We start from the raw sequence: 115,343 nt of genomic DNA on the forward strand, positions 1-115,343 counted from the left end.
TAAGAATCCTGTTTCTGCTGTACTCATACACAACAACAGCTTCATCAATGCCGTCCCCGTCCATATCTCCGAAGGAGATGGCATGATCCTCATGCCCTTTGAGCGGAGTGATTAGCCGGGCGTTCTTGGGAAGCCATTTACTGAATTCCCGGCCCGTTGTGTCCCGCTGCTGGCTTGCCTCTGAGGAAGGAGGCTTTATCAGCTCTCCCGGCGATACCGGGAGTCCGCATCCTCCAAGCAAAAGTAACGATATGAATAAGAAAACGGTCTTCCCGCATTTGCATGGCATCTGGACCATCGGCTCCCTCGCTTATGCACATGTATAGTATTGTATCTGTGAAAGAAACAAAAGTGGTTATGAAATAGTTAAAATGGCTCCGCTATTCATAGGCAAGTCTATTTCGACCATCGTACCTTTGCCTAATGTACTGCTGATCCGCAGCTCTCCATGATGCAATTTAATGATCTGCTCAGCGATGGCTAAACCAAGACCGCTGCCTGCCGCCTGCTGATCCGCTTTATAGAATTTTTGCCGCACATGATCCAGATCTGCCGCTGCAATGCCCGGTCCGGTATCTGTGACCGCAACTATAACTTTCCCGGAATCCGTACGCGCGCTTATAAGAATGTGACCCGGAGCATGGGTGAATTTGAGTGAGTTATCTATCAGATTAATCATGACCTGCTTCAGCCGGTTCCCGTCAGCTTGTATAACAGGCAGGTTCTCTTCTATGCTCATTTCGAGTCTGACGCCTTGCCGGGTTGCTCTGGGGGTAAGCTGTCTGCAGATATGCTTCAACAGCCCCGCTACATCCACAGATGCGGGCTGGATCGTAATTCTCCCGTTGTCCAGCTTGGAGAAATCCAATAATTCATCCACCATATGAGTTAACCTGTCACTTTCAGCTTCGATGATATCGAGGCCCTCATGGAACAGAGAGAGGTTGCCGGCCCCGCCCGCCTTCATGGTGATAACCCAGCCTTTAATCGAGGTTAGAGGTGTCCGCAGTTCATGCGATACAGAAGCTATAAAGTCATTCTTAAGCTGTTCGCTTTTCGATATCTGGCTGGCCATCATATTAAACGTATCCGCCAAGGAACCAAGCTCGTCATTATAGCGCTTCTGCACTCTAATATTGAAATTGCCTCCGGTCATCCGGTCTGCCGCCTGCTTCAGGTCTTTTATCGATCTGGTTATGGTCCAGGACAAAAATAATCCGGGTAATGTAACGACACCGATTACGAGCAGGCCGGCCCCAATCAGCAAAATTGTAATTTGATTAACTGTATTTATCGTTTCCGTTAAGGATGTAATAAACCGTACTTCGCCTACGGTGCTGCTCTGATTCAGTAAAGGATAGGATACAGCTAAAATAACTTCCCCTGTTGCCGGGTCCTTTCCCCTCCAGCTGCCTGGCTGCCCTTCTATCGCTGCTTGTATATCGATGTAATCCTTCAAATTGGTGTCACCTTGCATGCCATTCGAATCCTGCAGCAGTTGTCCTGCAGAATTAATCACCTGTACCTGTGCATTGGAATAGCTGGTAAACCCCTTCAACAGCCTGCCGGACTGTTCTTCCAGATCTTCTTCGTCAAAATATTGCTGATAAAAGGAAGCTGACAGCTCAGCCTGATTCATTAACGTCTGCTCTATGTTATGAAAATAGTAATAACGTACAGAAAAAATAAGAATAATTTCAAGAATGAGCACAGTAAGACAAATAACTATAAGGTAGCTTCCTACCAGTCTTTTCTGAATACCCATTCTTCAACCATCCTTCCTAAAGCGGTAACCCAGACCCCAAATCGTCTCCAGCCAATGCGGGTTAGAGGCATCTTCTTCAATCTTCTCTCTTAGCTTACGCACATGAACATCTACCGTCTTCGGATCACCTACATAATCCTCACCCCAGACCAGATTCATCAATTCATTTCTGGATAGCGCTGTGTCCGGATGCTCCAGAAAAGCCTTCATTAACAGAAATTCCTTCGGGGTTAATTCAATGCTGTCATCATGTTTGAACACCTTGTTCGAGTTCAGATCAAGCCGGATCGGTCCGGCATGGAGTACCATTCGTTGAGGCTTACCCGCTGCTTCTGTACGCCGTAGTATAGCCTTGATCCTTGCCACCAGTTCTAAAGGGTTAAACGGCTTCACAATATAATCATCGGCACCGATTTCAAGACCGTGTATCTTATCCAGATCCTGCCCGCGTGCAGTCAGGAAAATGATGATTACCCCGGGGTCCTTCTCTCTTAGCTTACGGCAGACTTCAAATCCGTTAGTATCCGGCAGCATGATGTCCAGAACGATAACATCCGGCTGGTTTGTTTCAAAGCTGTGCATGGCTTCCGAGCCAAATGCAGCCTCACTTACTGTGAATCCGCTATTGGCTAGATTAATCGATATGAAACGTCTGATATTATCCTCATCTTCTACAATAAGCACATGATTGCGATCAATAGTGTCCACGGGTCCTCCTAATCATATTAATCAAATTAGTTATAATCTTTCTCCACAAACCTTACTAAGGTATGACTGGTGGAGTCAAGTCCGCCGCCTCCAATCTGGAGAGCGGAATGATCAATCCTATGATCTCCGCCCGCCCATAATATATGATCAGCTTTGAATAAACGGCTTCAATCGCTGAAGTAATCTCTGCATCTGCTCCGAACATTGTCCATACAGCTGCTTCGCCTCTTTATTCTGTGTAGACAAACTGAACAGCTCCAGATCGGCTTCGCATTTCTTCAGCAGAGCATAGAGCTGCGGTTTATCCTGCGGCTGCTGTACCTGTACACTATCGGCGTAGAGGTCAACCGTCAGTTCACCATAGGAATCCACCTGCCCCAGAAAAACATTCTCTACCGTCAGATTTTGCTTCTCCAACTGATCCTGCAGCCAGGAGCGGGACAGATTTATCGTATCGAGAGGCTCATCCAGTATTTTACCGTCCATAATTACCGCCTGGGTCTCCCGTTCAGGGGCCACCTTAATCCCGAGATGCTTCGGCGTCAGCGGCTGATTCTCCCGGGTCAGCAGCACGTTGACCGCTCCATCTGACTCCATTATGGCAAACTCAACATCCGCTACCTTGAAAACATCCTTTTTGCGCAGCTCCTCTAACAATTCATCAGTGGTCAGCTTCTCTTTTTTCAGATTATCCTCCAGAATTTTACCATTCCGGATAAGCACAGTGGACTTAAAGTCAATGAAGTCTCTCGCCTTCTTGCTCTTGATCTGCAGATACTCAATACCGAGGGAAAAGGCACCCCAGACAATCAGGGCGATCAGCCCGAGATGCCAGGTTTTGTCTGTATCCAGCGAGACATAGGCCGCAAGGTTCCCGATGGTAATCCCCGTTATATATTCGAAGAAGGACAGCTGTGAAACCTGCCGTTTCCCCAGGATTTTGGTCAGGAAAAAAAGCATGAAAACAGCAGAAATAGTCCTCACTATGACCTCAAGTGATTCGTGCATGGTTATACCCCCTGTGTGTTGTTCATTATCTGCTTAAGCAGCTTCATTATTTGTCAAAACAGGGGGAGTTTAACCAAGAGAAAAAATTCCTGCTGGCATAGGAAGGCCTTATTCTGCCTGATGGGGTTTATTACCTGAATAGCAAGCCGGCGGGTGCGGATAATATATTGCGATGCCACTATTCCTACATGAAACCGGGAGGTCTTGACCAATGACTGTTGCCTCGCAAGTAAAGACATGTGTAGCCTCGTTAAAGAGCGCCCAGGCCAGCCTTGAGCAATTCGCTATGGAAACGCAGAATGAGGAGGCCAAGACGCTGTTCACCAATGCTGCCGAGCAAACCCAGCAGATCGTGGAGCAGGTCGAGGGCCGTGTGACCCAGCTGGAGAAAGAAGAACCGCAGTACCGGGGCTTCTAGCTGTTGATTTCGCCGGACGGCAAACAGGCTGATCCCCGCCGGAGTATTCCGGTGCCGGGATCAGCCTGTTTGATTAGCGAATGATGATCTGCATAAATTCCGCAATATCCAGCTTCACGCCGCGCCGCGCACTCTCTAGCGCACCAAGCACCATCGCCATGCTGTAACGGTTATCCCGGCAGTCGGTCTCGGCAGGGCGCTGCTCCGCCAGGGAGCGGAACATCTCGGCGAGACAGCCGTGATGGAACGTCTCCTCCATCTGCACCTCTGCCCCTTCCACCCGTTCATAATCACGGAGGAACTGGCCGGAATCCGCTCCGCCTGTAATGACCTCGGCATAGGGCTGGCCCCGGCCGTCCCAGATGGCGGCACCGCGCTCCCCTTGAATCCGCCAAGCGGCTTCCCAGGAAGTAGGCGCACCCTCAGCGCACCATGAGCCCTGATAACAGAACACAGAACCGTCCGACATCTCAAAGATACAGACCGCCGCCGCATTCCCCGCATACCAGGAGCCCGGAGGATTGAATTCCTGGCAATACACGCTGAGCGGATCAGCGCCGCTGATAAAGCGCGCCTGATCGAAGGTATGAATAGCCATATCCAGCAGCAGCGGACTGTCCATGGCTTCCCGGAAGCCGCCGAAATGCGGGGCGAGGAAGAATTCAGCCGAGATATACCCTGTGCGGCCGATGGTTCCTGCTGTAATCAGCTCCCGCAGTGAGCGGATCCGCGGATCATAGCGGCGGTTCTGCATAACCGCATGACTCAGGCCGGTCTGCTCAGCAATGTTAACGATTTCATTACATTGTGCCATGGTCTCTGCAAGAGGCTTCTCGGTGAAGACATGGCATCCCGCCTCCAGCGCAGTACTGGCAATGGCGAAGTGGCTGGACGGCACCGTAACATCAAATACAAGGTTAGCCCCGCTTTCTGCAATGGCCCGGGACACTTCTGTAAATACTGGACAGGATAGACCGTGCTTCGCCGCCATTGCCTCAGCGGATTCCAGCCGGATATCGACCAGTGCGGCAATTTCCATTCCGGCATGCTTCAGTACATAGCTGATCCACTCATTAGCCATTGCACCGCAACCGGCGACAACAATACGATATTCAGCATTCATAAGTAACTCCCCCCGCCTTCCCGGTTATAGCGGATTCGGCACGAAGCTGCCGCCCCGGCATTGTTTGAGATAATTCAGTGCATGGACCTGGCCCGTCATCTCCAGCTCATCCCGGTAGACCGGATCATGCCAGCCTTCAATATCAATTGTTCCTTTGTATCCGGCTTGACGCAGGATCGAGATGACATCAGTCCAGTTCGTATCCCCGAAACCCGGTGTGCGGTGCCAGACATACTCGTCAGGGCCATGGATTCCGTACTCCTTGATGATATCCCAGGCGATTGTCGCGTCTTTGCCGTGAACATGGAATATCTTATCCGTCCATTTCCGCAGCTGGGGAATCGGGTCAATCAGCTGGACCATCTGATGGCACGGCTCCCATTCAAGTCCCAGGTTATCGGCGTTAACGGAATTGAACATTTTCTCCCAGGCAGTAGGGTTATGGGCAATATTCCAATCCCCGGACTGCCAGTTGCCGCCCATCGAGCAATTCTCGAAAGCGATTCTAAGACCACGCTCCGCTGCACGCTTCGCCAGCTCGCCGAACACCTCGGCGAATTTCGGGATCGATTCGTCGATCGACACGCCGGGCAGCCGTCCGGTGAAGCCGGAGACCATGTCCGTTCCGAACAGATGGGCATGATCGATCAGCCGCTCCCAACTGGCGAGTGTGTCTGCATTGTCACCTGTCCCGGTCAGCGGATTGCCGAAGATGCCTACAGTAGATATAACGAAATTATGCTCAGCAGCCAGCTCACGTACCCGCGCAGCCGTATCTGCAAGGTCTGTTGCTCCGGTGCTCTGCCAAAAAGTCAGGCTGAAGGATTCAAACCCGTGAGGGGCAATCTGGGGAATAACTCTGAGCGCATCTCCGCCGCCAACCAGTGTACCGATTCTTAATGTATCTTGCATCTTGTATACCACTCCAATATTGGTTTATAGTGAATTCAACAACCCAAGTATATAGCTCATTTCGGGCAAAATCTCTTCTTATCTTGTGTTAAACTAGCTGAATATTGCGGGAGTTGAACCTAACATGACTTATCCGAAGGAGCTGAAGGAATATCCCCAGCTGGAGGAGAACACGTATCCGTTCCGCCTGTTCTTCAATCATTGCCCGGACGCTAAGCCTGAACAGAACATTCTGTTTCTGCACTGGCATGAGCATTTCGAGATTATTATCATGCGTGAAGGCCGGGCCATCTTTCATGTTGACAGCAAGCCTTATGAAGCCGGACCCGGAGATGTGCTGATGGTACCGTCCGGCGGTCTGCATGTCGGTTATAGTTTGCAGAGGGGCGATATCTCTTATGTGTCGATTGTCTTTCATGCTTCCTTATTCAAGGATCTGAGCCAGGACACACAGCATGAGCTGTTCGTTGCCCCTTATCTCAGCAATCTGTACCAGTTCCCTGTGAATCCTGCCAGGCAGAATCCGGTCTGTGCCGACTATTATCATGTGCTCGAACGGATTATAGACGAGGCGGAAGCCAAAGAGCCTGCTTACCAGCTCGTAATCAAGAATCTGCTGCATTTGTACTTCACGCTGCTCTCGCGCACATTTCCGCCCCGGCAGATGAACGACCGCGGCCATTCCATCAACCGGGAACGCTTCAAGCCGCTGCTTGCACTCCTGGAATCGCATGTCGATCAGCAGATGACGCTTGAGAGTGCTGCCCGGTTCGTCAACCTGAACCTTTTTCATTTCTGCAAAACCTTCAAGAAACTGACCGGCCGCACTTTTGTAGACTATGTGAACCAGTGCCGAATGAATGAGGCGCAGCGGCTGCTGCTGGAGACCGGTTTAAGCATCACAGAAATATCGGGAAGAGTCGGCTGCGACAATCCCAATTATTTCACTAAGCTGTACAAGCAGTACAAAGGCCAGACCCCTTCGCAGGCCCGCAAAAAACAACACCGCTGACTGATTAACTCAGTGAGCGGTGTCAGGCTTGGTTCAATTACTGTTGCCCTGCTCTTAATGCCGGTCCGCCAGTTCCAGACGGCGCACCGTTGCCTGTGCAGGCAACGATTCAAGGATCAGGCCGGTGCTCCACAGCCGGACTGTATCGCCGACATGCAGTTCATCTTGGGCAAGCTCATTCCCTGCTTCATCATAGAGCTGTGAAGACGTATTAATCGTGAACCAGTATGTCGGGATGTCCCGTTCAGGCTCCTGAATAAGAATTCTGCTGAGTCCCTCTTCCTCAATAGCCGTGATCTCACCTGTGACTTCAGGGCTGCCCAGCTCTTTTACCGTTATCTTCAGCATCCCCGGATCAATCAGATCGTGAAGTTTGTTAACCACAGCCGGACCAGCCTCCTGCGGTACGGTGATTCCAATGCAGTTATTCTGCACATCAAGCTCTGCGCTATACAGATTCAGCGGGCTGTCTTGACCCTGATTAGCCAGCAGATCGTATGCCGCCTGCAGCTCCTGAATCGGGTACTTCACATCATGCAGCACATAGCTGCCTGCCGTGAAGCGTTCAGCAAATTTCGCTTCTGTCGCCTGATCCAGACCAACTATATTTACATGCAGTGTACTATCTCCAAGATAGATATCACCGTTATCCTTCTCCAGGCTATTCAGAAAGCTGCGGACATTCCCCAGATGTGCCGCTTCAACAGGACCATCAGCCGGCGGGCTTCCACCGCCAGCAGTAACTGCATTGGTATCCGCAACCGGTTCTCTGCCGCTGCTATAATCCGCTTTATCCACGCAGCCTGAAATAAGCAGCATTATTACCGCTATAATTCCAATCCATCGCCCCCGGATTGCCATCTTTACCGCCTCCTTCACCTCACCGCTTCCTTATCTCTCAAACGCGGGCTGGAAGGAAAAGGTTGCAGTAATCCGGACTGAAGGCCCTGCTTACATTTCAGAGATTTGTACCCAGCGCCGCTCTGCAATAGAGCGGTCCACCGCCTCCAGCACCGCCTGGCAGTTCACGCCATCGCGGAAATTCGGCTGCGGCTGGCGGCCCTCTTCAATAGCCTGGGACAACTCCAGCATCTCATGGATGAACGTATGCTCGAAGCCGATCGTATGACCCGGCGGCCACCAGGCTTCCGCATAGTCATGTGCAGGATCGGTTGCCAGCACCCGCCGGAAGCCTTGAACATCCTCGTCATCCGAGGTCAGATAGACCTCCAGCTCATTCATCCGCTCGAAGTCAAACTTCACGCTGCCGAGACTGCCGTTAATCTCGAATGAATTCGTCGAGCGGTGGCCTGCGGCAAAGCGCGTCGCTTCGAAGCTGCCCAGGGCACCGCCAGCAAACCTGGCAAGGAACAGAGTAGCATCATCTACTGTCACCGGTCCGCGCGGTGCATCCTTGCTGGCCTTCGCACTGAGACCGGTCATGGCTTCCGCCAGCGGCCGCTCCTTGACAAAGGTCTCGCTCATCCCGATTACTTCCTGTACATCACCTACAAGGAAATGCGCCAGATCAATCAGGTGCGCCCCCAGATCGCCATGCGAGCCTGAGCCGGCCACCTCCTTCTGGAGCCGCCAGACCAGCGGGAATTCAGGGTCGAGAATCCAGTCCTGGAGGAACCAGGCCCGGAAATGATAGATGGTCCCGAGCCGCCCGCTCTCAATCAGCCGCTTCGCCAGCCGGACTGCCGGGGAGAAGCGGTAATTGAAGCCGACCATATGGGCAATGCCTGCAGCCTCAGCTGCTGCAAGCATCTCGCGGGAATCCGCCAGATTCAGCGCCAGCGGCTTCTCACAGAAGATATGCTTGCCCGCAGCGGCTGCCGCCAGCGCAATTTCCTTATGCGCGTTGCTCGGCGCATTAATATCAATCAGGTCAATATCATCACGGGCGATCAGGTCTCTCCAGTCAGTCACACTTTCCGACCAGCCAAGCTGGCCGGCTGCCGCCTGCACCGCTTCCTCATTCCGTCCGCAGATGGCCGACATTTGCGGCTTCAGCGCCTGCGGGAAGAACATCGGCAGGGTGCGGTACGCATTGCTGTGGGCTTTTCCCATAAACTTATAACCTATCATTCCGATTCGCAGCTGTTTCATTCGCAGTCCTCCTCAATAGGGTTCACTTCGCAATCAGACCAGCACAGGAGACATGGGCTATGTATGAGCCGGTTATGTTTCCATGTTTCAGCTATAAATGTACACGCATACATTTTCTCATCTGGACCGGTCCCAGTCAATCTGCCTGAACCCTGAACCGTCCATAATCTCATACATTGACCAGCATAATTACACCTGTCACCGTCAGCGTACTGAGCAGTGTGGAGAAGAATACCGCCTGGGAAGAGAACTCCGGCTCATTATCGAATTCTACCGCAAGCAGCACAGAGCTGAGCGAGGTCGGAACAGCCGAGGATACAATCAGCGCCTTCGCGACCAGCCCGTCCATCCCGAGCGCCCAAAGTGTCAGTGCAGCAACTGCGGGACCGGCCAGCAGCCTGAGCGTAACGGATAAGGTAAGATCCAGCGCTTTGCCGCGCGGTAGCGACCATTTCATGGAACCCAGCTGCACACCCAGCGTGATGAGCGCAAGCCCGATAAAAGTATTCGCCACATAGCTGATAGGCGCAGCCAGGAAGCCAGGAAGCGGAATGTCCAGCCCCCGCATGATTAGCGCCAGCGGTATTGCATAAATGACCGGCTGTCCGGCTATCGTGCGCAGCATCGTCCGCAGACTGCTCCGGTGGGCGTTCACACTGTAAATCCCGTAAGTATTAGGCAGGAAGGACTGCAGTGTCAGAATGACCACCTGTACGGCTAATGTCAGCGGATTTCCGGAAAAGGCCAGCTGATTGATCGGCAGCCCGTAGTTCGCACTGTTGGCAAACAGCACACTGTTGCGCAGCGCAGCCGGCATTCCGCCCTTCAACCCCCGTACGCGGATTACAACCTCCAGCACGGCATATTGCAGCAGCATATAAATGCAGAAGAACAGGATAATCTGCCCGAACAGCGCAAATGAGATTTCCGTTCCATACAGCAGCTGGAAGACCACCGCCGGAGTCAGCATGTAGAAATTAAGCTTGGATAAGGTTTTGATATCGAGCTTGAAGGCCCGGTACAGCACCGCCCCCAGCAGAATTACGATGAACAGCGGAATGACGTTATTGAGCAATATGGTCGTGAAAATAAGCATGACTATGTCAGCCTCCCCGGCAGTCTTGATATGCAGCGTAAGCTGGCTCTTATTCCTCTTGCTTCGTCCAGGTCTGCACATATTGCAGAAACCGCCGTGTGGCCGGCGAAGCGTACTTCATGGAGCTGACAGCAATACCGAGTGAACGGAAGCTGCGCTCCTCCAGCTCAAGCATGGCTACATTATGATGCTGGAACCGGGTTACGAGCTCAGGAAGAATGCTGATCCCGAGGCCCTTTTCCACCATCGCAATAATTGCATAATCATCTCCGGCGGAGAGTTTGATATTCGGTTTGATCCCCGCCTTCTCCAGCACCCGCCTGACATCGTAGTCCGAGCCGGCCTTCGGCATAATGAAATCCTCATAGGCAATCTGGGCAAGCGGCATATACGGCGCCTGGCTCAGCGGATGATCCTTGGCGAGCACCGCCAGCATCCGGTCCTGCTTCAGCGGAATCACCTCGAATTTCTCGCGGGTCGGCAATGACAGGAAGCCGCAATCCGCCACGCCTGCCTCAATCCACTGCTCAATCTCGAGATAACCGCCTTCCATCAGCTTGAATTCGATATAAGGGTATTCCTTGCGGAACTGCTTGATCATGCCGGGCAGCCAGTGTACAGAGACGCTGGTGAAGGTGCCGATGGTAACCGTCCCTGTCTCCAGGCCATGGATGTCCGCCACCTGCTGCTTCAGCTGCTCATTCCATTTGAGGATTTCACGGATCGGCTGAAGCACCTGCTCCCCGTTAACCGTCAGCTTGACACCTGAACGGCTCCGCACCAGCAGCGGGAAGCCGAATTCACTCTCCAGGCTGCTGATCGTGTGGCTGATGCCGGATTGCGTGAAGCCCAGCACGTCGGCTGCTTTGGTTAGACTGCCCAGCTCCACTACTTTCAGAAACACTTCATATTTGACGATACTCATCGCCCAGCCTCCACAATTTACATGAATTTCTCTCATGTTTCATATGATAAACATTCAGTTACCTTATGTATTAGTGCGTATTATACTATACTCACTAGAAATATAGAAGGATGCTGATTCAATGAAGCCGCTGAAGGCAGAGCTGTTGCTCATAGTCGTTACAATGTTCTGGGGTTCCTCTTATCTGTTCATGAAGATGGGACTGGGTACACTCGGGGAGTTCAATCTGATTGCGCTGCGTTTCGGGCTGGCGTTCATCCTGGCTGCTCTGCTGTTCCGCAAGCGGCTCCGCAGTATCGATATGCGGACGGTGAAATACGGTGCCTTGCTTGGCTTTCTTCTGCTCGGGGTGTTCACCTGCATCACCTTTGGCCTAAAGACGACTACGACTTCAAATGCCGGGTTTCTTGTCGCTCTGACCGTTGTGTTTGTACCGCTGCTTGAAGTGCTGATCTTCCGCAAAAAAGTCGCACCGCCGCAAATTTTCGGCACCATCCTTGCCATTTCCGGGATCGGGCTCCTGACGCTGAACGGCTCGCTGAAGGTTCAGCCGGGCGACCTGCTCTGCATTCTGTCAGCTGTATTTTATGCCGTACAAATCTTGGTTACCGGCAAGGCTGTCAAAACCAGCGACTCCCTGAATATCGGCATTTTGCAGCTTGGCTTTGCCGGAGGCTTCGCTCTGGTTCTGTCCTTTATCTTCGAAGCTCCCGTGCTGCCCTCCACCCTTCCCGGCTGGATTGCCATACTGGCCCTCGGGATATTCTGCAGCGCCTGCGGCTTTATCATCCAGCCGGTCGCCCAGAAATACACAACGCCGACCCGCACCGGCCTGATCTTCGCACTGGAGCCAGTCTTCGCTGCTTTCTTCGGGTACTGGTTCGCCGGAGAACAGCTCTCGCTGCAAGGTTATACAGGGGCAGCTCTCGTCCTGCTGGGCATACTGGCTTCCGAGCTGCTCGGCAAGCTGCATTTGAACCCTGTTCTGTCAAGGATGCCTAAGAAACGGCGGGCCCATCTATAATCCGTTAATGATGTTATATATCTGTTCCCTGGCCCGCTCCGATTCCGGAAAGAAGAACAGCGGCCAGATATGGAGCATTCGCGGATACTCATAGTAGCCGGCCGGTATCCCCTGTTCAAGCATCCGGTGCTTAAGCCTCTTCACATCCGGATAGACAATATCATGTGTGCCGGTGAAGATACTGAGCGGCCCCAGCCCATCCAGCCTGCCATACAGCGGGCTGATCAAGGGATGGGTAACCGGCTGTGCTCCGGCATACCACTGCGCAATTTCCCGTACCGCAGGCACTGCGGTGACGGGATCTTTGCGCTGCACCGCCCCGATCTCCGGATTGCTGAACGTCATGTCCAGCGCAGGTGAGATCAGAATGGTGTGTGCAGGGGCCGGAATTCCCCGTTCCTTAAGCAGCTGCGCCAGCGCCAGTGCCATCCCACCCCCGGCCGAATCTCCCATCACTACCTGCTTCCGGCCGTCCATCCCTGATAACAGCTCCTCATACAAGGGAACAAGCATTCCGAAGACATCGGTATGATTATACTCCGGTGCCAGCGGGTACATGGGAACAGTTATGGTGCACCTAAGCTTATCAACAAGCCCGGCCAGAAACGACCAGTGCAAGGGTGAAATCTTCAGTACATATCCTCCGCCATGCAAATACAGGATTTCTTTATTGCTGCTTGCGTTTCCGCTGTCACCAGCCGGAGTCATGATGTAGCAGGAATGCCCTGAGAACTCCCTGCTGATGACATTACACTGCTTTCGAATGTCTGCCGGGGGTTCACCGCTCTCCTTCCGCTGCTTCTGCGCAATCTCTGTACGCAGCGCGCTCCCGGTTTTCTTCCACATGCTGTTGATTCTGATCAGCCGCAGTCCTAATTTGACTGCCCTGCTCTGCCAGCTTTCCTTTATTTCCTTTATTTCCTTTATTTCCTTCATTGCTCCTGTCTGCTTTCTGCTGCCGATATAACCGCTGCCTGAAGGCGCTGCGCCCAGGCCAGATCCAGTTCCTTGGCCTCAAGCCGCACCTCAAGCAAATCTAGGGTCGTCGCATAAAATTGCGCCCCCGGCATGCCTGCCCCTGGAGCTGTATCCTTCCTGAAAGCGGCAATCTGCTTACGCAGTCCGGCAATGCCGTCCGCCGCATACTGAAGATAATGCTCCACCAGCAGCAGCTGATCCCGGGCGGAAAGAAACTCCAGATGCTGTGCCTTAATATGAAACAGCTTCTGATAGGATGCCGAGCCGCTGCCCGTATCCAGCATCAGCTCCATGAACCTCTTCCGTCCTAACTCCGTAATCTGCAGTGCCCGCGATGGCCGGTCACTCGGATACGGAACTGTATCTGCCCCGGCTTCGGCTATCATTCCCGCCTGCTCCAGCTTCGACAGAAGGGTTGACAGCGTTCCCCGGCTGATCTTTTCCCACGGACTAATGATTTTGGCAATCAGATAGGCATGCAGCGGAAAATGCATAAGCAATGATAGTACCAGCAATTCATACATAAGCGGACTCCCTGTTCATTTAATAGTTTTAATAAAACTATAAATCGCAGCAGCGCAGCCGTCAAGAGCCCACTTGCACTTTCAAGCAAAAGAAGGGATATCCCTTAGCCACACCTGGCTCGCGGGACACCCCTCAGCTCCTAACGAAATCTCAATCCTGCTGCAGCAATGGAAGCTCAGCTTGAAGCACACTGCCGCAGAATTAAGTGGATTTATGATAGGCCTGTTGATTTACCAGTTTGTGTTAATAAAATGGACGGCTTGAGCTAAATAAATCCTCCACTCCACAGGTAACTTATGCAGCGCAAATAACCGGTCAAAGTTCGCGAACGTTAACCTAGCGCTAGCGTGCACGATACGATTTCCCTGCTCAAACAGAAACTTTAGCAACACATACACCAATAAAGCCACATAGAGCTGTCCATAGACTGCATTTTCTGTGGTTCCAAACAACTTGGGAATGTTTAAATGCTGCTTAATCCAACGAAAAAAAACTTCAATCTGCCAACGTTTCTTATAGATCTCTGCTATGGCTTCTGGGGAGTGCCAGTGCAGATTTGTTGCGAGAATGACGGGATTTCCCTTGGGATCTTTCAGAATAACCACTCGAAACCGATTCTCGGAGAGCGCCTTTTTCTTTCCCAATTGGCACGTCAAATCCTGTTCGATCCCTCCCTCAAATGGGCGATTTCGCAGGCGCGGGATGGGATTGGCGAGCGTAGTATTATCCTTAAGCCGAATCACAAAATATTGCCGCTCTTTCTGCTCTTGATAGCGGTCAAACAGTTGGTGCTTCCCGTAAGCACGGTCACCCACCAAAATAAATTGGCTGTCGAGCAGCGCAGCACAACTGTTTAGATCATGCTGAATGGCCGGGGTCTCCGTCACTTTGTGCAATTCGTTCGAGTCCCCGAGTAACCCGACATGCAGCTTAACGCCTGCTTTTCGCCCTTTAATTTGCGCCCACGGCAACCGACCCTGACCGACCGAAATAGTGGTGGAGTCCACGATTAACAGGTCTTTCGGAATACCGAGGGTACGCTTTGTCTTCCGGTTACATAGCCCTAGCATCAGATTCAATAGACGCTTAAATACTGAAAAAGGAACCGCCTTGGCCTTTTTGGAAAGGGTAGAATAATTCACCGTACGTTGTCCCTGAAGGGACATTCGCTGTGCGCCGTCTCGGTATCCATCCCACTGCTGAAACGCAGCTTCCGCCAAAAATAAAAACAAATCATACACGGTAAATTTACGCGCAACATCCGTATATTGTAATTCTTCCAGGATGGGACGCATGTCTTCCTCGGGAATCACCAATTGCAGAATGTGTGAAATTGAAGTAGACTTTTTCATGAGGTCGCCTCGTTTCGGATAGTTTGTAGGGGTACAAACACTTTACCGAATGAGCGGCCTTTTTGCTACCTTTTTTTGGCTAATCAACAGGCCTAGATTTATGACACTTAATTTTTCTATATATCTCTTTTATTGAGACATAAGCTGCAATTAAATGCTCTTTTTCCATCTAATCTTCCGAGTTCAGGGATTTCGAGTTAATTAAATGCCCTTTTTCCACTTATTTCTTCACACAAGTATACACGCAGGCTACTCTAAGGTTGCGCACATTATGATTGCAAAAAAGCACATCCCCAAATTACTCGGAGATGTGCTCTGCTTGCAGTATTAATGGCCCATCATCATCGCTGCGTCGGCCTGCTGCCCTTCAGGGGCAGCAGGATTAGCGGCAGCCTTCGGCTTACGCAGAATCAGGCTCAGCACTACCCCGCCGACAGCAATGCAGGCTGAGAGGAAGAACACATCATTGAAGCCTTGCACAGCGGCAACCAGCGGGTTGCCGTCCGCGGCCATTTTACCCATATGCTCGGCAATCTGGCTGGTCAGGTACCCGGTCATGCCGGCAACAGCGAATGATACAACGACCTGCTGGGCAGCGGCGGTCAGCGGTGTAACCCGGCCAACCCATTCACGCGGCGCAGAATTCAGTACATGTGTGTTGACCGGCATCATCGACAGGCCCATGCCCAGACCCATCATGACCAGACTGCCCATAATGACCGGAAGACTGGTATCCACAGTAACTCCTGACAACAGGAATAATGCAGTTGAAATGATGCTCAGACCTACGAAGACCAGCGGACGTGCGCCGATTTTATCGAATAGACGGCCGCCAAGCGGCATGCCGATTCCGGATGCCAGTGCCTGCGGAAGCAGAATCAGACCCGTTTCCAGCGGTGTGTAGTTACGGATCTGCTGCAGATACAGCGGAACGAACAGCATGGAACCGAACAGTGCTGCCTGAGTTACCCACGACAGGATGATCCCGCGTGTAAAGTCCGAAGAGCGGAAGACGCGCAGCTCCAGCAGCGGATGCTTCTGCATCAGTTCGGCAATGACAAACAGCACGAGGGCTACACCGCCCACCGACAAGCCCACGATAGCGCCAGTCGAGGACCAGCTTTCTCCTCCGCCCTGATTGACACCGTAAGCGAGCATAGAGAACGCCAGCGGAGCCAGAATAATACCGAAGAGATCAAGATGTGCTTTACCCTTCTTTTCAGTAACAGGCAAATATTTGATGCCAAGAATAATACCGACAATACCGATTGGCAGGTTAATCAGGAAAATCCAGTGCCAGCTCACATACTCCACCAGCCAGCCGGACAGAATCGGTCCAAGCGCCGGTGCCAGCAGCATCGGAATCCCGAGCATTCCCATAATGGAGCCTCTGCGTTCAGGCGGGGCCAGTCTGAAGACCATAGCCATCCCGATCGGGGCGACCATCCCGCCGCCAAGACCCTGAATGACACGGAAGATAACGAGCTGTGTCGATGTCTGGGCAATGGAGCAAAGCACGGAGCCCAGGACGAACATAGCAATTGTAGTGATGAATACCTGTTTCGAGCCAAAGCGGTCCGTCATGTAACCTGCCAGCGGAATAACCGCAGCAAGTGCAAGCGTATAACCGGTAATGGCCCATTGAACAGTCTTGAGGTCTGTGGCGAAATATTTCACCAGATTCGGAACCGCAACATTTACCGCTGTACTGTCGAGAATAACCATAATCATCCCGACGATAATTGCCATCAGCGGCGGCAGTATAGCTTTGAGCGAGAACGGCTGTTCCACCGCTGCGCTGTTTCCTTTGTTAATTGTTGACATTCTCTTCTCCACTCATTTCTCTGTTTATAATTTAGTTATACTTATGAAAATAAAGCTCAAACAACCCGTCAACCTGCTCTTCAAGCGATGGCAGCTTAAACAGCTCCAGCAGATCCCCGCGTTCCTTCGGCAGACTGCTCATCATCAGCAGCGGATACACAATGGCCCCGTTGATCTGCATCATCATCATCATGAGCTTATTGCGGTCCTGCTCCCCTGTGATCTCACCCAGTGCATCCAGGGTCCGTTCAATCCGCATCAGCTTGGAATAGCGGGCGTACTCATCCTGCGAGCCCATAATTTGATTTCTTTGGTCCAGCATCTGCCGGGCCATGCCCGGGTAACGGCTAAGATTCATAATATACCTGGTGAAAAAGAGCTTCATGCGCTCCCTAGGTGGCAATGTATGGTCCTCCAGCACATTAAAGGCATCGTCAAAGGTCGCCATCAGCACCTTCACTGCATCACCAAACAGCTTATCCTTGGAGCCGTAATAATAATTTACCAGTGCCAGATTCGTCTCCGCCCTCGCAGCTATACTGCGCAGGGTAATGCAGTGGAATCCCCCCTCACGGATCAGATCCACGGTTGCGTTAAGTATGCTCTGCTTCGTATCCTTATCTGAAGACTCAGCTTTGTTGTCGAGTTTACCCATAATGCAGACTGTTGTCCTCCTTTGCCGTAATTTAATCAATGATCTAATCACTGATTTAAACGGTGTTTAATTCGAATTTAAAATTACTCCTTTTAATGAAATCTGTCAACAGAAAGTTTTCTGTACTATATGCAGAAGCACACCAAAAAGACGGTCGTCCCCCTACTGGGAACGATCGCCTTCCTGCTGGCCGGCTCTAAGCTTATGTTTGCACTGCGCAGCAGCCTTCAGCTGGTCATACCAGTTGAAGCCGTGCTCAGAGAGCCCGAGAATCTGCTGCTGTTCCGCTAAACCGCGGGCGCTTCCGGGCTATTCTATACTTTGAAGCGTCCAATCAGCTGCTGCAGGGCACCGGACATTTCTTTCATTTCTGCCGCCGACCCGCTGACTTCATTCATCGCCCGGAGCTGGGCATCCGAAGCGGCGGTAATGGTCTGGAAGTGCTCTGCTGACATCCGTGAGATCTCCTCCATATCATCAACGGAAGCTGCCAGCTCCTCGGATACCGAGGTGATCTCTTCTGAAGCCGCAGAGACCTCCTGCAGCTGTGAGGTCATCCGCTCCAAAGCCCCATGAATGACACCGAAGGCTTGCCCGGCCTTATTAATGGCTGACATCCCCTCTTGTGTCTCACCGGCATTACGCTCAATTCTTGCGGTCAGCCCTGCTGCCTGCTCCTGAACTGATGTAATCATGCCGGTAATGGCTACCGAAGATGCCTGTGACTCTGCCGCCAGCTTCTTGACCTGATCGGCCACCACCGCGAATCCCCGGCCGTGCTCTCCGGCCCTGGCTGCTTCAATCGCAGCATTAAGTGCCAGCAGATGAGTCTGCCCGGCTATATTCGCCATCATCGTCAGAATCTCCCCGATTCTCTCTGATTGATCCGACAGCTCATGAGTTGCGGCCGCCATCTCTAAGGAGGACTCTACGATCTCCTTCATTTGCTGTACCGCTTGAAGAGTTGACTGATTCCCCTGATCCGCCGCAAGGGTGGTCTCTTGGGACAGCTCCGCCACCACCGCAGCAGATTCAGCGATCCGTTGCATGCTCCGGGTCAGCTCGCCCGTTCCCCGGTTCATCTCCATCGCCTGATAGACCTGCGCCTCAGCCCCAAGTGAGGCTTCCTTGATATGTATCGTAATATCCTGGCTCGATTCCGCTGTCTGTGCAGCGTGGGCAGCTACTTCTCTGGAGGAAGACAGCAGCCGGGCAGACCCTTGGCCGATTCCTTCAATAACTACCCGCGTCTCGTGCACCAGCTCAGCAAAAGCCGCTGCCAGCCGGCCAATCTCATCCTTGCGCGATACATCAATATGAACGGTCAGGTTGCCTGTACCGACCTCTGTAATATCCTTGGTCAGCCGGGTCAGCGGAGAGATCAGATACTTGGCCAGTACATACACCAGAAGGATGCTGACGGCAAGTATGAGCACGGCTGTCAGCAGCATCCTCTGCTGTGAAGAAGCCATCAGCTCATACACTCCGGCAGCATCGAGATCCGCACCGACTACACCGATTACTTTACCCGCTTCATCCTTGAACGGAACGAAGGCGGTAATCGTCGCACCATACTCATCCTTGGTCAAATTGCCGATGGAGGCTGTTCCTTCCCGGAAGGCAGCCGTCATCCCAGGATATGTATTAGTTTCTTCAGTTCCGAGAGCAGAGAATTGATCCTCCGGAGTATCTTCAGGTGCACCATCCACTATGTATACATACGAGTTCTCCGCATCTGGATCAGGCTTTGAAATCGTATACAGGTATTTGAAGCCGTTCGCTTCTTTAAGCTGGTTAAGCTTAGTGCGCAGCTCATTGTAATAGTCATTCTCACCTCCGGGAGCGGTCCCTATAGTCTGATAGGCGGCGATATCTATCATGTCTGCAGCCCGTTTGGCTACAGCACTGGCCTGCTGGCCCATGGAATTCTCCACCAGCTCCGCCGAAGAACGGTAGGTTGTCCAGCCCAGCACCGCTCCCCCTATGACTATCAATCCGGAAAAAAATATAACCATGCGCGACAACAGACTATTCAACTGCTTACGCTCCTTCTAAAAGATGTATTTTCCACTATTTTATAATATCCGGGTGTACCTGCCTAGTTTTTTCAATACAACAGTACTAGCAAGCGAACATCATTAACAGCAAAAAGGAAGGAACACCGCAGCTGCAGAGCCGCGGGATTCCTTCCTTCAGATATAAGATTGTTACGCCGCAGTTTAGCGGACAGCTGATACCGCTGCCGCCTGCAGCGGCGCCAGCTGCAGCTTCGAGATTGTGCCGGAAGCATCCAGCTCCAGTGTCAGCAGTGCTTCGGCTTTCGTGAAGGACAGCACGCTTACGATGGTCATTGTCCCTTCAAGACGGCGGATTTCCGTCGATTTCACGCCCAGGTAATTGCCGGCAGAACCAGTCACACCTGCCCAGCTCTGCTGGATCACAGGCAGGGACAACCAGGCATCGCTCAGATCATGGAAATAACGCTCACGCAGTGCTGTATAATCGCCCCCGGCCAGCAGCCCTGCTACCACCCCGGCGGTTACCTCCGGCATGTAGATTCCGACCTGGCCCGACACGGAATCATAAGATGTAACGAGTCCCATGGCAGCAAACAAAGATAGCGGTACATACGCCCGTTTTTGCTTCAATTCTACACTGCCAGCATAGGTTACTTTGTCCTTGCCGCCGTTCAGAATCAGCTCATGTCCGCTAAGCCTGAACTCCGCAGTTTCCTGATATCGGGTTAACTGGAATGTACCGCTGGTACCAGCAAAAGCTACTTTATACTTGAGCGCCTCTGCCGACTCCCGGAGCGGAACCATAACATTAGGCCCGTTCATATAAGCACCGTCATTCTCAAGCTGCAGTGCTTGTCCGTTCACGATGATCAGACCGCTGCCTGCAGCGCTGGCGCCCGATCCTCCCCATAATCCTGTTCCTGCTGCCAATACGAATACACAAAGGAATACGGCTGCGATTCTGTTAAACAAATCGATCCCACCTCTCCTGTAATGGTATTATTATGCACGCAAGCTTCTGGGAATAACCTGGAATACAGCATCTACTTATTACACAATACTTATTACCCCTTAACGGATGATACCCAACAGGCAGGCACTATTCTACTTTGAAATTAAAATACTGCTGTGGATACGGCTCTTTAATCAGTGTGAAATGCCACCATTCTTTACTGTAGGGCTTGAAGCCATGCTTCGACATGACATCCTTCAGTAATTTCCGGTTCGCATGCTGTGTGCTGTTAATCAATGTTGTGTTGTAATAAGAGATTTCTCCGAAAAAATCGTAAGGGCTGCCCATATCTACCAGCTCGCCGGTTTTTTGGTACGCCAGAGTCAAGTCAATCGTACTGCCCCTGGAATGTCCGGATTTCTTCGCGATAAACCCGAGCTTGAACAGATTGCGCTTGTCCAGCTTCGGGTAATACGCTGCCTTTGTCTTCAGATCTGCAGCATCCTGCGACCAGCGGACGAAGTGGTTAACGGCCTGCTGCGGACGGTAGGCATCATAGATTCTTAGGATATAACCTTTGCTCTCCAGCTCATCACTAACCTTCTTCAGAGCTGTTGCTGCCGTCTTCGAGAAAATCGCCAGCGGCGCGTTATACCCGTCAACCCGGGTGCCGGTAAAATTATTCTGGCTAAAATAGCGTATTTCGTATTGTGCGGATGGAATCACTTCATCAAGATAGACAAACCCGCTGGGCAGATTGTTTTTCTTCGGAGTCTTAAGCTTGTTTTGGGTTGCTGCCGTAGTTGACTGCTGCGCTGCTCCTGCAGCTGCAGTCACTTGCGGCGGTACTGCCGTAAGAACTAACCCCGCGCTGACGATAAGAGTACATGAGATAAGAATGAACCTTCTGACTGTAACCTGGAGCTTCATCAAAACGCTAGTCTCCCCTCCTGTCCCGGTGTATTTTTCACACTTCCAGTATACGGTTATTGTGCGGCAGGCGTCTAGAGTGAAGAAGGCGCTTGCGTGCCCGGAAGCATATCTTTCCGGCGGTAGACCGCCATAAGCAGCCCGGCAGCGGCGAATTCAATGAAGATATGCTGGCCGTAGCTCAGGAACGGCAGCGGTATAGCTGTGATGAACATTCTTCCGCTGATGATGGATAAGGCATAGATCAGACGGACTGAGAGCATAAGCCCGAGGGCCAGAATCAGCATTCGCCCGTAGGGATCGCGTACAGCGCGGACATACGAGATCATTTTCAGGCAGAACCAGCCCACAAGCGCGAAGAGCAGCAAGCCGCCGGCCCAGCCAAAGCATTGAATCAGATACACCGTGAACAAATCACTGTATGCGTAAGGCAGCTCTGCTCCAGTTCTGCCAAAGCCATGTCCTCGCCAGCCTGCGGAGGTTATAACTTCATTGATCACACGGTTCAGATAGCCTGTTGAATCCGGTCTCAGGTTATAACTTACAGCCCCAATCACCCGCTCCCGCAGAAGGGCATCATTCCAAATAAATAATGCACCGGCAGCAACAGCTGCAGCGGTAAGAAGGGATGCCGAGCGCCAGCGCCGCGTTATCCATACGTACATGATCAAGGCAACCGCCAGATACACAACCAGTTCAGGGAAGGAGCGGATGGCCGCATATATTCCAGCAGGAAGCAGCAGCAGGGCCAGCTTGACCAGCTCTTGTAACCGGATGCTCCTTTGACTCAAGAAGCCAGGACTGGTCCATATTCCTGCAAGGGCGACCACAAACACATAGGGACTGTATCCGATCAAGTCAAAAGTAAATCCCAAAAATCCAACATAACGCCGGTTTCCGTTAATCAGTTCAGGACCAAACACGAGAGTAACAGCAATTAACATAACCGCAGCCGCATATATCTTCCCGGATGCCTGCTGCAGGTGTTTGAAATTGATGAAATACATACCTGCCATAAGAGAGACTCCGATCATAATCCCTATAAACTGCCGCTGCAGCGGCATCAAGTGATATATTTGGAGGAAACCGCTCGCTTGTATAGACCCCATTCCCAGCAGGCTTACGGCTGACAGCAGCATTACAGCAGATAATAGCCCCCACGGAATCTTTGGTTTATGAATCTGATGCAGCTCTCTGCCGGTAATCTGCGGATCACCCATTTGCTGAAGCGCATACTGCTCTGCATCATCCTTCGCAGCCCCCTGCTCCATCCGCTCCATTACGAGGTCTGCATAATGCCCGCCAAGCTCCTCCCGGATCTCACGGTGCAGCCCCTTCGCTCTGATCTCGGCGCACACCTTATCCAAATATTGTTCCAGCTTCTTATTCCGCTCCATCAGGCACCGCCCTCCCTCAGTACAGCATCCACTGCGCCTTTGAACAGCTTCCATTCCGCTTTCTTCTCCTGCAGCTTCGTCCGCCCCTCATCCAGCAGCCGGTAATATTTGCGCTTGCGCCCGTCAACCTCCAGCCAGTACGCCTCGACCCAGCGTTCACTCTCCATCGCATGCAGAATCGGATAGAGTGTACCTTCCTTGAGTGTGAAGATCCCCTGAGAGCGCTGCTCCAGCTCTTTAATTAACTCGTAGCCGTAGAGCGGCTTATCCAGCAGCACCGTAAGAATTAATGTCCCCGTACTCCCCTTCAGCATTTCTTTGCTGACCTTCATGACCGCATCCTCCCTTTTAAATAGAATTATGCCTGATGATACATCGTAAATCTATGTATATAAATATACTTTAATTTCCATGCCTAGTCCAGTGCTGCATTTGCTTAGGCCCGTTCGCTCTCCCTTGAGTTTTAAAAAAAAGCACACCCGGTAACCGGATGTGCTTGCTGCTATTGATCATGCTACTTATTAGTGCATCGATGCTTGCGACTTGTGTGATACAACGACACGTTTGAGGAAGAAGGCAACAACGAGGCCAATAACGGCCATGATCATACCGAAGATGAAGGCGTTCTGGACACCGTGGGTAAAAGCGGCCAGAGCGTTCAGCGGATCGGCCGGATCGGTTACCGTCTTCATGAAGCTTTGTGAGCCGGAAGTCATAATACTTACAGCCAGAGCGGTACCAATCGCACCGGCAACCTGCTGCAAAGTATTCATAATGGCCGTTCCGTCCGGATAGTATTCCAGTGGCAGCTGGTTGATCCCGTTCGTCTGGGCAGGCATCATAATCATCGAAATTCCGATCATCAGCGCACTGTGCAGTACGATTACAAATACAACAGTGGATGTAGCGGTAATGCTGGAGAAGAACCACAGCGATACTGCTACGATTACAAGCCCTGGAATGACCAGCCATTTTGGACCGTATTTATCGAATAGACGCCCCATGATCGGGGACATCAAGCCGTTAATAATGCCGCCCGGCAGCAGCAGCAGCCCTGCCTTGAAGGCGGTGTAGCCTTGGCCTTGCTGAAGGTACAGCGGCAGAATCAGCATGGAGGAGAGAATAACCATCATGCAGATGAAGACCATCAGTACACCTACGACGAACATCGGGAATTTGAAAGCGCGCAGGTTGATCATCGGCTGCTTCATCGTCATCTGGCGGATGCAGAACAATACGAGTGCTATTACACCAATGGCAATGGCGATAATCACTTTCGGGCTTCCCCAGCCCTCCGCTTCTCCGGCGCTGCTGAAGCCATATACAATGCCGCCGAATCCAAGTGAAGACAGGACAATGGACAAAAGATCAATCTTCGGCTTCGTCACTTCAGTGACATTCTGCATGAAGAAGATTCCGCTGAGAAGAGCAATAACCAGGAACGGCAGGGACAGCCAGAAAATCCAGTGCCAGCTTAGGCTCTCAATGAGCAGCCCGGCAATGGTCGGTCCGATTGCTGGTGCTACCATGATGACGAGACCGATCAGCCCCATCGCCGCACCTCTTTTGGCAGGAGGAATAATGACAAGGATGGTGTTGAACATCAGCGGCAGGAGCAGTGCAGTCCCCATCGCCTGGACAACTCGCGCCGTCAGCAGGAATTCGAAATTCGGCGCCATGGCGGCGAGGAAGGTTCCCAGAATTGAGAAGCAGAGTGCAGCAATGAACAGCTGTCTGGTTGTGAACCACTGCAGCAGCAGTCCTGAGATCGGTACGAGAATGCCAAGGGTCAGCAGGTAAGCTGTAGTCAGCCATTGTGCAGTAGAAGGTGTAATTTGCAGAACATTCATAAGATCACTTAAGGCTACATTCAAAGCCGTCTCACTGAACATCCCGATAAATCCGGCAAGCAGCAAGGATACCAGAATCGGCATCGTCTTGAACTTCCGGGGTTGTGTTTGTTGCTGGTTTGGTATGGTTGCGTCCACTCTTGTACCCTCCTGAATATGTGTATAATCTCTCTATATATGTTGCTTTGTTACTGTACTGCGGTGTTGCCTTATTACTCTTACAACAGTAGTGCCGGAATACTCTCTGCTGCCGTAACCAGCGGCTGAATATTCCTGTAGGTGAGCGCCAGGAGCAGTGCCCCTTCGAACAAGGAGACTACGGCGGTTGCTTTATCAGCAGCAGCTTCCCGCTCCATGCCACCCGCAATCAGACGCTCGGCAATCACATCCTGCCAATCCTTGAACACGCACTGGCATGCGGTCCGCAGCTCATCGCTGACACAGGAGGTCTCGGCGGCAACCCAGAAGCTGAACGGCACCAGCCCTTCAAATGAGGACTCTTCAGCCTCCTTAGCCATCGACAGGATAAAGTTCTGGACAGCCTGGGCCGGAGTTTCCCCTATCTCCATGTAATGCCTTAACTTGCGGGCGACTTCTTCACTTGTCCGGTGAATACAGGTCAGTGCCAGCTCCTCTTTGCCGTGGGGAAAATAATAATAGAGAGATCCCTTCGGCGAGTCGCTGTCCTTGATAATCTGATTCAATCCGGTTGCATGATAGCCCTGGGTGAAGAACAATCTCGAAGCCGTATCTACGATAGCTTCGCGTGCATTCTGCTTGTTTGACAAGCCGGACACTTCCTTTGTTTAAATAAATAAGGTTTGGGGTCCCCGCAAAGTACCTGAGTCATCCTCGGATTCTGCGCTTCAGCGATTATAACGATTGGTCTACATAATAAAACCACAAATAATCACTGAAAGTCAATGGATATTTATTTCAAATTTTAATATCTCATCTGCTCATTGCCACATAAGTGCTCAATCGTTATAATTAAATTATTCCAATGCGAAAGGTATGATTTCAATGAGTGAAGCAGCTGGAGTGCGGGGCATTCCCCGCCCGTTAGTGAAGATTAATCAGGCTTTTATTGTAATATCTGTACTGCTTACATGGATTACAGGAGTCCACTGGATTCTCGCCCTGCCGCTTGCAGCCGGCTTAACGGGCCTGCTCTTCGGGTATAATCCTGTCATCCGTCTGACCGCCGGTTTGCTGAAGAAGGAACGCTCTGCTTATGTTCTTGAGGACTGGGAGCAGCAGCAATTTAATCAGAGCATCGCCGTCTTCTGCCTGGCTGCAGGACTGGTCAGCTTTCTTGCCGGCTGGACCGTCGCTGCCTATATCTTCACCGTGATGGTTGCAGCCGCAGCAACGGTAGCAATTCTTGGCTTCTGCATCGGTTGCTTCATCCATTATCAATGGAGAATGTATATCTACAGACGCAAACAGGCAGCACTTCACAAATAAGTAATCTATGCCTGCACAGCAAAGATAAATAGGCCAGTACGTTAACAGCCGTGCGCCGCCAAGACATATACTGGCCTGATCATTTCTAGCGGCACCATTCCCCGCTAATCCGCGATATATTTCGTGAGAATCTGCTCCACCGATGAAGCGAAGCTTTTACCGGCGCCCCAGTCGATCTTGAAGATCATGCCTCTTGCGCCTCCCGCCGGAATAAGCCGGACATTGCTAACCCCCCGCAGATTGTCAACAATGATTACAAGCGCTGCCTGATTGCCGGAACGGTGGTAATAGCGCTCATACACGAGCGTCCCGATCATCCGCCCCTCACCAAGATCATTAAATTCCTCATAGAGCAGTTCAGCTTCTCCAGGCATCCCTTGCTTAATCAAGCCCAGCGTTTCATCAGGCTGCAAGCTTACATTCATGTAATAAGCCTCATTCATCCCGCTCACCCTCCCACAGGTTGATTTCAGGTTTCATTCTTCTGATTATGCTGTTTATTCACGGGCTACTCCCGCTATATCCCAGCGGTGCCGGAATTTCTCCAGGCGCGGGTGCAATTGTCCCGGCGCTTCTGACAGCACCAAGCGCAGCTTGACGATCCATTCTTCGAATGAAGAGTACGAGGCGAACAGATTCGCCATGTCCGGAGTCAGATAAAGGAAATAAGGCGCCGGATAAATTCCGCTGATGTGCCGCATTGCCGAATCGAGCGGTGTATATTTCTTGCGTTTGCCTTCAAGGCCCTCTACGGTGATAAAGGAGCGTCCCTGCTCTCTTTTCCACTCATGCAGCCGGTCTTCCCGCTTATAGAGCGGCTCCACCTTCTCCTTCGACATCCGCCGGACCGTTTCTTCATGCAGCGGATACAGCACCAGCTTCACGAACTTGCGCTCTATAGCCGTCTCTGCCGCCTTCAGCAAGTCCATATCTGAGATATGCCCGAAGGAATCATAGAAGATCAGTGTTCCTTTGCGTTCACTGGCTGGCGGTTCATACCCGTAAGGCACATGCTGAATATCCCGTTTCATCCATATCCTCCTGATTATCGTCAGTCTTAAGGTTATGCTTCCTCTTTCAATCATACGCTAAACGTTCAAGCGATGCGAATCACTGCCGGCCACTGCATTTCTGCTGCGCGTACACTGCCGCCCCAAGTGTTCCTGCCCGGTTCCCCAGCTCAGCCTGAACGATTCTGCAGCTGCTGCCGGACAGCTTCAATGCATGAGCATTAACCGTGTCGCGCACAGGACGCAGCAGCCGTTCTCCAGCCGCCGCCATGCCGCCGCCGATGATGATCAGCTCCGGGTTCAGCAGGTTGATTACATTTGCGAGACCGAAGCCCAGCAGCTCGCCTGTTTCATGCATGACCTCCAGCGACAGCGGATCTCCAAGATCATAGGCCTCCGAGATCATTGCCGCTGTAATCAGCCCGTTATCATACCGGGTCCAGGTCTGGAGCAGACTGTTCTTCCCTTCCTGCAGCTTCTCCTTGAATGTATTGACCATGCCAACCGCCGATACATACCGGCCAAGGCAGCCGGAGCTTCCACAGCGGCATGGCCGCCCTTGCCTGAACATGTTCATATGGCCGACCTCACCAGCGCTGAAGGTCGTTCCGTACAGCACTTTACCATCATGGACAATTCCCGAGCCAAGACCGGTTCCAAGGGTAAGCAGCACCAGATTACGGGCTCCCCTGCCCGCTCCATGCTGCCATTCCCCGTATAGGTTAACCCGCACATCATTATCGATGCAGACCGGGAAATCATAATAAGGCTTCATTTCATTCACGATATGTATTTGCTCCCAGCCGGGAAAGTTAGGTGAGAATACCGACAGTCCCTCCTCCGGATCAAGCAGACCCGGAATTCCCATCCCCATGCACAATATCTGCTCTAGCGGGATGTTACTCTCTTCTGTCAGCTGCGTTACCGCCAGCCTGATCCGCTTAAGCACATGCGCCGGGCCTTCAGCCGCCTCCGTCAGAATAGACAGCTCGGCAACCGGCTTGAACCCGGTATCAAAGACCGCTGCTTTAATATTGGTGCCGCCCAGATCAATACCGATTGTATACTTGTTCTTGTCCTCCACTTCTTCACTCTCCGCTCCATCTCTTCATGAAATCCCATCCCCCTTATTATGCGTCATGGCCTGCAGATCACGATAGTAAATTCTGTTCATCTTTGTAGCATAATAATTCCACATAGCGGAGACCCCGAAGCATATATTATCAAAAAAGACAGGCCAGGTGATTGCTCACCTGCCTGCCCTCTTTGAAAATATAATATTGGCACAGCACCTTAGGAACCGGCACCTTTATACTTCTTCACCCCGTAGCTCCAGGCTGTCAGCCCGATGCCGAGGAATACCGCCCCGACTACCGGAGTAAGCAGCGCCATGGTCCGCATCTCATCCCGGTGCAGGAACAGCGCCGCCGGATAGATCCCGACAAAGGCAAACGGGATAATCCACGTCAGCAGCACCTGAATCGCCCGGTTATAGATCGTTACCGGATAACGTCCGTAAGTCTGTATGTTATACATCAGCGGAAGAATCCCGGTAGGCGCATCCGAATAGAACGACAAGGAAGTCAGTGTTGTGTAAATACCGGTATAAATCGCGACGGCGCTCAGAGTCAGGATAATCAGCATCGGAATCGTCCACCATTCAAACGGCAAGCCCAGATTGCTGCCGCTGATTGCCATAATCGTCAGCCCGATGATGGAGCCGAAGAGTGACGGCGGATCGACATTCTCGAGGAAAATCTGGAACAGGTTATGTGCCGGGCGGGTCAGAATACGGTCCATCTCGCCTTTGACAATATAACGTTCACTGAAGCCCCACATATTCACAAAGCAGCTGAAGACGCCAAACGGGACCATGAAGAAGCCGTAGACGAATACTACCTCATTCTGATTCCAGCCGCCCAGGCTGTCTGTGTGCATGAAGATGACCAGAATGAAGATAAAGTTCGTAGCCTGGAAAAGCAGATCGGATATCACCTCGACCCAGAAATCGGCGCGGTAGGTTAACCGTGTTTTCATGTAGTTTTTCAAATACTCAATTAATAACCCCAGGTAATACATCCCTGCTTAACCCCCCTGCACGAACAGCCGCTGACGCGCTGCGTGATATAGCCAGACAATCGGAACGAGCAGGATCAGGAACCAGATCACCTGAATGCCCAGCACATTCCATATGCCCACTCCCTGCACCCGGCCCGTGAAGACGGAGCCCGGCAGATAAGTGATGGCCTGAAAGGGCAGAACCTTAAGCACAGAAGACAGCCAGTCCGGGAACAGCGTAATCGGTACGATTAAACCGGAGAACAGATCAACAACGACACGCTTCATGCGCATCATGCCCTCGTTATTCTCCACGAAAAACGCCGACAGGCCGGTAATTATGTTAATCTGCGAGCTGATCAGGAAGCTGAAGAAGAGCATCACAAGGAAGCCCGCCCAGGCTGACAGCTCGGTTGGCAATTGCACCGGGAAGAGCAGAATCGCAATAATCATCCCCGGCAGCATCAGCATCATGAAGCGGAACATGCCTTCGCCGAGGCCCTGCATCATTTTGACCAGTACATAGTTATAAGGCCGGATGAACTGAATCGCAATACTGCCGTCACGGATATCGGTTGAGATCTCGCGGTCCAGGTTGTTGAAATAGAACGCCCTCGCCATCCACGATACGGCAACATAAGTGGTCATCTGCGCTCCGGTAAATCCGCCCAGTGACTCTCCCCCGCCGTAAATCGCCTTCCAGGTGAAATAATTCACGCCGATGTTCAGGGTATAGATAAGAATACCGGAGTAATAGTTAACCCGGTAGGCCAGCATGGTCAGAAATCGGATGCGGATGAAATCGAAGTAAGCGCCGAGCAGCAGCCTCCGTCCGTTCTCCCCGGAACCGCCTGAGGAGCCGCCTGCTGCAGCAGACGCTGCGGATAACGGCTTAGACATGGATAGCCTCTTTCTCCTCGCTTAAGGCAGCGATTTTTTCTTCCGGCTTCTCCGCAGAGCCCGACTGATAGATGCTGCGCACGATGTCGTCCGTATTGGTCTCAATGATTTTGATATCCGTAATATCGGCTGCACCAACCACTTTGCCCAGCACATCAGATACATTGAGCTCCAGCGGAATCCACACTTTTGCCCCCAGCTCGTTCTCGGCAGTCCAGGTTACCGGCATATCCCCGGTCCAGTTCATCAGCTGCTGCAGTTTTGTCGCGGTACCGAACTGGAACTGCACTTCCCGCCCGGTTCCCCAGCGCTGCTTCAGATCCTCCAGGCCGCCGTCATAGATGATCCGTCCGTCATCCAGCATAATTACACGCGAACAGAGTGCCTCGATATCCTGCAGATCATGTGTAGTCAGCAGAATCGTCGTGCCGTGCTCCCGGTTCATATCCTTGAGGAAATCACGGATTTCGGACTTCACGACTATATCCAGACCGATCGTCGGCTCATCGAGGAACAGGATCGACGGGTTATGCAGCAGCGCCGCCACCAGCTCACAGCGCATCCGCTGCCCGAGGCTCAGCTTGCGCACCGGGCGGTTCAGCAGATCCTGCAGCGCCAGCCGCTCGACCAGCTCGTCCAGCCGTTTCTTGAAGTCCTGCTCGGAGACACGGTACACCTTGCGCAGCAGCTGGAAGGATTCTATAACACCAATATCCCACCAGAGCTGGCTGCGCTGGCCGAAGACAACCCCGATATTCTGCACGAATTTCTCCCGCTCCTGATACGGCACAAAGCCGCCAACAGACAGGCTGCCGGCGGTAGGGACAAGAATCCCGGTGAGCATCTTGATCGTGGTCGACTTACCGGCCCCGTTCTCACCGATATATCCGCAGATTTCGCCTTCCGGGATCGTGAACGAAATATCCTTCACTGCGGTGACTTCAGAATATTGCCGTTTAAACAAATCAGCGAAGGCCCCTTTGAGGCCCTCGCGGTTTTTTTGGACTTTAAATGTCTTGCGCAAGTCCTGCACTTGAATAGCATTCATAGGCTACCTCACTAAGCTAAGTATTGGTCTCAGTTCCCCATTATAATGGAATGAATGCAAAAGTACTACCTATTTTCCCCGCTGATTCTGCTGCGCATTACTCCGGCAGCTTTATTTTGCCACTCTGCCTTCAAAAAAATCCGGGCCGGGAACAGCTTCCAAATGGCCGGAACGGGCTACCTTGGTCCGCAGATACTTTTCATTGAAGACCGAGACATCGCCCCACAGCGGCACTCTTTTGACCGTGTTCATACCTGCAGCTCTCAGTGCTTCCAGCTTCTTCGGGTTATTCGTAATTAGGGTAACCGGTTTGCTGCGCAGACTCTGAAGCACGCCGATTGCGTCCTTGTAGTCTCTCGAATCATCAGCGAATCCAAGCTCCAGGTTAGCTTCAACGGTATCGTAGCCTTCCTCCTGAAGAATGTAAGCCATCGCTTTGCTGAACAGGCCGATGCCTCGTCCCTCATGATTAGCCAGATAGAACAAGGCGCCGGAACCATGCTGTGCAATCATCTTCATCGACTGATGCAGCTGGAAGCCGCAATCGCAGCGTTTGCTGCCAAAAATGTCGCCGGTATGGCAAATGCTGTGCATCCGGATCAGCGCTTCCTCAGAATGCTCGAAATCACCATAGACCAGCACGCTCGACTGTTGTCCATCCGCAAGGTTCATGGAAGACAGGCGGCTGATCAGCAGCTCCGTAGCTTGCTTGCCTTCTGCCTGCTGCAGCTCTTCATCCGTAACTTTCAGCCAGCTGTACCATTTGAAGGTGACCGTCTCGCCGTCCAGGTTGACAGGCAGTGTAATCGGTCCAACGAGCATTGTAGTGGAATCGTCCTGCGAAATCCGCTTGATCTTGTTCTGTAGTATGGAAAGGATATCTGGTTTGATCATGAGAGCACCATCCTAAAAGTTTTGATAGCATAAGCTTCTTTGAATACGTTCCGCAAAACTTGCTTCGGAAGCCTACACTTAGTTTTGATAGCATAAGCTTCTTCGAATCCGTTTCGCAAAACTCACTTCGGAGGCCTACGCTTAGTTTTGATAGCAATCGGTATTACAACAGGTATTTAAAATTTAAATATAAAGAGTTTGTACGTCAAGTAACTATTTGTAAGTTAGTTTATCATTGTAATATAACTTCGTCAAGTTATAATATATATATAAATATTTATGATTACTTATTGTAAGTTTATGATATAATGAATGTTGAGGTGATGCTAATGAACAACTTCGAGATGTGTCCACGCTTCGAGAAAGCGGTAGATGTATTAAGTAAACGATGGGTTGCACTGATTGTCTTCGTCCTGATGGATGGTCCGCGTCGGTTTGGGGAGATTGAGCATTGTCTGTCTAATTTAAGCGGCAAAGTATTATCCGACCGGCTGAAGGAAATGGAGAACGAAGGAATTATTCAGCGCACAGTGTATCCGGAAATGCCGGTGCGTATTGAATATTCGTTAACCGCCAAAGGCACGGCACTGGCTCCCATTCTCGGTGAGATCGGCAACTGGTCTACCGATTGGATTGAGATCGGCGTGACCAAATGATTGCCGGCGGGCATGCCAAATAGCGCCCCTGAAGTTCCGTGAACCGGACACTTCGGGGGCGCTGTTTGTCCCTATAAATCTTTGTGCTGAAAACGCAGTAATCCGATTGCAAACGCCAGTACCGTGTATCCTGCAGTATAGACTATGAATGAGTTTGACGGATAGGCACCGAAGTTCAAGATAGTGAATCCGCTTAATCTTGCAGAAACAAGACTGTCTATACCGTTCAGGCTTAACAGCTCCGCGATCATTCTCCGCTGCAGGGCATCTGCCGGCATAAGCATAGAGATGATTCCCGTCAAACTGTTCAACACGTTCATTGCATCACCCTCCAGCCGCAGCGATCCGCTAAGCTTATCCAGCATTCCGCCCAGCCAGCCTGCCCCGTACAGCATGGTCATAAACACACCGTTTCCGAGCGCCGAGAACAGACCGGAGCCCAGCATGGACACTGAGATTAATAAGGGAACCACAGAAGTAAACAGCAGATAAGATTTGATCAGCGCCGCCGCATCTCTGGGAATATTCGCATGGACACTAGTGATCAGCAGAATGGCAAGGAACAGAATCAGAGCGTAAAGTGCCCCTAAGGTGACAAAACCGAGCCAGCGTCCGAAGTACCATTTCCAGCGCGGCAGCGGGCGGGGGAGCAGTGCCTGCATGACTCCCTGCTCTGCTTCACCGGCAATGACCGAGAACGAGCTGAAGATGCTCAGAAAAGCAATTACGAATGCACCAAAATAAAACCCCAGATTAAGTATAAAAGAACCATTGGTAAAGCGCAGAATCAAGTCGCTCCCGTTGTTTACTGACCCGCCGGCAAAACCATTTTGTCCAACCGTATCCGCCACAAACCAGAAGCCGAGCAGAAACAGCAAGGTAAGCAGCAGGGTCAGGGCCATCACCTTTTTGCGGAGCATTTCTTTCCAGGTCATCGCAAGGATGGTTCTCATGACTGTTCACCCCGATGGCTGAGCCCGGAGACAGTATCCATGAACCACTCCTCCAGCCGTTCCTTTCTGCGGTTTACTTCATATAAAGTCATTCCCTGCTCTACTATTAATCCGTTCAGCCATCCCGCCTGTTCTTCATTCTCCAGCTCTGCCTCAAGCCATACAATACTGCTGTCTAGTCCTGATTCTATTGCCGTACCGGTACGCTCCCTGATCTGCAGCCCGGTATGCTGATTCAACCAGGACAGCAAAAAAGGCGTGTATCCGCCTACTTTAAAATGCCAGCGGGTCCGCTGGCTCAGAATTTCCGATACTTTTCCCTGACGCAGAACCGTCCCGTTATTCAGCAAGGCCATCCGGTCACAGATGACTTCAACATCCTCAAGCAGATGAGAGTTGAGAAATATCGTAATTCCCCTATCCTTCAGCCGCTCCAGAGTCGACCTTACTTCCATTCTCCCGATGGGATCAAGTGCAGATGAGGGCTCATCCAGAAAAATAATTTCCGGCTCATTAACCAGCGCACAGGCCAGTCCCAGCCGCTGCTGCATTCCCTTGGAATAATGCTTGACTCTATCCGTCCCCCGCTGTCCGATGCCAACCTCATTCAGCAGCTGCGGAATTCTTGTATTCATAACGGACCTGCTGATCCGGCATAGCCTGGCATGTAGTCTGACTACCTCTTCACCGGTAAGCCACTCCTGATACCGGTACAGCTCCGGCAGGTAGCCGATCCTGTTTTTAGCTTCAAGCGACCCCGCGGGATGTCCCAGGAGTAAGGCTTTCCCGCTTGTAGGCTTAATCAGACCAGCGAGTATTTTGACAAAGGTACTTTTACCGGCACCGTTGGGGCCGAGGAAGCCGAAGGCTTCCCCTTTCCCCACAGTGATACTGACATCCCGGCAGCCGCGCCCATTCAGATATTCTTTGGTCAGGGAGTCAGCATCAATCGCGGGTATACTCACTCTGCAATCAACTCCCCAACCTTCTCAAGGAACTTGCCTTTGTCAGGATAGAGTTCTCCGCCGTTTAACATAAACATATTGCCGCCCTTTACCCAGGTCGCATAATAGATCGGCCCTTTGTTGTAGTTATATTGCTTCAAAATAACTGGCGTTCCGCTTATCTCGATCTGCTCGGAAAAACTGTCTTTAACTAGCGGCATCGGAATTTCCCCAGCCAGAATGCGGCTCTCTTGAAGGCTGCTTCTCAGATAATCGGGCAGCAGCGGGAAGTTGAGCACAGCTTTCAAAGCTTCCTTAACATCAATAGAAGGATCTACTGTAAGCACAGGTGTGTTCATTTGTGACAAATTTGCCCAGCGGTTCTTATCCGGCGAAAGGTCGTAATTCACAATTTCAGGAAGCTTAAGCTGGATTAGTTTACCATCTACAGATTCTGGCAGCAAGTCCGTCGATCCCACACGCTTCAGTGCCTGATTAACTTTATCTACATTCAATGTCAAGGAGATCTCCTTAGACTGATCCACCCCAACAGATTGGATTCCGGCAAAATCTTCACCCTGCATAGGTCCAATACCCAGCACAGCCTGCAGATCCCCGACAGGCAATGTACCGCGTACTGTTCCGTAACTTATTGAAAAGCTGCCGAAGGAATTCATGGTTTCCTGGAAATTACCGGTTTCACTGACCTGATTGAAGATATCCCGCAGATCGCTTTCTTCTATTACAGCCACATCCTGCACTTTAAACTGGTTCAGTATAGCGGCCATAGCTGTATTCCCCACCGGGGTAGCCAGAATAGCGCCGAAGATGGCCACACCGGCTGCAGCCGCAGCCCACTTCCGGCTGCGGGTACGCAGCGTCTTACGTGATTTCGGTCCGGCATTCTGCTTAGCCTGCCCCTTTGTGTCAATCGCTGTCTGCATATGCAGAACTGTTAACTTTTCCGGATCAGCGGACATTTCAGAATCAGCAGGAGCTGATCCCTTCGTCATCTCTTCATCCTGCTTCCCCCAAGCAGCCCAGACCGGGTTTACCGGTTCCTGTTCAAGCTTCTCCTGCAATTTAGCCCAGGCCTCATCTGTTCCCTGATTCCCGCCATGTCCGTTCCCTCTATGGTTCATTGCATTATCCCTCCCCGTTCTAATCATTCCTGCGGAAGCGAACTCACCGCATGCTGTTTCAGTTTGGCTGTAGCCCGGCTGAGAAGCGTGCCCACCACCGGCGGATTCACGCCAAGCTTACCGGCAATTTCAGCATAACTGTAACCTGAATACTTGAGCAGCAGAGCCTGCCTGTCCCGGTCAGAAAGCTCCTTCAGCCAGTTCTTCACATCTTCCTGTTCCATTTTGTTCAGTACCACTTCTTCACCCGTAGGGGGTGAGGCATCTTTATCGTAGAGAAGCTCCTGTCTATCCAGCAAACGGCGTTCTCTCATCCGTTTATTCAGATAATCATATCCGATCCTTGTAAGCACCCTGTGCAGCCAGGCTCCCATGGCTTCTGGATCATCCGGCGGATTCCGGTACAGCCTGAAGAATACCTCCTGCGCCAGATCATCGGCTGCACTCTCATCCCGTACAAGTGCCGCCAGCTTCCGCCGCACTTCCGGGTAATATTGATAAAATATCTTTTTAAAATTGTCTGTTTCCGGAATGTCCATCCGTTAAATCCTCCTTATCCGCTGCAGCTATAAGTAAGACGAAGGCCGGCGCCAATTTGTATCATTTCCGTTCAAGAAGTTCCCTCTCTTTGTACCATAGACCCTCCGGATACGCAAAACAACCCCAAATCGTGGGGCTTTAGCGTTCTAACAGTTATATTGAGTATTCATATAAATACCATCTGCAAGGTCTGAATATCCATATTTGTGACAAAAATCAAAAAAATAACGCATGGAATCCATGCGAAATAGTTGAAGCTGTCGGTAAAATATAGTAATTTATAAAGTGTAATCTATTATAACTTGAGAGGTGGAGCTAACAATGGAAAAAATGTGTATGGAAATGATGATGAATATGTGCATGGAAGACATGATGTGTAAGATGAACAACATGAAGATGTGCATGGAAATGATGACAAAGATGGGCATGATGGACATGGATATGGACATGATGATGAAGAAAATGCAGGAATGCGATGAAATGATGACAATGTGCATGACCATGATGCGTGAAGGAATGCAAATGTCCAAGTAAGCAGCAAGCAAGCTGGTAAAGTGAATCCGCTAAATTCACTTTAATTCTTAATCAGGCAAAGTATTCGTAAGCCGCAAGTCATGGCAGAGCAGACTAACTGCATGCCATTTTTTTGTATGATAGACCTTATTATATCTCCGTAATACTCTTCTCTGTTTCTCTTAACTGACAACTTCACATTATCTGATCTTAATGTACCGGTCCTGAATCTGCTTCGCGATGGTAATCCGCTCCATCTTCAGCTCCCAGATCTGTTCTTTCCACTGTTCACTCTCTCCGCCCGCCTCATGATCCCGCAGCTTATCAAATAACTGAAGCAGCCTATAATTAATCTGATCGAACCGTGACCACAGTTCTCTCACAGAGTCCGTATTTCTTTGCTCTTCGGCAAGCTTCGAATAATTCTTCAGACGGTCAAGGAGATCAGCCTGCCACTGTTCATCGTTAATTGCTGTGGCATAATTTAGCAGATCCAGATAATCATCGATTGACATGTGTACCGACCCCTTCATTTGCTTATACCAAGTATTATACTCGGTATTATAGATATTTCAAGCCCCGGATGCAAAAAAAGTGCAGACATCAGGGATGCCTGCACTTTGCAGAGGATTATAGGGGTAGGCCAGCTGTTACTGCGGACTACATCAGCTTTTTGATATCATCCTTAATTTGCTCGGATTGCGGTCCGAATACGATTTGCACCGCACCCTGTCCGAGTCTCATTACACCGGATGCCCCAAGCTGCTTCAGCGCAGCATCCTTTACTGCCTTCTCGTCATTGACGTTAAGGCGCAGACGGGTAATGCAGGCATCGATGCTGCGGATATTTGCCGGGCCGCCAATGTTTTCGAGAATTTTGGCTGCTCTGGAAGAGGCGGATACTTTTCCTCCGTCTTTAGCGAGATCTATAGTTTCATCATCTGTGTCATCTTCACGGCCCGGTGTTTTGAGCTTGAATTTGACGATGATGAAGCGGAACAGCACATAGTAGAGAACGAAGAATCCAAGACCTACAGGAATAAGCACCCACGCATTCGTGGACAGCTTCATATTCAGCAGGTAGTCAATCAGACCGGCAGAGAAGCCAAAGCCCAGCTTCACATCCAGGATATACATCAGGAAGCCGGCGAAACCGGTAAGCAATGCATGAACCAGGTACAGCGCAGGTGCAAGGAACATGAAGGAGAATTCAAGCGGTTCAGTAATCCCTGTCAGGAACGAGGCAATTGCAGAGCCGATGAAGATCGAAGCAACCATTTTCCGTTTTTCAGGCTTGGCAGTATGAATGAAGGCAAGGGCCGCACCCGGCAGGGCGAACATCATAATCGGGAAGAACCCTGTCATAAACATTCCGGCAGATTTATCTCCGGCGAAGAAGCGCCACAGATCGCCGTGAACCACTTCTCCGGCTGTATTAGTGAAGTCACCAAGCTGGAACCAGGCAATGGCGTTAATAACATGATGCAGACCAAATGGAATCAGCAGGCGGTTGGCCGTACCGAAGATGAAAGCGCCTACAGCTCCAAGGCCGACAACCCAGGTACCGAAGTCACTGATCACATCTTGAATCGGGCTCCAGACCATACCTACCAGTACTGCCAGAACCATTGTTGTTACGGCTGTAATAATAGGGACAAAGCGTTTACCTGCGAAGAAGCCGAGCCAGTCGGGCATCTTGATATTATGATATTTCTTGTACAGGAACGCTGCCCATGCTCCGGCGAAGATCCCTCCCAGTACACCCATGTTAAGCTTCACATCGTCGCCGATAAAGGGCATTTGTGCCGGAATCACCTTGAGGATGCTGTCAAGAATCTGATAAGCGATAAGTGCCGACAGGGCAGCTACTGCGTCCCCGGCAAAGCCGATCGCTACCCCGATAGCGAAGATCAGGGCAAGATTGCCGAAGATTGCTCCGGCGCCTGCATTCAGGAACGGTGCGACATACTGATTCAGGAATCTGCCGGCCGCCCCCATATGGAAGTCCTTCTCGTAATTGATCAATGCGAATCCTTGCAGAATTGCTGCTGCCGGCAATGTGGCTACCGGAAGCATTAGAGACTTACCTAGTTTCTGTAAAAAAGCTAACATAATGAAATCATCCCCTCGGTTTCATAATAGGTATGCTATATGATTTTATTGCTGTGAAACCACTGTAAGTATGCTGTTTACCCCTGCAGCGACAGAGCCGTAATGGCCATGAACTGCCGGAACCGGGTCCCCGTTACTGGTGACTATAACCGGTGTAATTGTCCGGTAGCCGGCTGCCCGGATGGCCTCCAGATCGAATTCAATCAGCGTCTGGCCGGCTTCGACTGTATCCCCGTTAGCAATATGGCTGGTGAAGCCGCTTCCTTTCAAGCTGACTGTGTCAATGCCAATATGCATCAGCAGCTGCAGTCCGGATGGATGCTCAAGGATGACTGCGTGGCTGCTCTTCACAACATGGGCAATAGTTCCGCTAAAGGGGGCAATCAGCCGGCCCTCTGCCGGCTCGATTGCAATACCCTGACCCATATGTCCTCCGGCAAACGTCTCATCCGGTACCTCGGATAGCTCAACTGCCTGCCCGCTGACCGGAGCGAATATTTCAATGCTGGTCACAGCATGTTTCTCTTCTTTTTTGGATTTCCATCTGGAAAACATATCATTCACTCCTATCCGCTGCTATTTGTTTTTCTCTATGGTCTGGAATAACCGGCGCAGATGCATTGCGAGGAAGCACATTTCTTCTTCCGGCACCTCTACACCGAGTTTGCCCTGCATGATCGTCCCCATCTTCCGGGCTAGCTTGTATTCATCCTTATATTCCTTCTTGATATGCTTCACGAAGGGGTTATCAATAAGCGAACCCTGCAGAATCCGCTCGATTGAGAATCTCAGATGAATCATCAGCCGGACATGATTCATGCTGCCCTGTTCAAAATTAATATTGCGTTCACTGCGGATCATATCCATCAGCTCGCTTACAATATTGGAGGCTTTGACGAGTTGGCCGACCGGTACGTTGCTGACCGCAGAGTATACGTGGTAAGTAAGAAAACCCACCTCATCCTCCGGGATTTGCAGTCCGAATTCAGCACTGATTTTCTCCGCCGCCTTGTAAGCGATCTCAAATTCCTTAGGAAATGTCATTCGGGTTTCCTCAAGAAACGGATTGACAATGTCCATCCCGCCCCGCAAACGGAAGATGGTAAACTGGATATGGCTGGGGAGCGCCAAATAGATTTTGTCGTTTAACTTGCCGGGAAACTCACGGGCGATATCTGCAATGATGTCATCTGTTATCTTCATTACTTTGGGATCAATGTCTTCCAGCAAAATCTGATATTGGCTCCATTCTTCCCGGTCCTCCAGCCGAAACAGCTTCTCGATCCGGCTGTCATTTCCGTCAATCACCCCTGAGTCTTTGACCGCAAATCCGATCCCCTTGCCAATGATTACGTACTCCTTGCTTTTCTTGCCTCCCTGAACCATTACGACGTTGTTCCCAATCACCCGCAGAACCTGAAATTGTTCATTTTCCCTCGCCAAGTTCTCCCTCCTTTCCATCCATTGCCCTAATTTTCGCACAAAAAAGAGCCAAGACTGACTCAAATGAATGAGATCAGATCTTGGCTCATGCCCTGTAAAGGTAACACGCCACTTGCATATAAATGATCATTTATGATCTCATCATAAATCATACCTTGTATTCCGTCAATGGATTTTTACAAAAGTCAAGTTTTGCTCCCGGAGGCCTTGAATTAAGGCATCACCGCCATAGTCTGCACCATGAACCAGTCTTTATGCACTCTTCTATATACAAATCACAAAAAAGAGCGGGGCAGCACTCCTTGTTGAGTTCTGCCCCGCTCTTTAGTTATACCGCCTAACCCTTGTCCCGTATCCACCGGTACATCCGCGAAACGACATTTTGCAGATTCACCGGCTTGCTCATGAAATCGGTCGCCCCGGCAGCAAAACAGCGCTCCCGGTCATCCTTCATCGTCTTCGCTGAAATCGCAATAATCGGCAGATCCGGGAGCAGCAGCTCCTCACGGATAATGGACAGAGTATCGTAGCCATCCAGATTCGGCATCATGATATCCAGCAAAACGATGTCCAGATCAGGCTGCTCTCTGACGATCTGCAGACATTCGTAGCCTGTCTGGGCGGTTAATATATTCATCCCGTAAGGCTCCAGCCCCTGCTCCAGAGCAAAGATATTACGTGAATCATCATCCACAATCAGTACAGTTCTGCCATGCAGCTTCGCATATTCCTTCTCAAACTGCAGCGCTCCGCGTTCCACTGCCTGGTCCTCAGCAGCCGGATTCTCCAGCTCCACAGAAGCGGCCGCCTGCACCTGGCCAAGCTGCGTCAGGCCGGACAGCGGCAAGGATATCGGCTCAAGCTCGAAGTCCTCTTCACGCAGCGGAAGGTAGAGGGTAAACGTACTGCCTGCGCCTTCTTCACTAACCAGGCCAATATGCCCGCCGAGCAGCTTGGCCAGCTGAAGCGAGATGGATAGCCCTAATCCGGTTCCCCCGAATTTACGGGCCGTTGTTCCGTCAGCCTGACGGAATGCTTCGAAGATGAGCTCACGGTTCTCCGCAGATATGCCGATACCGGTATCAGTGACCGCAAAGGCCAGCACAGGTTCATTGATCAGGTAATACGGATCTGAATAGGCATCGAGCTTCCGGATATCTACAGTAACAGAGCCCTGATGGGTGAATTTGAAGGCATTAGACAACAGATTGCGCAGAATCTGATGCAGCCGCATTTCATCCGTAAAGAACAGGTCAGGAACCTCCTCACCAAGCGCCACTGTAAAATCCAGACTTTGTCCCTCCGCCTGCTTGCCGAAATAACCCTGCAGCAGAGACGGCAGCTCTGTGAGATTAACTGCATCCATTTCCACCAGCATTTTGCCGGCCTCAACCTTCGACAGATCAAGGATATCATTAATCATTCCAAGCAGATCACTGCCGGAATTGTAGATAACCGAAGCATAACCCTGTTCTTCTTCCGACAATGTATGATTGCGGTTCTCTGTCAGCAGCTGGGAAAGAATCAGCATACTGTTAAGCGGAGTGCGCAGTTCATGCGACATATTCGCCAGAAATTCGGACTTGTAACGTGAGCTGAGCTCCAGCTGTTCATTATACCGTTCCAGCTCGACAGCCGCGTTCTCGGCCACTGACTTCTGATCCTCCAGCTCTTTGTTGACCGTCAGCAGTTCACTCGTCTGGTTCTGCAGCTCCTCCGTCTGTACCTGCAGCTCTTCAGACTGTACCTGCAGCTCTTCAGACTGCACCTGGAGCTCTTCATTCATGACCTGTGATTCATGCAGAAGCCTTTGAATTTCCATCCGGGTCATTACGGAATTCACAGTAACGCCCATAAGCTGCAGCAATTCATTCAACAGGGCAAAATGATAAGGAGCCCACCGTGTAAGTGCAGCTACTTCAAGAACGGCTACCGTCTTGCTCTCAAAAATAATAGGAGCAATCACCGCAAACCGCGGAGCGGTTCTACCCAGTCCGGACGCGATCTGGATGTAATGATCCGGCAGCTGCTCAACTATGTTCAGCCGCTGATCCAGGGCACACTGGCCAACCAGCCCCTCACCCAGATGGATGATATCCGTTCCCGGGCGGGCTTCCTTGTTCTCGGCACCTGCATAGGTATACATACGCTCATACAGCTTGTCCTGATTGAGGACAAATAGGGCGGCATACTGCATTTCCACCATGACCGATAAGCGGCTGACAAAGATTTGGCAGAGGGAGGACATGTCCGTCGTCTCCTGGAGTGCCATGGACATTGAAGCAAGCTGCTCGCTTGTCCACTGATCCCGCTGCACCGTATCCAGCAGGCCGTTGGTCGCTTCACCCAGCTCATAAATCTCATCAAAAGTCTTCACCGTAATACGATCCGACCTGTTTCCGCCATTCGCAATACTGTTGATTGCCTGAATCACATTGTGCAGCGGATTTACGATACTTGCCGAGAGCAAATATGTAATCAGTAAGGCCAGCCCGGCGACGAAGCCCCAGAGAATGTACATCGTAGTCAGCAGCTTCTGGTTGCTGTCTTTAAGATTGCTTATCCGCTCGTTCGTCAGGCTCCGTTCAACGTCACGGAAGTAATCGGACTGTGTGCGGATGGCATCGATTACAATTTTTCCGGTATCATTACGAAAAAAAGCATTCACTTCCGCATTCCGGCCATTCTTCTTCAGGTCTACTACATATTGCCCGGCTTCATTGACCCACTTCTCGATATTGCCTTTGATATTCTCCAGATTACGGATCTGGTCCGGATTGTCCACAATCAGCCCGCTCAGCTTGGCAACATTAATCCGCCACTCTACAAGTCCGCTATTATACGGGGCCAGATAAGAGCCGTCTCCCGTTAGGGCGAATCCCCGTTGGCCGGTCTCCATATCCAGTACATTTTTCTCAATCTGATATGTAAGCTCGTGAACCTCGATATCATGGTCGCTCAGGAAGACCGTTTCCTGCTCCAGATCCGATATCCGATTGGAGACTATAACCAGAAACAGACCCAGCATTAATAAAATAATGACATATCCTAGCGCAATTTTGCTGCGGATCTTCAAGCTCCACGCATGCTTCTCCGGCAATGGTCTATCTCCCCTATCGTGACTTATTGTAAACAGCATTCCCTATAATTGTAATTGCTGGAGAATGGCTTAACAAGTAGCCTGATTTCCTAGTACTCTTCTTATAGAGCACTTCGAGCAATCCAGCTATAACGGAATTTGCCATGCCGTTCTACAAATATCCTTCGCTGCGCGGAATGCGGTCCTTAAGCTGCCGTACATTCGTCTCCAGCCGGAGTACAATTTCCTCCAGATCCTTTGGATCAATACCCTTCATTAGGGTAACCGGTGCTGCTGCAGCCTGTTTGACTTCGGCTTTCATATCACGCAGCTCTTCCTGCTGTTCCTGCCATTTATCCATCAGATCGGCAATGGTGGCATAGAAGCGTTCATAGTCCTTTATTACGCTGTCCAGAAAAGTATCCACTTCCTCGGCATCATAACCGCGGAGCTTCATACTGAACTCTTTCTCGTGAATGGTAAGCGCATCAAGATTGATGCCAAGCTGGCTGAACAGCTTCCTTTGCTTGTCCAACCTGCGTTTCATATGTTCATCCATTTCATATAACCTCCTATGTTATCCTGCATTCATCCGGCAGTAACCATTATAACAGGGTCAACAGCATGTGAAAATATCACTAAAGTTGCAGATCGGTACATATTTCCCGTGCTGATTGCCTCTCCGCACAATAGGGTAAGGAATGACTACTGCAGTATTACTACTCCGCAAAAGAAAGGAAGATGACCACATGAGCCACTTATCCGACTCCCAATTGTCCAAGCTTAAACAATCCCTTGAGGAGCGCCGTACAGAGCTGGAACAGCATTTCGCCGATGAACACACCGGAAACAGCCTGCTTGGTGATTCACTCAAGCTCTCTACCGGCGAGCTCTCTTCAGCGGATAATCATCCTGCCGATACGGGAACCGAAACCTTCGAACGCAGCCGTGACCTGTCGATCAACACCTCCCTCTCGGAAGAACTGCATGAAATCGAAGCCGCCCTGCAGCGGATCGGGGATGGAACGTACGGTATCTGTGAGATCAGCAAGGAGGAAATTCCCTTCGAACGGCTTGAAGCACTCCCCTACACCCGTTATACAGTAGAGCATGCACCGGATAGGCCAGGGCAGGGAGAACGTCCCGTGGAAGAGCAAGTGATGACTCCGCCGCCTTCCGGCAGCGGCCAGGACGGTCAATTCGACGATGCGGGTGCATGGGAAGCCGCCGAAGAATACGGCAGTGCCAGTTCACCGGTTACACCTCCCGGCCGGGATACTGTTGAAGAGGACGCCTAATTAAGATTGAAACTAAATGATAGCTGAGCTAGTCATTCACCAGCCAGGTATCCGCGCTTCATTTCACCATAGACCGGCAGAACCGGAGCCCCGGGTGGAATGAGCAGCGGAATTCCGGCTGGACCCGGTACATATAATTTTGCAGCGGATATTAAAAGTTGTCGGCAACAGCCTTATTGAGAATCCCCAGACAACGGTCCAGGTCCGTTTTTACCTGTTTCTTATACAGCTTCGCCTTCTCTTCCCCGTCCGTTGTGAAATGGTACAGAACAATTTCCTGAAAATCCACCTTGGGATCACTGCCCTTCAGCTGCTTGGTGCGGTATAGTATTCCCTGCTGAACCAGTTCATGCAGAGCGCGGTATATTTCACTTTGGGGCGGAGAGTAACCATGTGCCTTGAATTCCTTCCGCAGATCCTCCAGCATCTGATAACCGTACCCCTTATGCTGTTCAACCATGGTAATCAGATATACTTTTATAAATGCCCGCTGAGCGATCATAAAAGCCATAAGACACCTCCCTGTGTATATAACTCTAGTATAATCTCTATTTCCCAAATTTCACAACTTGTTCTTTCGGATTAATCAGGTGATTAAGGACGGGATTTTTAAATTTTGAGTGAATTTATTGATGGTAAAACAGCCGGTTACACAACTTAATGTTTTAGATGTTAATTGTGACAAAAATTTGCATAAATATCGCTGTAGGAATATCTGCAGGAGTATACTGCACCTTATTCGCGGTTTGAAGGTAATAAGTACGGTCACTGTTTGTTATTGCAGGCAGGTTGCAGGTAAATTGGGGTTAGGTTTTATTGATTTCTATTATGAATTTTTCATATGATGAAAGTGCAACATTAAGGCCAGCTTTAGTAGAGGTGCGTTGGAAATAAGTTGGAGATGCAGCTGGCTGTGTTTTCCTCCTCGTGTGCTTGCGATAACAGAATGCACATTATAATGAAGCAATTGTATTTTATACACTAGTTTCCTTGTTAAACGGCCGAAAAAACCATTCTATTGTATTGCGTACAATGCTTTCCAGAGAAATGAGCCTAAATGGCTAATACGACTGTACATAATACAATAGATTTCATTATCAGCCACATTTAACCGTGATCTGTTGTACAAAGTACAATAGAATGACTTCTTTACTCCCTAACTATCCTAAAACCCAAAATCACAGGTTCAATTAATACAGGCGGTAGAATCAACTGTTGAAGGGTTGTGTATAAGCATTTCAGGTGGTCGACAGGCAGAAAGCAAGATTGTATGGTAAATGCTGATTGGTTTGTATGAATAGGGAACAGCTAAAGAGTGGCGGAAAGAGAATAGGAGCGTTTCAGAGTGTTTGAAAACGTTTCAAAGCGCTTCAGAAGGTTTGGGGGCCGCTGGAAGACCCTCAGGAGCAGTTGGGGTGTGTTTGTAGTGCTTTATTTGGGTAATCTATTCTGAATTTTTCATATGATGAAATTCGGTTATTTATCCGGTCTTTTTTCCTCAGCCTACACAAATTCCTACTTCCCTTTAACGGTTGCTGCTCAAGGGCACCCATGCCCCTGATTTCAGCTATCCGTGTCAAACTTAAACACCCTCTGGCTGACACTTTGGGTACAACGGACACCACGGCCCTTATGCACTCATTTTCGGCCCAATTAGCGGGCTTGTGGACATGAGAGCCCTTATTCGCTACATTTCTCCTGATATCTCCACTTTTCTGGCGAAATAAAGGCGCTGGTGTCCGTAGTGACCAGCACTCAGGCGCTTCTTCACAACTTAACGTCTCCCCTGTCCGTAACGTTAGCAAATCCCCTGAGAAACATGACATGGATTTCTGCTTTCTTATCAGAGCTCTGCTTCCGCCCCTCAATTTGTTGATTCCGTCCAATTTCACTGAATTCAAAAGCACTTCTCTCGCTTGAATTGCTCCACTTTGTACCATTCCCCACAATATCATGTTGAGCCGAATACATAAAACTCGTAAAATGCTGCTTTGACCAAGTGAACCTGCTTCTTAAGTTATGACGATGTACCTGCTACTCTTACAAGGCACGCCAAAAAGACTGCTTTAGGTAAAATTCACCTAAAGCAGCCGTTGGGGCAGGTGCAAGCTGGAAGCTGTCCTGATATTTTAAAATTTATCGCGGTTGTACAGGTCAGGATCACGGTCTGCGTTCATTGCGCCTCTGTTGCCGAGTGTGTTACCGACTCTGGTATCCTCAGGAAGGATATCCGGATTAGTTGCTCCGCGGTCAATAGGCGTGCTGTCTGCCGGAACATCTGTATACCGGCTGTCATAGCGGCTGGAATTCAGGGAACGGTTGCCCTGGAAAACATGGTGGATATCTCGGCCCCGGCCGTTGTCATCAACCAGCACCAGGATTTTGCCGCTGTCCACATAGCCCTCGTAATCCCTAGCTTCATCTTCCGGAATGCCGAGTCCGATTAATCCTCCGACCAGTCCGCCTGCTCCCGCGCCGAGCGCCGCACCGGTCAAGGTCGCAACAATCGGACCTGCTGCCAATATGGGACCGATCCCCGGTATGGCAAGTGCGCCGATGCCGGCAAGCAGTCCGGTAATCCCGCCGACCACACCTCCTGTTGCCGCTCCTGTAGCTACACCTTCAGGTGCCATCGTTCCTGTATCCGCGGAAATATTTTTGAGATCATCACGGTCACGTGTAATTACAGAAATATCGTCATTGCTGAATCCTTGACGCTGCAGATCTTCAATTGCTCTGGTCGCTTCTTGTTCCGTATCAAATACGCCTACGATTTTGTCAGTCACTTGAAGCCCTCCTTCGAAATTGTCGTTCGCTATTGTATTACCCGATCAGCGGGAAGCCAAACAGCGCGGGCGGCACTTCAAATGACCTGAGCAGATGATCCGGAATAGACGTTATTTGGTCGGCCGGGTACGGTTAGTCGGGATCGCCTCCAGCGGGTCATCCGGCCAGTAATGCTTGGGATAGCGGCCTTTCAGATCCTTTTTGACTTCAAAATAAGTGCCGCGCCAGAAGCTGGCGAGGTCAGAAGTTACCTGCATCGGCCTTCTGGCCGGTGAGAGCAAATGCAGCAGCACCGGCACCTTGCCTCCACCTATCCGCGGCGTGTCGGTCTGGCCGAACATTTCCTGCAGCCTTACTGCCAGTACGGGAGCCCCCGGATTGCTGTAATCCAGCGGAATGCGGGAGCCGCTCGGGACCGTTATATGTGTCGGCGCTTCCTTGTTCAGCGTCTGGCGGCTGTTCCAGTCCAGCATCCCCTCCAGCGCCTGTGCCAGATTCACGCGCTGCAGATCGCGCAGATTACGCATTCCGTGGATGTAAGGCGCAAGCCATTCACTGAGTGTACCAGCAAGCGCTGAATCTGACATATCCGGCCAGTCCGCCCGCAGGGCATGCATGAATCCCATCCGCTGGCGGAGCTGGACCGTTCCTTTGTCCCAAGGCAGCCGTTCCAGCCCTTCTGCAGCAATGACCTGCAGCAGAACGCCTTCTGTCTCTTCAGCCGTTGCCCGTTCGTGCGTCGTCTGCTTCAGCACCAGCGCACCCAGCATCGTTACTCCGCGTGCTTTGACGCTGCCGCTGTCACTGTCCCAGACTACCTCACGCTTATCCGTGATGGCATCCGCATGATGCTTCAGCAGCTCAGGCTCGGAGAGCTCTGCGGCAAGCATAATCCGGCTCTGTCCGGCACGGTCATCCACGCCGGGGGCCACAATATAGGGCGAGCGCGCCAGCACCTGGCCCGCCTGCATCGCCGCCCCCCGCCCGCCCGAGAGCAGAAACGCGCCTTCGCCGCGTTTTTGCCCGATGCGGTCGGGGTAGGCGAACGACAACAGCAGCCCGCTGCGGCTGATGTTGTCTACGGCTCCGCCCGGCGCGGCCTGCAGCTGCGCCAGGAAGTTCCGGCTCTCGCGCGAGGCTGCGCGCAGAGCCGCCGGGTCCGCTCCGCCGCTCTCGCCGGAGCGTTCGTACGCCAGCAGCGCCTCCACGCGGAGCGTGATGTCGCTGTCTTGCGCCGCGGGACCCTTGAAGAGGTCCCGCTCCTGCAGCAGCGCCGCGAGCCTGGCCGCGAGCGGCGCCGCTGCAAGGTCTGCCGCGCGCAGCAGCATGTGCGCGATGCGCGGGTGCGCGCCGAGCGCGGCCATGCTGCGGCCGTGCAGCGTGATGGCGCCGCCGTCGTCCAGTGCGCCGAGCTGGCGCAGCAGCTCGGCGGCCTGCGCGTAAGGCGCGGCCGGCGGCGTATCAAGCCAGGCCAGCGCGCCAGGCTCGCGCACGCCCCACAGCGCCAGCTCCAGAGCCAGCTGCGCCAGGTCGGTCTCCATAATCTCCGGTACGTTATCGTCCGGGAGACGTTCATGCTCTTCCCGGCTCCACAACCGGTAGCAGACCCCCGGCGCCGTACGGCCTGCGCGGCCGCGCCGCTGGTCGGCGGACGCTTTGGAGACAGGCACCGTAGTCAGCCGCGGCATCCCTGTGCGCGGAGAGAATACCTGCGTCCGCCTCAGGCCGGTATCAATGACCGTCCGCACGCCTTCAATGGTTAAGCTCGTCTCGGCTATAGACGTTGCCAGTACTACCTTGCGCTGACCTGCAACGGCTGCCGCCACTGCCGCATCCTGCTGCTGCTGCGGCAGCTGGCCGTATAGCGGGCGCAGCACCGTTCCCGGCGGCAGACTGCCGCCGGCCAGCTCCTGCTCCGTCCGGCGGATCTCCCGCTCGCCCGGCAGAAACACTAGCACATCTCCCGGCTGCTCGGATAGCGCCTGGCGGACAGCCGCCGCGGCTCTCTTCTCCGGGTACTCCTTACCCGGATCCGGCACATAGACCGTCTCCACCGGGAACGTCCGTCCCGGACAATTCAGGACCGGAGCTCCACCAAGCAGCGCAGAGACCCGGTCTCCGTCCAGAGTAGCCGACATGACCAGGATACGCAGATCCTCCCGCAGCACACTTTGCGCTTCCAGCGCCAGCGCCAGCCCAAGATCCGCATGCAGGCTGCGCTCATGATATTCATCAAAGATCACCAGTCCCACACCGGCAAGAGAAGGATCACTTTGCAGCATTCTGGTCAGAACGCCTTCGGTAACTACAACAATGCGTGTATGTCTGCTGACCTTGGTATCCATGCGCATCCGGTAGCCGACTGTCTGTCCTACTGCTTCGCCCAGACACGAAGCCATATAGACTGCGGCTGAACGCGCAGCCAGGCGCCGCGGCTCCAGCATCAGAATCGTTTGGCCTGCCAGCCAAGGCTCGTCCAGCAATGCCTGCGGGACAGCCGTCGTCTTCCCCGCTCCGGGCTCCGCGATCAGGATCGCGGCTGTAGAATCAGCCAATTTTCTTTTCAAATCAGGAAGCACCTGCACAATCGGAAGCTGTTTCATATCATCTCTCCATAATCCGCTAAATGTTAGGTATAATTGGTAGTAGTACTCGAGTTATTTTAGGAATCCATTTCATTATCATGGGCGAAACCTGTCCCAAGTTCAAGGTTTTTTGGCCAACAGCTCAAAATGAACAGTCCCTGCTTCAGGAGATCCGGCCGCAGCCGTTATTAGCAAGCAGTACTCCGGCCGAAAAAGCCTCCAGTTCAACGAACCGGAGGCTGCTTCTCTTCAATTTATTTACCCTTACATTTCAACCGATGCATCAATTATCTTAGTCTTCCGTCAAGCGCTCATGGAGCTTGCTGCCGTAATCGCCGTAAGCAGCGCTGCCCGTAAGCCCCCGCTCCTGTACAAGCATCTGCAGCCGCAGCCGTTTCAGCGACAGCTTCCGTTCCAGCTCCCTGCTGTCCGCACTGCTGCTGTTACCGCTCGTATGGCAAGCCGCCAGCAGCTGTTCCAGTGACACACACTCTGCGCGCAGTGACACTTCCTCCGGCAGCAGGCCGGCGTTCTTCATTATTTTGTAAGACATCCGCAGCTCTTCAGGCACTCCGGAGAGATCCTCCAGCTCAAGCGGCTTGCCGTGTCCCGGCAGGTTCGCGAACTCCCCGCTGCGCATAGCCTCCTGAATCCGCTGTTCTGCCAGCCAGGATAGAATAGCCATTCCTACCTCTCCTTTTTCACCAGCCAGCCCATCATCACAGTCTCTATACATGGGCAGCCTTTACAATTGCCCTTATCTTATCACAGACACTGGTGAAAATCATTGCTGCAGCCATTACTTCTGCTTGTGATACCCGCGCTCTCCATAAGGAGACAGCTGCTCCAGCCATTTGTTCTCCAGATCCGGCAGCAGCTTGCGGTACTTCTTCAGCTCTTGTACGTCAGCTACGAAATCCTCCTCCGGCTTAATCTGCTCCAGGATCTCAAACCGGAATTGCTCCTCCCCGGCCTGGTTCCAGTCGGCCTGCAGTTGTTTATTATCGTGGCTGTTGATGTCGAGCATGAATTTATGCTTGTTCCACACGCCTTCGAGATTCAGGCTGCTTCCTACATAAGCTTTGCCGCTCTCCGTATTAATAATTCTGTACACCCCCATCGGCCTGTGGGAATGTGCGTAATTATACCCCAGCTCTTTGCGTCTAGATTTATCCATGATCCATTTCGCTCCTTCTCGTTCTGCTTATACTTGATCTTCACATTATCGCGGGCGGTTAAATCTTCACCCAATAGCTGCTTCCGTCATCCTCGCGGTCCAGCAGCCCGTAATCGATCAGGTAACGCCGGAGCGTCACATAATCGGGATAAGCCAGCTTAAGCACCGCATTAATCTCTTGCTCACTATATTTGCGCCCCGTCTCGAACCGCTGGATCAAATGACGGAGAATCGCCGCTTTGCGTTTCTGTTTCTTAGGGAATTCTGACAACGCTCCGTCCGGGCCCTGTTTGAAATAGGCCTGGATGATCCCGGCATTCTCCTCCTCCGTAATGGCGAACCGTTCATCAACCATCACGGCGGTACGCGGTATGCTGACAAAAGGAGAAGCCGCCCCCGGCTTCTCCTCGGCCAGCTCCATTACAGCCAGAAACAGCTTCGCCTGCTTCACCTTCTCCCGGAGTGTAAACCGGTGGTTTCGGACCGTAGAAGTGCTGCCGATTCCCAGCTCTTTCGCAGCCTCAGCATCGCTCAGACTTTGGCGGAAGGCCTCCAGCAGACCCTTTTGCAGCTCCGTTAATCCGGTCAGCTTCTTGTCGAGCGTCAGCAGCCAGGCGAACATCCCTCCGTGGACAGTCTCCACATGCAGCGCTGCGAACTTCTCTGCTTCGTAGTAGCGCTCACCGTCTTTATATATTATCCCCTTCTCGAACTGCGCTCCGCAGACCAGACAGCTGAACACGGCAGCTTGGCCGTCACCCTCCGAATGATACCCCTGCTTCAGCTCAGGTATGGAGGCATTCCAGAATCTTTCCGAGATTTTAACAGCTTCATTCATTTCGGACAACCCAATCACCACACTGTTTGTTTATTTAATATGTAGACATAATATCATTTTGTTTGTTATTTTACAAGTATCTAATTAGATAAATAATGAATGGTGCAAAAAAATAAGAGCTGAGGCTCAAACGAAAAAGGGTTCCTCCCCTCTCCCGCTCGTGCCCAGCTCTTAAATTTAGTAGATTGTCGGGACCATTCCTCCGTCCATCCGGATCGGTGACCCCTTAAACGGAGCAGCATAAGGACTGCATACAAAGGTTGTAAGCCTGCCAATCTCGTCCGGTCTAATAAAGCGCTGCAGCTCGGATTGCGGAAGATTGCCGGCCATAAATATTTTTTCTTTCTCCTCAAAGCTCATGCCCTCATCCGTAATGACACTCTCAATAATCTGTTTTACATTCTCTGATAGTGTTGGTCCCGGCATTATCGTATTCACGGTTACTTCCGTGCCTGCTGTCAATTTGGACAGGCTCTTCGCCAGGGACAGCAGCATGGATTTGGTAACCGCATATTGCGGCATCTGACCAGGCATCACCGCTTCTTCGCTTGCAATAAAGATTACCCGGCCAAAGCCGTTATTCAGCATGGCAGGTAAATAAAATCTGGTCAGTGCGTTTGCAGAGAGCACGTTAGTCTGAATGTATTGCTCCCACACGGCATCGTTTATATCATAATAGTTCATAATTTCGTATATCCTGGTATTGTTTACCAAAATATCAATCTGCGGGAACTTTGCAAACAACATCTCCCGATCAGCAGCATTTACGATATCAGCAGCCGCATTTTTCGGGGATGTCTCCGGATATGCAGACTTAATCTCACGGACTACGCGTTCTGCCTCGTCCCTCTTTCGTCCGTTAATCAGTACGTTGACTCCTTCTTTAGCCAGCTCGACTGCAATCGCTTTACCGATGCCTCTCGTAGAACCAGTTACCAGCGCTGTTTTATTGTTTAGCCCCATATCCATAATATATTCTCCCATTTCTGTACCAGTTGATCTGTTCTGGTTAATTAGTGAATATTCAGTCTGTCCTGATCCGTGTCTTCTAAGCCTGCATAGCCTTCTGCATGTGCGCTGCGCCAATTGGCAGGCGTATCTCCTTCCCAGGCACGGAACGCGCGGTAAAAGGAATTCTGGTCTTCGTATCCGATCAGGAAGGCCACGTCCTTGATGTCGAGCGATAAATCTGCCAGATACATCCGCGCTTGTTCATGTCTTGCTTGTGTGAGCAGATGAATGAAGCTTGTATTCTCTTCGCTAAGCCGGCGCTGCAAAGTGCGGTCGCTCATGCCCAATTCTTTGGCAACACTCTGCACATCGGGTCGGCCGGCGCTGAAGCTGCATTTCATGATCCATTTAACCATACCGGAAACGGAACGATTTCCCTGGTGATGATTTAGCGTGCGTTCCAGTGCTGGAGACAGGATCTCAAGCAGCTCTTCATTATAAGTTAGAAAAGGAAGATCTAAATCTTTCCGGTCCAGCGTCAGGCAATTACGGCCGGAATCGGTCCGGACCCGGCATCCAAAGTAAGCTTCAAGAGCCTGTACATCTCCCATCGGCTGCGCAAATTCTACCAGACTTGCCTTCAGATGCCGCCCTGTTCCCCGCCGTCCCAATTCAAGCAGGAAGGCCAGGGTGATACCTACCAGCAATGGCGGACAAGCCTGATCAGCTGCCAGCCATTTCAACTCGATCATGCATGCCCCGCCATCTTCATTGATTGTCATATTCTCAGGAGGGCAGAGCTGTTTGTACCGGGCCATCCTGTGCAGAGCATCGCGGTAATCGCGGGCGTGATAGGTGGCTAATACCGTCGGCGGATATTGTGTGGCTTCATAAGTAGTGGCAAGTCTGATCATTCCGCGGGCAACATCACCTGAGAGTTCGGAATACGCCTGCCAGATTGCATAATATTGAGCGGTATTTACAGTTGGCTCCGATATCACAGTGAGCGGCAATCCCGCCTTCCGGGCTATATCGTGCGGGGCAAGCCCTAACTGGTGCAGCCCTTCCCAAAAGCCCTGCGGTATTTTTATACGATCCATGGAGTAAGTTGACATCTATTGGTTTGCACCTCCTTTTGCTGATAGACGGTAACTTACGGATATTATGATACCTTCAACGTTCTGATATGTAACTAGCACAGCACGTCAACCCGCTAGCAGATTGCGCCGCTCTTTATCCGTTTACAGAAACTCCCGCCAGTCTTCCTTCTTATCACGGTTATATCTTTCAGCTCCGCACAAAAGACACTGCCGCGGCCGGCAGTGTCTTTGAAGCCCGTTTCCTTTTTTATAAAAATCCAGCTGTTACATTGCCGCAGAAGCCTGCTTCAGCAAAGAAGCGAGCAGTGTATAGTCTACCGGTTTGCCCTCCAAGAGCTTGACGGTTAAACGATCACCGCTGCCTGCTTCAAACAATCCTTCCGGCACTTCCAGGCCTGCAGCATTAAAGATAGAGAAGCTTACCCAGCCCTTGGCTGTGGAGATAACTGCGGCATACTTGCCGTTTTTGAGAAAATGCGGTTTACCGTACTGAATCCGTTCGGCAATCTCCGGAACGGAATCGTGAACCACCTCACGCAGCCTGGTACATATCTCCGCCTGCCACGGCAGGTTAATTCCGGCGATGAAATCTGTAACCTCTTGATTCATGGAATCACCATTTTCTGTAGAATATTATGCAGAGCCTTTCGGTTGTGACATCAGCTTAACAAGGACTCTGCCCCGTCAATGACGATCTGCGCACCGGTAATATGGATCGATTCATCCGAAGCAAGGAAAGAGACCAGCTCCGCTACATTCTCCGGTTTGCCCGGCCCGTCAGCGAGCGGCTGCGCCCCCTCAGGAAATTCGATCGGAATTACAATGGTTTCGACATCCTCATTAAACTCCGTACTTTCATCAATATTGGTGGAGATGGCTCCCGGACAAATGACATTGACGCGGATTTTGAACTTGGCCAGCTCCAGCGCAGCCATTTTGGCAAAAGCTACCTGTCCTGCCTTGGTCGTACTGTATGGTGACCAGCCGAAGCTGGCGAATCTGCTGTTCCCGTTAATCGAGCTGGTGATGATGATGCTGCCTTTACCCCTGTCCTTCAGATGCGGAATCGTGTATTTGAAGGTCAGGAACGTCCCGGTCAAATTGACGGAAATCGTCTTCTCCCATTCACTGAGGCTCAGCTCTTCGATCGGACCGACCGCACCGTTAATCCCCGCATTGGCAAACACAATATCCAGACCCCCGAAATGCTCCACCGTCCTGCGAACCGCTTCCTCCATCCGGGCGGCATCCGAAGTATCCACATCGATTGCGAGCGCGCAGTCCTTGCGCAGCTTATTCAGCTTCTGTTCCAGCACCAGAGTACGTTCATTCACCAGATCAAACAATGCCACATTAGCGCCTTCACGCGCCATCTGGATCGCGGTTGCTCTGCCGATACCCGAGCCCGCACCTGTAATTATGGCTGTTTTGCCAAGAAAACGCTGTTTTTTTGCTATATTTGGGCTCATATGTACGCTCTCCTTCCGTTTCGGCCTTCTGCTGAAGAATGGCTCTGTTTCAAGATTACCCAAATGGCATCCGATTATAATCATGTACCCGGAAAAAACAAAAATAAGAGCCCCACAGTTGTGAGGCCCGGCACTAATTATCCAGCCGCCGTACATCCACCTTTACGGTCAGCGTTCCAGCACCACCGCGGTAAACGCCTTTGACCGGTACGATATCCTTATAATCCCGCCCGTGCCCGAGCTTAATATACCGCCAGCTGACCTCTACATTGTTCGTCGGATCGAATCCGAGCCAGCCTGTGCCCGGAATATGCGTCTCCACCCAGGCATGCGAGGCCTGCTCGAAATTGGCATTCCCGCCCTGCAGATCCCCAACGAAATGATATCCGCTCACATAACGTGAAGGCAGCCCGACACTGCGGCAGACGGCAATCATCAGATGGGCATAATCCTGGCAGACGCCGCGTTTAAGCTTCAGCGCTTTTTTAACTGTTGTGTTGACACTGGTTGCTTCCGGATCATAGGTGAACTGCCCATAGATGGTAGAGGACAGCTTCCTGGTCCATTCATACATATCTTCGGCTTCGTCAAAAGGATGCTGTGACGCAAACTCGACCAGCTCCGGCGTCACCTCGGTATACCGTGTCGGCAAAATAAATTCAATATAACGGTTCTGGAACTTCTCGTCATTCAGCAGCTTCACCTGCTCCTCCAGCGGAATATGCGGCAGGTCGGCGCCTTGAGCTTTGTCCAGTGTCACTACCGTAGCCTTGGTGTGGATAACCATCTCCGTATGCGGCTTATTCACGGAATAAGCATGGACCCGGTTGCCGAAGAAATCCTCGTAAGTCAGCAGATTGGCCGGGGGATGCACCTCCACCTCATGATGATAACAGGACTGGCGGTAATTCGTGCGCGGGGTCAGCCTGATCTCATTGACACTGTCCGTCACCGGCTCGGAATAGGTATAGGTGGTTGTATGGTTGATTTGAATCTTCATACTGAAACTCCTTCGCGGCGAAAAAAGGCGCCCTCCATCGTTTTGCCGAGCCGTTGGCAGGAAAGCATCAGTGACTGGAGCACCTCCTCGGCCAGATCACCGGACATCTCTTCCTTTTCCATATAGTCGAGGTCCGCTTTGATCTTTCCGGCTTGGCGGATCACCTTCTCATGGCCTGACCCCTTCTCCGATTTGTCCAGCTCCAGCTTCGCCAGGTGCTCTTCGAGCTTATGGAAAGAGAAGCGGATGGAACGCGGGAAGGCGGCATTCACGATCAGGAATTCCAAAATGCATTCCGGGGACATATCATCGGCGTAATACCGGCGGAACGCCTGATAGCCGCTGACTGATTTCAGCACAGCCTGAAGCTGCGTATAGATTGAACCAATTTCCTTAGACTTGCAAGATACAGTAACTGCCTGGAGAATACGCGTTGTATTCTCGGCCCGTTCCAGAAAACGCCCGCTCTCAATAAAGCGCCACTCGTTGCCGCGCAGCATCACTGACTGTTCGGCACCGAGGAACATTGCTGCCCGCTCTTTGACCTGCTGGTAGAACTGGTGGGGACTGCTCATAATATCCGCGACAGACTGCTCTCCCAGCCACAGATTGAAGCTGTTGGCAATATCCCACAGCTCGCTCGGCAGATGCTGGCGCAGGGTACGCAGATTATTCCGCGCCTGATGCACGCAGGAGAACAAGGAATTCGCGTTGCCGAGATCGAGGGTGATGAAGGACAGCACATCCTGTTCAGCAAAGCTCTCAAACTGCTGCATATATTCATTTCTGACGCCGAGCGCATCAATCAGCCTTGCCCATTTGTGGCCCTCTGCCTGAAAGTCTTCCTCCTGTTGAATATGATAATGCACATCGATCAGCCGCGCATGATTCTCAGCCCGTTCAATATACCGGCCGATCCAGAATAAAGCCTCCGCATTGCGATTCAGCATCGTCGCCACCCCTTCGCCCATACTTAATGATGCTGCAACTTATGAACCATATGATATTAAGCTTGTAGCTCAAGCCATAACCCAGGTATCCTTCACTCCGCCCCCTTGGGAGGAGTTCACTACCAGTGAGCCTTCGCGCATCGCCACCCGGGTCAGACCTCCGGGAATGACATGCGGCTTACGGTCGGCGCCCATCAGCACAAATGCTCTGAGGTCAATATGCCGCGGCGTCATACCGCCTCCGGATAATACCGGTGCACGGGAGAGCGACATGATCGGCTGGGCGATGTAACGCTCGGGTTCTGCGAGAATCTTCAGCCGGAAATCTATTAATTCCTCTTTGGTAGCCTCGCTTCCGATCAGCATGCCGTATCCGCCGGAAAGTGAGGTTTCCTTCACCACCATCTCCTGCAGATTATCCAGTACATACTGGCGCTCCTGCGGCCGGGCCAGCAGGTAGGTCGGCACATTGCTTAAGATCGGCTCTTCATTAAGATAATAGCGGATCATATCCGGGACATACACATACATGGCCTTGTCGTCAGCAACTCCTGTGCCTGGTGCGTTGGCAATGGCTATGTTGCCGGCCCGGTAGGCATTCATTAAACCGGCAACCCCGAGCAGCGAATTCGGCTGAAAGGCGAGCGGATCAATGAAATCATCATCCAGACGGCGGTACAGCACATCCACCCGGCGCAGCCTGTTCATTTCTTTGAGGTAGATTTTGTGGTCCTGGGCAACCAGATCACGCCCTTCTACCAGATGGATACCCATTTGCTGGGCCAGAAAAGCATGCTCGTAATACGCTGAGTTATATTCGCCCGGCGTCAGGAGAGCAATTACCGGGTCCTTCGTCCGCGAAGGGGACAGGCTGCGCAGCACCGACAGGAAACGGTTCAGGCTGTGATCTACATCGCGGATAGAGCTGGCGAAGGATAATTCAGGGAAAAGCTGGTTCATCAGCGATCTGCCTTTGAATAAATACGAGAAGCCGGAAGGCGTGCGCAGATTATCCTCCAGCACATAATACTCCCCGTCATGATGACGGATCAGATCAATCCCCGAGGTGGTGACATAGGCCCCGCCCGGCACGCGCAGTCCGGACATTTCCGGCCGGAAGTAACAGTTCGAGATAATCATCCGCCGCGGGACGATGCCGTCCTTCACAATGTACTGCTCATGGTAAATGTCATGAATGAACAGATTAAGTGCAGTGATCCGCTGTACAATCCCGGCCTCCAGCCGCTCCCATTCTCCCTTAGGGATGATCCGCGGAATCATATCAAAGGGAATCGTCCGCTCCATCGGCTGATCCTGAGCCGGGTTGTATAGTGTAAAGGTAATGCCTTCTTCCATCATCCGACGCTGCATCAGCTTCTGCTTGCCTTGCAGCTCTTCGGGGCTCATCCCGGAAAACATGCGGTTCACATGCTTGTAATGAGGCCGGATACTCCGTTCATCCGCATACATTTCATCATAAAAATGCTGCAACGGATACGGAGACAAACCGGGCAAAGGATCTAGTTTGGACATGAGCCCGACTCCTTTCGGATCACTGTAATGTGTCATGTTTATTGACAAATGAGTTCAAATTTTAAAGATTCATCACGAAAATCTTAAATACTACCTTCATAATACGTAAATGCTATTGTCGATGTCAATATATATAACAGCAAAATGGAGTTTACGGACCATCTCGCATCGTTGGAATCGCTTCCTTTCTCTGTGAGGTGCTTTGGGGTAGGATTGGGACTTGCTTAGGAGCGTTTAGAACCGCATAGGCCGCGCTTGAATTGTGATTAGTACTCAAGCACGTATCAAGCACGAACACTGCATGGAGTGTGTTTAGTACTTGCAGTGTTAGAGCTCGATACCTGCCAGGTACCTGATTGAAACTGCTAGCTGCTTGCATGAATTGTGCTTAGAGTAAATTGGATACATTATGGTTCGTGTATAGAGTGTGCTTATTACTTGGAGTGGTTACGTTTGTTATGAGCTAGGTAGATGATTGAAACTATTTGGTTCGCGTAGTGCTTGGTTCGTGCTTAGAACTGTTTGATGCATGCCTGGTTTGTGTTTAGGGTTAATCGGCAAGTGTACGAGACCCGTTATGACTTGCTTAAAACATATCTAGTCGTATATAGGACGGGCTGTAGTGATTCGTACATCAAATTGTATGCAGGAGCGTTGACAAGCAGTACTATTACTTTTATGAATTTTTCATATATTGACATTTTAATATAATGACACTTTAATCGCTCTTTCACTCCAAAGTAGAATCATTCCAGTATCGTTTAATGTCATTATCCGTATGCTCTCCAAGTCTGCATTCACCCTTTGCCTGCGATCGAGCGATATTAAGAGCACCCAAACCCACTCCTGCTCCTGCTTTCCTCATTCCACCCACTTTTGGCTGGAACAGGGGCACTTCTGCCCCTATTTTCCTCATTCCACCCACTTTTTACTGGAACAGGGGCACTTTTGCCCCTATTTTCTTCATTCCACCCACTTTTTCCTGGAACAGGGGTACTTTTGCCCCTATTTCCTCATTCCATCCACTTTTTCCTGGAACAGGGGCACTTTTGCCCCTATTTTCCTCATTCCACTCACTTTTTCCTGTAACAGGGGTACTTTTTCCCCTATTTTCCTCATTCCACCCACTTTTTACTGGAACAGGGGCACTTCTGCCCCTATTTTCTCCACTCCTCCCACTTCCCGCGGAATCAGGGGCACTTGCGCCCCTACTCCCTCTGCTTTCCGGCACATTTAATGGGGTTTTTCCCTTTAGCTCACTCATTTCAGCTGCTTCTGGTGCAATTAAGGGGACTTTTCCCTTTAATGCCATCTTTTCAGTATGTGAACGTTCCGCTGCACATAAAAACACCCCGGGAACCTAACCGGTCCCGGGGTGTCAGCAAGCTCAGCTTTCTATTCTTCGTTACTGTCTTCTTCTTCGGAGATCATGCCGGCGAACAGGGCGTGCACGAACTGGTCAGAGTCGAACGGCTGGAGATCCTCCATCTTCTCGCCCAGGCCGACCAGCTTCACAGGCAGGTTCATTTCCTGCCGGATCGCTACGACGATACCGCCCTTGGCAGTGCCGTCGAGCTTGGTCAGCACGAGACCAGTCACACCGCTTTTTTCACCAAACAGCTTGGCCTGACTAAGGGCATTCTGCCCGGTCGTCGCATCCAGTACCATCAGCACCTCATGCGGAGCACTTGGAATTTCGCGCTGAATGACCCGGAAGATCTTGTTCAGCTCTTCCATCAGATTGCTCTTGTTCTGCAGCCGGCCCGCGGTATCACAGATCAGCACATCCACCTTCCGCTGTTTGGCTGCCTGAACCGCATCGAACATGACGGCCGCCGGATCAGAACCTGCCTGCTGCTTAATTACATCTACGCCGGCGCGCTTGCCCCAGACCTCCAGCTGTTCTATAGCCCCAGCACGGAAGGTATCCCCTGCCGCAAGCAGCACCTTTTTCCCTTCCTGCTTGTACCGGTGCGCCAGCTTGCCAATCGTAGTCGTCTTGCCGACTCCGTTAACGCCGACGAACAGAATGACTGTAATCCCGTCCGGGTTCTCCTTCAGGCTGTTGTCATCATCTCCGCGCAGCAGCTCCATCAGCTTACGGGAGAGAATAGGCTGCAGCTCTGCAGCATCCTCGATCCGCTTCTGCTTGACTTCTGCCCGCAGCTCTTCAACGAGATTCATTACCGTGTTTACGCCTACGTCTGCACCAATCAGAATTTCTTCCAGCTCTTCATAGAATTCTTCATCTATTTTTTTGCGGCGGATAATCAGGTCCGAGACCTTCTCCACGAAGCCCTTACGGGTCTTCTCCAGACCGTCGCGGAACTGTTTCGTTACGCTTTCCGTTTTACCGGAAATACTGTCTTTCAATTTCTTAAAGAAACTCATATTGTTCCTCCTAAATTTTTGTAAGGTCCGCTCCATTTATTCGCTTCATACAATTTAGTGAGCATTATTTGAATAGAGCACTACCCGTCAGGCAATTTCAGCCTCTTCATCCTCCAGCTTCACGGACACGAGCTTGGATACGCCGCCCTCCTCCATGGTCACGCCATAGAGAACATCCGCTTCCTCCATCGTTCCTTTGCGGTGGGTGACTACAATAAACTGCGTCTGCTCCGAGAACTCACGCAGGTATTGGGCGAAGCGGACCACATTCGCTTCATCCAGGGCAGCTTCAACCTCATCCAGCACGCAGAACGGCACCGGCTTGACCTGAAGAATAGCGAACAGCAGAGCCATTGCGGTCAATGCGCGTTCTCCGCCTGACAGAAGCTGCAGGTTCTGCAGCTTCTTGCCCGGAGGCTGAGCAACAATATCTATCCCCGTATCCAGCATATGCTCCGGGTCCAGCAGCTGCAGGTCTGCCCGTCCGCCGCCGAACAGCTTCGAGAATACCGTACCAAATTCACGGCGGATGGCATCAAAGGTCATCTTAAAGCGCTTGGACATTTCCTCTTCCATCTCGTGGATAACGTGATACAACGTAGTTTTAGCTTCAACCAGGTCATCCTTTTGTCCGCTGAGGAAGGTATAGCGCTCATGAACCCGCTGATACTCTTCAATCGCGCCAAGATTAACCTCCCCGAGCCCTGAGATACTGCGCTTCAGGCGCTGCACCTCGAGCTGTGCCGCCGGCACATCCTCCGGTACAGGGTAACGCTGCTTCGCCAGCTCATAGCTGAGTTCGTAGTCCTCGCTCAGCTTGCGCAGGATATTATCGAGCTCCACATCCAGCCGGCCTACGGCAACCTCTGTAGAACGGAGCTTGTCCTCTACGACTCTCAGCGCCTGGCGCTGATCCTTGGTTTCCCCCTCGGCCACTTCCAGCTTACGCGAAATAGCTGCGCGGTCAGCCCGGGCCAGATCCAGCTTCGCAGAGGTATCTTCTTTCTTCAGCCGGAAGCTGTTCAGATCCTCCCGCTGCTTCACGGCTTCGCGGGCATTCTCTTCCAGATCCTGCTCGATTGTCATCAGCAGACTGCGGCTCTGGCGCAGCTCCTTCTCCTGGGAGCCGGCATCCTGGCGCATGCGCCGCAGCTGCTCCTCCAGCGAGAAGATCTCCTGATCCAGCTTGCCTTCCGTCACCTTCATGCCGGTCAGCTTACTCTGCAGCTCTTCCTTGGCGGTTTCACTCGCCTTGCGGTCGGTTTCAGCCGCCCGGATCGCCGCATGGGCTTCCTGCTCCTCCTGCTCCAGCCGGGCCAGCTCAGCTTCAGCCGTCTTGCGCGCTTCCTCAAGTCCGCGGACCTCATGCTCGAAGCCGCTGCGCTCTACCCCTGCGCCTTCGACCTGCTCCGTGACATGCCGCAGCTCCTGCTCCAGCTGTTTCAGATCACCGGATATCCGCTGCTCCTCCAGCCGTTTCTCATCCCCGTCATGCCGCAGCTCTTCCAGCTTCTCGGAGGCCTTGTTCTGCTCCTCCCGCAGACGGCTGATGCCCTGTCTCAGCTTGGCAATCTGCTGCTCCGTTTCGGCAATCTCGCCGGACAGCTGATCCAGCTGCCGTTTGCGGCTAAGCAGACTGTTATTTTTCTTATGCTGGCTGCCCCCGGTCATCGAGCCGCCGGCATTCACTACATCACCTTCAAGCGTAACTACACGGTAGCGGTATTGGCATTTGGCCGCAATCCGGTTAGCCTGCTCCAGATTCTCGGCAATAACCACGTTCCCGAGCAGGCTGCCGATAATATTAGCATACTTCTCTTCGTAACCGACCAGTTCAGACCCGATCCCGACATAGCCTTCAGCACCTTCCACCATGCTGCGGTCACTGCCGGTGATCTGGCGGGTCCGGATGACATCCAGCGGCAGGAACGTCGCCCGGCCAAGCTGGCGCTGCTTCAGAAAAGCAATCGCCTGCCGGGATACAGCTTCGTTATCCATAACCACATGCTGAAGTGAGGCGCCCATCGCTGTTTCAACAGCCATTTCCAGCCGCTCCGGAACAGAAATCAGCTCGGCAACTGCCCCGTGGACACCATGAAGCTGGCCCTTACGCGAGCCTTTCAGCACCTCTTTAACCCCAAGCATGAATCCGTCAAAATCATCCTGCATTTCCTTCATCGTCTCATGCCGTGAAACCTGGGCCTCGCGTTTCTGCTCCAGCTTGCGCAGGCCGCTCTGAGTTTCCTCCAGCAGCTTCTGCCGCTTGCCGGTCTGCTCACTCTCCGCTATATATGCGCTGCGGAGCATGCCAATTTCCTTGCCCAGCCCGGCAATTGCCGACTTAAGCCCGTCCCTTGCATTCGTCAGTTCCGTAAGCTTGGCCTGCCATTTGCCGCTCTCTTCCTGGCTGCGGCTCATCCGCTTCTCCAGGCTCTCCTTCTGCTGATCCGCATAGCGGATTTCATTCCTCGCCTGGGCCATCAGGTTCATCAGCTCAAGCAGCGCACTCTTCAGCTTCTCTTCCTTACTCTGGCTGATGCCGCCGGCAACGCCCTGGAGCCTCGATTCCTCATCCGCCAGCTGCGCCCGCAGCTCTTCAAGCGCCACCCTTGCCTGCTGAAGCTTAAGCTCCAGCTCAGCCAGCTCGCGCTGCCGTCCTTCGGACCGCTCGCCTACGGAACCCAGCGTCTGCAGCAGCTGCTCACGGTTGTTCTCCAGATTCCGGCGGCGCTCCTTAAGCAGCTCTCCAAGACCTTCGCTCTTCTCGTTCGCTTCACTGAAGTGCAGGAGCTGCCCCTGCAGCTGCTCCACTTCCTGCTCCAGCCTCCGCAGCTCGGTCCGGCCGCTCTCCAGCTTGGCATCATGAGCCGACACTACCGTCGAGAGCTCCAACTGCTCATTCTTAAGGATATCCAGGCGGGCATTGCCCTCCTGCCAGGCCGTATGTATGCCTTCAATCTGATGCACGTACACGGAGATTTCCAGTTCCTTCAGCTGCCCGCGCAATTCCTTGAACCGGACCGCCTTTTCCGACTGTTCCTTCAGCGGTCCGACCTGATCCTCCAGCTCACTGATCAGATCATGAATCCGCAGCAGATTCTGCTCCGTTTCATCCAGCTTGCGGCCGGCGTCTTTTTTGCGGGATTTATATTTAACAATGCCTGAGGCCTCTTCAAAGATCCCTCTCCGGTCTTCCGAACGGGTACTCAGTATCTCTTCTATCCGGCCTTGTCCAATAATCGAATAAGCCTCGCGGCCGATTCCGGTATCCATAAACAGCTCTGTGATATCCTTCAGCCGGCAGGCTTGCTTATTGATTAAATATTCACTTTCACCGCTGCGGTGGACACGGCGGGTCACGGTAACTTCGCTGAAATCCAGCGGCAGCACATGATCCTCATTATCCAGCGTAAGGGAGACTTCACCGTAATTGACCGCTTTGCGCGCATCGCTGCCGGCAAAAATAATATCTTCCATCTTGCCGCCGCGCAGCGATTTGGCACTCTGTTCGCCGAGCACCCAGCGTATGCCGTCGGAAATATTACTTTTGCCGCTGCCGTTCGGGCCGACTACAGCCGTAATTCCGCGTACAAATTCCATTTCCGTCTTATCGGCAAATGATTTAAAGCCAGCTAATTCGATCCGCTTCAGAAACATAACTCGCCTATCACCTCTAACCCATTATACCATAGCGTTTCCTTGCCTAAACAACCCCACAAAGTGGTGCACCCGCTTCGATGTTTACTCAAGTACTTCGCGGGGGCCCCAAAACATATAATTTCTGCTATTTCGAAAAGAGCAGCAAAAGTCTGACTTCCGCCTAAACGCCGGCATTCAGACTATTGCTGCTCTACTCCGCTTGCACCGCTATGCTGCTCTAGGCGCACTCAGGCACCGTCTTCCTTCAGACGCAGAAGTGCTGCCGCTGCAGCCTGCTGCTCCGCTTCCTTCTTGGAACGGCCGCTGCCGCTGCCCAGTGAACGGCTGGCCATATACACTTCAGAAACGAATTCGCGCTCGTGCGCCGGTCCGCGTTCTTCAATAATCCGATATTCCAGCGTACCCATACCATGATGCTGTATCAGTTCCTGAAGCTCTGTTTTGAAATCGCTCATTTGCATTTGCAGCTTACCGTCGGTTTCGACCAGCGGAAATACATGATCATCGAGGAATTTCCGGGCTGTTTCCAGACCCTGATCGAGATAGAGCGCTCCTACGAAGGCTTCGAACACATCGGCCAGCAGAGCCGGGCGGGTACGTCCGCCCGTAAGTTCTTCTCCTTTACCCAGCAGTACAAACCGTCCAAAACCGAGCGTCTCGGCGAAACGGACAAGTGACGGCTCACATACAATTGCGGCACGCAGCTTAGTCAGTTCACCTTCCGGCCGGTCCGGGAGCAGATTGTACAGATATTCGGACACCGTCAGCTCCAGCACCGCATCACCCAGAAATTCCAGGCGCTCATTATCCTGATGCTGATTGAACCGGTGTTCGTTCACATATGAAGCATGGGTAAAAGCCTGCTTTAGAAGTACAGAATCGTGAAATTGGATTTGAAGTTGGCTTTGTAACTGCTTCAGGTCTCCTTTCACTGCACTGTCCCCTTACTTGTTGTATTTTTTGAGAATAACGGTAGCGTTATGCCCTCCGAATCCAAATGAATTGGACATTACGATTTTCAGATCTGCCTTGCGCGGTACGTTTGGCACATAGTCCAAATCACATTCCGGGTCCTGGTTGTCCAAATTGATCGTAGGGGCAATTATGCCGTTCTGCAGGGAAAGTCCGCAGATAATCGCTTCCACACCGCCGGCAGCGCCAAGCAAGTGGCCTGTCATCGATTTGGTCGAGCTGATGGCTACCTTGTATGCGTGCTCACCCAGCGCTTTTTTGACAGCGGCTGTTTCGGACTTGTCACCGACTGGCGTAGATGTACCATGCGCATTGATGTAGTCGATCTCTTCAGGTTTGATTCCGGCATCGCGGATCGCCATCTTCATGCAGCGCGCTGCACCGTCAGGGTCCGGCTCTGTCATATGGTGGGCATCAGCACTCAGGCCGTAACCGATTACTTCAGCGTAGATCTTGGCTCCGCGTTTCTCGGCGTGCTCAAGGGACTCCAGGATCAGAATTCCGGCACCTTCGCCCATTACGAAACCGTCACGGTCCGTATCAAACGGACGGCTGGCCTTCTCCGGCTCATCATTACGGGTTGACATCGCTCTCATCGCGCAAAAGCCTGCCATTCCGGTTGGACGGATAGTCGCTTCAGCACCGCCGCAGATCATCGCATCGGCATCACCGCGCTGAATCAGACGGAAGGATTCTCCGATGGAGTGGCTTCCGGTTGCACAAGCAGTTACTGTCGTTGTATTCGGTCCTTTGGCACCCAGATTAATCGACAGCTGGCCTGAGCCCATGTTGGCGATCATCATTGGAATGAAGAACGGGCTAACCCGTTTCGGACCTTTTTCGAGCAGCAGATTGTGATTGTCTTCCCATGTACCCAGACCGCCGATACCGGAGCCGACCGATACGCCGATCCGTTCAGCATCAATATCTTCGCCGATCTTAAGTCCGCTGTCCCGCAAAGCATCTTCGCCGGCAGCTACCGCAAATTGTACGAAACGGTCCATCTTACGGGCTTCCTTGCGGCCAAAACGCTCTTCCGCATCGAAATCCTTAACTGAAGCTGCGATCCGTGTTGTATAATCACTGACATCGAAAGCTTCAACCAGAGAAACTCCGGATTTACCGCTCATCAGGCTGTCCCAGAATGTTCCCAGGTCCTTGCCCAGCGATGTTATTACACCCATACCCGTTACAACCACTCTATGACTCAAACACATTCACCCCATCTGTAGGCTGTATACTTCTACAACTTTGTAAAAATGTACTCACGCCCAAAGTCTATATAAACTGCAGTCGCCGCAAGATTATTCAATCTGCGGTTCTGTTATATTCTCCCTATAGATGCCATAGCATCAAAAACACTGCATAAAGAGGAGAAGTCCCGCCCTGGCAGGAACGGGACCCTCAATCATATGACTCTAGGTATGAGATTGTATGTACTTCACAACTTCACCCACGGTCGTAATACTCTCTGCATCTTCATCAGAGATTTCCATATCGAATTCATCTTCCAATTCCATAACCAATTCTACAACATCAAGAGAATCAGCACCTAAATCATCTTTGAAAGACGCTTCTAATGTTACCTCAGCTTCATCGGCACCTAAGCGGTCGATGACAATGCGTTTTACACGCTCCAATACATCGGACATCCGGTTCACCTCCTCTTTTGGTATTATACGAGATATGAAGTCAAAATACCATATGAGCAAAAAAATCGCTTACCTGGCGTCTTCTGCTCTCTTCCCCCGTAATGTTCAAACGCCTTGCGCAGCCTTACATGTACATGCCGCCATCCACATGAAGTGTCTGGCCTGTCATGTAAGCAGCCCCTTCAGAGGCCAGGAATACCACCGTGTTAGCAATGTCCTCCGCCCGCCCGAGCTTTGCCAGGGGAATCCCCTTAACCAGCTCGCTGCGGACTTCATCGGACAGCTCACGGGTCATGTCGGTATCAATGAACCCCGGCGCAATGCAGTTCACGGTAATTCCCCGTGACGACAGCTCGCGTGCCGCAGTTTTCGTCATTCCGATTACTCCCGCTTTGGCTGCAGTGTAATTAATCTGGCCCGGATTGCCGGTAACGCCGACAACAGAGGAGATATTGATGATCCGGCCATAACGCTGCTTCATCATCGGGCGCGTAGCCGCCTTCAGGCAGTTGAACACACCTTTCAGATTCGTTTCGATAACCTGATCGAATTCTTCCTCTTTCATGCGCATAATCAGATTATCCCGGGTAATACCGGCATTATTGATCAGAATGTCGATTTTCCCCCAGGCTCCTATAACCTCTTTCACAAGGCTTTCCGCCTGTTCGCTATTGCCGACATTCCCCTGCAAAGCAAGCCCTTCCGAGCCAAGCTCCTGAATCCGGGCCACAGTCTCTTCTGCTGCCTGGACGCTGCCGGAGTAGTTCACGGCTACCTTAACGCCATGCTCTGCCAGTGCCAGGGCAATAGCGCGGCCGATCCCGCGGGAACCGCCGGTAACAAGGGCCGTCTGGCCTTTGAGTGCTGCAAACATTTCGTAATGTCCCCCTTCAATAATCATGCCTCGGCCGTTCTGCCAAGCCGCTTACCAGCCTGCCGTTGCGCTCTCAAGACTGTTGATATTGACAAGCTTGACATTCTTGTCAATCTTGCGGATCAGGCCGGTCAGCACGCTGCCGGAACCAATCTCTACAAAAGTATCCACTCCGGCGGCGATAAGCCATTCCACGCTGTCCTGCCAGAGTACAGGTGAGAATACCTGGGCTACAAGCAGTTCTCGGAGCTGCTGCGGATCAGTAACCGGGGCGGCTGTGACATTGACAACCACCGGCACGGACGGGGCATTAAAGGTAACCTTCTGCAGTTCTGCAGCCAGGCGTTCAGCTGCTTCTTTCATTAAAGAAGAATGGAACGGACCGCTGACTTCAAGCGGAATCGCCCGCTTGCCGCCGGCTTCCTTAATCCGCGCCACTACCTCGTTCACACCGGCCACCGAGCCGGAAACTACAATCTGCCCGGGGCAGTTGATGTTAGCCAGCTCAACCGGACTCCCGGCTTCAGTAATGCTGCGGCATAATTCTGCAAGAGCTGTGCGGTCTGCTCCAAGCGTGGCAGCCATAGCCCCCTGCCCGCCAGGCACGGCAGCCTCCATAAATTGTCCGCGCAGACGGACCAGCGACACAGCATCCTCATAAGAGAGCACTCCTGCAGCTACAAGCGCACTGTATTCCCCAAGGCTGTGGCCTGCTACATAATCAGGACTGATGCCAAGGCTGCCCAGTGCTTCCAGATAAGCCACACTGGCTGTAACCAGTGCCGGCTGGGTATTGACAGTCTGCTTAAGCTCGCTGTCCGGACCTTCAAATACAAGCCGGGTCAGCGGAAATCCAAGTACCTCGTCGCCCTTCTCAAAGACTGCACGGCTCTTAGGCAGGGCTTCATATACATCCTTACCCATCCCGACTGCCTGTGCACCTTGACCGGGAAAGACAAATGCGATTTTACCCATAAGGCTGCAGCTCCTTCTCGTTAACAGCAGCTCCCGGCGGACAATTTGCCCGGCAGCAGGAGCCGCTTAAGTTCTATTCTTGGCGCGGTAACGCCTTACCTCTTACCAGATCAGTACAGATGCGCCCCAAGTCAGACCGCCGCCGAAGCCGACCATCAGAACGGTGTCGCCTTCCTTCATCCGGCCTTCTTCAGCTGCTTCTACCAGGGCAAGCGGAATCGATGCAGCCGATGTATTAGCATACCGGTCGACATTGATTACGCATTTCTCAGGCGGCAGATCGAGACGCTGCATTGCGGATTGAATAATCCGGATATTGGCCTGATGCGGTACGAACAGGTCGATATTCTCCTTGGTTATTCCCGCTTTGGTCAATACACGCTCTGTAGCCGTACCCATCACGCGCACCGCAAATTTAAATACTTCGCGGCCGTTCATATAGATGAAGTGCTTCTTGTCCTCCACAGTCTGATGGGAAGCCGGAAGGCGTGATCCGCCTGCTTCCTGGTTGAGCAGGCTGCCGCCGGAGCCTTCCGCTCCAAGATCGAAGGACTGGAAGCCCCGGCCTTCCGGAACCTCGCCCACGATTACTGCGCCGGCACCGTCTCCGAACAGTACACAGGTGTTACGGTCCGTGTAATCTGTAATGCGCGACAAGGTGTCCGCACCAATAATCAGCGCATTGTTATACATTCCGTTCTGGATGAATCCGGTTGCTGTAGCCAGGCTATAGACGAACCCGGAGCAGGCTGCCGACAGGTCAAAGGCTGCTGCCCCTTTAGCTCCCAGCTTGTCCTGCAGAATGCAGGCAGTGGAAGGAAACGCACTGTCAGGTGTAACCGTAGCAACAATAATAAGATCGAGGTCTTCTGCCTTCATCCCCGCGGAATCCAGCGCTTTCAGTGCAGCTTCATAAGCAAGATCGGAGGTCGCCTGTTCCGGGGCTGCGATATGCCGTTCCCGGATTCCTGTCCGGCTGACAATCCATTCATCGTTTGTTTCGACGATCTTCTCCAGATCACTGTTGGTCAATATTCTCTCTGGTACGTATTTACCTGTACCGATAATCCCTACCGGACGTAATTGTTTCATGTCGTCACTCACTTCCCGCTAATTTCCTTGGATATACTGGATACCAGATCAGCCTGCAGCGCAATCCGGGCCTGCCTTACCGCATTCTTCACCGCATTGCCGTCAGAGGAGCCATGCCCCTTCACTACCAGACCGCTAAGACCGAGCAGCGGCGCCCCGCCATGCTCCTTATAATCCATCTTGCCCTTAAGACCTCTAAGCTCCGGCATCAGAATGGCTGCACCCAGCTTCGTCTTCAGCGACTTGCTGAACTGCTCCTTCAGCAGAGCGAACATGGCGCCTGCCGTTCCTTCCAGTGTCTTCAGAAGTATATTACCGGCAAAGCCGTCACAGACCAGCACATCACAGGCACCGGTAAGAACATCCCGCGCTTCCACATTGCCGACAAAATGAATTCCCTGCTGTGCCTCCAGCAGCGGATAGGCTTCCTTGGTCAGCTCATTTCCTTTGCCCGGCTCGGTTCCGACATTCAGCAGGCCTACACGCGGCTTAGCGATTCCATGCACCTTGCTGCGGTAAATACTGCCCATTAATGCATATTGTGCCAGATGCTGCGGCTTCGCATCCATATTGGCGCCAAGATCCAGAGCCAGTACACCGACATCATCCAGTGTAGGAATCATTGGTGCCAGTGCGGGGCGTTCTATACCCTGCATTCTTCCCACAACCAGCAGCCCCGTAGTCATCAAGGCCCCTGTATTGCCCGACGAGATCATGGCATCCGCTTCACCTTCGCGGACCATCCGTCCGGCTACCACCATGGATGAGTCCTTCTTGCGGCGGACTGCCTTCACCGGCTCCTCATCTGAACCGATCACATCACCCGCATGACGCACCGTTACATTGGACGGCTTGTTCTTCAGCAGCGGTGCAAGCCTGGCTTCATCCCCGACCAGCACAATCTGCGTGTCGCTCCATTCTGCGGCTGCAGCAAGCGCACCTTCCACATTACATTCAGGAGCATTATCCCCGCCCATGGCATCAATGGCGATCAGCACTCCGGTTACCCCCTTCGCTGTACTCTTCTATTGCAGAACGGTACACGACAAAATGGCCTTGAAATACCAGTTCTTCCCCGACATATGTAAATACGTTCACTTCAGCCTTGCCGCCGCGGCCCGCAAGCGAGATAACCTGCGCTTTGGCAATGCATTTCTCGCCCAGCCGGACCATTCGCACAAACCGGATATCGGCTGAAGCCGTCAAAGCAATCTCGTCGTTAATGATGGCAACAGCGAGTGAATTCGCCTGGCCGAACACATAGTGGCCGCGGGCGATCCCGTTCCTGGAGAACACATGCTCTTCACGGATTTCAAAGATCGAGATCCCGCTCCGGTCCAGCTGCAGATCCACAATATCACCAACCACTTCATCGGCAGGCAGCGAGCGGACCTGATCATAGGAGTGCTCCGCCATTTGCTTCATCCGCTCACGCAGCTCCGGAATCCCCAGCTCCATCCGGTCCAGCCGGATCGTCTGGATGCTCACCTTCAGCTGGCGGGTTAATTCCCGGTCCGTCACAAACGGATTACCTTCAATTATAGAGAGCAGCTGCTGCTGCCGTTCTTTCTTGGACATCCGCTCGATGGCGACTCACCTCCTGGCACATGCCTGATCCGAAGCATCCGGCCGCAAGAGTGGCCGCTGTCATCACCTAACTCTGTTCTTAATTAGCCAATTAGAACCAGGTACTAATATGTAGTATAAAGCATGCCGCCGCAAAAATAAAGCATTGACATGAAAACCGGCGTAAAACTGCGGATTTAAAAGGATATTTTATCGTGCAGGGCATATAGCTGCTTAAACTTACAAAATAACCCCACAAAGTGGGGCTTTGGCTTCGAGGCGGATTCCAGGTACTTCACGGGGGCCCCGAAACATATAAATTCTTATCTTACAAAAAAATAGCACTTCACCGGCAGATGAAGTGCTACTCTTCTATTCAAACTAGTTTTTGATGATCTCTCTAGCTTTGTAAGTTCCGCAAACTTTGCATACGTGGTGAGCCAGTTTCAGCTCTCCGCATTGTTCACATTTCACCATACCTGGAACTACCAGTTTGAAGTGAGTGCGACGTTTGTCGCGGCGAGTCTTGGACGTTCTGCGTTGTGGTACTGCCATGATTAATCAGCCTCCTGAGTTTGTTGTTGACCCGTTATACCACGGGAATTGTTCTTAGTTATCTTGCTTGGTAAAGAATCCTTTCAACGCAGCGAGTCTTGGATCGATCACTGTGTTGTCGCAACTGCAGGTGCCTTCGTTCAAATTTTGTCCACATGTCTGACAAAGACCAAGACAGTCTGCCTTGCACAATACCGAATCCGGTAAGTGCAGTACGAAGTTTTCTTCCGCAAACGGAACAAGATCCACAATCTCGTCCTCTACGTAGATGATTTCGTCATCTTCGTCTTCGGGAAGAACCGGCTGCTTAAGCCATTTGAAAGTCTCAGCAAAAGGAATGTTCAGTTTGCTGTTCACTTCGCTGAGGCAACGTGCACATAACATGTCCACATTCCCTTCCAGTGTTCCCACCACGTTCACACTATCGGTTCCCGCGGGCAGCGCTTTAAGGTTCACTGTGAGCGGCGCAACAGCAAGTATATCCTTCCGCCCTTTGACAAGCTCGCTGACATCCAGTGTCTCCTGGAGGTGCAGAGGCTCGTCGGCATTAGCCAATTTGCGAAAGTGAATCTTCATATTCATCACTCCAAACAAACAAAAATTATTATACCTAGAATTACCGGACTTTGTCAACCATTTTCCCTTTATATTGTTTCGGCAACCGGAACAATTTATGATATAACTATTGAAACAATATATCAATCAGGAATTTGGAGTGACGTTATCCGTGACTACTGTTGGCATTATTGCCGAATATAACCCTTTACATAACGGGCATGTCCATCATTTTACCGAGGCCAAAAGAATATCAGGCGCGGACCGCTCCATCGTGATTATGAGCGGCCCGTTCACCCAGCGCGGCGAGCCGGCGGCGGTCAGCAAGCGCGCCCGCACCGAGATGGCGCTGCATATGGGCGCTGATCTAGTGATTGAGCTGCCGGTGGTCTATGCCGTCCAGCCGGCAGAATGGTTCGCCTTCGGAGCGGTCTCCTTGCTGGAAGCGACCGGCGTCGCGGACAGCCTGTGCTTCGGCTCCGAAGCCGGCACTTTGGGCGAACTGCTGCCCCTCTCTGCCTTCCTGGCTGAGGAGAGCAGCTCGCTTAAAGCCGAGATCCGCGCGCGCATGGCAAGCGGATCGGGCTTCCCCGCCGCCTACAGCGCAGCTGCGGCGGCGGCATGGACCTCTTTCATGGGAGAGGAGAAACCGTTAGAAGCCGAAATAATCTTGCGGCAGCCGAACAACAGCCTCGGCCTGCACTACCTGATCGCGCTGCGGCGGCTTGGCAGCGCGATCACGCCCTTGACCGTGCCGCGCACAGGCGCGGGCTTCCACGACCCGCTGCAGGGCGGGTCTGGCATTGCCAGTGCAACAGCAATCCGCCGGCTGCTGCAGGAGGGCGGGTCACCGGCGGCCTACATGCCGGAGTATAGCGTGTCCATCCTGGAGCGGGAGCATGCGGCCGGCCGGGGGCCGCTGCAGCTGGAGGACTTCCGGATTCCGCTGCGCCACGTGCTGTCCACACACTCCGCAGCAGAGCTGCGCCGTGTGCAGGATATGAACGAAGGGCTGGAGAACAGGCTGCTAAGCAGCCTCTCCCGGCTGGAGAAATTCACTGTAGCCGGACTGCTCCAGGAGCTGAAGAGCAAACGTTATACCCTTACCCGGCTTCAGCGGCTGCTGGTCCATACCCTGCTGAACCATAGCAGGGAGGAGATGCTGCCGGCCGGGCTGGGTAAAGGTCCGGGTTACATCAGGGTGCTTGGCTTCCGGGAGAGCGGCCGCCTGCTGCTGAAGCAAATGAAGCAGCAGGCCTCACTCCCTGTGGTCACAAGCCCGGCCCGCTTCACCCATCCCATGCTGGAGCGGGATCTGCAGGCGGCAGCAGTATTCGCCGGTGCCTATGCCGACCCGCTGCGCAGTGATCTGTACAGCGACTACCTGGAGCCGCCGGTCAGGGTGTAACCACCGGCTGCTCTTCCATATATTTCAGCGCATCCGAAAGTGTGGACACCGGAATCAGCTTCATCCTGGTGCCGATCTGCTCCGCCTTCGCTTTAGCCTCATCATAATTCTTGACTGGCACGAAGAAGAACTCCGCATTCTTGCGGTCGGCAGCGACGATCTTGTGCTTCACACCGCCGATTGCCCCTACAGTACCTTCAGCATCTATCGTACCGGTACCTGCTACCCGGTGGCCTTTGGTCAGATCCCCCGGGGTCAGCCGGTTATAGATCTCCATCGTGAACATCAATCCGGCAGACGGCCCGCCGACATCTGTACTTACGAAGCTGACAGCCTTGCCCGCTTCCTTCGGCTCTACCTTTTGAACGGCCCCGATAACCACTCCGAAGCCCGGCCGCCCGGCCGAGGCTTCTTTATCCTTAACCTCCACCAGCTGTACCTGTTCGGTTATTTCCTTGCCGCTGCGCTGCAGGACAACCTCCACCTTATCGCCGACCTTATTCGCCGACAGCAGCGCAGACAAAGCAGCCGGATCAGCGGCCTTCTGTCCTTTTACAGTAATGATCTTGTCTCCCGGCTGAAACTGCCCTTTACTCGCGGCAGCCGGCACCGAAAAGACATACAGATAATCGACTACATCCGCATAAGGCACCTTAGCCGCATGATAAGCGGCCTGTACAGCATAAGACTGCGAGCTGTTCATATAGAAGACCTGCTCAGCCGCGTACTCCTGTTCCGTCTTATCCTGCAGGCGGGTCTCTTTCAGCACGACCTCCGCATTGGCATTAAAGACAGATGCAATCAGAAGCGCAACATTCGCATACCTCGCAGAAACGGTTGTCATCATAAATGTTCCCTGCTCCTCAGGATCCGCATTCTCCACTTTGATCATCGGCGCTACCTCCGAGGCACTGCCCGGCTGGTACACAATGTAAGGCGTATTCATAAAGACAACAACATAGAGAATAACCACGAATGAAAACAAATAAGCTGTGGCGCGGATTCCGGTCCGCCGTTTCGGCTGCCTCAAGTCTGAACCCTTCTTTCCCGCGGCTCAAAGCCGCGGCACTGGAATATGCTGCCCGGAACCGGGAGCTGCTCTTTTTGGCTAAGGCATGATGGTTGTCTCGCCCGCATAAGTTGATAACAAGTCCTGCCCATGTCCTAAGCTATGAAGAGGTGATGCTTCTAATGATTAACTTTAAAATAAGACGGGGCCTCGCAGGCTCCGCCGTCTTCGTACCGGGGGCTGCCGCCATTGTGCTGGCAATCGCCATCGTCCTGGCTCCGGAAGCCTCCTTCAATGCCTCGCTTGAAGGGCTGAAGCTCTGGTGGACGATTGTCTTCCCGGCACTCCTGCCCTTCCTGATCCTGTCCGAGATGCTGAACGCTTTCGGATTTGTACACGGCGTGGGCGTGCTGCTGGAGCCGCTGATGCGGCGGCTGTTCCGCCTTCCCGGGGCGGGCGGCTGGACCCTGGTAATGGGTATTACCGCCGGCTTCCCCGGCGGAGCGGGTGCTGTCCGGCAGCTGCACAAGCAGGGCATCCTGACGGACAAGGAAGCTGGAAGCATGGCATCCATCGTGCATTATGCCAGCCCGGTTACCCTGCTCATTGTGATCGGAACGGCATTCCTGCACAGTCCCGCAGCCGGGTACGCCCTGCTGGCCATCCACTGGCTGTCAGGCCTTGCCGCAGGCAGTATTGCCGTCCGCCTTGGCGCTGCGCAGCCGGCAGCTCCCATCCCGGCGCCCGCTGCTGAAACGGCGCAAGCCAGGATACCCGGCAACAGCCTGAACGCCAAAAAGGCATCCTTGCCCGGACGTATTCATCAGGCTGTGCTGGATGCCCGCTCAAGAGACGGACGGGGCTTCGGCAAGGTACTTGGTGAATCCGTGTCTGCCGCCGTCCAGAATCTGATGATTGTCGGCGGTTATATGATCATGTTCGCTGTAGTCGTGAGCATTATATCCACGCTGCTCCCGCAGCTGCCGCCCCGGTTCACTGCAGGCCTGCTGGAGATTCATCTCGGAGCCCGGGCGATGGTCCCGGAAGCAGTAAACAGCAGCTTCATCCTGGGCAGCCGCCTGGGTCCGGCCCTGTTGTCTGCAGCCTTAGCCTGGAGCGGAATCTGCGCCCAGCTTCAGGCTTTGACCTTACTTAGGCCGGCACAAGTCCGCTTCCTTCCGTTCGCAGCTGTACGGCTCCTGCACGCAGCGCTTGCCTTTGCCTTAACCGCCGTGCTCTGGCAGCCGTTAATGAATACACGGGCTGCCGTGCTTCCTGTCTTCACCGGACTGGCCTCCGCCAGCCAGCAGGGCAGCCCTTCACTGCTGCGGCTCTGGAGCTTCATTCCGCAAATGCTGGGTCTCCAGGGACTGCTGCTCCTGTTGTTTTTAGTCTTGTCTGCAGCCGTGAGGCTCTTTAGCCGGCACCGCCGGCCATCCGGCTGAACTTAAGCTTCATAGCCTGCTCAACCTCCGGGGTTACGAAATCCGAGACATTTCCGCCAAAGTGGGCGATCTCCTTGACCACGCTGGAGCTGAGATAGGAATACTTTGGATTCGTCATCATAAAGATCGTTTCCGCATCAGGATTCAGGTTATGGTTAATAGATGCATTCTGCAGCTCATACTCGAAGTCCGTAACCGTCCGGATTCCCCGGACAATTACCTGGGCATCCTTTTGCCGGATATAGTTGACCAGCAGATCGCGGAAGCTGTCGACCTCCACATTCGGAATGTCGGCAGTTGCCTGGCGCAGGAGATCCGTGCGCTCTTCGACGGAGAACAGCGGATTCTTGCTTAGATTGTTCAGCACGGCCACAATCAGCCGGTCGAACTGCTTGGCGGCCCGGTGAATAATATCCATATGACCCAGCGTAACCGGGTCGAAGGTGCCCGGGTAAATGGCTACACGCTCTTTTCTAATTTGCAGACTCATCATTAACCTCCCCGCCGCTCCCGGAACCCTCTTGCAGAGCAGCTTCATACTGATAAATAGCTATTGTCGTCTCTCCATATACGGACAGCCGTGTTCTGCTGAAGCCCGGAATATGCTCCGGGTAATCGTAGCCGGATTCATGCTCCAGTACAATTACCGCATCCTGCTTCAATAAATGTTTGGCTGCCATCGTCATCATGAGCTCATCCCCATGCTTAAGACGGTAAGGGGGATCCAGAAAAACCAGATCAAAGGCTCTCCCCCGCTTCTCCAGCGCACCGAGCGCTCTTGAGGCATCATTGCGGTATACCTCTGCCTGGGCTTCCAGCTTGGCTGCTTGCAGGTTTGCACGTACCGTATCGAGCGCTTTCTGCTCCATATCCACGAATACAGCCGTTTCCATCCCTCTGCTCAGAGCTTCAATTCCAAGGCCTCCGGTGCCTGCATACAAATCAAGCGCGGCTCCGCCTTCGAAATAAGGGCCGATCATACTGAAAATTGCTTCCTTCACCTTATCGGTTGTTGGCCGCGTGCCGTTGCCCGGAACACTCTTCAGCGGCCTGCCCTTTGCACTTCCCGATATTACTCTCACCGATCATCCACCTGCTTTTATGTCTCTAATAGTTATGCCGGTTCAGGGCATAAGTCCAAGCCTATAGTAACACAATTGTTCCATGAAATAAAAAGATTGTCCGGTTTTGTCACAACGCGGCATTTAGAAATTATTCCGGGCAGATGTATAAAATACGGGCAGCCGGGCCATCCTGTAACTATCGACATCGCAAAATGTCGTAGACAACCGCGGAGCAGGCTTACGTTTCCCCATAAGCTCTTCGTCCGGTTTCTCCTCTCCCATGAAAGAGGCTCCCGAAAGGGAGCCTCGATTTTTTGTGTTCTATAACAACTATTTAATCCGCTTAATCTGAGCTTCATGCTCAATGGAGCGTACAGAGAGCAATTCGATAATCCGGTGCTGATTCTCCAGCAGAGACTCAACATTAATGAGACGTTCGTTCGTTTCCAGTACCGCACGCTTAATCAGTCCCTGGTCTTGTTGTAAAACCTGAACATCTTGCTTTAATTCCTGTACATCTTGCTTTAATTCGTGTACATCTTGCTTCAATTCCTGTACATCTTGCTTTAATTCGTGAACATCTTGCTTCAATTCGTGTACATCTTGTCTCTGTGCCGTCTGCTCGGCCTCTATCCGCTCCAAACGGTCATTCACAGGGACTAATTCTTCCCGGATGACAGACCGCAGCAGCTTCGCCAGATCATTATCCATGTGCTCCGCTCCTTCAATCTTAATACATAGATTGTATCAGAAGCGGAGGTGTTAATCTACCTGTAACCGCAGGAAATACGAACATACGCTTCACTTATTATGTTTCATAATCCACTGCCCCATGTCCTTAATCACCTGTGCATCAACCAGTCCCGGAACCTTATATTCTTCTGCTGTTCCTGAGGCCTCGCCGTCATAGTTAACGAAGAAATGATTCAGCCCCGGATACAGCTTGAATTCTGCCGAGCTGTTCCCCTTCAGCACATCCTTCCAGAGCGGATAATCCTTGTCGGCAAAAATCTGAAAGTCATCGCTGCCCTGCAGGACAAGCACGGGCTTCGCCAGCTTGCGCCCAAGATTTGCTGCACTGTGCTGATCCATCTCCTTGAGATAATAGGCGGAGGCACCAAATACAGATGCCGCTGCTTTAGCCTGCTCATCCGTCAGCGAAGACAGGGCCTGAGCTTTGGCCAGCTCGGCATTCACGACCGCTGCAGCTTCAGCCTTGCCCGGAGCAGTGTCAGCCAGCTTGCCCAGCAGCATCATATTCTGGTCGTAGATAATCTCCCACAGGCTGCGCGGCGAGCCGGCAAGCAGGATCAGCCCGGCGAAGCCGCCGCCTTCCGCATCAATCCGCGGACCCAGCATACCGCCAAGGCTGTGTCCGGCGAGGTAGACCTGCGCAGCATTAAGACGCGGGTCCTGCTTCAGCAGTGCGGCCGCTGCAATTGCATCCTCAATTGTTTCCTCTTTAACCGTAACTCCTGCGGCAGCAGCTCCCGTGAACTGCTGCGGGTAGCTGTACACGCGTTTGTTGTAGCGCAGAACGGCAATCCCCTGCCCGGCAAGACCATAGGCGATGTCACGGAACGGTTTGTAGGCATAAGCTGCTTCATTCAAATCTGAGCTGCCCGAGCCGTGTACCAGGATAACTGAAGGGAGCGGCTTCGCTGACTTGGCAGGAAGCGTCAGAATCCCTTTAAGCGGATGCGCGGTTCCTGCTCCGACGGTCACCTCTTCTTCGGTAACCCCCTCCGGCAGAGCAAGGTCCGGTGCCGCAGCTGAAGCAGCGCCCGGAGCAAACCTGAGTCCCTGGATTTTGCCGCTGCCGTCAACTGTAATCGTGGTATTCATCTCCCCTTGCTCAAAGGCTGCCGTTACAGCCAGCAGATGCTGACCCTGCTCACGGCTGCTGGTTAAAGAATGCTGGTCAACATACTTCCCATAAGCTGAAGTCATGCTCTCCCAGCCCTGCTGCAGCTTCACCACGGACAGATTTTTGCGGACCTCAGGGCTGAACCAACGCTCCGACACTGCCGCATACCGGCCCGAAGCCAGATCATTCATTACGGCTGCAGTGTAATACTGCGGAGTCCAGGCCATTGCTTCAGCAGAGTTAGCAGAGGAGTTCGTGATATAACCGATTTCATCCAGCAGGGCCAGCGGAATGTAGATCCGGTTACGCTTCAGCACTGCTGCACCTTCAATAGTCAGCGTCTCCTTGCCGTTCAGCAGAAACTGGCCGCTGCCAAGCTTCATTTCAAGCTTAATTGTGCTGCTGTGAATCTGCAGGCTGGCGTTCTCCCGTATGTACGTTGCCTCGTATCCAAGCAGTTTTCCTGTCTGGCGTACCGGCACCATGACCGCTCCACCCTCCAGATAAGGCGTTTCTCCGGCAGGAGAATTCATGACTTCACCGTTAACTGTAAAAGTAACTTGATTCCCCTCTGCCTGCACGGTCTCCGGTACGTTAATCCCCGCAGTGAGCAGCAGCAGACAGGCAAGTCCCGTCAGTGTGAAGCGCTTCATTTTTTTCATATCAAACAGCTCCTTATCAAGTAATTACTTCCTTATGGCTACTACAACTAACTATACACCGTTCAATCCGCACAGCCTGTACAATTTCACACTAACGAAAAAAGCGCAGCCACAGGGTTTGCCCGGACTACGCCAGCTGTAATTAGTTTTAGTAGAAGCAGGCACTCAAAATAATGACAAGCAGGATATAAAGGACCAGAATCGCCCCCGTAGAAGTCCAAGGACTTACTGGAGCTGTATTAACGCCGCCAACATTGCCGCCGTAACCGCAATCTGCACCCATGAGATTACCTCCTCCTTAAAAATGACTACAGAACAGAATATGTGGTGGTCCCCGGAACAGATTGGGCTAAACGGTTAAAATGTAGGCTGCTTGGCCTATGCAGAACACAACTATGCACATTAATCAGAGACCAGAATACCGTCAAAGCTCTCGGGACCTACACGAATTGTACCGAGCAGGTTGGAGGTGACAAAGGCGGTATACGTTAATTGCGGCGTAATGGGCGGAAGGAAATCATCCGCTGAGAATGCGATTACCTGTGGAGCCAGCAGGCTTAGGCTGAATGTAGAAGTAGCAGAATATACCAATGGATCTGTCGGCAATGTGCCTCTTACAATTGAAATCGTGATTCCTACCAGAGCAAGCGGAAGCTGCACCGAGATCGTCCCCTTCAGAATTACCCGCGGGTTGCTTCCCACGCCTGCAGTAATCAGGCCAATCTGGCCGAACAGCTGCGGAGTATTGATGACTAGGATCGGAATAGCAATAGAGTTAGCCGTACTCGCATTCTGTGATGTTCTTCCATCAACATATGTCCCCATAGTTTAGCACCTCCTTTCTTCATAACATATTCTAGTAATCATCCTCCTGAATTGTTTGGGTGTATTACCGGTGAACCTCTACCCAAATTACAGCTCTGCACGTGATCCCCTTTGTCTAATCATCCTTCGTTGTACCGCTGCGTTTGTTGAATGCAAGTTCGAACAGTCCTGTAGCAGACAATCCGGCCAGCCCGCCTGCCCATAGACGGAGAACAAGATTCATATCTGTAAAAGGATAGGCAACCGCTCCTACCAGCAGACCTATGACCAGGCCGACCGCAGGAACCACGTTGCGGGGAAGGTTAATACTGTTCTTCACCAGCTGGACCAGAGCCATCACGAAGACTGCAAGTAATGAGGCAAAAGCAAGCACATTGTTAAGCGCATCACTGTACATGGGGTTACACCCCCTTCTTCGTTACCAGCAAGCCTGCACGGTTCAGCACGGTAAGAATACGATAGAAATCATAGCTGCCGCCCGCAGGTGTATCCAGCAGACCGGCGGCTACAGCCGCCTGCACAGCGGGCTCAGCCCAGGCAGGCATATTCATGACAGTGCGGCCCTCAATAATGACGACCCGCTCCGTTACGCCTTTGATCGCCTGTCCTTGTTCCTGAACCCCGGTTTTCAGGGTATCCCTGCTTGCGGTAAGCCCCGCCAGCAGCACCCGCAGCTCCTTCACTTCACCCTCCAGGCTATCCAGCTTTTGTTTATCTTCAGCCGACATCTCATCATCCTCCTTTATTTCATCGTATTGATATAAGTTGTAAGTATTCATTAGCTGAATCAGCTTTGACGCGTAATTCGGATCGGTAGCATACCCGGCAGCAGCAATCTCACGGGCAGCCGTTTTACCGTCCACCCCGACTACTTTGCTGTACAGATTGCGGTTCCAGGAGACACCTTGGGCAATTAGCGCCGAATGATCCGCTACGGATTCTCCCCAGTTATTGTAAGCCCGGAAAAGTGCAGATACCTGCACAGCCTGGCCATTTCTGTATTCGGTTGTACGCATAGACAAGCTGCCTGCCGGGCCGCTGCCTTTAATCCCAAACAAATTATTCGCCTTCACCGTCAGGCCGCTGTTCCCGAAGCCGGATTCCAGTGCCGCCTGGGCAATGGTCAGGGAAGCCGCAATATGGCTGCGCTGCATATCCTCCACTGCATAGGGAACGATTTTGGTGATAAATTCTGTTTCGGTCATTTCATCACATCCTTTCCTGTTATATTAAATGCTCTTCCGCTCAATCGGCCTGTGCTTATCCCTGTTTGCTCTGAAATGAATGTTTTTGACTATGATCATTGTCTTTTTGTATATTTTAATTTACATTTTGACGATAATCATATACAATCAACATATGGAGGTGGAAAAAGTGAATGAACTGAATAACCGTGTCCGGGAATTCAGGGCCAGGGACAGATTGTCCCAGAGCGAGCTGGCCCAGAAGATAGGTGCTTCCCGCCAGACTATCGCTTTGATCGAGCGGGGGGATTACTCGCCCTCAGTGGTGCTCGCGCTCAAGATTGCAGAGGTATTTGCAGTAACCGTAGAATCAGTGTTCTGGATTAATCATGGGGAGGATAAACAAGATGAATAAGACCAAACAGCGGATCAATATCCGCGGGATTATAATGCTCGCTGTAAGCATGCTCATCGGCGGAGCGGTAGGCCTTGTGTTTGCTTCAGGAATAATTACTATACCGGAGGATGTCAACCTGAAGCCTGCAGTCTTCTATGAATATGATGTGCTATTCGGCTTTGTCGCCCTGCTCACATTGCTGCTTACGGTGCTCACTGTCATGGGGCTTGTCCGGACCCGCAGGCTGCCTGATGAAGCAAAGCAGGATAGCGAGATTGAGAACCCTAAGGAACGGGCGCTGGGCCGTGCGATGCAGATCAGCCTCTATAATATGATTGTTTCATTAATGTGGACGCTAATGAGCGTGGCCCATGCACTGGGTCCCGGCAGCCGGGATTCCGCGGATGCTCCTTTCATGTTAACCAATATGATAGTCTCATTAGGCTTCATGCTGCTGTCAATCTTACTGCTGCACCGTGTTGTTGCCTTATATAACAAGCATTATCCTGACCGGCAGATGAATATAAGCCCGGGTAACTCCAAAAATTCGCAGCGGGAGCTGTTTGCCAAAATGGACGAAGGTGAACGCTGGGTAGTATACCGTTCGGCCTACTCCTCCTTCACTGTAACTACAATAGCGCTCATCATCGGAATGACATTCTTTGCTGTATATTCACTGTTCTTCGGCTTTGCTCCGGCACCGATAATGGTCCTTGCCCTGATTCTGATTCTGCAGCAGTCTGTTTATTACCGGGAAGTCCGCAAATACAGCTAAACTTCATCATGCCTGGACTTGCGCAAGCGGCTTTGCCGGTTTGGATACTATAAAAAATAACAGCGCCGGAGCTGCTGCTCCGGCGCTGTTTACGCTGTACCGCTTGTGTTCACTTCAGCTAAAATACGCTGAGGATTATAACCAGCAGAATAAACAGTACCAAAATGGTAGCTGCAGATGTTCCCATACCGCAGTATCCTCCGACATTCTCTCCCATTGTAATTCCTCCCTCAGTCTGTGCCATTCCTTGTTCTTTCCATAACATCATATGCCCGCGGCGCAAAAAAAACCGGGCGAATGTCCAATATGGTAATTATAAGCAAAAAAAGTATTGTGCATTCGCCAATCCTGGCGTAAACTAGTAATAATTAACTATATTGGAGGGACGAATTTACTATGCCTTCATACTACTTCAAGGAAACCTGGACCCCCCTGAGCTGGTTTGGGATCAAATTTTTCCGGGATGACGAAGGGTTTATGTGGATCAAATGGTGGTCTAAGCCACGTAAAAGATTACGTTGAACTAGTACTATTGAACCGTATTCCTGTTACATAGATATCAATAAACGGATTGTGATCCGTCAAGAACAATAGTTAACAAAAAACCCTTGATCCGCTGTACTGCGCAGAACAAGGGTTTTTGCTGTCCCTGTAGGGACTTTGCTGGTGAACTTCCTGTACAGGCATCAGGAAGCGGCTTCGAACGTAATCCGGTTCTTGCCGCTCCGCTTGGAGATATACAACGCTTCGTCGGCTAGCCGCAGCGTTTCAATCGTATCCCCGCCTCCATCCGGTGTCCATACAGCTGCACCGACACTGCAGCCGACATGCAGCTCCTCGCCGCGGATTAAGATCGGCAGATTAATCTTGCTGATAATTCGTGAGGCCACAATTTCCGCCTCCTGCATCGGTTTGCCTGCTGAAGTATTCAGAATGACGACAAATTCATCTCCGCCGAGGCGGGCGACAATTTCATTATCACGGGTACTCTCAACCAGCCTGAAGGCGACCTCCTGCAGCAAAGCGTCTCCGGTCGCATGACCGAAGGTATCATTTACTTTCTTGAACCCGTCCAGATCCAGATACAGGAAGCTGAGTGTTGTGCGGTTCTGCTTGGCTTTACCCACTGCATGGGCCAGAAACTCATCCAGCGCCGCCCGGTTCGGCAAGCCGGTAAGCTTATCATGCAGAGCCATATCGGACATATAGCTCAGCTTGCTCTCCGTCTTGGTCAGGTTACTGACCAGATTGCGCAGGGACTCAGACAAGACCGCTACATCCTTGAACCGGGTAGATGCAGGAATCTCTACATTAGCTCCGGTGCTGAGCAAATCGGCCGTCTTCGTAATATTCTTGAGCGGCCTGCTGATCCAGCCGGCCAGCAGCCAGCCGATGATGGCAAAGATTCCCGCAATAATGAGACCGCTGAGCAAAATGAACCGTTCAAGCTGATGTACAGAAGCAAATGCAACCTCTGCCGGCTGGCGGATAATAACAGTCCATCCGAGACCCGGATAGTTCATATAACCGTCTCCGTAGGCATATCCGCTCAGATAGGAACGGGAAGAGCCAGCCTGCTCGACTGCCCATGAGCTGCTTCCGCTGCGGGCCTTATCCACAATTCCCCCCGGCATCTTGTTACCTACTAGCGCTGCCGGTCCCAGAAGAATCGTGTTATCCTTCCTGCTGACCACGAATACCTCCACTTCCTTCATCCGCTCCTTGAGCGGTGTCACAATGGAAGCCTCCACCTCGCGGGACCATTCCCAGCTGAGATGCGCGGCCAGTACGCCGGTGACCCGGCCCTGCTTGTCCGGAACAGGAATACTCACATCCACGAACTGCAGCGCCTCTCCTGTTGGATTAGGTAAGAGCTTGGATAGCAGCACCGCATCATGGACATCTCCGATATATTTGCCCTTCAAGCCTTCTTGAAATACAGGCCGCTGGCTTATATTCGTCCCCTGCAGGATATGATCTGTTGAAGAAACCACATTACCTGAGCGGTCCAGAAACCCTACCCAGGTGAAGACCGGCAGGCTCTCCTTCAACTGGTCCAGCAGTCCGTCGACCTCGAATGTATCAACCGGCTCCTGGAAAGCGTTAAGCTTGCTGAGCACCTCTACCTCTCCGGAGCGTGACCACATGAAATGATCAAGCTTCTCGGACATCTGATAAGCCTCAGCGGCCAGCGAGCTGCCGATGCTCATCTCTACAGAGTTCGTGGACCGGTTACCGATTACATAGCAGAGCAGTGCAGTCAGCAGGATAGCTATGACCGCAAAAGCTGTTGAAAATAACGTACGCAGATTTAATGACATTTACATTTCTCCTCTTCAGAAGACCATTTTCATATGCCGACCACTGAAGATCCCTCAAAGTCCCGTGCCAGAAAGGGCCGATAATTATGTATCGGATAATTTAAGCAGCATTGTTATACAGCCCGCCTTCCTGCTGCCAAAATTCCTTAATTAAGCTCATCTATTGTAGCAATATTATACTGAGTTGCCCGGATGATAGTGCTTACATTATGGCATTATAGTATAATCTGCTAAGAAATCTATGCTACCTCTAGGAGTGATTGTTTATGACAGAGCAGTTCGAGATGTATGATGACCCGTTCAAGATGCTGATCCTGCTGGCTACGCTGGTATCCGAAAAGCAGGGCACCGAGCTGAAATTCGAGCATGTCCCGTCCTTTGAGAATCATGTTTTTGCACTTGAGCATCAGAGGTTTCTATACAAAAAAGACGGTACAGAGATTACCTGGTTTGAATTCCTCGGCCGGGACATTGCCTCCTCCAGTGATTTGACCCGTTCCCAGTATAACAAAATGTTCGTTGACTGTATGGCTTCACTCTACAGCCTTTAGGCCGCAGTCTGCTGTTACATAACACCGGCACATGCTGCCCGTCTCAGTCCGTCCCGGTTACCGGGGCGGTTTTTCCTGTTTCAGGAGTCTTTTTCTGCAAAAAATACTACTTTAGGAGATTGTTCAGGAGAGGCCGTTCCGCTATAATAGCAAATAAACTCGCGGAGGTACATAATGGATGACTCCAGCAGAAAAGAACCGTTCCGGTATGTAATGAATCAGCCGATTGATTGCTGGCTTGAAATTCCGGCCGGTAACTCCGGACCCGGAGCCGGTAAATTGACCGAAGGTATTCTATTAGATCTAAGCCGCTCCGGCTGTAAAGTCCGTACCTCGCTGAATCTGCGCTTCACTGCAGGAGACACGAAGCTGATTATGCATTTCCAGCTTGCCGGTGAGAAGCTGCAGTTTGAGGGGAGCGTCCGCTGGGGCTGGATGTTCGGGCTGGGCCAATTCCAATACGGGGTAAGGCTTGACCTGCAGGAGGAACAGGAGGAGCTGCTGCTGCGTGAACTGGAGATCTGGACCAACAGCCAAAGGGCCCAAGGATTATAGCCGCATAGCGCAACAAACGGAAGCAGGGCTGACTGGATCAGCCCTGCTTCCGTGCGGGATGTATTATGTCTGCAGCTTGATCATACTTCGATTCTCCGCTTCACCAGCACTGTCATTCCATAGATCAGAAGACAGGCAATAGCAAACTCGAACAACAGCGGCCACTGGTTGGAATCAAGGTAGCGGATGGTGACTCCGCTTGCGGGCCGCAGTTTATTCTCGTAGAGCACGAATGTAAACGAATTGTCTATCCCGACGTAGTTGATGTTAAATATCAGCTTCTCCAGATTGGCTGTAACATTCTGCAGCACGGTCAGCAGGGCAACGCCTGCCCAAACTCTCCTCTTAAAGCGCAAGCTTAACGCTGCAGTGATGGAGAACATAGTCATCGTCATTAAAAAGAATACCGAGTACATGATCTGAAGCAGACATCTAAAGCTGACATATACAATGTTGTCCGGCAGAAAATCCATAGGATACATAAGCTGATAAAGGCCCGCATGCACCAAACCTATAGCAATAACGATTAGCAGCAGCACAAAGGCAAGCAGAACGGGCGACAGGACCGTCTGCAGCGGAGTAACCGGAAGAAGCCGTCGCTGGTAGGATTTGAGATTGCGGAAATAGCTGGAAAATGTAATAAAGAGAAAGGCAACAGCCAGGCCGGCATAACCGGACAGATTAATTGCAAGCAGCTCTTTATTCATCCCCGAGCTGCTGACCCACATAGCAATCTCAATTAACAGCGTGATGACGATACAAACAAGAATCCGTTCCCTTTTGCGCCTGAGATCATATTTCAACAGCTTCAGCATTCGGCAAACACCTCTCTGAACAGCTCATCGATACTCTTTCCATGCTCTAACCTGAGCTCTTCTACTTCCCTCTGCAGTACAATCTCCCCGTCTTTCAGAAAGATAACCTCATCAAAGATCCGCTCAATATCCGTCACCAGATGGGTGGAGATCAGAATACTGCTGTCTTCCTCATAGAATTCCATCAGCGCATTCAGAATCTTGGCCCGGGCGACTGGATCAACACCGCCGATCGGCTCATCCAGGATATACAGTTTAGCGCGGCGGGAGAGCGCCAGGGTGAGCTGCAGGCGTTCGTTCATTCCTTTGGATAACGACCGTACTTTATCCCGGCTCCGGAGATTCATGAAATCCAGCATCCGCTGGGCCTTGATAGGATCGAAGTCCTTATAGAAATCCTTCTGGAAGTTCAGTGCGTCACTAATACTCATCCACGATTCCGTAACCGGAACATCCGGCATGAATGATACCTGCTTCTTACTCTCGATTCCCACGGGAATACCTTGAACCGAAATACTGCCCGAGTCAAGATGTGCTATACCGGCAATCAGCTTCATGAGAGTGGTTTTGCCGCTGCCGTTGCTGCCGAGCAGACCGGTAATCCTGCCCGCCCCCAGTGCAAAGGAGACATTGTTCAGCGCAACCTTTGAGCCGAATTTCCGGGTCACTTTCTGTACTTGAAGTAACTCATCCACGCTTGTCTTCCCCCTGTTCTTTGCCCTGCTGATGAATATTCTCCGCAACTGCCGCCAGAATATCATCGCCCCGGAAGCCAAGCTCCTGCATCCCGCGGATGAAGCGGTCAAGGACATCCTGCGCCATTTCCTTTTTAATAGCCAGAATCGTCTCTTCTCTTCCGGTCACATATCTGCCCATGCCTCGGCGGGTCTCCACGATCGTCTCACGCTCCAGTTCCTGAAAGGTTCTTTGTACAGTATTCGGATTAATCTGCAGCTCAGCGGCCAATTCACGCACAGAAGGAATCTTGTCGCCCGGCTTCAGCTTGCCTGTAACGATCTCACCCTTAAGGTAGTTCATGATCTGGAGGTAAATCGGCTGATTGTTATCAAATTCGATAACCATCAAGCAACATCCCGGCGTCTAAAGACAGTGAAGCCTGAAATCAGGAAGAGTAACATGTATATGCCCAGCACTACAATCGAGAAGCCCAGGGTCATTCCCGGCATAGGTGCACCACCATCCTTATAGGCTGCAAGGTTGAGGTTCGGGAAAAGAAAATATTTGAAAAACTCGCGGGAAATCATCATTTTGTCAATCGTCGTTAAAAAAATCGCCGCCCCGATCGACACACCTGTTGATTTCGTCAAAATCCCGAGCATAAAGCCGATCGTTGCATACACCGTACAATATACAGTTCCATACACGAGAGATATCAGAATATCACTGATGCCTGTATCTCCCCCGCTGACCCCAAAGAAGATTATACCGAAGACAAACAACGCTACCGCACTAGTCAAAATCATACTCAGCATGTAGAGCAGCACAGTTACATATTTGGAGGCCAGGATAGCCGTGCGGCTGCGGGCGCGAATCAGCAGGAACTTAATCGTTCCCTGGCTGTATTCTCGCGATACAATTCCCGCCGTCATAACGATAACAAGGATAGCCAGTATTTGGCCAATGCCCGTAGACTGGAGCATATCCGCTGTATACTCTGCTGCTGAGGTGTACGTAACCGATTCGAGAGTGTCCGCAATATAGGTTATCACTAAGACAAGCAGTGCCAAGAGCACATACGGGACGATAAAGCTGCGTTTCTTTGCTATTTTGAGCCATTCATTCTGCACGAGCTGATTAAATTTACGCAATGCGGTTGCCCCCTGTCCATTTCAGGAAATCTTCTTCAAGACTCTGTTTGTTCTCCGTGATCCGGTAGACCCCAACCTTGCTTGCACTGAATGCCGCCACAAGCTCCGGCACCTTCTGGTCGGGCAGGCTTACATGAAGCTCGGAATGCGCCTCATCTGTTCCGGTCACCTGCACACCTTGCAGCTCCCCGGCTACCTTCTGCGCCATCCCGGCATTGTCTACCCGGATAACAAGCGTTACTTCGCTGCGGTCTTCCGGCGCTTCGGTAATCTGTGTAACAGTTACCAGCTTGCCGTTCTGGATGACTACCGCCCGGTGGCAAATCTGCTCGATCTCGGACAGCATATGGCTGGAGATCAGAATGGCAATCCCCTCTACCTCGGCAATCCTGCGCATATAATCGCGCATCTCGCGGATTCCGGCAGGGTCAAGGCCATTGGTCGGCTCATCCAGAATCAGCAGCTTCGGCGAATGGAGCAGTGCCTGGGCAATTCCCAGACGCTGGCGCATACCAAGCGAATAGGCCTTGACCTTCTTGTTCATCGCTTCCTGCAATCCGACGAGCTGTACTACTTTATCAATCCGTTCTTCCTCCGCACCATCGCTCATCCGCAGATATTGCTTCAGATTGTCATAACCGGTCATATGCGGATAAAATTCCGGATTCTCGATAATCGCACCAATCTGCGCAATCGCCTGCTTGAATTCCTTCCGGATACTGTGGCCCTGGATCAGAACATCCCCGCTGCTCATGCCGATCAGCCCGGTCATCATACGGATGGTGGTCGTCTTGCCCGCACCATTGGGTCCCAGCAGTCCGATAATCTCTCCCCGGCGGATATCGAAGCTTAGATTATCCACGATGGCTTTTCCTTTAATGACTTTGCTGACGTTCTGCATTTCAAGCACATGTTCGTCTTTCGCAGGCCCGGATAGCCCATTATTGTGTGTAGAGTGATTCATGACAGCCTCCCCTGAATAATTGAATTGGATAACTGAACTGCATTATAAAATGCATTTAAGAGCTGAACCTTAAGCCTTAGTTATGGCTACAGTGACCATTTGGAATTTAGCCGCTGCCAGGCGTTGTATCAGTGTGTTAGTTACATAGTACACTAGTAGTTATATTCTGTAAAGTCTATTTGTGAAAAAATTCCTTAACCTGTCTGCAAACAGGCTATCCTGCCGGGAGCTCTAACCATACCATTCCTTCAGAGCAGTCATAGAATAGTATTGCAGCTGCCAGTCCGCACTGGCACTGCCAACTCATCAACACCAGGGAGGAATACACATGGATAAAGAGGTGCATATCTCGCAGACCTATCCGCGGCTGACCGTGTACAGCGAGGAGAACTACCGGGGAAGAAGCCGGATATACCGGGGTAATCTGGGTATCCGTAATACTGACAACATTCTGGACGGAATCGAAAGCCTGCGCTTTTTCTCCACCAGCAGCAACGCTACACTTGTTCTGTTCAGCAGAACCAGGTTCAGAGGCAGCTTCCGCGTGCTTCGCGGCAATCACAGCATCCGTGATCTGGACGATTACATTTCCGGTAATGATGTGGAATCTATTATTTCCACTAATCAGAGACTGACTCTCGCTCAGATCCGTAATATCCGCAATACAGGAGAACTGCCTTCCGGCTACAGGGTGATCTGATCCTTTGAAGCTGAACTGCAGCATATTAACAGCAGGAGATGGATAAAAAAACCGCTCCGGTATCCAATCCAACAAGAAAAAAGCCAGCCGATGATTGGCTGGCTTTTCTCCTGTTGGTTCAAAAGTTCAAATCCAACTTTTTCATTATAAAATTCAACTATATAGCTTGAACTGGAAAGCTATATGTTGAATTAGAATTGCTGAACGGCCGAAATTCATTCTAATGCATTCACCGCCTATCCGCGCAACAGCTTATTGTACACGATGGTTGGCGTTCACTCCAACTAAAGAAGATAAACGCGGGGGGTGGTGCTGGTTATAGAGGGCTAATGCCATCTGTCTGGTTCAAATACAATCCCAAGCTGAGCCATACGGACACCACAGCCTTTATTCGCTCAAAAAAAGTCATTTGGGCGGGCTTACGGACATGACGGCCCTTATCGGCCGCTTTTCATGGGCAAAATCCACTTTTCCGGTGAAATAACGGCGCTCATGTCCCTAAGACTGACACTCCGGTACCTTTCCGCAGGCTTAACGCCTCTCATGTCCGTAAGCTAAGCTATTACCTTGAACAACCGTTGCGTGGCTGGCTGCTTTTCTTAATGGAGGGCACATTCAACCCATTTACCTGCGCGCGCCAGCTCATTGTACATGATTTTACACTTAAAGATGAGTTTTGGACCTCCGGCCGCTGTTGTTTCCTATAAAGTTTTATAGTTCAATCTATATAATGCTTTTGGGCTTACAGAAGAAATATTAACGCACTGATACTTAGTGATCACAGCTTCACCTTCCAAATCCTAATTCATTTCCGTCCAAGTCCTTGATTGTAAATTTTTTTGTGCCCCAGGGTGTATCAAATAAGGGCTCAATAATCTCAACTTTGTCCTTTAGTTTTTCCCAAAGCTCCTCTACTTCATTAACAGTAAAATTAAGTCTCCCATGAGATTTTTCACTCTTTACTTCCATTATCGCAAAGGTTGCACCTTCTTCTGATTTAAAATCATAATAAGCAGGATTTTCAGGCGGCCAGCCGCTATCAGATTTAAAACCTATAACTTCTTCATACCATTTTAAAGCTAAATTAATATCGGATACATTAACTCTTATATGATTAAGCCTCGTTTTCATATATGTCCTCCCTTAAAATAATTTTTTATGTACGATATAAATAATAGCATATTATGCATTATTTTGAAGCGGGATTTTCGTTATTACAGGCATCAAAGCTGACGCCAATTCAAGTGTTGCAAAAGGAAAAATGACATGCACAGCTGTTGTCAGTTTGCATGTCATTTGCTATGCCAATTTTATGTTCGGCACCTCTACCGTAACACCCCGCCTTGCCTTTCCCCTCCGGCTTCACCGGACATCTGAACAATATCTGCTGCAAGCAGGACTATCTGCTCCTGCAGCACATTTACTTCATCCGTGCCTTCGAGGTAACGGGTAAGGAAATGGAGGAATACATCGACCTTCCGCAGTAGAATCAGCACGGGGATTGCTGCGATTTCCTCAGTAGAGAGTGTGATGGTCCGGCTGTATCCCCGCCAGAAATCACGGATGATCCGCTCCTCTTCCGCATGACAGAGCATCCCGGACAGGATCACTGCGGCCTCCATCGCCCGCACATCCCGGGTACAGAATTCGAAATCCAGCAGTGCAGTAACCTTCGCTCCATCCTGCGCACTCACGAGCAGATTGGAAGCATTCAGATCACCATGCACCAGCTGATGCGGCAGTCTCTCCAGCTGTTCCAGTGATCCCGCAATTCCCTCATACGCCTCAACGAGTACCTTAAGCTCCGGCAACAAGCCTTCAAGACCTTCCGGCGGATTCGAATAAAGTCCTGCAACCGCCTCACGGCTGCATAACGGGTAATTGGTTGACAGTTCATAATACGGGCGGTATACCGCTGGCAGACCGGGATCAACATCAGCCAGCGCCGCTGTTAGGCTCCCAGCTGCATCTCCGAATGACTCATAGAAGCCCGGGTCCTGCTCCGCAGGCGAATCCCCCGCAATATAGCGGAACATACAGGCGAATTTCCCCTCCCGCTCCTCCAGCCGGACTAATGTATCTCCCGTAACCACTGGAACCGGCACCGGAATCATAAACGGAAGATCCTGCAGCGCAAGCTGCTGCAGCACCGCATGCTCAAACCTGATTTTCTCCTGATCCTTATGTGTATCATAGATTCGCAGAACCGCACGGCGGTCATCTTGTTCCACGAAGTAAGTGGTGTTATTCCAGCCTCCGCTCCGTTTGGTCAATGTTCCGTTCCACTCCGGCCAGAACCGGCTTACAATAGTATTCATAGGTTAATGTCCCTTTCTCATTATAATTGGCGCAAATTATGTAACGAAGTTCCCGCAGCCGGGTCTTATCTATGTAAGGTGGTGAACATGTGGCCGAGGTAGAGCAAATCTACGAGCAATATTTTCAGGATGTGTATTTATTTGCGTTGTCCCTAAGCAGAAACACACAGATTGCCGAGGAAATCACGCAGGAAACGTTTGTCAAAGCAGTGAAGAGTATTAACCAGTTCAAAGGCAATTGTAAAATCAGTGTCTGGCTCTGTCAAATCGCGAAAAACAGCTACTTCACTTATATGGATAAGCAAAGACGCCGGGAACCCGGTGAACCGCAAGACTATCCGCAGGCAGGCAGCCTCATGCTCGAGCAAAAGCTAATCGACAAGACGGAGGCCTTGCGGATTCATAAACTGCTGCACAGTCTGAAGGAGCCCTACAAGGAAGTCTTCACGCTGAGGGTATTCGGAGAACTGTCCTTTGCCCATATCAGCGAGGTGTTTGGCAGAACGGAGAGCTGGGCCAGGGTTACCTATCACCGCGCAAGAAACAGCATACAAGACTTATTAATGGAGGAAGGCCAATGAACAAACTGTCCTGTGAGGTTGTTGAGGATCTACTGCCGTTATATCATGATGAGGTGTGCAGTGCAGCGACTAAGGAAGCCGTCGGGGCCCATTTAGCCACCTGCAGCCGTTGCTCCTCCGCACTGCGGAAGCTGCAGCAGAGCAGCAGCCTACCTTTTGAGAGGATTGCCAGAAATAAAGAGGAAGTTGCGGGTCTCTCCAGCTTTCAGGGCTACTTTCACCGCTCCAGAGTGCTTTCCTTCGTCAAAGGCCTGCTCCTGGCTACAGCCGTATGTGCGGTTCTTATTCTCGGCTACGCCGGTCTGTTCCGCTGGAATATTACCGAAGTCCCCTCCAGCGCAATCGATATTACCGAAGTAAGCCTGCTCCAGAACGGGAAGATTGCTTATCATGTAAAAGTAACCGACGGCTACGAGGTGAATCAAATCAACGGAAAAATGGAAAACGACGGAATCTTCTATATTACTCCTGTACGGCCAGTGTTTAAATCACGGAAATTCGCGGAGCTCGGGCTCGGCAACCGGTATGACACCATCGATCTTGAGATTTTAAATGCTAACCGGACGGACCCTTCTACCCGGATTAAAGCCGTCTACTATGGGCCTAAGGATGATAACCCCATCCTGATCTGGAAGCAGGGTATGGCCCTGCCGCCAGCAACTCCAACCGTTGAAGCCCAGTTCACTGAGCAGCATTAGCTTGAATAGATGCCTATTCTGCGGAGCAGTGATTTTTCCGCTATAATGAATTTCATAATGAATGATATAAAGGATGGGATACTTATGGACACGACCGTTTCCAAACGCTGGCTGCTGGCCAGACTCTATGAATCGGAGCAGACGATAGTAGACTGCCGGTTTACACTCGGCAAACCGGAGGCCGGCCGGGAGAGCTATAAGCATGAACATATTCCCGGAGCGGTCTATCTGGATCTGGAGCTGGATCTGTCCTCACCGGTAGGTGAACATGGCGGACGCCATCCCCTCCCTGACCCAGAGGTACTTGCGGCCCGCCTCTCCAAGCTGGGGATCAGCAACGATACACGCATTGTTGCCTATGACGACGAGAGCGGCATGAACGCGGCCCGGCTGTGGTGGCTGCTGCGCTACCTCGGGCATGAGCAGGTTTTCATTCTGGAAGACAGCTTCAGCACCTGGAAAGCAGAGAAATATCCGGTGACGGATCACCAGCCGATACGGGTACCGAGCACCTTCACTGCAAATGTACGGCCGCAGATGCTGGCGGGGGTTGATGAGGTTCAGGCGGTGTCGGAAAAGACCGTTGCGACTAAGGCTGAAATGGTTAACAGTGACTCCACTGCTTCCCTCTCCGCCCTGCCTGTCCTGATCGACTCGCGCGCCAACGACCGCTACCACGGCCAGAACGAGACGGTGGACAAGAAAGCCGGCCATATCCCCGGCGCGCTTAACTACTTCTGGAAAGGTACGCAAAATGCAGACGGCAGCTACAAGAGCGCCGAAGAACTACAGGAGCATTTTGCCGGACTCGATAAAGACCGCGAGGTCATCGTTTACTGCGGCTCTGGCGTAACCGCCTGCCCGAATGTGCTGGCGCTGGAGAAGGCCGGATTCAAGAAAGTGCGGCTGTATGCGGGGAGCTGGAGCGACTGGATTTCGTATGAAGAGAATTTGGTGGCTACAGGGGAAGAGTAACTACGGAGAGCCCGCGCTGAACGCGGGCTCTTTGAGCTGGAGTTAAGCCCATGCAGAATTTTTCGGAGAGCCAAACCTCCTCCTCCAGGTTCCGCCCCCATTCGTCAGTCCCGGCTAAAGGCCACTCCGGCTACCTTCCGCTACAGCTTGGTCAGCACATGAGCGCTCACAAAGTAATCCCTGTCTTCGTATTCATCATGGACGAACTCCCACAGCAGCGAAAATCTTAATTCAACTTTATAGAGCCGCATAATTTGCGGATGAACGTGGACAAATGCCCCCGGCAAGCACAAGCCTTGTTGCGCCATCTCCGGCAGATGCCCGTATATCAGGTCCAAGTTTTCCCGGAGATTTCCTCCCGTCAGCTCCAGAGTCTTAACAGCAGCCGGGCTGGTGTAGCCGGTTGCTGATATGCGCTGCAGCAGCAGAGTATCGGTTAAATGGACAATCACCCCGTCCGGTGCCAGGAGGCCCTGCAAAGATTGAAAGATGTTGATATGAATCCGTTCAAGCAGCCGATCCAGCTGAGCGCTGAATTCCGGTGTATGGGCAACCTTGTTTTTCTTCCGGTAAAAAAAGGCGGAGATGAGCTGCGTCGTGAAGCATAAATTCATGACCACGTCAAAAGGAGGCTGCAGCGGCGAGAAATCCACGTTTGGCCGCAATTCGTCAACCTTTGCTTTCAAGTCATCCGGTGAAGACACTTCCGTTCCTACTCCGGTCAGATCAACGATTGCCCGTTCGTATTTCTCCGGGTGTGCCGACTTGGCCAGAAAGCGGTCCAGCGCTTTTTCATCGATATCGACGATCGTAATCCGTTCAAATATAGACTCGATATACGAAATGGGCACATCGTTTCCGTTCCCGGCTCCGAGCAGTAAAATATGCCCGCGCCCGCAGCGGTTATGTTCCAGCGTTTGCTCCAGAACCTGCTGAATCTGATCCCGGTAGCCCGCCCAGTGCTGCCAATCATGCTGGGTCGAGTCATTTCTGAGGGTGTTGGCTTTGCGGAATTTGACGTAAGGAACATTGACTTTTCTCATAAATGGATTCATAGCGTGATTCACCTTTTCTATCTGGAATGGAGCATTAACGAAATTATATCTTTTTTGGGGCAGGCGGTAAAAGAATACTTCACAACATATTCAACTCACTGAAATTGCAGATGGATTAGGCTGAGCTCCGGCGTAAGCGCTCGCCTGAATGTGCTGGTGCTTACGATGGCCGGATTCAGAAATGTGAAGCTCTATGCGGGAAGCTGGAGTGACTGGATCAGCTATGAAGGGAATGCGGTAGCTACCAATCACCTGGAACAGGGCCCCCCATATATCCAGGGGCCCTGCTCTGATTACCCGCATCAAGGATTCAGCGATACTATGATGCGGGATACATTCGCCCCGCCATTACCGCCGCTTAGTTTAATTACGTTATTCGTGCCTGGATTCAAGCGGATCGACTGGCTGGCACGTCCCGTATAATTGGTCCAGCCGCCTGTCCCGGGCAGGGTAAGTGAATACCCGCTCCCGGTAGTGTCGCCGCTGCTGTTCAATCTAAAGGTTGCCTGGCTGTCCGCAGAAGCGTAAATTACGGTAATTGTCGCCTGGCCGCCTGCACCGCCGTTAATGCCAGTCAGCTCGGTGTAGGCGCCTGGTATATGCAGGTTCTCAACGATTCCGCCCGACCGTGTGGCCCCGCCCCCCACAGAAACGTTGCTGCCGCTCATCGGATATTCCGTATCCTGGAGCGCTTCAGGGATCCGCGATATAATGATGCCGGATATATTAGCCCCTCCCATGCCGCCGTTCAGCTTAATGCTGTTGCCCGCACCAGGATTCAAATCGATCAGCCGGCTGGTCCGGCCGCTGTAATTGCCCCAGCCGCCTGTGCCGGGCAAAGAAAGATAATAACCGTCCCCTGACGGATCTCCGCTGGCATCCACCTTAAAGGCCGCCCCGCTCTCAGCGGAAGCGTAGAGCACGGTCAGAAGCGCCTTACCGCCCGCACCTCCATTGATGTTATTCAACTGGGTATAGGAGCCTTGGGTATGCATATTCTCAATAATTCCGCCTGCGCGGCTTGCCCCTCCACCGAAGGATACATTATTGTCATTCATCGTATATTGCGATTGCTGAGTGTATTTATCATAATTCTCATTGATCAAATCGTAGTACTTGATCTCTGTAGCAGGGGAACGCGGCCCCACCGCAGGAACGCCTTCCGTGGTTTGAATGACCTTCTGAACCGTTCCATCCGGATTGAAATTCAGCTTATCCACACAGACCGAGCGCAGTGTCCCGTTAGCGGAGATTGCGGCGTTATGATACAACATATACCAGTTCCCCTTATATTCTACGACCGATCCGTGCGACGTTTCACTGCTGTTCACCGGGTCCAGGATGACGCCGCGGTTGGTCCAGGGCCCAAGCGGACTGCTGCTGGTTGCATACCGCAGCTGATTGCCGCCCGAATGATTATCCGAATACATCAGGTAATACAGGCCGTTACGCTTGAACACCCATGAGGCCTCATGGAAATCCTGCAGCTCCGTGAACTGCTTAACCTGCCCGGTTACCGACATCATGTCACTGCCCAGCTTGACGCCATAGCTGGTTCCGCCGCCGCCGGCATACAGATAATAACTTCCATCATCGTCGCGGAAAACGGCCGGATCGATGAGATTGCTGCCGGGCAGTCCTGTTATATAGCCTTGAACGGTAAAATCCGCGTCAGGTTTATTGCTTGTGGCCACCCCGATTTTCCAGGAATTGTTCCAATTGGATTCACTGGGATGAGGGAAATAGAAATAATATGTTCCATCCTTGTAAGCAGCATCAGGTGCCCACATGAAACCTCCCTCCGGACGTCCCCATGACACATCGTCAGCGCTCAGAATCTCTCCTTCATCCACCCAATCGACCATATTATCCGACGAGAAGACATGATATTTATCCATTAAATCACTGCCTCTGGAAGGGAAAATATCATGTGACGGATACACATAAATGCGTCCGTCCGCCCACACATGCGCAGAAGGATCAGCGGTAAACATACTGGTGAATATAGGGTTTCCAGATTTGATATCGGAAGCTTCGGCTGAAGCTGCAGGCGTGAGGCCGGTACTGGCGGACAGCAGCATTGCCCCTGCCAGCGTAAGGCGCATAAGTCCTTTTTTCATAAAATATTACCTCCTCTGTTCCATATAGAATTCGCGATGCGTTCCCGGCATGCAAACAAGGTGTATCCAACTGCCTGTCCGGACCAGCCGGGCTGTAATGAATTCCAATCGCCTCCCCAGGATTCGATATGGTATTTATGTAAATATATGGTCTGTTTATATTTTACTTTAAATGTAATGCTTTTATAGTAAGACATTCTTAACTTATCAAAGCCATTCTTGGCTTCTGCCTATAGCATACGGCTTTACAATTAGTCTCTGAACATACAAAACCCCGTCTCCTTCCTAGTGGAAGTGAAGACGGGGTTTTCTTTGCCGCTTTTGCTTGTCCCTGTATTTAGTGATGCTATTTCAGCAAGTATTTGCTTATGGTTTTAGGAGCGTAGCCCCTCGTAAGGTAAAGCTCGCCGTTTCCGGCATAAATGTAATTATGCCCTGCCTCATAGTCGAGCCATAAGGTGGAGAGATGATGTTTAATCTGCAGATTCCCCGGATCCAGCACATAGAAATCCTCCCTGGCCCGATCCCCTTCAAAAGTCTCCGGATCGATATCAGCCGGACGCTCCTGCCATTGATACTGATTCTCTACAGTGATCTCACCCGAAGGTGTTATCCGGAAATTCCAGTCATTGTCGCCGGTTTCACCAATCTGCTGCTTGCCGAGCAACTGATTATCCTTGCTGTACAGACGGTACACATTGTCATTCCGTACCAAATAATTGTTCCCTGTTGTATCGATCTGATCGCCCTTGTTAAGCGTCCGTACCCATTTCTTCTTGCCGTTCGCATCATACCCGATTAACACCCGGCTGTTCGTGCTGTCCATTTGAATCAGAAAAGACCCTCCGCTAAGCGGCTTCACTACAAGATACGGGTTAATTAGCGATTGGGGAACGGTATAGGTAGCCAGCGGTGTTGTCAGGGCCCCCAGGCCCCGGTATACGCTAATGCTGCTGATATTATCTTTATCATTGGTAATCGTATGCGCAATGTAGCCGTTAGGAAACACCTCTAACCAACCCTTGGCCCATTTATTCGTCAACTTAAGCTTGCGGAGCTGCTTCCCTTCCTGATTGTATTCGGTAATATCAAGAGAAGCCTTATTCATGTTTACTAAGGTACGGATAACAATATTCCCATTGTCGAGCACTACCGGCGAGTAAGACCCGGTTATATATTTTGTCCATTTCAATTTACCGTTCGGATCGACTGCGGTGAGATCATAGGGAACTCCCCCTCTATTTTTGTAAAAATAGCTGTAGCCGCTACTCGTAGTATAGAAGTGATGAGCAGTAAACGGCTTGTCATTAGCCATGTCGGAATAGTCATATACCCAATTCGCAGAGCCATTCACACGATCGACGGATGCGTACAGCATACCGGAAGACTTCTTCTGGGTTGCCGAAACAGTAACTGTCTTAACCAGCGGAATAAACATCCGCCCCTTGCTCTGTAAGCTGTCGATTGTGCCCCAAAAGGTGATTCCCTCCGGCAGAGTGTAGCTCCATTCCGGCTCCGGCAGCTGTTCAATGACCTTCCCTGCGGCCGCCGAACGGCCCGGAGCCAGCACCTGCACGGTTAGCAAAAGCAGCAGTATGGCAGCAATAAACCTGAAACGTTGTAACGATTTCATACACCTATCCCTCTTTTTCTATGTAATCATATTTGCCCCATTATATTATTATCAAGGGATGAAGGGCCAGGTAATAAGTGGTATAATCTGCATTGCCTGCTTAGCTGTAGAATTGCCAGAATACAAACTTGAAGCGGAGGATTCTTACGAACAGAAGATGTCCTGATCACCTACGATCAGCTAGGGCAGGGCTAATCTGCCGCTGATTTTCTTATCTTGACCATGATCGATACGCTATGCTACTATTTATGTAATATAAAGGCAATGCAACCTAAGGGTTCAACCTCGCTATTAAGCGCGGTTGAGCCCTTTTGCATTTTACTTATCAGGAGGCGGATGATGATGACCAAAAAACAATTACTGTTACAAAGACTCGATGAGATTGGCAAAACACTTGAAGGAACAGGAAATGTACTGGCTTTGATTGGGCTTGGCTCTGTTGGAACCGAGACTGAGCGCATAGATGACTATTCAGATCTCGACTTTTATGTAATTGTAACTCCCGGTACTAAACAGAGTTTTATTGACCAACTGGATTGGCTTGAGGATACCTGTCTCTTAGCTTACTCTTTCAAAAATTATGATTTCGGCTATAAAGTAATGTTCGAGGATGGGATTTACGGAGAGTTTGCGGTATTCGAGGAGTCAGAGCTTGACAGCGTCCTATATACTGGCGGCAGGATAGTCTGGAAGCACCCAGCTTACATGAATAACAGGATTGCTACAGGCCAGGCGGCCATCCCCTCCATCAAGTCCTCCTCCATCGATTATGTCGTAGGGGAAGCGCTGACCAACCTCTATGTCGGGCTTGGCAGATACGCCAGAGGCGAGAAATTATCTGCTTTAAGATTTATCGAAAGCTATCCGATTGACGGATTACTTTCTGTACTACACTTATTGGAGCCGGAGATGCCTTATTTTCCGGATGCCTTTGGGAATGAAAGAAGAGTTGAACAAAGATTCCCCCAATTTGCAATAGTGTTAGGCAGTATGCTGCAAGGGTATGACAGAATCCCGGAATCCGCGATTCATCTGCTGAATTACCTCGAAGAAATATATCCGGTTCATCCAAGAATGAGCTCAGAGATCAGAGCACTTGCCGAACATTGTAGACTTGGAACCCAACAATCGGGATGAAATTTAATGCCGGGATGGACGGATACATTAACCGCTTTAGACTCTTTCGCTTAATTACTGACATAAAAAATGCACCCTAGAATTCATCGGATAAACGAGGGGTTTATTCCAAATGTCGATTCTAAAGGGTGCACTTCAGCCTCATAACAGTGGAGACGGGGCATTCTTTGCCGCGTTTGCTTGTTCCTGTACTTAGAGGTCCCACATTTGACAGCTAGGATGGATTCTATGTAATCATATTGTAAATTGCCTGCCTAGCTATAGAATTGCCAGAATACAAGCTGGCTGACCAGGATAACCATCATTCCCGCTGGCAGAATTATTCCATACTTGGTACGTGCAATTGCAGCAGACCCGTTCTTCTTCCAGGAAATCAGCAGTGCGGCCAGGAACACTACAGCCAGCCCTGTCAGACCATAGTTAACCATAATCTGCGGATACACTTCAGCATAGGCACGTTCATTGTTGCTGAGCATCCTCAAGGCCAGAACCAGATTATTCACTATAATGCCGGTACCCGTTAAGGTCAGGCCAGCAGCCAGTTTACGTGATGCACGGCGTGTTCCGGCTCGCCGCTTGTTGAGAATTGCCAGCACCAGCAATACAAACGGCGCGATAATAAAATAGGCGACGGCCAAAACCGCTAATCCGGCACATATGAGCAGCACCGGCATTGATTTACTGGCAGGCAGCGGCAAATAATCAGTCGTATACACCGAAACCGCCTCTACCTTACCGGCACTCACCTTGGCATACAGCATGGGCCAGGCATCAAGCGCCGAGTCTCCGCTCACCTTCTCATAGAGGTAAGGCTGAACCTGCCTATAGTTGCCCGTCATGCCTGCAAGTGTTACCCGGAGCTGATCTCCTCCCTGGGGTTCAAGCTTCATCAGTGTAAGGTAAGGGAACAGATTCATGAACCCATGCCCCGGACGCCGCGCGGCCATGAATTTACCTTGAACCTCTGATACCTCCGGCAGATCTGCAATATTTGTCTGCTCACGTGTACCTACTATCGCTTTAGTCAGGCCATGAACAATATGGGATTCACTTGCCTGATTGGTCATAATCACAATCGCAAACCGGTCTTCAGGCACGATTTGCAGATTGGTGGCAAAGGCAATGGTATTCCCGCCGTGGCCAAGCGTCCGGTGCACTCCGGGATATTCCCAGAATCCATGTGCAATGCCCGGCATGCCTTCAGCGGAGGTATAGCTCTGGCTCAGCATCGTCTCCAGCGTCTCCGGCTTCTTGAACAGAGGGGACTGCTCTCCGGCTGCCGGCATGAATGCCATCGCAAACTTAGCCAGATCCTCCGCAGTGCCGTTATTACCGCCGTTCGGGTACATGGACATATAATTCCATGATCCTTGAGTAAAGGAACCTTTCCCTTCCAGGAAGTAACCCTTAGCTTTATGCTCCAACAGCTCCGGGCGGTCCTCCACGACAGAGTATGCAATGGAATTCTTCATGTCCAGGGGATCAAAAATATGCTGCTGAACGTATTCATAATAAGGCTGGCCGCTGATTCTCTCTACAATATACGCAGCCAGTGAGTTGCCATAATTCGAATAGGCCACAACCTCGCCAGGTCTGTATAGCTGTGCGGGCTGGGCAAGCTGCAGTCCCTCTTCCAAGGGCCGCACTTCCTCAGGAGATTGATAGGCCATGTCGAACATATACTCTTCAAATCCGGCATTATGGTTCATCAGATTGAGCATGGTTATAGGATCATCATATTTCAGCTTGGTCAGGAAATTATCCGGCAGCAGCTTGCGGATATCTTCATTCAGATCAATTTTACCTTGTTCTTCTAACTGCATGACGGCTGTCCATACTGTAAGTTTGCTGATCGAGCCCCACTCCATTACCGTGTCCGGCGAAACAGGAATCTGCTGCTCCACATCGGCGTAGCCGTAGCCCTTGGACAGAACTACCTGGCCATCCTTCACCATAACAACGGACGCGCCCACCGAATCTTGTCCTATGTACTCTTTTACGTAATCGTCGACAAAAGCCGCCAAGCCGGACAGCGTTATCCCGGAAGGCGTTGCTTCGCCTGTTTCACCGTTAACTTTCTGTTCTGCAAATGCTGTGATACTACCCGACAAAAGTAATAGTACCGAGAACACAAGGGTAAATCCTTTTCTTAACAATAATACCTCTCCTTTAGTTGAGTAAATTCCTGCAGTTCCTCTATTCTAACAAAAACTTTCATATATAACCGTAAAAGATTGTAATCGTAACGATAGCCGGTTGAATATTCATCAGGAGAACGCAAAACGGCTATTCTTATTCTAAAATAACACCGTCAAATTTCCGACATATTATCTTAGAGCCTGCGCTCAAATATATATTCGGGAGATGACCTATGTCACAGCTAATCAAAAAACGGTCAATACGTTCATCCAGCATTGCCAACACCTTGGCCCTCGTACTGCTAGTCATCATTCTGGTCGTCTTCTCGGTTCTTGGTACCTTCATCTATTCTAACACCCGGAGTATTCTCGTTACCCAGCAGGAAAATTTGCTTGCGACCAAAACACAGGGTATTGTCAGCCAATTTGATGCGTTATTTAAAGAGAAAGGCTCACTCGTCAAACAAATGTCCACGAACAGTATTTTCAGGCAATATATTGAGAGTACAACTGCCGGCCAAGTGACTACTTCACCTTTTGCGGCGGCTACTATAGCAACGCTTGCAGAAATTGTAAAAGCAGAGCCGTCCTTTGCCGATGCCTGGATCGCAGGCATATCCGGCAAGGGCTATTTTCTCCAAAATGACGGTGTCGGCTCCAAGCCTGATTTTGATATCCAGTCACGCCCCTACTTCAAGCCAGCCTCTGAGGCTGACGGTTTGTATTATTCCGAGCCTTACGCCGATGTTAACACCGGCACTATGCTCATGGGAATTTTCTATCCTATCAAAAATAACAGCAATCAGCTGATCGGCTTTATCGCTGCAGACATTGCTTTTAATGACATCCCGGCTATTATGCAGAGCTACTCCTTGGGAAGTACGGGTTATTCCATTCTGGCTACCCGCTCAGGGGATATTCTGTATCACCCGGACCAGGCGAAAGTCCTACATGAAAAAATCAATGAGATTCCAGGGGATCTCGGTACAATCGGCAAAAAAATGGTCAACGGCGACAGCGGCGTACAGCTGATTCATGATAATGGGGAACCCCGTTATATCGGTTATGCTACCAGTAAGGATACCGGCTGGTCTGTCGGCCTGACTATTACTCAGCAAGAGGCGCTTAGCGAGTTACAGTCTTTTACGAAGATTACAGTCGGCGGATTTGCTGCAGCAGCGCTTCTGCTGGTACTCATCTGTTACATCACACTCCGTTACCTGCTACGATCCATACCAAGACTGCTTAGCGCAATTAAGCAGATTGAAAACGGGGATTTGACGGTTCAGCTGAGTGAACATTCCGGCAACGAAATCGGGCAAATTGCCCAAGGTATTTCCGCCATGGTCCAGAAGATTCAAGGCATGATTCAGGTGATCAGTAATACTACCCAGGTTCTTACGCAATCTTCCGGTAACCTCCAGGCTATATCTGCAAAAACGGCGGTAACCATGAATGAAACAGCAACGGCAATCAATGAAATTGCGAACGCTACAAATTATCAGTCAGCTGAAGCAGAGAGTATTCTGCACAAAACCGGTGCATTGTCGAGCCAGATCAACGAAATTACCAGTGATGCGCAGGCCGTAGAATCGATGGCACAAATTTCTGCACAGCTGAGCGAATCGGGTCTTGCTTTGGTTGAACAGTTATCTAAAGCAGCAGAAGACAATCACCAATCCACCCAAGCGGTGTCCTCGATAATAGAAGCGATTGATCAGAGCCGTAATGAGATTACGGGCATCGTGGGGACCGTTAATCAAATTGCTACCCAGACCAACCTTTTGGCGCTGAATGCTTCTATAGAAGCTGCACGTGCAGGTGAACATGGCAGAGGGTTTGCCGTCGTTGCCGGAGAGGTACGCAAGCTTGCTGAGCAGACGGCACGGGCCACTCAGGAAATCTACACAAAAGTAAGCAGCATAGAAGAGAAAACCATAATTTCGGTAGAACACACTAACAATGGCCTTAAGATTGCTGAGGAAAATGCCAAATCCGTAAAAACAGCGCATGAAGTTTTCATAAAACTGAACCAAGACCTGGGGGCATTAAAAGTGAGGATGACTCAGATCAGCAACAACACCTCCATTATCCACAAGCATAAGGATGATATTTTACAGGCCATCGAAATCATTTCTTCCACTACAGAGGAGAATTCTGCCTCCACACAGCAGGTTAGTGCCAATACCCAGGAACAATTGGACAGCACCCTGCAGATAGCGGAGTTATCCAGACAATTAAGCGAGATTTCGCAAAAGCTGGAGGAAGAGCTGCAGCTGTTTAAGGTCGAGTGAGCCGGCTGGCGAATTATTGTTACATCAAAATAAAGAACCCGCATCTGGTGCGGGTTCTTCGTGCCGGGATTGCGCCCGCAGCTGCACAATGTATTCGGTTTTCCGCATACATTTGGCCCGGATACCCCCGCAGCTGCACATTGTATTCGGTTTTCCGCATACATTTGGCCCGGGTCCCCCCGCAGCTGCACATTGTATTCGGTTTTCCGCATACATTTGGCCCGGATACCCCCGCAGCTGCACAATGTATTCGGTTTTCCGCATACATTTGGCCCGGATACCCCCGCAGCTGCACAATGTATTCGGTTTTCCGCATATCAAACCAAATCTGGGCTTTGGAGCGAACCGATATACTCATAATAAATAATTCGCCCGGATGCCCCTCTGGCCACAGGACGGAATTTCCCTTTATCCGCCAGCAACCGGCAGTATTTAATGACAGTAGTAATATGCAGTTCCAGTTCTCTCGCGGCATCAGCCGGGCGAATCACACGATGATGACGGATGGCTAACCGCATCAAATCACGTTCAATTTTTGAATAGGATCTATCAGCGCTTCTATTCACGGTTATGCCTGCTGACAAATAAGGAGACAGGATGTTCCGCAGCGCAGAGAGGATGAAAGAAGGGTTATCCTTCAGCTCATCCAGCGAAATATAGAGCACCGTACAGTCTTGTGACTGTAGAAAAAGTCCGCGGTTCAAATCCATCCTGTACTTGCTCCGGTCCGTGCCATGCGAGCCAAAATCCATAATTTCAAATGCGATACGCGAGGCGCCCACCTCCCACAGGATATCGACGAAATAAGATCTGCCGCGCCAGTCCTTAACTTCATATTCCGGATGAAGTCCCTGAAAATGACCGGCCAGCGGCCACCACACTTGTTCGGCAAACAAGCGGTTCCCGTAGCCATGTCCACGTTTTAGCGCATCCAGCCGCTCTCCCCTTCTTCTTTTAAGATGACTACATAACCATTGATCATGCTCACTATCAAAACCCATTTACATCCCTCGCTCTACATTGAAATTGGTGTCAGAATGCACAAAACCCCGCCTCCTTCCAGTTGGAAGAGAAGACGGGGCATGCTTTGCCGCGTTTGCTAGTATCTTTACTTAGTGTGCCACTTTCAGCTGGTTAACACAATACCACACTTGCAATAAGATGGATAATTCAGCAGTGCCAGCATAGAATCGGACAAAGCCATAAAAATCAGCATACCGGGTTTATGGAGTTCCCAGCCCCTCTGCCGGATTGCACGCAGTCAGCCCTGTCCGTTACAATAACTGTAAGTAAACACAGCCCATTCCGGCTTACGAAAGGAGACTTCATTATGCAAGCATGGAACCGCGCCTCATGGGAGACATTGACAACGGACGAGAAAAAGGACGCGATGCAAGAACTGCTTACACAGCTGCCGGCAGGCTTCAGATGGCTGCGGATGGAGACATTTGCACGCTACAGGCAAACCTTGGAGACGGGTGTATTCACCTTTGAAAACAGCGAATTCGTGTTTATACCGGGTGATACGGTCACACTGGGCCGTGAGGAACCGGAGGTTCACCCGCATGCACAGATGTCCCCTGTCCGCGAAGCCGTCGTTAGCCCGATGCTCGTGCAGCGCCACCCCGTTGCGGCAGGCTGGTATGAACTGCCGCTCGAGAAGCTGGACCCGCAGGAAGATGCGGAGCTGATCGAAGAGATTGAACAGTTTCGTCATGCCCCGCACAGCAGTCTGGAAGTCTCTCAATCTTACCGGCTGGAACGGGATGGCGGGCAGGTGGTCTTATTTCTGTTCGACGGCAGCGGGACATTTGAAGAATGGTGCGAGGCGGAGCTACCGGCGGGTTTCGATTTGCCGGACGAAGACGAATGGGAATATCTGTACGGCGCAGGTACCCGTACTCTATTTCCGTGGGGCGACAATATTGACGAGTCCATGCGCTTAAGACATGTACATGTCCGCTCTGAGATCAAAGATTCACGCCCGTACAGTCTGGAACTGCCGAACGCGTTCGGCCTCTGTTTCCCCGGCGATCCCTACAAAAAAGAGCTGGTCCTAACACCCGGCGGCATGACCGGTAAAGGCGGTGACGGCGGCTGCAATCTGCACGGCGGGCTCGGCATACATATCGGCTATTTGCCGACCGCCACCGCTTTCCGCGATCCTTACGAAAGTGAGCTCGATTGGACGGACCTGCTGGATTGCCTGGTCTACCGGCGTATCGTAAGACTACAGGAGGGATGAAATGAACAGACTATTTTTGCTGACGCTGATTATATCTTTTATAACAGGATGTTCTAATGAAAGCTCCACCAGTTATCCGAGTGCAGTCGCGATGAACAATATTGTATATGGATTATCCAGCACAATTGTAGAGGATCAGGATGTTGGTGAAGAGATCGGCCGGATCGGACAAATCTCAAGCCCAATGCCGGTAAATAACGGGGATTCCAATGATGTCCCCGTGGGGAGTTCGTTACACAAGATTATTGGTGAAGATACGGACGAATCCATAGCAGTAAAAGTCAATGGGAAGTATTATAGAGCATCTAAGAGTGGCCCGCTTTCAGGCAAATAAAGGTACATTAAGAGAGTGCCTGCCGTGTTCTTATGAAGCGAACCATCAAGCCAGCCCCCACGTACAGTAAACTTGTCAGTATACCCGCAATGGGGGATATCAGCCATTCTTTTCCCGGAGCAACCATTATGTATCCGTCAATCACAAGAGGATTAATTAGAGCATCTTCCACTGAGTGCATTATAATACACGGCCAGATAGATCCCGTAACTCTGAATAGTTCGACAAACAGGACTGACCAGCAAATCATATTCACAATTGCCACCGCAGCAAAGGTTACCTTATCGACGGGCAGGACAGTATATAAATCTGAGGAAGGCAGGAACACCAAATAGTACGGAATGTGCCAGCCTCCCCAGATGAAACCGGAAATTCCGTAAACCAGCCAATCCTTAAGCCGCAGCTGTACAAGCTTTGAAGTCAAATACCCGCGCCATACCGCTTCCTCAAATATATTTTTTATAAATTGCCCGAGCAGCAAACCGAGAAACACACCTGTGAAGGAAGGCATTGTCCGGTAGTTAGACATATCAATCCAACCCAGCAGACAGCCTATTAATAACACGCTCACAGTAACAAGCGGAAAAGCAAACAGAGCGGCCAGATACCACCTCAGGTTGCCTCTTAACCGGGGACGAATTCCTGTATCCTTCCAGCCGTCTCCTGCAAAAGAACGCAGCAAAAGAACTGCCAGCAGCGGTAAGATCAGCCATAAGCCCATGCCCAGCGTATCTCCCTCGGGCTGATCCTTAAGTACACGGTCCAGAAGCACACCCATCCATCCACTAGCGAGTACTGCAAAACTGAACAGGATTAGATTACGTTTCGATAAACGATCCATTGAAGTCATCCTTCTTGTAATTAATTATTTGTCTTATGGCATAAACTATGGTATCTATTGTAAGACGAAGAACATAATGCTACCAAGGGAGAGGTTATTTCATGTGGGATCGTTCAGAACTAAAGCGAAGGGCGAAAAATGTACTACGCACATCGTATTGGAAGGCTTTTGTGGTGAGTTTGCTTCTGGTTATTCTTGGAGAAGGCGCGGGGATTCCCAGCTTAAACCGTACATGGGAATCGTCAGGTCGTTCAGAGCTGTCCAGCTACACCGCAGACATAGATTGGGGTATATTAGGACCTTTTCTAGTAATCGCATTATTCATAGTCAGTATTATCGTGATCATTAGTATTGCCTTCTATATTCTGATCGGATCACCTCTTACAGTAGGGGCAATGCACTATTTCAAGCGATCCGCCGAGGGCGAAGTCCGGATGGGCAATGTAGGCTATTCATTTAATAAGGACCGGTATTGGTCTATTGTTCTCACTATGCTCTGGAGAGGTTTTTTGAATTTCTTATGGTTCCTGCTGCTGATCATTCCCGGAATCGTCAAAGCCTATGCGTACAGTCAAGTCCCTTACATACTTTCGGATAACCCGAACATCGGATATAACCGGGCCGTAGAATTAAGCAAGGAAATGACCAGAGGTCATAAGTTCCGGATGTTTGTGCTTGATTTGAGTTTCCTGGGCTGGATTCTGCTTGGCCTGCTGGCACTCGGGATCGGTGTATTATTTGTCCAGCCTTATATCAATGCCACAAAGGCTGAGCTTTACCTGGAATTGCGCCATAATGCGCTTACGTATAATTTGACCAATGAACATGAGCTGCGGTTAGCACCGGCAGCACCGGCACCCTATTTCTAGAATCAGCAGCTGCTAATTAAGCATGAAGACCCCGCGCCCGGCGCGGGCTTTTTATGTTGTCCCGGCCTACTTGCCACCAGCTGCATCAGGTTACGAGAGCTCTCCGCCCGGCACAGATGTTATAATACTGTATACGAAGCAGCAAAATAATCTGGTAACCTCATCATTATAAGGCTGATTTGAACAGCATATGGAAGGAAGAGACTATTTCATTGATAACAAATGTGAATGTGCAAGAGCACATACTGATCTGGAACTGTGCAACACTCAAGGTCATGGATGTACGGCATATCCGCATTCAGACCGGTACGAAAGCGCGGCCCTACCTGCTCCCTTCCAGCGCGTTTCTATATGTTACCCATGGCAGTGCAACAGTAAGCCTGGATGGAAAGGAGCACCATGCGGGGCGGTTCTACATGCTTCACGGGGGTAAGGGAACCTGCCTTGAAATCAGCTTAACAGGCGACTCCTTTCACTATTACCTGATTTTCTATAAGGCCTCCCTCCCCCTGGCTACAGGGCGGCATTCCCCCCGGTATTCGGACCAGCAGCTGCCCTTTCACCACCAGTACGGTTTTGTCCCGCTCCATCCGGCGATCCTCTACGAGCTAGCTGAGCGGATGCAGAATGAATGGAGGATACAGGAACGATTACAACAGCTTCATGTCAAAACATTGTTCTATCAGTTTGTATATGAGCTGCTCCGGCAGATGGATCAACAACAGGTCAGCATTGCCAGGCCTAATCTTGCTTCCCAAATTATACGCTATATGCAGGAGCATTATGCCGAGCCGGTGACCAGGGAAGCACTTGCAGGCATATTTCACTACAGTGTCCCCTATCTGTCCAAGCATTTCCGGCGCGAAACCGGCAAGAGCATTATCGATTATTTAATCAGCATCAGAATGGACAATGCCGGCAGGCTCCTGCAACAGTCTGATCTGACCCTGCAGGAAATTGCGGTAAGTGTCGGATATGCAGACGTATCCTATTTCATCAGAATGTTCAAAAAGGTTACCGGTGTCACACCGAAGCAATTCAAAGAGGCGTCCGGACAACCAGCGGCAGGTTCTCATCGTCCTATTAACAGGCACCGATCCTCCATTGTTCCGCTCAGGCTTCGTCATTATATTGATATCAGAGATGATAATCATTATCAATATAGCCAAAAAGGAGAACTACCGATGTATAGAAGTAAATTGCCTTTAGCCGTTACTTTACTGCTGTGCCTGACGCTGCTGCTCAGCGCATGCTCCAGACCCGGGAATATCAATGGAGGAACAACTACCGGAACTGCATCAAACCCGGCTGTAGGAACTGAGAGTAATACAGGCAACACAGCGCCTGGAAATATAACAGCCGGCCCGGAGCTGGTAACTTATTCAGCAGTTAATGGTGATGTGCAGATTCCCAAGAATCCTCAGAGAATCGTAATGGTAGCCGGAGCGTTCACCGGGCATTTACTGGCGCTTGGCCTGAAGCCTGTCGGAACCGGCGACGAATCCTTTAACAGCTATACAGAAGGAAAGCTGGATGATGTGGTTAATATCGGCAATGATGTGCCCTACGAGCAGATTATCGGGCTTCAGCCGGATTTAATTGTTGTGTGGAATGATCCGGAAACGATTGAAAAGCTGTCTAAAATTGCTCCAACGGTAGCTGTAGAATACGGAATACCTTTACGCGAGCAATTAACGGATTTCGGGAAAATGACCGGAAGAGAAGAGCAGGCAAAGGCCTGGATCGCTGAGTGGGATGCAAAAATCGCCAAATACAAACCACTCGTGGAGCAGGCGGTAGGTGACCGGACGGTATCAATCTTTGATTCAGGAAGCGCTAAGGAATTTTATGCCTACGGCAGCTTTGGCAGAGGCGGAGATATTATTTATGGCGAGTTCGGGCTGAAAGCCCCGCCGATTATTCAGAAGGAAGCGATTGACAGCGGCCAGGGCTGGACCAAGCTGTCGCTTGAGCTGCTGCCGCAATATGCAGGAGACTATATCTTTATCAGCGGCTGGACAGGTGATGAGAATGCCGCTTCAATTTTTGAAGGCAGCCTCTGGGATAACCTCCCTGCTGTCAAGAATAATCATGTTTACCGCGAGAACAGCCGCGGCTTTGTGTTCAGTGACCCTGTATCACTGGAGGCCCAGCTTCAATTTGTTGTAGACAGCTTAACAGCAACACCATGAGCCAAGAAAATATAGTATAGTTTCGAAGATGAATCACACAGCTCTATTAATTAGACAAGGCCCGCGGCACACGCGGGCCTATTTATTTTACCCCGTTCATTAATTTTGCCTTCTGTTGCCATAGCAACGGAGCCAGCATACATACTCTGCTATACTGGCTTAAATGATATTGATTATCATTATCATTATAGAAAGTAAGGGGGCTACGGTTGAATTTACAGCACAGCTGATCAGCAAGGGGCAGCTCCTGCCCTTCACTACCAAACTATCTTCTGAAAGGGACTTTGATATGAAACGCAAATCTGCATATTCTATTATCTTCAGCCTTCTATTCAGTCTATCCTTTATTCTAAGCGCCTGTACCCAGCAGAAGGAACAACCGTCCGCTGAACCCGCCGCTGCTCCTACGGCCGCTCCGCTGGAAGAGATGAGCATTAAGGTCGCAGGACCGCCCTCTCCGCCTTCCCTGCCGATTCTGAGAATGATTGAGTCCAAGGCACTCGGCGATTCTGTCACAGTAGATTTCCAGGTCTGGGAGTCCATTGACACGCTTACTGCGCTGGCTAACGATAAGCAGGTCAGCTTCCTGGCCCTGCCGCTGAACAATGCTGTGGTGATGTATAACAAGGGTATGGATCTTTCCCTGATGAACGTCAACACCTGGTCAGTAATGGGCATGGTCACAACAGATCCTGCAGTCCAGGGCTGGGCGGACCTCAAGGGTACGACGCTCTATGTGCCGATGAAATCCTCGCCGGTTGATTATATTACCCAGACTTTTTTGAAGCAGAACGGGCTTGAGCCTGGAAAAGATGTTACGCTGCAGTATACTCAGCTTGCGGAGGGAGCCCAGCTGTTATTGTCCGGCAAAGCCTCTACCATCGTCAGCATCCAGCCGCAAATCACCGCTATTCAGATGAAAAATGATCAGGTACGCTCCATCGTCGATTATAAAAAGGAATGGCAGCAGGTTACCGGATTAAGCACAGATCTGCCTAATGCAGGTCTTGCCACTAAGCAATCTGTCATTGCCAGCCAGCCCGAGCTGGTTGCCCGGTTCCAGGAGGAGTATCAGAAGGCGCTGCAATGGACGCTCGACAATCCCAAAGAAGCCGCGGAGCTGGCTAACAAGTACTTCAAGCTTGATGCAGCTGTGGTTGAACAGGCCATCCCGCATATGGCACTGGACTTCGCTTCCGCTTCGGACAGCAGAGAGGTTCTGACAACGTATTACCAGACGCTGATGGACTATAGCAAGGACAGCATTGGAGGCAAGCTCCCCGATGAACAGTTCTATTATCAGCCTTAGCAAGAAAGCCGTCTCCCTGCTGATTCTCTGCCTGCTGTGGCAATTTGCCGCCATGCAGATGGACCCGTTTGTTCTGCCCGGGCCGCTTGCTACGCTCCGTACTTTTTTGCACTATTTTGCGGACCCGGAATTCTATTATGCTGTCTGCCGGACCCTCTACAAATTGCTCGCAGGCATGGTTATCGTGCTGCTGCTGGGCGGCAGTCTGGGTCTGTTGATTGGAATCCGCCGGAGCTGGAAGCCGTTCCTCGAGCCTGTCATTGACATGATGCAGTCCATCCCTCCGATTGCCTGGCTGGGTATCGCCATCATTTGGTTCGGGCTGACGGATGTTCCGTCTATTTTCATAATCGTTTTATCTACTACACCTGTTCTCGTTGTGAATCTGTATGAGGGCTTTGCCTCCATTGACGGAAAACTGCTGCGGATGGCCCGGGTGTACCATGTGCCGCGCAGGAAGGTCATGCGCCATATTATTCTGCCTTCCCTAACGAGCCACCTGAAGTCAGGTATGATAACAGCAGCCGGACTGGGCTGGAAGCTGGCGGTGATGGCTGAGCTGCTTACCTCCACCGACGGAATTGGCAGCCTATTGTCCGATGCCCGGACGAATCTGGAGACGGACCGGGTGTTTGCCCTGGCGCTATTTATGGCTGTCTTCTGGAATGTGATCAAAGCGTGCATTATCTATCTGTTCCGCAGCAGAGCAGGTCTGCCCGCTCACTTGAATAAATAAGGATGAGACCAATGCTTATAACACTGCAAGAGGTATCCAAAAGTTATTCCGGGATCCGTATCCTGGAGAAAATCAGCCTTACGGTGGAAGCGCCTAAAATCACCTGTATTCTAGGTCCCTCCGGCGCCGGAAAATCAACGGTTCTGAATATCCTGTCTCAGTCCGAAGCTGCGG

115 protein-coding genes and 1 pseudogene (2 of these 116 cut by a window edge) are annotated in these 115,343 nt (G+C 51.3%); 28 read left to right on the plus strand and 88 right to left on the minus strand.

From position 1 onward, the window contains the following. From LOS79_RS09380 to LOS79_RS09395, 4 genes are all read right to left on the minus strand, one after another. Nucleotides 1-241, minus strand: the beginning of a protein-coding gene (locus LOS79_RS09380) for a hypothetical protein (protein ID WP_315418562.1). The gene continues 263 nt to the left of window position 1, outside the view; only the first 241 of its 504 coding nucleotides appear in the window; the start codon lies at nt 239-241; its stop codon lies beyond the left edge, outside the window. Between the two features lie 114 nt (nt 242-355). Further along, entirely contained in the window at nt 356-1,765 is a 1,410-nt protein-coding gene (locus LOS79_RS09385; protein ID WP_315418564.1) for a sensor histidine kinase, read from the minus strand. A gap of 3 nt (nt 1,766-1,768) precedes the next feature. Beyond that, the gene (locus tag LOS79_RS09390; RefSeq protein ID WP_315418566.1) at nt 1,769-2,473 is read right to left on the minus strand and encodes a response regulator transcription factor; all 705 of its coding nucleotides are present in this window, start codon (nt 2,471-2,473) and stop codon (nt 1,769-1,771) included. A 147-nt stretch (nt 2,474-2,620) separates the two neighbouring features. After that, on the minus strand, nt 2,621-3,481 hold the full coding sequence (locus tag LOS79_RS09395) for a DUF421 domain-containing protein (RefSeq protein ID WP_315418568.1): 861 nt from the start codon (nt 3,479-3,481) through the stop codon (nt 2,621-2,623). A 211-nt stretch (nt 3,482-3,692) separates the two neighbouring features. On the opposite strand from LOS79_RS09395, the gene LOS79_RS09400 reads away from it, so the two are divergent. Beyond that, a complete protein-coding gene (locus LOS79_RS09400) occupies nt 3,693-3,899 on the plus strand; it encodes a DUF1657 domain-containing protein (RefSeq protein WP_315418570.1) in 207 nt (68 codons plus the stop codon). 73 nt (nt 3,900-3,972) lie between these two features. Here LOS79_RS09400 and LOS79_RS09405 read toward each other — a convergent pair whose 3' ends face one another. Together LOS79_RS09405 and LOS79_RS09410 are read right to left on the minus strand one after the other, a co-directional pair. Then, on the minus strand, nt 3,973-5,022 hold the full coding sequence (locus LOS79_RS09405; protein WP_315418573.1) for a Gfo/Idh/MocA family protein: 1,050 nt from the start codon (nt 5,020-5,022) through the stop codon (nt 3,973-3,975). Between the two features lie 24 nt (nt 5,023-5,046). After that, entirely contained in the window at nt 5,047-5,934 is an 888-nt protein-coding gene (locus LOS79_RS09410; RefSeq protein WP_315418576.1) for a sugar phosphate isomerase/epimerase family protein, read from the minus strand. A gap of 124 nt (nt 5,935-6,058) precedes the next feature. Here LOS79_RS09410 and LOS79_RS09415 point away from each other — a divergent pair, with 124 nt between their 5' ends. After that, a complete protein-coding gene (locus LOS79_RS09415) occupies nt 6,059-6,946 on the plus strand; it encodes a helix-turn-helix domain-containing protein (protein ID WP_315418579.1) in 888 nt (295 codons plus the stop codon). Between the two features lie 54 nt (nt 6,947-7,000). On the opposite strand, the gene LOS79_RS09420 is transcribed toward LOS79_RS09415, so the two are convergent. The 4 genes from LOS79_RS09420 to LOS79_RS09435 form a co-directional block, all read right to left on the minus strand. After that, entirely contained in the window at nt 7,001-7,807 is an 807-nt protein-coding gene (locus LOS79_RS09420) for a hypothetical protein (protein WP_315418582.1), read from the minus strand. Between the two features lie 90 nt (nt 7,808-7,897). Further along, complete coding sequence (locus tag LOS79_RS09425; RefSeq protein ID WP_315418585.1) at nt 7,898-9,058, minus strand: Gfo/Idh/MocA family protein; 1,161 nt, start codon at nt 9,056-9,058, stop codon at nt 7,898-7,900. A 169-nt stretch (nt 9,059-9,227) separates the two neighbouring features. Next, nucleotides 9,228-10,154, minus strand: coding sequence for an AEC family transporter (locus tag LOS79_RS09430; protein ID WP_315418587.1), 927 nt, complete (start codon nt 10,152-10,154; stop codon nt 9,228-9,230). Between the two features lie 49 nt (nt 10,155-10,203). After that, complete coding sequence (locus tag LOS79_RS09435; protein WP_315418589.1) at nt 10,204-11,079, minus strand: LysR family transcriptional regulator; 876 nt, start codon at nt 11,077-11,079, stop codon at nt 10,204-10,206. Nucleotides 11,080-11,200: 121 nt separating this feature from the next. On the opposite strand from LOS79_RS09435, the gene LOS79_RS09440 reads away from it, so the two are divergent. After that, nucleotides 11,201-12,103, plus strand: coding sequence for a DMT family transporter (locus LOS79_RS09440; protein WP_315418592.1), 903 nt, complete (start codon nt 11,201-11,203; stop codon nt 12,101-12,103). On the opposite strand, the gene LOS79_RS09445 is transcribed toward LOS79_RS09440, so the two are convergent. From LOS79_RS09445 to LOS79_RS09465, 5 genes are all read right to left on the minus strand, one after another. After that, the gene (locus tag LOS79_RS09445; RefSeq protein WP_315418595.1) at nt 12,098-12,949 is read right to left on the minus strand and encodes an alpha/beta hydrolase; all 852 of its coding nucleotides are present in this window, start codon (nt 12,947-12,949) and stop codon (nt 12,098-12,100) included. The genes LOS79_RS09440 and LOS79_RS09445 overlap by 6 nt on opposite strands. A gap of 86 nt (nt 12,950-13,035) precedes the next feature. After that, nucleotides 13,036-13,605: a PadR family transcriptional regulator gene (locus tag LOS79_RS09450; protein WP_315418597.1), complete on the minus strand. Its 570-nt coding sequence runs from the start codon at nt 13,603-13,605 to the stop codon at nt 13,036-13,038. A 231-nt stretch (nt 13,606-13,836) separates the two neighbouring features. Continuing rightward, a complete protein-coding gene (locus tag LOS79_RS09455; RefSeq protein ID WP_315411632.1) occupies nt 13,837-14,958 on the minus strand; it encodes an IS4 family transposase in 1,122 nt (373 codons plus the stop codon). Nucleotides 14,959-15,285: 327 nt separating this feature from the next. Further along, nucleotides 15,286-16,782, minus strand: a complete 1,497-nt coding sequence (locus tag LOS79_RS09460) for a DHA2 family efflux MFS transporter permease subunit (protein WP_315418600.1) — start codon at nt 16,780-16,782, stop codon at nt 15,286-15,288. A gap of 31 nt (nt 16,783-16,813) precedes the next feature. Beyond that, nucleotides 16,814-17,437, minus strand: a complete 624-nt coding sequence (locus tag LOS79_RS09465) for a TetR/AcrR family transcriptional regulator (protein WP_315418603.1) — start codon at nt 17,435-17,437, stop codon at nt 16,814-16,816. A 129-nt stretch (nt 17,438-17,566) separates the two neighbouring features. Between LOS79_RS09465 and LOS79_RS09470 the strand changes: the two genes are divergently transcribed. After that, a complete protein-coding gene (locus LOS79_RS09470) occupies nt 17,567-17,728 on the plus strand; it encodes a hypothetical protein (RefSeq protein ID WP_315418606.1) in 162 nt (53 codons plus the stop codon). A gap of 23 nt (nt 17,729-17,751) precedes the next feature. Here the strand turns inward: LOS79_RS09470 and LOS79_RS09475 are convergent, their stop codons facing one another. The 7 genes from LOS79_RS09475 to LOS79_RS09505 all read right to left on the minus strand — a co-directional run bounded on the left by LOS79_RS09475 (nt 17,752) and on the right by LOS79_RS09505 (nt 25,372). Next, nucleotides 17,752-19,431, minus strand: coding sequence for a methyl-accepting chemotaxis protein (locus LOS79_RS09475; protein ID WP_315418608.1), 1,680 nt, complete (start codon nt 19,429-19,431; stop codon nt 17,752-17,754). 225 nt (nt 19,432-19,656) lie between these two features. Then, nucleotides 19,657-20,427 carry a stalk domain-containing protein gene (locus LOS79_RS09480; protein ID WP_315418610.1) on the minus strand — a complete coding sequence of 257 codons (771 nt, stop codon included), beginning with the start codon at nt 20,425-20,427 and terminating at the stop codon, nt 19,657-19,659. A 127-nt stretch (nt 20,428-20,554) separates the two neighbouring features. Continuing rightward, nucleotides 20,555-21,337, minus strand: a complete 783-nt coding sequence (locus tag LOS79_RS09485) for a M15 family metallopeptidase (protein WP_315422109.1) — start codon at nt 21,335-21,337, stop codon at nt 20,555-20,557. A gap of 74 nt (nt 21,338-21,411) precedes the next feature. Next, entirely contained in the window at nt 21,412-22,734 is a 1,323-nt protein-coding gene (locus LOS79_RS09490; RefSeq protein WP_315418613.1) for an FtsW/RodA/SpoVE family cell cycle protein, read from the minus strand. Then, complete coding sequence (locus LOS79_RS09495; RefSeq protein ID WP_315418616.1) at nt 22,734-23,066, minus strand: PadR family transcriptional regulator; 333 nt, start codon at nt 23,064-23,066, stop codon at nt 22,734-22,736. Before LOS79_RS09495 ends, LOS79_RS09490 begins: the two co-directional genes overlap by 1 nt. 189 nt (nt 23,067-23,255) lie before the next feature. Next, entirely contained in the window at nt 23,256-24,668 is a 1,413-nt protein-coding gene (locus tag LOS79_RS09500) for a DHA2 family efflux MFS transporter permease subunit (RefSeq protein WP_315422111.1), read from the minus strand. A 134-nt stretch (nt 24,669-24,802) separates the two neighbouring features. Then, nucleotides 24,803-25,372 carry a TetR/AcrR family transcriptional regulator gene (locus LOS79_RS09505; protein WP_315418618.1) on the minus strand — a complete coding sequence of 190 codons (570 nt, stop codon included), beginning with the start codon at nt 25,370-25,372 and terminating at the stop codon, nt 24,803-24,805. Between the two features lie 235 nt (nt 25,373-25,607). Here LOS79_RS09505 and LOS79_RS09510 point away from each other — a divergent pair, with 235 nt between their 5' ends. Further along, nucleotides 25,608-26,051 carry a DUF4395 domain-containing protein gene (locus LOS79_RS09510; protein ID WP_315418620.1) on the plus strand — a complete coding sequence of 148 codons (444 nt, stop codon included), beginning with the start codon at nt 25,608-25,610 and terminating at the stop codon, nt 26,049-26,051. 104 nt (nt 26,052-26,155) lie between these two features. On the opposite strand, the gene LOS79_RS09515 is transcribed toward LOS79_RS09510, so the two are convergent. The 7 genes from LOS79_RS09515 to LOS79_RS09545 all read right to left on the minus strand — a co-directional run bounded on the left by LOS79_RS09515 (nt 26,156) and on the right by LOS79_RS09545 (nt 31,961). Then, nucleotides 26,156-26,494: a DUF6054 family protein gene (locus LOS79_RS09515; protein ID WP_315418622.1), complete on the minus strand. Its 339-nt coding sequence runs from the start codon at nt 26,492-26,494 to the stop codon at nt 26,156-26,158. A gap of 54 nt (nt 26,495-26,548) precedes the next feature. After that, a complete protein-coding gene (locus LOS79_RS09520; protein ID WP_315418623.1) occupies nt 26,549-27,082 on the minus strand; it encodes a hypothetical protein in 534 nt (177 codons plus the stop codon). 79 nt (nt 27,083-27,161) lie between these two features. Next, entirely contained in the window at nt 27,162-28,145 is a 984-nt protein-coding gene (locus LOS79_RS09525) for an ROK family protein (RefSeq protein ID WP_315418626.1), read from the minus strand. 209 nt (nt 28,146-28,354) lie between these two features. After that, nucleotides 28,355-29,140 (minus strand): ABC transporter permease, encoded by a 786-nt coding sequence (locus LOS79_RS09530; RefSeq protein ID WP_315418628.1) that lies wholly within the window; start codon nt 29,138-29,140, stop codon nt 28,355-28,357. A 6-nt stretch (nt 29,141-29,146) separates the two neighbouring features. Next, complete coding sequence (locus LOS79_RS09535; protein ID WP_315422113.1) at nt 29,147-29,941, minus strand: ABC transporter permease; 795 nt, start codon at nt 29,939-29,941, stop codon at nt 29,147-29,149. A 70-nt stretch (nt 29,942-30,011) separates the two neighbouring features. Further along, nucleotides 30,012-31,067, minus strand: coding sequence for an ABC transporter ATP-binding protein (locus LOS79_RS09540; RefSeq protein WP_315418630.1), 1,056 nt, complete (start codon nt 31,065-31,067; stop codon nt 30,012-30,014). A gap of 111 nt (nt 31,068-31,178) precedes the next feature. Next, nucleotides 31,179-31,961: a GTP cyclohydrolase II gene (locus LOS79_RS09545; protein ID WP_315418633.1), complete on the minus strand. Its 783-nt coding sequence runs from the start codon at nt 31,959-31,961 to the stop codon at nt 31,179-31,181. 329 nt (nt 31,962-32,290) lie between these two features. Between LOS79_RS09545 and LOS79_RS09550 the strand changes: the two genes are divergently transcribed. Then, nucleotides 32,291-32,617: a catDE operon transcriptional regulator CatR gene (locus LOS79_RS09550; RefSeq protein ID WP_315418636.1), complete on the plus strand. Its 327-nt coding sequence runs from the start codon at nt 32,291-32,293 to the stop codon at nt 32,615-32,617. Between the two features lie 71 nt (nt 32,618-32,688). On the opposite strand, the gene LOS79_RS09555 is transcribed toward LOS79_RS09550, so the two are convergent. The 4 genes from LOS79_RS09555 to LOS79_RS09570 are packed head-to-tail and all read right to left on the minus strand — an operon-like array spanning nt 32,689 to nt 36,195. After that, entirely contained in the window at nt 32,689-33,570 is an 882-nt protein-coding gene (locus LOS79_RS09555; protein WP_315418639.1) for an ABC transporter permease subunit, read from the minus strand. Beyond that, complete coding sequence (locus LOS79_RS09560) at nt 33,567-34,535, minus strand: ABC transporter ATP-binding protein (RefSeq protein ID WP_315418642.1); 969 nt, start codon at nt 34,533-34,535, stop codon at nt 33,567-33,569. The genes LOS79_RS09555 and LOS79_RS09560 overlap by 4 nt, the downstream gene beginning before the upstream one ends. After that, nucleotides 34,532-35,656: a hypothetical protein gene (locus tag LOS79_RS09565; RefSeq protein WP_315418643.1), complete on the minus strand. Its 1,125-nt coding sequence runs from the start codon at nt 35,654-35,656 to the stop codon at nt 34,532-34,534. Before LOS79_RS09565 ends, LOS79_RS09560 begins: the two co-directional genes overlap by 4 nt. A 23-nt stretch (nt 35,657-35,679) precedes the next feature. Continuing rightward, nucleotides 35,680-36,195 carry a sigma-70 family RNA polymerase sigma factor gene (locus tag LOS79_RS09570; RefSeq protein WP_315418646.1) on the minus strand — a complete coding sequence of 172 codons (516 nt, stop codon included), beginning with the start codon at nt 36,193-36,195 and terminating at the stop codon, nt 35,680-35,682. A gap of 409 nt (nt 36,196-36,604) precedes the next feature. On the opposite strand from LOS79_RS09570, the gene LOS79_RS09575 reads away from it, so the two are divergent. Further along, on the plus strand, nt 36,605-36,730 hold the full coding sequence (locus LOS79_RS09575; RefSeq protein WP_315418649.1) for a hypothetical protein: 126 nt from the start codon (nt 36,605-36,607) through the stop codon (nt 36,728-36,730). A gap of 179 nt (nt 36,731-36,909) precedes the next feature. Here the strand turns inward: LOS79_RS09575 and LOS79_RS09580 are convergent, their stop codons facing one another. The 6 genes from LOS79_RS09580 to LOS79_RS09605 all read right to left on the minus strand — a co-directional run bounded on the left by LOS79_RS09580 (nt 36,910) and on the right by LOS79_RS09605 (nt 43,902). Next, the gene (locus LOS79_RS09580) at nt 36,910-37,224 is read right to left on the minus strand and encodes a hypothetical protein (protein WP_315418651.1); all 315 of its coding nucleotides are present in this window, start codon (nt 37,222-37,224) and stop codon (nt 36,910-36,912) included. A gap of 145 nt (nt 37,225-37,369) precedes the next feature. Then, nucleotides 37,370-38,821 carry a PTS transporter subunit EIIC gene (locus LOS79_RS09585; RefSeq protein WP_315418654.1) on the minus strand — a complete coding sequence of 484 codons (1,452 nt, stop codon included), beginning with the start codon at nt 38,819-38,821 and terminating at the stop codon, nt 37,370-37,372. 45 nt (nt 38,822-38,866) lie between these two features. Continuing rightward, nucleotides 38,867-39,376, minus strand: a complete 510-nt coding sequence (locus LOS79_RS09590) for a PTS sugar transporter subunit IIA (RefSeq protein ID WP_315418657.1) — start codon at nt 39,374-39,376, stop codon at nt 38,867-38,869. Nucleotides 39,377-39,397: 21 nt separating this feature from the next. Beyond that, on the minus strand, nt 39,398-40,264 hold the full coding sequence (locus LOS79_RS09595; protein WP_315418660.1) for a PRD domain-containing protein: 867 nt from the start codon (nt 40,262-40,264) through the stop codon (nt 39,398-39,400). 337 nt (nt 40,265-40,601) lie between these two features. After that, nucleotides 40,602-43,364 (minus strand): CHASE3 domain-containing protein, encoded by a 2,763-nt coding sequence (locus LOS79_RS09600; RefSeq protein WP_315418663.1) that lies wholly within the window; start codon nt 43,362-43,364, stop codon nt 40,602-40,604. A gap of 151 nt (nt 43,365-43,515) precedes the next feature. Then, complete coding sequence (locus tag LOS79_RS09605; protein ID WP_315418666.1) at nt 43,516-43,902, minus strand: DivIVA domain-containing protein; 387 nt, start codon at nt 43,900-43,902, stop codon at nt 43,516-43,518. 190 nt (nt 43,903-44,092) lie between these two features. Between LOS79_RS09605 and LOS79_RS09610 the strand changes: the two genes are divergently transcribed. Further along, complete coding sequence (locus LOS79_RS09610) at nt 44,093-44,641, plus strand: TraR/DksA C4-type zinc finger protein (RefSeq protein WP_315418669.1); 549 nt, start codon at nt 44,093-44,095, stop codon at nt 44,639-44,641. A gap of 151 nt (nt 44,642-44,792) precedes the next feature. Here the strand turns inward: LOS79_RS09610 and LOS79_RS09615 are convergent, their stop codons facing one another. The 26 genes from LOS79_RS09615 to LOS79_RS09740 all read right to left on the minus strand — a co-directional run bounded on the left by LOS79_RS09615 (nt 44,793) and on the right by LOS79_RS09740 (nt 73,344). Continuing rightward, a complete protein-coding gene (locus LOS79_RS09615; RefSeq protein WP_315418672.1) occupies nt 44,793-45,152 on the minus strand; it encodes a replication termination protein in 360 nt (119 codons plus the stop codon). Nucleotides 45,153-46,770: 1,618 nt separating this feature from the next. Beyond that, nucleotides 46,771-47,427, minus strand: a complete 657-nt coding sequence (locus tag LOS79_RS09620) for a general stress protein (RefSeq protein ID WP_315418675.1) — start codon at nt 47,425-47,427, stop codon at nt 46,771-46,773. A gap of 111 nt (nt 47,428-47,538) precedes the next feature. Further along, entirely contained in the window at nt 47,539-50,031 is a 2,493-nt protein-coding gene (gene hrpB / locus LOS79_RS09625; protein ID WP_315418677.1) for an ATP-dependent helicase HrpB, read from the minus strand. 274 nt (nt 50,032-50,305) lie between these two features. Beyond that, nucleotides 50,306-50,698 carry a DnaJ family domain-containing protein gene (locus LOS79_RS09630; RefSeq protein WP_315418680.1) on the minus strand — a complete coding sequence of 131 codons (393 nt, stop codon included), beginning with the start codon at nt 50,696-50,698 and terminating at the stop codon, nt 50,306-50,308. Nucleotides 50,699-50,812: 114 nt separating this feature from the next. Next, nucleotides 50,813-51,190, minus strand: a complete 378-nt coding sequence (locus LOS79_RS09635) for a GIY-YIG nuclease family protein (RefSeq protein ID WP_315418683.1) — start codon at nt 51,188-51,190, stop codon at nt 50,813-50,815. Nucleotides 51,191-51,248: 58 nt separating this feature from the next. Next, nucleotides 51,249-52,028 carry a DUF2087 domain-containing protein gene (locus tag LOS79_RS09640; RefSeq protein WP_315418685.1) on the minus strand — a complete coding sequence of 260 codons (780 nt, stop codon included), beginning with the start codon at nt 52,026-52,028 and terminating at the stop codon, nt 51,249-51,251. Between the two features lie 177 nt (nt 52,029-52,205). Then, nucleotides 52,206-52,997 (minus strand): SDR family NAD(P)-dependent oxidoreductase, encoded by a 792-nt coding sequence (locus tag LOS79_RS09645; RefSeq protein WP_315418688.1) that lies wholly within the window; start codon nt 52,995-52,997, stop codon nt 52,206-52,208. A 44-nt stretch (nt 52,998-53,041) separates the two neighbouring features. Continuing rightward, nucleotides 53,042-54,094: an AraC family transcriptional regulator gene (locus LOS79_RS09650; protein ID WP_315418691.1), complete on the minus strand. Its 1,053-nt coding sequence runs from the start codon at nt 54,092-54,094 to the stop codon at nt 53,042-53,044. Nucleotides 54,095-54,343: 249 nt separating this feature from the next. Next, nucleotides 54,344-54,688 (minus strand): DUF1801 domain-containing protein, encoded by a 345-nt coding sequence (locus LOS79_RS09655; RefSeq protein WP_315418694.1) that lies wholly within the window; start codon nt 54,686-54,688, stop codon nt 54,344-54,346. 50 nt (nt 54,689-54,738) lie between these two features. Continuing rightward, nucleotides 54,739-55,548, minus strand: coding sequence for an SDR family oxidoreductase (locus LOS79_RS09660; protein ID WP_315418697.1), 810 nt, complete (start codon nt 55,546-55,548; stop codon nt 54,739-54,741). 133 nt (nt 55,549-55,681) lie between these two features. Continuing rightward, on the minus strand, nt 55,682-56,548 hold the full coding sequence (locus tag LOS79_RS09665) for a transglutaminase family protein (RefSeq protein ID WP_315418700.1): 867 nt from the start codon (nt 56,546-56,548) through the stop codon (nt 55,682-55,684). Further along, on the minus strand, nt 56,545-57,498 hold the full coding sequence (locus LOS79_RS09670; RefSeq protein ID WP_315418703.1) for an alpha-E domain-containing protein: 954 nt from the start codon (nt 57,496-57,498) through the stop codon (nt 56,545-56,547). Before LOS79_RS09670 ends, LOS79_RS09665 begins: the two co-directional genes overlap by 4 nt. 69 nt (nt 57,499-57,567) lie before the next feature. Beyond that, entirely contained in the window at nt 57,568-59,031 is a 1,464-nt protein-coding gene (locus LOS79_RS09675; protein WP_315418705.1) for a circularly permuted type 2 ATP-grasp protein, read from the minus strand. Nucleotides 59,032-59,959: 928 nt separating this feature from the next. Then, the gene (locus LOS79_RS09680) at nt 59,960-60,343 is read right to left on the minus strand and encodes a hypothetical protein (protein WP_315418709.1); all 384 of its coding nucleotides are present in this window, start codon (nt 60,341-60,343) and stop codon (nt 59,960-59,962) included. A gap of 83 nt (nt 60,344-60,426) precedes the next feature. Then, nucleotides 60,427-61,422 carry a signal recognition particle-docking protein FtsY gene (ftsY, locus tag LOS79_RS09685; RefSeq protein WP_315418712.1) on the minus strand — a complete coding sequence of 332 codons (996 nt, stop codon included), beginning with the start codon at nt 61,420-61,422 and terminating at the stop codon, nt 60,427-60,429. 87 nt (nt 61,423-61,509) lie between these two features. Then, nucleotides 61,510-65,079, minus strand: coding sequence for a chromosome segregation protein SMC (gene smc, locus LOS79_RS09690; protein ID WP_315418715.1), 3,570 nt, complete (start codon nt 65,077-65,079; stop codon nt 61,510-61,512). Between the two features lie 230 nt (nt 65,080-65,309). Next, nucleotides 65,310-66,014, minus strand: a complete 705-nt coding sequence (gene rnc / locus LOS79_RS09695) for a ribonuclease III (protein ID WP_315418717.1) — start codon at nt 66,012-66,014, stop codon at nt 65,310-65,312. 12 nt (nt 66,015-66,026) lie between these two features. Continuing rightward, a complete protein-coding gene (fabF, locus tag LOS79_RS09700) occupies nt 66,027-67,265 on the minus strand; it encodes a beta-ketoacyl-ACP synthase II (protein ID WP_315418720.1) in 1,239 nt (412 codons plus the stop codon). Nucleotides 67,266-67,472: 207 nt separating this feature from the next. Further along, complete coding sequence (locus tag LOS79_RS09705) at nt 67,473-67,706, minus strand: acyl carrier protein (RefSeq protein WP_039307421.1); 234 nt, start codon at nt 67,704-67,706, stop codon at nt 67,473-67,475. Nucleotides 67,707-67,830: 124 nt separating this feature from the next. Continuing rightward, nucleotides 67,831-68,580: a 3-oxoacyl-[acyl-carrier-protein] reductase gene (gene fabG / locus LOS79_RS09710; RefSeq protein WP_315422115.1), complete on the minus strand. Its 750-nt coding sequence runs from the start codon at nt 68,578-68,580 to the stop codon at nt 67,831-67,833. A gap of 51 nt (nt 68,581-68,631) precedes the next feature. Continuing rightward, nucleotides 68,632-69,555 carry an ACP S-malonyltransferase gene (gene fabD / locus LOS79_RS09715; protein ID WP_315418730.1) on the minus strand — a complete coding sequence of 308 codons (924 nt, stop codon included), beginning with the start codon at nt 69,553-69,555 and terminating at the stop codon, nt 68,632-68,634. A 102-nt stretch (nt 69,556-69,657) separates the two neighbouring features. After that, the gene (locus tag LOS79_RS09720; protein WP_315418733.1) at nt 69,658-70,647 is read right to left on the minus strand and encodes a beta-ketoacyl-ACP synthase III; all 990 of its coding nucleotides are present in this window, start codon (nt 70,645-70,647) and stop codon (nt 69,658-69,660) included. Between the two features lie 8 nt (nt 70,648-70,655). After that, nucleotides 70,656-71,645, minus strand: coding sequence for a phosphate acyltransferase PlsX (plsX, locus tag LOS79_RS09725; RefSeq protein WP_315418736.1), 990 nt, complete (start codon nt 71,643-71,645; stop codon nt 70,656-70,658). After that, nucleotides 71,629-72,225: a transcription factor FapR gene (fapR, locus tag LOS79_RS09730; protein WP_315418738.1), complete on the minus strand. Its 597-nt coding sequence runs from the start codon at nt 72,223-72,225 to the stop codon at nt 71,629-71,631. Before fapR ends, plsX begins: the two co-directional genes overlap by 17 nt. Nucleotides 72,226-72,594: 369 nt before the next feature. Next, complete coding sequence (gene rpmF, locus LOS79_RS09735; RefSeq protein ID WP_249898467.1) at nt 72,595-72,768, minus strand: 50S ribosomal protein L32; 174 nt, start codon at nt 72,766-72,768, stop codon at nt 72,595-72,597. Between the two features lie 54 nt (nt 72,769-72,822). Then, on the minus strand, nt 72,823-73,344 hold the full coding sequence (locus LOS79_RS09740) for a YceD family protein (protein WP_315418745.1): 522 nt from the start codon (nt 73,342-73,344) through the stop codon (nt 72,823-72,825). A gap of 151 nt (nt 73,345-73,495) precedes the next feature. On the opposite strand from LOS79_RS09740, the gene LOS79_RS09745 reads away from it, so the two are divergent. After that, nucleotides 73,496-74,731, plus strand: coding sequence for a nucleotidyltransferase (locus LOS79_RS09745; protein WP_315422118.1), 1,236 nt, complete (start codon nt 73,496-73,498; stop codon nt 74,729-74,731). Here the strand turns inward: LOS79_RS09745 and LOS79_RS09750 are convergent. After that, nucleotides 74,721-75,761 carry a YlbL family protein gene (locus LOS79_RS09750; RefSeq protein WP_315418748.1) on the minus strand — a complete coding sequence of 347 codons (1,041 nt, stop codon included), beginning with the start codon at nt 75,759-75,761 and terminating at the stop codon, nt 74,721-74,723. The two genes, LOS79_RS09745 and LOS79_RS09750, sit on opposite strands and share 11 nt — an antisense overlap. 161 nt (nt 75,762-75,922) lie before the next feature. On the opposite strand from LOS79_RS09750, the gene LOS79_RS09755 reads away from it, so the two are divergent. Beyond that, nucleotides 75,923-77,185: a nucleoside recognition domain-containing protein gene (locus LOS79_RS09755; RefSeq protein ID WP_315418750.1), complete on the plus strand. Its 1,263-nt coding sequence runs from the start codon at nt 75,923-75,925 to the stop codon at nt 77,183-77,185. On the opposite strand, the gene coaD is transcribed toward LOS79_RS09755, so the two are convergent. From coaD to LOS79_RS09795, 8 genes are all read right to left on the minus strand, one after another. Further along, nucleotides 77,157-77,675, minus strand: coding sequence for a pantetheine-phosphate adenylyltransferase (gene coaD, locus LOS79_RS09760; RefSeq protein ID WP_315422120.1), 519 nt, complete (start codon nt 77,673-77,675; stop codon nt 77,157-77,159). The two genes, LOS79_RS09755 and coaD, sit on opposite strands and share 29 nt — an antisense overlap. Next, nucleotides 77,659-78,267 (minus strand): 16S rRNA (guanine(966)-N(2))-methyltransferase RsmD, encoded by a 609-nt coding sequence (rsmD, locus tag LOS79_RS09765; protein WP_315418753.1) that lies wholly within the window; start codon nt 78,265-78,267, stop codon nt 77,659-77,661. Before rsmD ends, coaD begins: the two co-directional genes overlap by 17 nt. Before the next feature lie 312 nt (nt 78,268-78,579). Next, nucleotides 78,580-78,960 (minus strand): hypothetical protein, encoded by a 381-nt coding sequence (locus tag LOS79_RS09770; protein WP_315418755.1) that lies wholly within the window; start codon nt 78,958-78,960, stop codon nt 78,580-78,582. 90 nt (nt 78,961-79,050) lie between these two features. After that, nucleotides 79,051-80,778, minus strand: a complete 1,728-nt coding sequence (locus LOS79_RS09775) for an alpha/beta fold hydrolase (RefSeq protein ID WP_315418758.1) — start codon at nt 80,776-80,778, stop codon at nt 79,051-79,053. A gap of 148 nt (nt 80,779-80,926) precedes the next feature. Continuing rightward, entirely contained in the window at nt 80,927-81,061 is a 135-nt protein-coding gene (locus tag LOS79_RS09780; RefSeq protein ID WP_315418761.1) for a YjcZ family sporulation protein, read from the minus strand. A gap of 119 nt (nt 81,062-81,180) precedes the next feature. Beyond that, nucleotides 81,181-81,603: a hypothetical protein gene (locus LOS79_RS09785; RefSeq protein ID WP_315418764.1), complete on the minus strand. Its 423-nt coding sequence runs from the start codon at nt 81,601-81,603 to the stop codon at nt 81,181-81,183. A gap of 115 nt (nt 81,604-81,718) precedes the next feature. After that, on the minus strand, nt 81,719-82,000 hold the full coding sequence (locus LOS79_RS09790) for a holin (RefSeq protein WP_315418766.1): 282 nt from the start codon (nt 81,998-82,000) through the stop codon (nt 81,719-81,721). 4 nt (nt 82,001-82,004) lie between these two features. After that, a complete protein-coding gene (locus LOS79_RS09795; protein ID WP_315418769.1) occupies nt 82,005-82,808 on the minus strand; it encodes a glucosaminidase domain-containing protein in 804 nt (267 codons plus the stop codon). Between the two features lie 169 nt (nt 82,809-82,977). On the opposite strand from LOS79_RS09795, the gene LOS79_RS09800 reads away from it, so the two are divergent. Together LOS79_RS09800 and LOS79_RS09805 are read left to right on the plus strand one after the other, a co-directional pair. Further along, complete coding sequence (locus LOS79_RS09800; protein ID WP_315418772.1) at nt 82,978-83,202, plus strand: helix-turn-helix transcriptional regulator; 225 nt, start codon at nt 82,978-82,980, stop codon at nt 83,200-83,202. Then, complete coding sequence (locus LOS79_RS09805) at nt 83,195-83,959, plus strand: DUF3169 family protein (protein ID WP_315418775.1); 765 nt, start codon at nt 83,195-83,197, stop codon at nt 83,957-83,959. Before LOS79_RS09800 ends, LOS79_RS09805 begins: the two co-directional genes overlap by 8 nt. Nucleotides 83,960-84,645: 686 nt before the next feature. On the opposite strand, the gene LOS79_RS09815 is transcribed toward LOS79_RS09805, so the two are convergent. Continuing rightward, nucleotides 84,646-86,280, minus strand: coding sequence for a sensor domain-containing diguanylate cyclase (locus tag LOS79_RS09815; protein ID WP_315418781.1), 1,635 nt, complete (start codon nt 86,278-86,280; stop codon nt 84,646-84,648). A 266-nt stretch (nt 86,281-86,546) separates the two neighbouring features. Here LOS79_RS09815 and LOS79_RS09820 point away from each other — a divergent pair, with 266 nt between their 5' ends. After that, the gene (locus LOS79_RS09820) at nt 86,547-86,831 is read left to right on the plus strand and encodes a hypothetical protein (protein WP_315418783.1); all 285 of its coding nucleotides are present in this window, start codon (nt 86,547-86,549) and stop codon (nt 86,829-86,831) included. A 174-nt stretch (nt 86,832-87,005) separates the two neighbouring features. Continuing rightward, on the plus strand, nt 87,006-87,386 hold the full coding sequence (locus tag LOS79_RS09825) for a PilZ domain-containing protein (RefSeq protein ID WP_315418785.1): 381 nt from the start codon (nt 87,006-87,008) through the stop codon (nt 87,384-87,386). Nucleotides 87,387-87,466: 80 nt separating this feature from the next. Here the strand turns inward: LOS79_RS09825 and LOS79_RS09830 are convergent, their stop codons facing one another. The 5 genes from LOS79_RS09830 to LOS79_RS09850 are packed head-to-tail and all read right to left on the minus strand — an operon-like array spanning nt 87,467 to nt 90,994. After that, nucleotides 87,467-88,201, minus strand: coding sequence for a hypothetical protein (locus LOS79_RS09830; protein WP_315418788.1), 735 nt, complete (start codon nt 88,199-88,201; stop codon nt 87,467-87,469). Then, entirely contained in the window at nt 88,195-88,896 is a 702-nt protein-coding gene (locus tag LOS79_RS09835) for an ABC transporter ATP-binding protein (protein ID WP_315418791.1), read from the minus strand. Before LOS79_RS09835 ends, LOS79_RS09830 begins: the two co-directional genes overlap by 7 nt. Then, nucleotides 88,889-89,284 (minus strand): GntR family transcriptional regulator, encoded by a 396-nt coding sequence (locus LOS79_RS09840; protein ID WP_315418793.1) that lies wholly within the window; start codon nt 89,282-89,284, stop codon nt 88,889-88,891. Before LOS79_RS09840 ends, LOS79_RS09835 begins: the two co-directional genes overlap by 8 nt. Further along, nucleotides 89,284-90,030 carry an ABC transporter permease gene (locus LOS79_RS09845; RefSeq protein ID WP_315418796.1) on the minus strand — a complete coding sequence of 249 codons (747 nt, stop codon included), beginning with the start codon at nt 90,028-90,030 and terminating at the stop codon, nt 89,284-89,286. Before LOS79_RS09845 ends, LOS79_RS09840 begins: the two co-directional genes overlap by 1 nt. Further along, on the minus strand, nt 90,023-90,994 hold the full coding sequence (locus LOS79_RS09850; RefSeq protein WP_315418798.1) for an ABC transporter ATP-binding protein: 972 nt from the start codon (nt 90,992-90,994) through the stop codon (nt 90,023-90,025). Before LOS79_RS09850 ends, LOS79_RS09845 begins: the two co-directional genes overlap by 8 nt. A gap of 328 nt (nt 90,995-91,322) precedes the next feature. On the opposite strand from LOS79_RS09850, the gene LOS79_RS09855 reads away from it, so the two are divergent. After that, nucleotides 91,323-91,694 carry a hypothetical protein gene (locus LOS79_RS09855; protein ID WP_315418799.1) on the plus strand — a complete coding sequence of 124 codons (372 nt, stop codon included), beginning with the start codon at nt 91,323-91,325 and terminating at the stop codon, nt 91,692-91,694. A gap of 786 nt (nt 91,695-92,480) precedes the next feature. On the opposite strand, the gene LOS79_RS09860 is transcribed toward LOS79_RS09855, so the two are convergent. Next, nucleotides 92,481-92,825 (minus strand): VOC family protein, encoded by a 345-nt coding sequence (locus LOS79_RS09860; RefSeq protein WP_315418802.1) that lies wholly within the window; start codon nt 92,823-92,825, stop codon nt 92,481-92,483. A 194-nt stretch (nt 92,826-93,019) separates the two neighbouring features. Then, a complete protein-coding gene (locus tag LOS79_RS09865; protein WP_315418806.1) occupies nt 93,020-94,012 on the minus strand; it encodes a phosphotransferase enzyme family protein in 993 nt (330 codons plus the stop codon). A gap of 89 nt (nt 94,013-94,101) precedes the next feature. On the opposite strand from LOS79_RS09865, the gene LOS79_RS09870 reads away from it, so the two are divergent. The 3 genes from LOS79_RS09870 to LOS79_RS09880 all read left to right on the plus strand — a co-directional run bounded on the left by LOS79_RS09870 (nt 94,102) and on the right by LOS79_RS09880 (nt 96,266). Beyond that, a complete protein-coding gene (locus tag LOS79_RS09870; RefSeq protein ID WP_315418808.1) occupies nt 94,102-94,593 on the plus strand; it encodes an RNA polymerase sigma factor in 492 nt (163 codons plus the stop codon). Then, the gene (locus LOS79_RS09875; RefSeq protein ID WP_315418811.1) at nt 94,590-95,291 is read left to right on the plus strand and encodes a zf-HC2 domain-containing protein; all 702 of its coding nucleotides are present in this window, start codon (nt 94,590-94,592) and stop codon (nt 95,289-95,291) included. The genes LOS79_RS09870 and LOS79_RS09875 overlap by 4 nt, the downstream gene beginning before the upstream one ends. An 84-nt stretch (nt 95,292-95,375) precedes the next feature. After that, the gene (locus LOS79_RS09880; RefSeq protein WP_315418814.1) at nt 95,376-96,266 is read left to right on the plus strand and encodes a sulfurtransferase; all 891 of its coding nucleotides are present in this window, start codon (nt 95,376-95,378) and stop codon (nt 96,264-96,266) included. 140 nt (nt 96,267-96,406) lie between these two features. Here the strand turns inward: LOS79_RS09880 and LOS79_RS09885 are convergent, their stop codons facing one another. After that, complete coding sequence (locus LOS79_RS09885) at nt 96,407-97,309, minus strand: hypothetical protein (RefSeq protein WP_315418817.1); 903 nt, start codon at nt 97,307-97,309, stop codon at nt 96,407-96,409. A 138-nt stretch (nt 97,310-97,447) separates the two neighbouring features. On the opposite strand from LOS79_RS09885, the pseudogene LOS79_RS09890 reads away from it, so the two are divergent. After that, nucleotides 97,448-97,567: pseudogene (locus tag LOS79_RS09890) on the plus strand (sulfurtransferase); the annotation flags it as partial. 56 nt (nt 97,568-97,623) lie between these two features. Here LOS79_RS09890 and LOS79_RS09895 read toward each other — a convergent pair. Both LOS79_RS09895 and LOS79_RS09900 read right to left on the minus strand, forming a co-directional pair. Beyond that, nucleotides 97,624-99,441 carry a family 43 glycosylhydrolase gene (locus tag LOS79_RS09895; protein ID WP_315418819.1) on the minus strand — a complete coding sequence of 606 codons (1,818 nt, stop codon included), beginning with the start codon at nt 99,439-99,441 and terminating at the stop codon, nt 97,624-97,626. Between the two features lie 346 nt (nt 99,442-99,787). Beyond that, nucleotides 99,788-101,074: a hypothetical protein gene (locus LOS79_RS09900; RefSeq protein WP_315418822.1), complete on the minus strand. Its 1,287-nt coding sequence runs from the start codon at nt 101,072-101,074 to the stop codon at nt 99,788-99,790. Between the two features lie 336 nt (nt 101,075-101,410). On the opposite strand from LOS79_RS09900, the gene LOS79_RS09905 reads away from it, so the two are divergent. Beyond that, nucleotides 101,411-102,211 carry a hypothetical protein gene (locus LOS79_RS09905; protein ID WP_315418825.1) on the plus strand — a complete coding sequence of 267 codons (801 nt, stop codon included), beginning with the start codon at nt 101,411-101,413 and terminating at the stop codon, nt 102,209-102,211. A 254-nt stretch (nt 102,212-102,465) separates the two neighbouring features. On the opposite strand, the gene LOS79_RS09910 is transcribed toward LOS79_RS09905, so the two are convergent. After that, nucleotides 102,466-104,322: a serine hydrolase domain-containing protein gene (locus LOS79_RS09910; protein WP_315418828.1), complete on the minus strand. Its 1,857-nt coding sequence runs from the start codon at nt 104,320-104,322 to the stop codon at nt 102,466-102,468. A gap of 260 nt (nt 104,323-104,582) precedes the next feature. On the opposite strand from LOS79_RS09910, the gene LOS79_RS09915 reads away from it, so the two are divergent. After that, nucleotides 104,583-106,643: a methyl-accepting chemotaxis protein gene (locus LOS79_RS09915; RefSeq protein ID WP_315418830.1), complete on the plus strand. Its 2,061-nt coding sequence runs from the start codon at nt 104,583-104,585 to the stop codon at nt 106,641-106,643. Nucleotides 106,644-106,960: 317 nt separating this feature from the next. Here LOS79_RS09915 and LOS79_RS09920 read toward each other — a convergent pair whose 3' ends face one another. Then, entirely contained in the window at nt 106,961-107,644 is a 684-nt protein-coding gene (locus LOS79_RS09920; RefSeq protein ID WP_315418832.1) for a hypothetical protein, read from the minus strand. Nucleotides 107,645-107,973: 329 nt separating this feature from the next. On the opposite strand from LOS79_RS09920, the gene LOS79_RS09925 reads away from it, so the two are divergent. Both LOS79_RS09925 and LOS79_RS09930 read left to right on the plus strand, forming a co-directional pair. Beyond that, nucleotides 107,974-108,888 (plus strand): SUMF1/EgtB/PvdO family nonheme iron enzyme, encoded by a 915-nt coding sequence (locus tag LOS79_RS09925; RefSeq protein WP_315418834.1) that lies wholly within the window; start codon nt 107,974-107,976, stop codon nt 108,886-108,888. A 1-nt stretch (nt 108,889) separates the two neighbouring features. Continuing rightward, nucleotides 108,890-109,222 carry a hypothetical protein gene (locus LOS79_RS09930; protein ID WP_315418837.1) on the plus strand — a complete coding sequence of 111 codons (333 nt, stop codon included), beginning with the start codon at nt 108,890-108,892 and terminating at the stop codon, nt 109,220-109,222. A gap of 7 nt (nt 109,223-109,229) precedes the next feature. On the opposite strand, the gene LOS79_RS09935 is transcribed toward LOS79_RS09930, so the two are convergent. After that, nucleotides 109,230-110,063, minus strand: a complete 834-nt coding sequence (locus LOS79_RS09935) for a CPBP family intramembrane glutamic endopeptidase (protein ID WP_315418840.1) — start codon at nt 110,061-110,063, stop codon at nt 109,230-109,232. Nucleotides 110,064-110,236: 173 nt separating this feature from the next. Here LOS79_RS09935 and LOS79_RS09940 point away from each other — a divergent pair, with 173 nt between their 5' ends. The 5 genes from LOS79_RS09940 to LOS79_RS09960 all read left to right on the plus strand — a co-directional run. After that, complete coding sequence (locus tag LOS79_RS09940; RefSeq protein WP_315418842.1) at nt 110,237-110,932, plus strand: DUF975 family protein; 696 nt, start codon at nt 110,237-110,239, stop codon at nt 110,930-110,932. A gap of 230 nt (nt 110,933-111,162) precedes the next feature. Continuing rightward, a complete protein-coding gene (locus LOS79_RS09945; protein WP_315418844.1) occupies nt 111,163-113,124 on the plus strand; it encodes an AraC family transcriptional regulator in 1,962 nt (653 codons plus the stop codon). Nucleotides 113,125-113,293: 169 nt separating this feature from the next. Beyond that, a complete protein-coding gene (locus LOS79_RS09950; RefSeq protein ID WP_315418846.1) occupies nt 113,294-114,433 on the plus strand; it encodes an ABC transporter substrate-binding protein in 1,140 nt (379 codons plus the stop codon). Further along, nucleotides 114,408-115,169 (plus strand): ABC transporter permease, encoded by a 762-nt coding sequence (locus LOS79_RS09955; RefSeq protein ID WP_315418848.1) that lies wholly within the window; start codon nt 114,408-114,410, stop codon nt 115,167-115,169. The genes LOS79_RS09950 and LOS79_RS09955 overlap by 26 nt, the downstream gene beginning before the upstream one ends. Nucleotides 115,170-115,180: 11 nt before the next feature. After that, nucleotides 115,181-115,343, plus strand: partial view of an ABC transporter ATP-binding protein gene (locus tag LOS79_RS09960; RefSeq protein ID WP_315418850.1) — the beginning only. 545 nt of this gene lie beyond the right edge of the window; only the first 163 of its 708 coding nucleotides appear in the window; its start codon is at nt 115,181-115,183; its stop codon lies beyond the right edge, outside the window.

This window comes from Paenibacillus sp. MMS20-IR301, assembly GCF_032302195.1.
Classification (GTDB): domain Bacteria; phylum Bacillota; class Bacilli; order Paenibacillales; family Paenibacillaceae; genus Paenibacillus_AQ.

What these genes read in the sequence shown, in the direction of transcription:
- LOS79_RS09785 (WP_315418764.1), bottom strand. Translation starts at nt 81,603, where the DNA reads ATGGGGACATATGTTGATGGAAGAACATCACAGAATGCGAGTACGGCT.
- LOS79_RS09510 (WP_315418620.1), top strand. Translation starts at nt 25,608, where the DNA reads ATGAGTGAAGCAGCTGGAGTGCGGGGCATTCCCCGCCCGTTAGTGAAG.
- LOS79_RS09495 (WP_315418616.1), bottom strand. Translation starts at nt 23,066, where the DNA reads ATGAAGGTCAGCAAAGAAATGCTGAAGGGGAGTACGGGGACATTAATT.
- LOS79_RS09895 (WP_315418819.1), bottom strand. Translation starts at nt 99,441, where the DNA reads ATGAAAAAAGGACTTATGCGCCTTACGCTGGCAGGGGCAATGCTGCTG.
- LOS79_RS09485 (WP_315422109.1), bottom strand. Translation starts at nt 21,337, where the DNA reads ATGAAGCTCCAGGTTACAGTCAGAAGGTTCATTCTTATCTCATGTACT.
- LOS79_RS09905 (WP_315418825.1), top strand. Translation starts at nt 101,411, where the DNA reads ATGATGATGACCAAAAAACAATTACTGTTACAAAGACTCGATGAGATT.
- LOS79_RS09665 (WP_315418700.1), bottom strand. Translation starts at nt 56,548, where the DNA reads ATGAAGATTCAAATCAACCATACAACCACCTATACCTATTCCGAGCCG.
- LOS79_RS09855 (WP_315418799.1), top strand. Translation starts at nt 91,323, where the DNA reads ATGGATAAAGAGGTGCATATCTCGCAGACCTATCCGCGGCTGACCGTG.
- LOS79_RS09780 (WP_315418761.1), bottom strand. Translation starts at nt 81,061, where the DNA reads ATGGGTGCAGATTGCGGTTACGGCGGCAATGTTGGCGGCGTTAATACA.
- LOS79_RS09415 (WP_315418579.1), top strand. Translation starts at nt 6,059, where the DNA reads ATGACTTATCCGAAGGAGCTGAAGGAATATCCCCAGCTGGAGGAGAAC.
- LOS79_RS09720 (WP_315418733.1), bottom strand. Translation starts at nt 70,647, where the DNA reads ATGAAACAATTACGTCCGGTAGGGATTATCGGTACAGGTAAATACGTA.
- LOS79_RS09955 (WP_315418848.1), top strand. Translation starts at nt 114,408, where the DNA reads ATGAACAGTTCTATTATCAGCCTTAGCAAGAAAGCCGTCTCCCTGCTG.
- LOS79_RS09860 (WP_315418802.1), bottom strand. Translation starts at nt 92,825, where the DNA reads ATGAAAACGAGGCTTAATCATATAAGAGTTAATGTATCCGATATTAAT.
- LOS79_RS09405 (WP_315418573.1), bottom strand. Translation starts at nt 5,022, where the DNA reads ATGAATGCTGAATATCGTATTGTTGTCGCCGGTTGCGGTGCAATGGCT.
- LOS79_RS09540 (WP_315418630.1), bottom strand. Translation starts at nt 31,067, where the DNA reads ATGAATGCTATTCAAGTGCAGGACTTGCGCAAGACATTTAAAGTCCAA.
- LOS79_RS09775 (WP_315418758.1), bottom strand. Translation starts at nt 80,778, where the DNA reads ATGAAAAAAATGAAGCGCTTCACACTGACGGGACTTGCCTGTCTGCTG.
- LOS79_RS09395 (WP_315418568.1), bottom strand. Translation starts at nt 3,481, where the DNA reads ATGCACGAATCACTTGAGGTCATAGTGAGGACTATTTCTGCTGTTTTC.
- LOS79_RS09530 (WP_315418628.1), bottom strand. Translation starts at nt 29,140, where the DNA reads ATGTATTACCTGGGGTTATTAATTGAGTATTTGAAAAACTACATGAAA.
- LOS79_RS09795 (WP_315418769.1), bottom strand. Translation starts at nt 82,808, where the DNA reads ATGACCGAAACAGAATTTATCACCAAAATCGTTCCCTATGCAGTGGAG.
- LOS79_RS09590 (WP_315418657.1), bottom strand. Translation starts at nt 39,376, where the DNA reads ATGTTTTCCAGATGGAAATCCAAAAAAGAAGAGAAACATGCTGTGACC.
- LOS79_RS09815 (WP_315418781.1), bottom strand. Translation starts at nt 86,280, where the DNA reads ATGTCATTAAATCTGCGTACGTTATTTTCAACAGCTTTTGCGGTCATA.
- LOS79_RS09545 (WP_315418633.1), bottom strand. Translation starts at nt 31,961, where the DNA reads ATGATCAAACCAGATATCCTTTCCATACTACAGAACAAGATCAAGCGG.
- LOS79_RS09470 (WP_315418606.1), top strand. Translation starts at nt 17,567, where the DNA reads ATGCAGAAGCACACCAAAAAGACGGTCGTCCCCCTACTGGGAACGATC.
- LOS79_RS09440 (WP_315418592.1), top strand. Translation starts at nt 11,201, where the DNA reads ATGAAGCCGCTGAAGGCAGAGCTGTTGCTCATAGTCGTTACAATGTTC.
- LOS79_RS09650 (WP_315418691.1), bottom strand. Translation starts at nt 54,094, where the DNA reads ATGTCAACTTACTCCATGGATCGTATAAAAATACCGCAGGGCTTTTGG.
- LOS79_RS09820 (WP_315418783.1), top strand. Translation starts at nt 86,547, where the DNA reads ATGACAGAGCAGTTCGAGATGTATGATGACCCGTTCAAGATGCTGATC.
- LOS79_RS09830 (WP_315418788.1), bottom strand. Translation starts at nt 88,201, where the DNA reads ATGCTGAAGCTGTTGAAATATGATCTCAGGCGCAAAAGGGAACGGATT.
- LOS79_RS09450 (WP_315418597.1), bottom strand. Translation starts at nt 13,605, where the DNA reads ATGTATGAATTGCTGGTACTATCATTGCTTATGCATTTTCCGCTGCAT.
- LOS79_RS09660 (WP_315418697.1), bottom strand. Translation starts at nt 55,548, where the DNA reads ATGAGCCCAAATATAGCAAAAAAACAGCGTTTTCTTGGCAAAACAGCC.
- LOS79_RS09550 (WP_315418636.1), top strand. Translation starts at nt 32,291, where the DNA reads ATGAACAACTTCGAGATGTGTCCACGCTTCGAGAAAGCGGTAGATGTA.
- LOS79_RS09670 (WP_315418703.1), bottom strand. Translation starts at nt 57,498, where the DNA reads ATGCTGAATCGCAATGCGGAGGCTTTATTCTGGATCGGCCGGTATATT.
- LOS79_RS09885 (WP_315418817.1), bottom strand. Translation starts at nt 97,309, where the DNA reads ATGAGAAAAGTCAATGTTCCTTACGTCAAATTCCGCAAAGCCAACACC.
- LOS79_RS09575 (WP_315418649.1), top strand. Translation starts at nt 36,605, where the DNA reads ATGATGACAAAGATGGGCATGATGGACATGGATATGGACATGATGATG.
- LOS79_RS09565 (WP_315418643.1), bottom strand. Translation starts at nt 35,656, where the DNA reads ATGAACCATAGAGGGAACGGACATGGCGGGAATCAGGGAACAGATGAG.
- LOS79_RS09880 (WP_315418814.1), top strand. Translation starts at nt 95,376, where the DNA reads ATGGACACGACCGTTTCCAAACGCTGGCTGCTGGCCAGACTCTATGAA.
- LOS79_RS09930 (WP_315418837.1), top strand. Translation starts at nt 108,890, where the DNA reads ATGAACAGACTATTTTTGCTGACGCTGATTATATCTTTTATAACAGGA.
- fabD (WP_315418730.1), bottom strand. Translation starts at nt 69,555, where the DNA reads ATGGGTAAAATCGCATTTGTCTTTCCCGGTCAAGGTGCACAGGCAGTC.
- ftsY (WP_315418712.1), bottom strand. Translation starts at nt 61,422, where the DNA reads ATGAGTTTCTTTAAGAAATTGAAAGACAGTATTTCCGGTAAAACGGAA.
- LOS79_RS09420 (WP_315418582.1), bottom strand. Translation starts at nt 7,807, where the DNA reads ATGGCAATCCGGGGGCGATGGATTGGAATTATAGCGGTAATAATGCTG.
- LOS79_RS09655 (WP_315418694.1), bottom strand. Translation starts at nt 54,688, where the DNA reads ATGAATCAAGAGGTTACAGATTTCATCGCCGGAATTAACCTGCCGTGG.
- hrpB (WP_315418677.1), bottom strand. Translation starts at nt 50,031, where the DNA reads ATGAAACAGCTTCCGATTGTGCAGGTGCTTCCTGATTTGAAAAGAAAA.
- LOS79_RS09630 (WP_315418680.1), bottom strand. Translation starts at nt 50,698, where the DNA reads ATGGCTATTCTATCCTGGCTGGCAGAACAGCGGATTCAGGAGGCTATG.
- LOS79_RS09555 (WP_315418639.1), bottom strand. Translation starts at nt 33,570, where the DNA reads ATGAGAACCATCCTTGCGATGACCTGGAAAGAAATGCTCCGCAAAAAG.
- LOS79_RS09900 (WP_315418822.1), bottom strand. Translation starts at nt 101,074, where the DNA reads ATGAAATCGTTACAACGTTTCAGGTTTATTGCTGCCATACTGCTGCTT.
- LOS79_RS09640 (WP_315418685.1), bottom strand. Translation starts at nt 52,028, where the DNA reads ATGAATGAAGCTGTTAAAATCTCGGAAAGATTCTGGAATGCCTCCATA.
- LOS79_RS09615 (WP_315418672.1), bottom strand. Translation starts at nt 45,152, where the DNA reads ATGGCTTTTATGATCGCTCAGCGGGCATTTATAAAAGTATATCTGATT.
- LOS79_RS09400 (WP_315418570.1), top strand. Translation starts at nt 3,693, where the DNA reads ATGACTGTTGCCTCGCAAGTAAAGACATGTGTAGCCTCGTTAAAGAGC.
- coaD (WP_315422120.1), bottom strand. Translation starts at nt 77,675, where the DNA reads ATGAGTCTGCAAATTAGAAAAGAGCGTGTAGCCATTTACCCGGGCACC.
- LOS79_RS09840 (WP_315418793.1), bottom strand. Translation starts at nt 89,284, where the DNA reads ATGGTTATCGAATTTGATAACAATCAGCCGATTTACCTCCAGATCATG.
- LOS79_RS09410 (WP_315418576.1), bottom strand. Translation starts at nt 5,934, where the DNA reads ATGCAAGATACATTAAGAATCGGTACACTGGTTGGCGGCGGAGATGCG.
- LOS79_RS09500 (WP_315422111.1), bottom strand. Translation starts at nt 24,668, where the DNA reads ATGCCGATTCTGGTATCCTTGCTGCTTGCCGGATTTATCGGGATGTTC.
- LOS79_RS09850 (WP_315418798.1), bottom strand. Translation starts at nt 90,994, where the DNA reads ATGAATCACTCTACACACAATAATGGGCTATCCGGGCCTGCGAAAGAC.
- LOS79_RS09875 (WP_315418811.1), top strand. Translation starts at nt 94,590, where the DNA reads ATGAACAAACTGTCCTGTGAGGTTGTTGAGGATCTACTGCCGTTATAT.
- LOS79_RS09425 (WP_315418585.1), bottom strand. Translation starts at nt 9,058, where the DNA reads ATGAAACAGCTGCGAATCGGAATGATAGGTTATAAGTTTATGGGAAAA.
- LOS79_RS09675 (WP_315418705.1), bottom strand. Translation starts at nt 59,031, where the DNA reads ATGTCCAAACTAGATCCTTTGCCCGGTTTGTCTCCGTATCCGTTGCAG.
- LOS79_RS09825 (WP_315418785.1), top strand. Translation starts at nt 87,006, where the DNA reads ATGGATGACTCCAGCAGAAAAGAACCGTTCCGGTATGTAATGAATCAG.
- LOS79_RS09445 (WP_315418595.1), bottom strand. Translation starts at nt 12,949, where the DNA reads ATGTGGAAGAAAACCGGGAGCGCGCTGCGTACAGAGATTGCGCAGAAG.
- LOS79_RS09460 (WP_315418600.1), bottom strand. Translation starts at nt 16,782, where the DNA reads ATGTCAACAATTAACAAAGGAAACAGCGCAGCGGTGGAACAGCCGTTC.
- rpmF (WP_249898467.1), bottom strand. Translation starts at nt 72,768, where the DNA reads ATGGCAGTACCACAACGCAGAACGTCCAAGACTCGCCGCGACAAACGT.
- LOS79_RS09585 (WP_315418654.1), bottom strand. Translation starts at nt 38,821, where the DNA reads ATGTTAGCTTTTTTACAGAAACTAGGTAAGTCTCTAATGCTTCCGGTA.
- LOS79_RS09920 (WP_315418832.1), bottom strand. Translation starts at nt 107,644, where the DNA reads ATGGGTTTTGATAGTGAGCATGATCAATGGTTATGTAGTCATCTTAAA.
- LOS79_RS09680 (WP_315418709.1), bottom strand. Translation starts at nt 60,343, where the DNA reads ATGGCATTAAAGGGAAAAGTCCCCTTAATTGCACCAGAAGCAGCTGAA.
- LOS79_RS09790 (WP_315418766.1), bottom strand. Translation starts at nt 82,000, where the DNA reads ATGTACAGTGATGCGCTTAACAATGTGCTTGCTTTTGCCTCATTACTT.
- LOS79_RS09570 (WP_315418646.1), bottom strand. Translation starts at nt 36,195, where the DNA reads ATGGACATTCCGGAAACAGACAATTTTAAAAAGATATTTTATCAATAT.
- LOS79_RS09705 (WP_039307421.1), bottom strand. Translation starts at nt 67,706, where the DNA reads ATGTCCGATGTATTGGAGCGTGTAAAACGCATTGTCATCGACCGCTTA.
- LOS79_RS09465 (WP_315418603.1), bottom strand. Translation starts at nt 17,437, where the DNA reads ATGGGTAAACTCGACAACAAAGCTGAGTCTTCAGATAAGGATACGAAG.
- LOS79_RS09635 (WP_315418683.1), bottom strand. Translation starts at nt 51,190, where the DNA reads ATGGATAAATCTAGACGCAAAGAGCTGGGGTATAATTACGCACATTCC.
- LOS79_RS09490 (WP_315418613.1), bottom strand. Translation starts at nt 22,734, where the DNA reads ATGGAGCGGAATAAGAAGCTGGAACAATATTTGGATAAGGTGTGCGCC.
- LOS79_RS09740 (WP_315418745.1), bottom strand. Translation starts at nt 73,344, where the DNA reads ATGAAGATTCACTTTCGCAAATTGGCTAATGCCGACGAGCCTCTGCAC.
- LOS79_RS09385 (WP_315418564.1), bottom strand. Translation starts at nt 1,765, where the DNA reads ATGGGTATTCAGAAAAGACTGGTAGGAAGCTACCTTATAGTTATTTGT.
- LOS79_RS09935 (WP_315418840.1), bottom strand. Translation starts at nt 110,063, where the DNA reads ATGGATCGTTTATCGAAACGTAATCTAATCCTGTTCAGTTTTGCAGTA.
- fabG (WP_315422115.1), bottom strand. Translation starts at nt 68,580, where the DNA reads ATGTTTGCAGCACTCAAAGGCCAGACGGCCCTTGTTACCGGCGGTTCC.
- LOS79_RS09515 (WP_315418622.1), bottom strand. Translation starts at nt 26,494, where the DNA reads ATGAATGAGGCTTATTACATGAATGTAAGCTTGCAGCCTGATGAAACG.
- LOS79_RS09430 (WP_315418587.1), bottom strand. Translation starts at nt 10,154, where the DNA reads ATGCTTATTTTCACGACCATATTGCTCAATAACGTCATTCCGCTGTTC.
- LOS79_RS09645 (WP_315418688.1), bottom strand. Translation starts at nt 52,997, where the DNA reads ATGGATATGGGGCTAAACAATAAAACAGCGCTGGTAACTGGTTCTACG.
- LOS79_RS09915 (WP_315418830.1), top strand. Translation starts at nt 104,583, where the DNA reads ATGTCACAGCTAATCAAAAAACGGTCAATACGTTCATCCAGCATTGCC.
- LOS79_RS09435 (WP_315418589.1), bottom strand. Translation starts at nt 11,079, where the DNA reads ATGAGTATCGTCAAATATGAAGTGTTTCTGAAAGTAGTGGAGCTGGGC.
- LOS79_RS09755 (WP_315418750.1), top strand. Translation starts at nt 75,923, where the DNA reads ATGATTAACTTTAAAATAAGACGGGGCCTCGCAGGCTCCGCCGTCTTC.
- LOS79_RS09925 (WP_315418834.1), top strand. Translation starts at nt 107,974, where the DNA reads ATGCAAGCATGGAACCGCGCCTCATGGGAGACATTGACAACGGACGAG.
- smc (WP_315418715.1), bottom strand. Translation starts at nt 65,079, where the DNA reads ATGTTTCTGAAGCGGATCGAATTAGCTGGCTTTAAATCATTTGCCGAT.
- LOS79_RS09610 (WP_315418669.1), top strand. Translation starts at nt 44,093, where the DNA reads ATGAGCCACTTATCCGACTCCCAATTGTCCAAGCTTAAACAATCCCTT.
- fapR (WP_315418738.1), bottom strand. Translation starts at nt 72,225, where the DNA reads ATGTCCAAGAAAGAACGGCAGCAGCAGCTGCTCTCTATAATTGAAGGT.
- LOS79_RS09520 (WP_315418623.1), bottom strand. Translation starts at nt 27,082, where the DNA reads ATGAAACGGGATATTCAGCATGTGCCTTACGGGTATGAACCGCCAGCC.
- LOS79_RS09455 (WP_315411632.1), bottom strand. Translation starts at nt 14,958, where the DNA reads ATGAAAAAGTCTACTTCAATTTCACACATTCTGCAATTGGTGATTCCC.
- LOS79_RS09805 (WP_315418775.1), top strand. Translation starts at nt 83,195, where the DNA reads ATGAATAAGACCAAACAGCGGATCAATATCCGCGGGATTATAATGCTC.
- LOS79_RS09580 (WP_315418651.1), bottom strand. Translation starts at nt 37,224, where the DNA reads ATGTCAATCGATGATTATCTGGATCTGCTAAATTATGCCACAGCAATT.
- LOS79_RS09865 (WP_315418806.1), bottom strand. Translation starts at nt 94,012, where the DNA reads ATGAATACTATTGTAAGCCGGTTCTGGCCGGAGTGGAACGGAACATTG.
- LOS79_RS09605 (WP_315418666.1), bottom strand. Translation starts at nt 43,902, where the DNA reads ATGGATGAACATATGAAACGCAGGTTGGACAAGCAAAGGAAGCTGTTC.
- LOS79_RS09770 (WP_315418755.1), bottom strand. Translation starts at nt 78,960, where the DNA reads ATGGATAATGATCTGGCGAAGCTGCTGCGGTCTGTCATCCGGGAAGAA.